Consider the following 115343-nt stretch of genomic DNA (forward strand, 5'->3'; position numbering starts at 1 on the left):
GGCGATCGTCTTCCGTGACGGGGACGAGATCGAGCTGGACAGCCGTACGGGCAAGCCGCTGACCCGCTACTTTCCCGAGCTGGTGGAGGCCATGCGGGACCGGCTGCCGCAGCGCTGCGTGATCGACGGCGAGATCGTGATCGCCCTGGGCGACCACCTCGACTTCGACGCGCTCACGGAGCGCATTCATCCCGCGCAGTCGCGTGTACGCACGCTCGCGGAGCGGAATCCGGCGTCGTTCGTGGCCTTCGACCTGCTGGCGGTCGACGACGAGTCGCTGCTGGACACGGGGCTGGTCGAGCGCCGGGAGCGCCTGGTGGGAGCGCTCTCCGGCGTCACGGCGCCCGTCCACCTCGCCCCGGCGACCACGGACATCGAGGTCGCCAAGCAGTGGTTCGAGGAGTACGAGGGCGCGGGCCTCGACGGGGTCATCGCCAAGCCCCTGGATCTGCGCTACCGCCCGGACGAACGCCTGATGTTCAAGATCAAACACGAGCGGACGGCGGACTGCGTGGTCGCGGGATACCGCTTCCACAAGAGCGGCCCGGTGGTCGGTTCGCTGTTGCTCGGGCTCTACGACGACAAGGGCGCCCTCCAGCACGTCGGGGTCAGCGCCGCCTTCTCGATGAAGCGGCGCGCGGAGCTCGTCGAGGAGCTCCAGCCGCTGCGTATGGAGTCGCCGGAAGGCCATCCGTGGGCGGCCTGGACGGAGGAGGCCGCGCACGAGACGGCCCGGCTGCCGGGCGCCCCCAGCCGCTGGTCCGGCAAGAAGGACCTGTCGTGGGTGCCGCTGCGGCCGGAGCGGGTGTGCGAGGTGGCGTACGACCACATGGAGGCCGGGGCCCGCTTCCGGCACACGGCGCGGTTCCGCCGCTGGCGACCGGACCGGACCCCCGAGAGCTGCACGTATGCGCAGCTGGAGGAGCCGGTCCGGTACGAGCTGTCGGAGATCCTCAAGCCCCGGAGCTGAGGGAACCCGAATGCCTGTATGAGCCAGGAGACAGAGGCCTGGCGGCCGGCCTCAGAGCGAGCGCAGCAGCCGGTCCGCTGTGCGCAGCGTCTGCCCGGCGACGTTCCTGCCCAGCGTGACGCCGGCCTCGTCCGCCGAACGGGTGTGGATCCCGGAGTAGATCCGGGCGTCGACGTTCTCGACGGTGAGCTGGTGCCAGGTCGTGTAGGTGCGGGTCACGCCGGGCGCGGTGGGGCTGGCAACCTGGAAGGGCGCGGTGCTGGGTCCGGCCAGCGCGTCGAGTACGCCCTCTGCCGCGCCCGAGTAGGTGTTGTGGCCGCTCGGGTAGTCGGGGTGGGCGGGGGTGTTGTGGAGTGGCGTCCAGTCCGGGTCCTGGTCGATCGAGCCGGTGCGGATCGCGGTGACGGGCCGCCAGCGCGTGTGCGCGTACTTGCTGTCAGACGTCGCGATCTGTGTGTCGACGAGCGCGACATGGAACAGCGCGACCAGCTTGGCGCGCTCGGCGTCCGAGCGCGGTGCCCGGTCCACCGCGACCCGCAGCGGTTCGGTGTACAGGGTGAGCGAGGAGCCCAGCCAGAAGTTCGCGGTCTCGGTCTGGTGGGCGGTGCGCTGGGTGCTGTTCTGGGCGCCGTACGCGCGGACCTCGGCCAGTTCTGCCTTGTAGCGACGGGAGTCGAGCGCCGGCGGCGCGGGCAGCCGGTACTGGTCGGCGCTGGTCAGCGCGAACGGATTGGCGAGCCGGTTGCCGTACTGGGTGGCCGGAGCGTACGCCGATGGCGTCGGCTGCCATTCGCCGGGTGCGGGGGCCGGCACCGTGTAGGGCGCGTTGACGGAGGCGGGGTCGAGGCCGTCGCCCTCGCGGGACTTCAGTGCCAGCTCGGCCTGCCGGGATCCGGCGGCCACGCCCTTGTCCTCGGATGGCCCGTCCGGAATCGCGTCCAGGGTCTGCTGCAGCGCGGCGTCGAGCTGTTCGGTGCGGGCGGGGGCGAGGGCGGCCAGCGCGTCGTGCACGGCGGAGGCGAGTGCCGCGCTCCGGTACTCGCTGCGGTCGACGCCGGACGGCACGGCGCGCGTTGCACGTGCGGCCGCGAGCCAGCTGATCGCCCAGGTGCGGCTGTTGGTGACCTGGGTGGTGGCGCCCGCCGCCGCGATGGTCTGCGCCGTGGTGTCGTACCAGTCGAGGGCGACGGATCCGGCTGCCGCGGCGGACCGTGTGGGCGTCGCGGAGGCGGACGGGACAGCCGCGGTCGCCGCGAGCAGTGCGGTGGCGCCGAGGGCGACCAGGGCAGGCCGGGATCTGAGCAGGTTCACGAACTCTCCTTGTCTTGAGGGAATCTCCTGCCGTCCGAGGCCCTGGGCGGCCGAGGCGTCAGCAGGCGGTTTCAGGACTGGCCGGGGGACGTTACGAGGCGTACCGGCTCTCCGGCCTGGCCAGTCCGTAGTGGTCAGACCGCGTCGTGCCGGTGTACGAGCTCCGGAACAGGCCCCGCTCGCGCAGGACCGGCACGACAGGCGGCCCCAGCGTGGTCATGCCACGCTCTCCTGCGCCGTCGGGTCGAAAGCCGCCGGGTCGGCCTCCGTCGGATCGACGCCCAGGCGCGCCAGCAGTTCGTCGCGCAGCGCCGCGTACTCAGGGCTGCCGTGGCGGCGCGCCACGGCCGGCCCGACGGGAACGTCGGCGGCGATGCGGCCCTCGTCCAGGACGACGACCCGGTCGGCGAGGACGATGGCCTCGTCGACGTCGTGCGTGACGAGCAGTACGGCGGGTCGGTGCCGTTCGCACAGTCGCCTGAGCAGGGTGTGCATACGGATGCGGGTGAGCGCGTCGAGGGCGCCGAACGGCTCGTCCGCCAGAAGCAGTTCGGGTTCGCGCACCAGGGAGCGGGCGAGCGAGACGCGCTGCTGTTCGCCGCCGGAGAGCTCCACGGGCCAGGCCTTCTCGCGGCCTTGGAGGCCCACCTCGGCGAGTGCCGCGCGTCCGCGGTCGAGGGCGTCGGGGCCGGTCAGTCCCAGCACCACGTTGCCGAGGACGCGTTTCCACGGCAGCAGCCGGGCGTCCTGGAAGACGACGGAGACCTCGGCCGGGGCGATGATCTCGCCGGTGCCGGTGACCTCGTGGTCGAGCCCGCCCAGGGCACGCAGCAGCGTGGACTTGCCTGAGCCGCTACGGCCCAGCAGGGCGACGAACTCGCCTGCGGCAATGGAGAGTTCGAGGCCGTCGAGGACCTTTCGGTCACCGAAGGCGCGTACGAGACCGGCGATACGAACCACTCCGCCGGCCGTACCTGTGGTGGGCCCCACGCCCGGGGCCGTGCCGGTGTTCCTCGCGCCCGGGGTTGTGCCCGTGCTCAGCCCGCCAGTGTGCGCCGCCATGACAGGGCCCTCCTCTCGACGAGCCGGACGAGTCCGTCCGAGACCAGGCCGAGGAGGCCGTAGACGACGAGGCCGACGATGATGATGTCGGTCTGCCCGTAGGTACGGGCGAGTTCCATCATGTAGCCGATGCCGCTGGTGGCGTTGACCTGCTCGACGACGACGAGCGCCAGCCAGGCGGCGGTGACCGCGAACCGCATGCCGAGCAGGAAGCCCGGCAGGGCGCCCGGGAGGACGACGTGCCGCAGGAACTGCGGGCGGCTGAGCCGCACCGTCTCGGCGAGCTCGGCGTAGCGGTTGTCGATGGTGCGCAGCCCGTTGTGGGTGTGGATGTAGATGGGCACGAACACGCCGAGCGCGATGGTGATGACCTTCATCGACTCGCCGATGCCGAACCAGAGGATCAGCAGCGGGATGAGGGCGAGCGACGGAATGGCCCTCTTGATCTGCACGGGACCGTCGATGACGCCTTCGCCGAGCCTGCTGAGCCCGGAGACGACGGCCAGGGCGAGCCCGGCGGCGACACCGAACAGCAGCCCGAGCAGGGCGCGTTGCGCGGAGGTGGCGAGGTTCGACTGGAGGCGCCCGTCGGCGATGAGGTCCCCGGCGGTGGAGACCACGGTCCAGGGCGCGGAGAGGTTGCGGGGGTCGATGAGTCCGGCCGCGGAGCCGGCCGCCCAGACGGCGAGCAGCAGCGCGGGGCCGAGCGCCCAGCCGTAGCGGATCGGCCGGCCGGGGCCGAGACGGCGGCGGCGCGGACCACCGGGAGCGGCGGCGGTGGACGCGGCCTCCGCGGCCGTCACGGGGGTCTTGGTCTTCGTCAGAGTGGGTGCATGAGCGCTCATGAGCCTGCCTCCGCATCGGACTTGATGGCGTCGGCCGCGACGGACTCGTAGCGCCGGTCGAAGAGCGTCTCCGCGTCGAAGCTCTCCTTGCCGGTCTCCTTCGCGAGCAGGTCGATGGTCCCCTGCTGGCGCTCGATGGCCGAGGTCCAGTCGGCGGGGATGTCGGGGTGCCCGTTCTGCTTGACGAGATACTCGCCGTCCTCGCGCGTCAGCCCCTGGTCCTTGATGTAGTACCCCTCGATCCACTCGTCCGGGTGCTGGTCGATCCATACCTGTGCGCGCGCCCAGAACTTGACGAACTCCCTTATCGCGGCCGCCTTTTCGGGATCGCTCACTGCCTCCGTGGGCACCCACAGATGGCCGGGATCGTCGCGAAGTCCGTGCGGAATGGTCTTTGCGCCGTCCTTCCCGTACTTCGCGGGATAGCGCTTGATGTTGACGCTGCCTAGCGGGGCGGCATCGACCTGGCGGCTGCCGAGAGCGGTCGGATACGCGTCGCCGGTGCTGGGCAGCTCGACGAGTTCCACGTCCTCCTTGGTCAGCCCGGCCTTGGCGAGGATGCGCAGGACGAGGGCGCCCTGGGCCTGCCCGGGACTGTAGGCGATCTTCTTTCCGCGCAGGTCCTTCAGGGAGTCGATATCGGCACCGGGGGCGATGCCGAGTTCGTACGTGGGGTGGTCGATCGGGTCCTTGCGGAATTCGGCGGCCACCAGCTTCGTGTCGAGACCCGTCCAGTGAGCGTGAATGGAGGGTATTTCCGCAGCGGAGCATACGTCCAGCGAATGTGCCCGGAATGCTTCGGAGCACTGGGGTCCGCCACTGAGATTGGCCCATTTCGCCTTGAAGGGCAGCTTGTCTATCTCACCGGAGAGTTTCAGGGCGACATGGATTTCGGGCGACCCGATGGTGAGTGTCGTATCGGGATCCACCTTTTCCGGAATCTTGACGTCGGCGACGTTCTTCGACTCGGCGGTGGATGCCGTTGTGCCGGCGCAGCCGGCCAGCAGCAGTGGAGCTATCAGGGCAGCGCTGAGCGCGACCCGTGTGCGTACGGACATGGGCGTGTTCCCCGGTTCTTCAGGACCTTCACGGAGATCTGCAGGAGCCTCACGGAGGTGCGTACGAGCCGCGAGGTCTGTACGAGCCTCACGGAGATCGGTACGAGCCTCACGGAGTTCTGCGGGAAGTTGCACGAAGGCATGGAAAGGAAGCGCTAGGAGCGCGCTGGGAAATGCGGATTATGCGCGCGGCCAAGAGCGTCCACAGAGCAGCGGACGGGGGCCTACGAAGGTCAGCGACACAGAGCGCCGGAGACGCGCATCAGATCGACAGCGCGCCGCTGTGTGAGGCGCTGGAATATCCACATGCCGCCGAAGTTATCCATGACCCAAGGAACGGTCAAGAGCCCTCCCTGGTTTACGCCATGCCGCAATACCGCCTTTGTACTTCCGCCATGCGGGCGTTACACCCGGCGGACCGACACCGGGGTATGTCCACCCAAAGGGGGTATGCCCCTCGGCAGAAGAACCGAGGACGCGGACACGGGGGCCGGTGTGGACAGTGGAGCGCTGACGCGAATACGTCGCTGGACGGCAACGGTGGCGGTACTGACCACGCTGGCCGTGGGCTGCACGACAGGGGGCGGTCCGGATGAGGGCTCGCGTCCCGGTGAGCGGACGCCGGCGCCCGAGACTTCCGAGCCCGGCGGCGGTGGCGATGGCCCCGTCCTGGCCGTGAAGATCGACAACGTGCGTCAGGCGCGCCCGCAGACCGGCCTTGACGCGGCCGACGTCGTGTACGTCGAGCAGGTGGAGGGCGGGCTGAGCAGGCTGATGGCCGTGTACGCGACGCGGCTTCCGTCCGTCGTGGGGCCGGTGCGCAGTGCACGTGAGACGGATCTGGAGCTGCTGCGGCAGTTCGACCGTCCGACGCTCGCCTACTCGGGGGCGCAGTCGAAGCTGCAGCCGCTGATCGACGCGGCGCCGCTCGCCGCCATGGCTCCCGGCAAGGCTCCTTCGGGCGCCTACTTCCGAGGCGCGGACCGGGTCGCACCGTACAACCTCTATCTACGCCCGGCAGCGCTGAAGCCGGCGCCGAAGCCGGGTGGGCTCGCGAGTACCGGGTTCGAGTTCGGTGCGGCGCCGGAGGGCGGCACGGTGACCAGGGAGCGGAAGGTCCGCTTCCCTGCCGCCCGCTTCACCTTCACCTGGTCTGCGGACCAGAAGAAGTGGCTGGTTGCCATGGACGGAACTGCGGCCCGCACGGCCGAGGGGAAGCGGCTCGCCGCCTCCACCGTCGTCGTCCAGTACGTCGCCGTGCGGGACTCCCGGTTCCACGACCGCTGGGGCAATGTGTCCCCGTTCTCGGAAACGGTGGGCGAGGGGTCGGCGGTCGTACTCCGTGACGGCCGCGCCTACGACACCCGCTGGGAGCGCTCTTCGGCGGAGGACGGGACCGGGTTCACGACGGCTGAGGGAAAGCGGATGACGTTCGCGCCCGGCCAGGTGTGGGTGGTGCTCGTGAAGGCGTGAGCGCTCGCGTCCCCACAGCCGGACCGGCGCCCGCACCTGCCTCGAGCGGCGCCGAGCGGCGCCCGCAGTCCTGAGGGGCGCCGGGCGGCACCCCTCAGGACTGCGCCACCAGCGGCTCCCCCGGATTGCGCAGCCCCTCCGCGGAGTCGGCGACCCGCCGGATCAGATCGATGAAAACGCTCTGCTCCTCGGCGGAGAGCGGGGCGAGGAACACCTGGTTCATACGGGCCGTGCGCACGATCAGTTTGCGGTGCGTCCGCACACCGTCGTCGGTCAGCCGCAGCAGATAGCGGCGGCCGTCCTGCGGGTCGCGCACCTTGTCGAGCAGACCGCGGCGGATGAGCCGGCTGATGACCTCCGCGATGGTGGAGCGGTCCAGGCCCACGCGCATGCCCACGGTGCGCTGGTCGAGCCCCGGCTCGGCGACGAGCGCGTTCAGGACGGCGAACTGCGGCGAGGTGGTCTCCTCGGAGACCATCGAGTTCCACAGCAGGTAGTGGGCCTGCTGCAGCCGTCGGGCCAGGTGCCCGGGATGGGTGGTCAGGTCCACCGCGGCAGCCATATGTGTTCCTCCACCAGGTCCGTCCGTCGTCCGATTCCGTTCGTGCACTGAACAATACTCAATGCCAACCCCTCCCCTGTCGAGCTACTGAAGGGCCTTCTCCTGGGGCCTTGACGGTTCAACGATCGGATGGCAGCTTGTGTGAAACCTCGCGGTAATAGTCAGTGCCCTGATTAATTATGGCGTGCCAGGGCCCTGAGCGCTCGAAGAGATGAGGCTTCACGGATGGACAAGGTGGTCGCCACAGCCGCTGCGGCCGTGGCCGACGTGCCCGACGGCGCGACACTCGCCGTCGGCGGGTTCGGCCTGAGCGGCGTGCCCAACGTACTGATCAAGGCGCTGTACGATCTCGGGGTCTCGGGCCTCGGCGTGGTGTCCAACAACTGCGGCGCGATGGACTCGGGCCTTGCGATCCTGCTGGCCGCGGGCCGCATCTCCCGGGTGACAGGCTCCTACATCGGCGCGAACAAGGAGTTCGCCCGCCAGTACCTGGGCGGCGAGCTCGAGGTCGAGATGATCCCGCAGGGCACGCTCGCCGAGCGGCTGCGGGCCGGCGGCTGCGGCATCCCCGCCTTCTACACCCCGGCGGGCGTGGGCACGCAGGTCGCGGACGGCGGTCTGCCCTGGCGCTACGACGGCCAGGGCGGTGTCGCGCTGGCCTCGCCGCCGAAGGAGGTCCGCGAGTTCGACGGCGTGGAGTACGTCCTCGAGCACGGCATCCGCACCGACTTCGCCCTCGTACGGGCGGCCAAGGGCGACCGGCACGGGAACCTGGTGTTCAACAAGTCCACCCGCAACTTCAACCCGCTCGCGGCCATGGCGGGCAAGGTCACCATCGCCGAGGTGGAGGAGCTGGTCGAGCCGGGCGAGATCGACCCGGACGAGGTGCATCTGCCGGGCATCTTCGTGCAGCGCGTGATCGCGCTGACGCCCGAGCAGGCCGCCGACAAGGGCATCGAACGGCGCACGGTTTCCGCGCCCGCGGCACGAGAGACGGTGAGCGAGTAATGGCCTGGACGCGCGAGGAGATGGCCGCGCGTGCGGCGCGCGAGCTCGAGGACGGCCAGTACGTCAACCTCGGCATCGGACTGCCGACGCTGATCCCGAACTACCTCCCGGAGGGCGTGGAGGTCGTCCTGGAGTCGGAGAACGGCATCCTCGGCGTCGGCCCGTACCCCACCGAGGACGAGGTCGACCCGGATCTGATCAACGCCGGCAAGGAGACCGTCACGGTCCTGCCCGGCGCCTCCTACTTCGACTCCTCGCTGTCGTTCGGCATGATCCGCGGCGGGCACATCGACGTCGCCGTGCTCGGCGCCATGCAGGTGTCGGCGAACGGAGACCTCGCCAACTGGGCCATCCCCGGCAAGATGATCACGGGGATCGGCGGCGCGATGGACCTGGTCCACGGCGCTCGCAAGGTCATCGTCGTGATGACCCACACCGCCAAGGACGGCTCTCCGAAGATCGTCGAGGAGTGCGACCTGCCGCTCACCGGCAAGGCGTGCGTCGGCCGCATCATCACAGACCTCGGGGTACTGGACGTGACCGGGGGCGGGCTCCTGCTCGTCGAGAGCGCTCCCGGGGTGTCCGCCGAGGAGATCGCCGCCAAGACCGCGGCCAAGGTCCGCATCGCCGAAGAGCTCACCGAAGGGACCGAGTCATGAGCCTGCGGGACGTCTACATCGTCGACGCCGTCCGGACGCCGTTCGGCAAGTACAACGGGGGCCTGGCGAGCGTCCGCCCGGACGACCTCGCCGCCCACGCCATCCGCGAACTCCTCGCCCGTACGCCCGAGTTGGACCCGTCCCGGATCGGCGACGTGTTCTTCGGCAACGCCAACGGCGCCGGCGAGGAGAACCGCAACGTCGGCCGCATGGCCGGACTGCTCGCCGGGCTGCCCACCTCCGTGCCGGGTGTGACCGTGAACCGGCTGTGCGCCTCCGGCCTCGAGGCCGTCATCCAAGCCGCACGGGCCATCGCGCTCGGCGACGCCTCCATCGCCCTGGCCGGCGGCGTCGAGTCGATGACCCGTGCCCCCTACGTCCTGCCGAAGAACGACAAGCCCTTCCCGGCCGGGCACACCGAGCTGTACTCGACCACCCTGGGCTGGCGCATGGTCAACCCGAAGATGGACCCGCAGTGGACCGTCCCGCTGGGCGAGTCGGCCGAGCTCATCGCCGAGAAGCACAAGATCAGCCGGGAACAGCAGGACGCGTTCGCCCTCGCCTCGCACCAGAAGGCCGCTGCCGCGCAGGCCGCGGGCCTGTTCGACGGCGAGATCGCTCCCGTGTCGATCCCGCAGCGCAAGGGCGAGCCGGTCGTCTTCGGCGCCGACGAGTGCGTACGCCCCGATGCGTCACTCGCGGCCATGGCCAAACTGAAGCCGTCCTTCCGCCAGGCGAGCGAAGCGAGATGGGGGTCCCCCCGGCCGGAGGCTGGGGGAGGCACGGTGACGGCGGGCAACGCCTCGCCTCTCAACGACGGTGCGGCCGCCCTTCTGCTGGTCGACGAGGAGGGGCTGAAGGCCACCGGCCGCCAGCCGCTGGCCCGGGTGAGCGCGAGCGGCGTCTCCGCGATCGACCCGCACTACTTCGGTCTGGCCCCCGTGGAAGCGGTCAACAGGGCCCTCGCCAAGGCGGGCAAGACCTTCGGCGACCTGACGACGCTCGAGCTGAACGAGGCGTTCGCCGCCCAGGTGCTGGGCTGTGTCGCCGAGTGGCCCGAGTTCGACCCCGCGGTCCTCAACCCGCGCGGCGGCGCCATCGCCATCGGCCACCCGCTGGGTGCCTCCGGTGCCCGCCTCGCCGGGACCGTCGCGCACCAGCTGGCCGCCGCGGGCAGCGGCACCGGCGTGGCCACCCTCTGCATCGGCGTCGGCCAGGGCCTCGCCCTCGTCCTCGAACGCTGACCCCGTCCCTCCGTAGGCAGGAAACCCAGGAAAAGCCCATGGCTCTCACTCAGTCGGACATCGACGTCGAGGTCAACGACCTCCAGACCGCATACGACAAGGCGCGCGCCGCCGGTGCCCCGGCGCAGAACCACCCGCCGCGCGACTACGCCCCCTACCGCAGCTCCGTCCTGCGCCACCCCAAGCAGCCGCTGGTCGCCGTCAACGGCGGGGACCCGGAGACGATCGAGCTGTCCGGGCCGGTCTTCGGGCCGACCGACATCACCGACACCGACAACGACCTGACCATCCAGCACCAGGGCGAGCCGCTCGGCGAGCGCATCACGGTCTCGGGCCGGCTGCTCGACCGCGACGGGCGTCCGGTGCGCGGCCAGCTCGTCGAGATCTGGCAGGCCAACGCCTCCGGCCGGTACGCACACCTGCGCGACCAGCACCCGGCGCCGCTCGACCCGAACTTCACCGGTGTCGGCCGCACCCTCACGGACGACGAGGGCCGGTACGCGTTCACCACGATCAAGCCGGGCGCGTACCCGTGGCGCAACCACACCAACGCGTGGCGCCCCGCCCACATCCACTTCTCGCTGTTCGGCACGGCGTTCACGCAGCGGCTCGTGACGCAGATGTACTTCCCGAACGACCCGCTGTTCCGCTACGACCCGATCCTGCGGTCGGTGACGGACGAGTCGGCGCGCGACCGCCTGGTCGCGACGTACAACCACGACCTGTCGCAGCCCGAGTTCTCGCTCGGCTACGAATGGGACATCGTCCTCGACGGTCCCTCCGCCACCTGGATCGAGGAAGGCCGATAAGCACCATGAGCGAGACCCTTCTCCCCACCCCCTCCCACACCGTCGGCCCCTTCTACGGCTACGCGCTTCCCTTCCCCGAGGGCGAGCAGGTCGCGCCGAAGGGCCACCCCGACACCATCGCCCTGCACGGGTACGTGCTGGACGGTGAGGGCAATCCCGTTCCGGACGCGATACTCGAGTTCTGGCAGGCCGGCCCGGACGGTTCGCTGAAGGGCGCCCCCGGCTCGCTGCGGCGCGACCCGGTGACCGGCGGGTTCCTGGGCCGCAACGGCATCGACTTCACCGGCTTCGGCCGGGTCGCCACGGACGCCGACGGGCACTACGCGCTGTACACGCTTCCGCCCGGCAACGCGGGCCTGCCGTACATCAGCGTGTGCGTGTTCGCGCGCGGTCTGCTGCACCACCTGTACACGCGGGCGTATCTGACGGACGGCGCCGACCCGCTGCTGGACGCGTTGTCAGCGGATCGCCGGGCCACGCTGGTCGCTGCCGAGGAGCAGAACCGGACGTACCGTTTCGACATCCGCCTTCAGGGCGAAGGCGAAACGGTCTTCCTGGAGTTCCAGTGACATCCGCCGATCCCGACGCCGGCCTGCTCGCCCCCGGGCGGGCAGGCTCCCCCGCTGAGAGCGCTACCAGCGACACCGCCTTCCTCCAGGCGCTGCTCGACGCGGAGGCCGCACTGACCCGTGCCCAGGCCGCCACGGGGCTCGCCCCGGCGGAGGCGGCCGAGGCGGTGACCGCCGCGGCCGACGCCGCCCGCTTCGACATCCGCGATATCGCGCTGCGCGCGCGGGGCGGCGGCAACCCGGTGATTCCGCTGGTCGGCGACCTCACCGCCGCCGTGCCCGCGGTGTACGCGCCGTATGTGCACCGGGGCGCGACGAGCCAGGACATCATGGACACCGCCATGATGCTGGTCGCGTCGCGGACGCTGGACGTGGTCCTGGCCGACCTGGCCCGTGCGGAGCAGGCCCTGGCGCGGCTGGCCGCGGCCCACCGCGACACGGTGATGCCGGGCCGCACCCTCACCCAGCACGCGGTTCCGACGACGTTCGGCCTGAAGGCGGCGGGCTGGCGCTCGCTGGTACTGGACGCGCGGGACCGGGTGCGGGCGGTGCGGGACGGACTGCCCGCCCAACTCGGCGGCGCTGCGGGCACCTTGGCCGCATTCCGGGCGTTCGGTGCTGATCTTCCCACCGTGGACGTCCTGGTCACCGCCTACGCCCGCGAACTCGGCCTCGCCGAGCCGCTGCTGCCGTGGCACACCCTCCGCACCCCGGTCGCCGACCTCGCGTCCGCGCTCGCCTTCACCGTAAGCGCTCTCGGCAAGCCGGCGGCCGATGTCCTCACCCTCTCCCGTACGGAGATCGGCGAGCTCTCGGAAGGGACCGGCGGTGGCTCCTCCGCGATGCCGCACAAGGCGAACCCGGTCCGCGCCACGCTGATCGCAGCCGCCGCACGCCGCGCCCCACACCTCGCCGCCACGCTGTACGGCTCGCTCGCCGCCGAGGACGAGCGCCCGGCGGGCGCCTGGCACGCCGAGTGGGAGCCGCTGCGCGATCTGCTCCGGCTGACCGGCGGTGCCGCGCGCGATACCGCCGAGCTCGCCGGGGGCCTCCAGGTGCACCCGGAGACGATGCGCGAACACCTGGACATGACCCACGGGTTGATCGTCTCCGAACGGCTGGCCGCCGAGCTCACCCCGCATCTGGGCCGGGCCCGCGCGAAGGCGCTGCTCACCGATGCCGCCAAGCGCACCCGCACGGAGGGCAGAGCGCTCTCAGACATCCTCGCCGAGGCACCGGACCTCGCGGACCAGGACCTCGCCGAACTCACCGACCCCACCCGCTACACCGGCTCAGCCGGAGTCCTCACCGACCGCGCCCTGAAGCGACGTTGAACACCACGGAGCGACGTTGAACACCAAGCCCACCGGCAAGCTGCTGCACCACCGCACCGACGGTCCGGCCACCGCTCCCCCACTGATCCTCGGCCCCTCGCTCGGCACCTCGACCGCCCTGTGGGACGCCGTCGCGCCCGAACTGGCCGTCACCCACCGGGTCGTACGCTGGGATCTGCCCGGCCACGGCGGCTCCCCGGCCGACCTGATCGGCCCGGGCGCCACGGTCGACGAGCTGGCTGAACTCGTCCTCTCCCTCGCCGACTCACTCGGCATCGACCGCTTCGCGTACGCCGGGGTCTCGCTCGGCGGAGCCGTCGGCCTGCACCTGGCCGTGCACCACCCGGAGCGGGTGACCAGCCTGGCCGTGATCTGCTCCTCCGCGCACTTCAACGGGCGGGCGCCCTGGGAGGAGCGTGCCGCGCTCGTACGCCGCGAAGGGCTGGGCGCACTCGCGGACAACGCGCCGACCCGGTGGTTCACGCCCGGCTTCACCGTGCCGGCTCTGGTGGAGGACCACCGCACCGCGGCCCCCGAGGCGTACGCCGCCTGCTGTGACGCGCTGGCCGCCTTCGACATCCGGGACGAGCTGTCCGCGATCAGCGCGCCGACCCTGCTGATAGCGGGCCGTGAGGACCCGGCGACTCCGCCCTCCCATCTGCGGGAGATCGCCGACGCGGTGCCCGGCTCCATGCTCGTCGAGCTCCCCGGCGCCTCGCACCTCGCTCCCGCGGAGCGGCCCGAGGCCGTACTGACCGCACTGCGCGCCCACTTCGACGGCGACGCCGAGCGGGGCGTGCGCGTCCGCCGCGAGGTGCTCGGCGACGCGCACGTGGACCGTGCCCAGTCGCGGACGACCGGCTTCACCGCCCGCTTCCAGGACTTCATCTCCCGCTACGCATGGGGCGAGATCTGGACGGACCCCACCCTGTCGCGCCGTGAGCGCAGCATGATCACCATGACGGCGCTGGTCGCGCACGGGCACTACGACGAGCTGGCGATGCATGTGCGTGCGGCTCGGCGCAACGGACTGACGCCCGAGGAGATCGGCGCGGTGCTGCTGCAGACCGCCGTGTACTGCGGTGTCCCGGCGGCCAACTCGGCGTTCTCGGTGGCCCAGCGGGTGCTGGCCGAGGAGGAGGCGGAGTCCTGACGGACGTCCGGCCGGAGGTCATGGCGTGTGCAGAACGCTCATGGCGCGTGACGGACAGGACCGGGCACGGGCGATGACGTGTGCCTGCGAGAAATAGGCACAGCAGGGTCATCGTCGGACACGGCCGGACATCGTCCGCGTGCCTAGTCAGGCGACGCGGAGCGTCGTTGACGGACGTCAACAACGCTGGTGGTACCTCCCACGCCGGAGCCGCATCAGAAGCCTCCCAGCGTGCACGCACGCCGCCGCCGTCGGCTGAGCGTGGACCGCCGAGGCCCACTCGGGTCAGGCCGAGTGGGCCGCCTCAGTGCAGCCCCCGACCCGTATCCAGCACTTCCTGCGCCCGGGCCGCCAAGCCGTCGGCGCCGCAGGAGCGGGCCAGGGTGAGGCCGCGGGTCAGTTCGGCGACCGAGCGGGCCGCTATGCCGTACTCGACGCGGGCCACGGCGTGTTCGTAGGCGCAGGGCGATGCCTCAAGGTGGGCGGCTGCCTTGGCGTACAGGGTGACGGACCGCGGTCCCCTCTCCAGGGCCGCGGCGCAGCGCAGGGCCTCGCCGATCGCGGTGTCCGTGCCGAACCGCTCGGCCTGGCGACGGGCGGCGGCGGCGATGCCGACCGCGCGCCCCGGGTCGTCCGCGGCGAGCGCGCGGACGAGGTCGCCGGCCCATGGCGCCATGATCGGGTTGTATCCGCCGCGGGCCGCGGCCGCGTTCTCGGCCGCCTCCAGTTCGGTCACGCCCTCCTTGATGCGTCCCGAGGCGATCAGCAGCCGGCCGCGTACGGAATGGGCGTCCGGCACGACGATCGTGGACGGGTAGGGCGGTGCGAAGCCGTAGCGGTCCGCGATCTCCTTGGCCTGGTCGACGTGGCCACGGGCCAGCAGGGTGTCGATGAGCATGCAGGCCGCGTCCCAGTGCATGGGCAGGCCGCGCCCGACCCGGTCGGCGAGGCGCAGACTCTCGCGCAGATACGCCTCGGCTTCCGTGAGTTTTCCGCGTATGCGGTGCACATAGCCGACGCTGGCGTGCGCAAAGGCGAGGTGGCCGCCGCTCCACCCGGCGGTCTCGTAGGCGCGCAGCCCCTCGGTGAACAGGCTGTGGGCGCGGTCGACGCGGTCCGCGAACAGGTAGGAGATGCCGAGCATCAGGAGGAGTTCGAAGCCCCATTCGGTGTCGGTCCAGCCGAGGCCGGGGGCAAGGCTGCCGTTGACGAGGGACCGGTCGCAGAACTCGACGACCTCCTCGGCGTTCTCGCCGCGCGCCATCGCGTCGAAGGCGCGCAGGATCAGCAGGGCGCGTTCGGAGTTGTCACGGCCGGTGAGGGGTCCGGCCAGCTCGGCGAGGCTGCGGGAGCGGCCGGGCGAGTCCTGCTCGCCGGCGTGGATGCCCTCCCACAGGTAGTGCATGGCGAGCAGCCGCATCCGCGCGGGCCCCGGTTCCAGGCGTGCGGCCTCGTCGTCGACGATGCGGACGGCCTCTTCCAGCTGGTCGTTGTGGACGAGCGCCTGCGAGAGGCGGCACACGGCGTCCACCCGCAGATGACCTTCCAGGCCGGGCACGGCCAGCGCCTCACGCAGGTGGCCGATGGTGGTGGCGGGCGAGGTGAGGAAGGTGGCGCAGCCCAGTTCGTAGAGCACGCGCGCGTGGACGTCCGGCAGCGGCGGCTCCCGCAGGGCTCGCTCCAGACAGCGGCGGGCGGCGTCCGGGGCGCCCACCGCGAGGTGCTCGCGGGCGGCTTCGCGCATCTGCTCGACGAGCTCCGGGTCGTCGTCCGGGTGTACTTCGAGGAGGTGGCGGGCGGCGGCAGCGGCGCCCCGGCCCGACTGGGTGACGGCCCATGCGGCGTGGCCGTGCAGCGCGGTGCGGGTCGCCGGCGGGATGGACCGGTAGACCGTAGTGGCGATCAGCGGGTGCACGAACTCCAGCAGTTCGCTGCCGTCCTCGTCCTCGCCGCCGGTGAGGATACGGGTGGTCCGCAGTACCTCCGCGCAGCGTCGCGCCTCGTCGTGCTTCATCCCCGCGAGCGAGGCCGCGAGCTCGAGCGAGATCCTGGTGCCGAGGATCGCGGCGGCCCGTGCGAACCGGGTGACGTCGGTGCCCAGTGCCTCGAGCCGGTCGATAAGTCCGCGGCCACGGGCCGAGCGGTTGAGCGTACGCAGCTCGGCCGCGGAGGCCTCGACGGGCTCCAACTCGCTGTCCTGCACCTTCGCGAGCAGCTCCACCGTCTCGTACGGGTTTCCGCCCGTGACCGCCCAGACCTCGCGGCAGAACGGGGCGTCGGCGTGCTCGCCGAGTGTGGCACGGGTGAGGCCCGTCGTCGCGTCGGGTGTGAGGGCGCGCAGGGTGGTGCGCGGGCGGGCTGCCGCGCCGATCCGCTCCAGTTGGCGCGCGTTCTCGTCGGCGGTGTCCCGCTGCCGGTGGGCGACCACGACGAGTACGGGCAGGTCGTCGAGGCGCTCGGCGAACGCGGCGAGCCACTGGAGTGTCTCCTGGTCGGCCCAGTGGGCGTCGTCTATCAGCAGCACGAGTGGCCAGTGGAGCCGGGCGAAGCGGCGGGCCACGGCGACGAGGCCGTTCAACACGCCCTGCGGGTCGGCCTGTCGGCCCGTCGGCTGGGCGATGCCGAGGGCGGGCCCGGCGATGTCGTACCAGTCGCCGAGGTACTCGCGCGCCGCTCCCTCGGAGAGTGCGACAAGAGCTGGCTGCAGCAGCTGGCGCAGGACGTAGAAGGGGACGGAGGTGACGGTCTCGCCGCCGCGCGCGGACCATACGGTGCAGCGGCCCTCGGCGATACGGCCGACCTCGGTGAGCAGCGCGGTCTTGCCGATGCCCGCTTCGCCGCTGTAGACGAGGAGGCTGCCGGATGTCGCGCCCGAATGGAGCGCGTCGACCGTCTGCGCGGCCTCGGCGATTTCGGAGTCGCGCTCCCAGAGCGGGGCTGGGACGAACCGTCCAGACCGGCCCTGCGTCATTCCGCTACCCCCTGAAACCCGGTGAGTCGACGTTCGGGAATCGAGCCTAGCGGGAGGACCGCCCCTGAGGTGAGGGGGCCGGGGCACCTTCCGCCGCATGAGGGCAAACGTCTTGTCGACAGGTGGACTTGTCCAGGCCGACGTCCTGCGGTTCGCCCGCGCAACATGGCGCTCACCGTCCCTTCTTCGCGCCGATCGGCGTCCCTCTCATGGGGATTTCAGGCAGGGCTCATACTGTGGCGTCCATGACGCAGGTGACTCCTCCTCCGGGTTGGTACTCCGACCCCGGGCAGACAAGTGACGGCCCCCGCACCGAGCGGTGGTGGGACGGCAGTGTGTGGACGGACCACACACGTCCCGTGGGATCCGCCGGTGCCTGGGGTCCCCCGACGATGCCGTCCGGGGCCCCGCCGTATCCGGCGTACCCGGTGTATCCGGCCAAGTACCCGCGCCGCGGCCTGCGTACGGCCATCGGCGCCGGTGTGGCTCTCGCGGTGCTGGCAGGCATCGCCGGCGGTGTCTACGCCCTCACGTCCGACGACGCAGGAGGCGGCCGCGACCGGGCGGACTCGGCACCTTCCGGCGCGCCGTCGCTGCCGGGCGGGCCGGGTGGCGGGCCGGGCGGAGAGAGCGGTGCGCCGAGGGCGCCCGAGTCCGGCGGTCCGTCCGGCGGCCCTCGGACCGAGGACGGCTATGCGACCGACCTGGCGAGCGGCATCAGCCTCCCCGTTCCGGACGGCTGGAACGGTCAGTCCGGGGCGGTCGGCGCCGGGGTGACGACGGGGACGTACAAGTGCCCGGGCGACACATCGGAGTCGTGCGTGCGCGGCGGGGCGTTCTCCGTGCCGGCCGCGGCACTGGACATCAAGGCGACCACCGCGGAGGCGGCTGCCAAGGCCGACATCGAGAAGAACGCCGAGGAGTCCTACGGCGGGAAGATCTACGGCAAGATCACCTCGCATGACGAGCTGGTGTCGAAGGCGGTGACCGTGGCGGGCCAGAAGGGTTACCAGGTCCGCTGGAAGGTCGTCACGGCCAAGGGCGACGACGGCTATGTCGAGTCCCTCGCGTTCCCGTCACCGGCCGACAAGGACACGCTCGTCGTCGTGCGCTTCGGAATCGACGTCAGCGACGAAGCCCCGAAGGTGTCCCTGATCGACGAGATCACGAAGGGGATCAAGGCCGCCTCCGGAGGCGGCGGCAACGGGCGGGAGGTCTGAAACCCGAAGGGCCGGGCAGTACGGGCGGAGGCAGTACGGGCCCGGGGCAGTACGGGCCGGGGCATGGTCCGGTCTCTCGTAGGGCGCAGGGCCGCGGTGCTTGAGAGGCCGGGCGGGGTCCCTCTCCGCTCAGGAGGGACCCGGCCCGGCCGGGGGTGCGCGCCGCCCCCGTCCCCACGGTGCGGCGCGGGCAGACCGCCGCCCCGCCATCCGGAAGGCGGCGGCCTGACGATCAGGTGTTCCGGGCCAGTCCTAGCGCGGGCAGCACGCAGGCCTCCAGGAAGCGCATGAGATACGGCGTGTCCGCGTCGCACCCCTCCAGGAGAGGACGGGCGCGCAACACGCCCAGCAGCTGTGCGCTGACGAACTCCGCGGCCGGATGGTCCTCCGGGATCTCGCCACGCTCCACGGCGCGTCGCACCATGTCCTCGATCACGCCGATCTCCGGATCGACGACCGCCTCGCGCAGTGCGCGCCGCAGCTCCTCGTCCTGCAGGACGGCATGGCCGAGCGCCTGCATGAGCTGGGTGTCCCTGCCGGAGCGCTCACCCGCGAACCGCACCACCGCACGCAGGTCATCGGCCAGGCTGCCCGTGTCGATGTCCTCGAGCCCCGTACGGCTGTAGGCGCGCAGCGCGGCGGCGACCAGCTGGGGCTTGGTCTTCCACTGCCGGTAGAGCGTCGACTTGCTGCAGCGGCTCCTGGCAGCGACGCCCTCCATGGTCAGGGAGCCATAGCCGTGCTCCCGGAGCTGCTCGCACACGGCGTCGTAGAACTCCTGCTCGCGCTCCGGCGTGATCTTGGAGCGACGCGAAGAACTCACTGCATCTGCCGACTGCGACGTCATGGTCCCGCTCCTGGCTCTTCTCCTCGTCGGGTGGTCTTCCTCACCTTATCGATACGACAGCGTACCGGTACGGCAGCGTATCGGTACACTTCCGTATCGATGAGCGCTGAGCTGTCCCTCCACAAGAGCGGTTAGCCCTGCTCACAGCGGAACAAAAGGACAAGTCGCCAGTAAAGGGGCCGGTATGCCATCCCAGACCGAGCCTGCGGAAGCAGAACCAGAGCCCGATTCGGAGCCAGAGCCAGAGCCCGAGCCGGAGCCCGAGCCGGAGAGAGGCGGGCCTGCGCCCGCCGCTGTCCGGCCCCCGCTACTCCGTGAACTGCTGCTCGTCGCCGGTCTCTTCCTCGTCTACAAGTTCGGCAGACAGTTGGCGAACGGCCACACCGACGAGGCCTTCGACAACGCCCACCGAATATGGAGCCTCGAGCGGGCCCTGCATCTGCCGGGCGAGGGGGCCGTACAACAGCCGCTGCTGAACAGCGAGGCGCTCATCCACCTCGCCAACACCTATTACGCGGCCGTGCACTTCCCGGCGACCGCCCTCTTCCTGACCTGGCTGTATCTGCGACGGCCGCGGCACTACGTATGGAGCCGCCGGGTGCTGGCCACCCTCACGGCGGCCGGGCTCGTCCTGCATCTGGCGTTTCCGCTCGCCCCGCCGCGCCTGCTCGACACGGCTCATCTCGTAGACACCGCGCAGATGTACGGGCCGTCGGTCTACGGCGCGACGCCGGCGACCGACTCCATGGCGAACCAGTTCGCCGCGATGCCGTCCCTGCACTTCGGCTGGGCCCTGATGGTCGCCGTAGGCCTCATGGCCGCGACCCGGTCACGGTGGCGATGGCTATGGCTGCTCCATCCGCTGCTCACCCTGCTGGTGGTGGTCGGCACGGCCAACCACTACTGGCTCGACGCGATCGCGGCCGCGGTTCTGCTGGGCGCGGCCCTGGCAGTCGTCCGCATGCCTCATACGGGGGACATGCTGTGGCCTCGCCGCTCGCTGGTGGTGGCGCGGGGCGGTGCCGCCCCGGCCGGAGCCGGCTCCATGGCACGGGCGAGGGCGGGCCGATGAGCGCCACACTCGTCGCCCTGGTGCTGTCGCTGCTGTCCGCGATCGCGTACGCGGTCGCCGCTGTGGCGCAGGAACGTCTTGCCGCGCGGAACCGGGAACGGGACACCGGCTTGCTCCGGCTGTTCCGCAGCGGGGCTTGGTGGGGGTCGGTGGCGCTGAACGCGTCCGCGGCGCTGCTGCACGTGGTCGCCCTGAGGTACGGGCCGCTGACCCTCGTGCAGCCGTTGGGAGCGCTCACTCTGGTCGCCGCCGTGCCGCTGGGCGCACGGCTCGCCGGGCGGCGCGTCAGCCGTGTCGAGTGGCGCGGCACGGGGCTCACCCTCCTCGGTCTGGGCGCCCTGCTGCTCACCACGTCGGGGCCGGCCCCCGACGACACCCTCTCGTCGGCTCAGGCGGTGGGCGTCGCGGCCGCGACGATGCTGCTGATCGGTGTGCTCTCGCGGCCCGGCGCCCGTCCCGGGCTGCGGCACGCTTCCGCGTCCGGCATCGCGTCGGGCGTCGCGTCGGCCCTCACCCAGACCGTGACCGTGGCGGTCACGGAGCACTCGGGTCCGCTGCTCGACGTCCGGGTGTTCGTGGTGGCGCTGCTGGTCGCGGCCTTCGCGGTGGGCGGGCTCCTCCTGGCGCAGACCGCCTACCGGGGCGGCCTCGGCGCACCCCTCGCCGTCGTCACCCTGGCCAACCCGATCGCCGCCGCCGTCATCGGCCTCACCCTGCTCGGAGAGCGCTTCCAGGGCGGCCTCGCCGGCCTGCTCCTCGCCTTTGCGGGGGCGGCGACGGCCGCACGCGGTGTGGTGGTCCTCGCCCAGCACTCCGAGAACCAGTCACAGGCGCGGCAGCCGGTGGGCGCGCCGACCGTCGGGGGTCACGGTGATGGGGCGGGCGCGTTGGACTTCATCGGGCACGGGGATGGGGCGGGCGCGTTGGACGAGCGTCACGCCTCGTACGAGCGCCGTGCCTGGGACGACGTCCACACCTTCGATGTGGGACGCCCCTGGGGAGGGGGCCGCGCCTTGAACGAGGGGCACCCCTCGGACGGGGGCCACGCCTCGTACGAGCACCGCGTCTTGCAAGGGGGCCGCGCCTCTGACGGCGGCTACGGCTTGGGCGAAGGCTACGAGTCGGACAGGACCCCCGGGCCACACGAGCCCGCCTTGTCCCATGGGGCGCCCCCACCGTACGGCGCCGTGCCGTTCGGCAGGGTGCCCGACCCCGTCGGACCCGCGGTGCATGACAGCCCGCGTGGGCGCCCGTCGTACGGACCCGAGTCCGCCGACGAACCGGTCCCGACCACCGGGCGCCGGCCTCGTCGCCGAAGCGCCCGCGGCATCGCAGTGCTTGGCATTCGCGCCCGTGCGTGTCGGCGAAGGGGTCCCGCCGCGCGGACCCGCGCCCGCTGATGTCGCGGCAGCCCCGAATGGGCTGCCGCGGTCGGCACGCGACCGCCGCCGCGTACCGGCTCGGCCGCGTCTTCGAACCGCTCCCTGCCTACGAACCGGCCGTCGCGGCACAACCGAGCGGCCGGCCGTCGGCCCTCGACACGGCTTTGGTAGCAGCCGCAGCTTTCGCAGAAGCCGCGGCCTTCGCGAAGACACGACCTTCCTGGGCTATAGGCTCACCCGAACCGCCGGCGGCCCGCTCCCCTCCCGCAGTTCCACGACCCCGATGCGCCCGGCCGCGCGCACGTCCTGGGCGACCCGCGCGAAGCGGTCGAGGTCCGAACGGGACGCCGTCACCACCGCTTTGGTGACCTCCGTACGCATCGACACCTGCGCCTCCGACTTGGCCTTGCGGACCGACGCGATGACGTCCGAGGCCGTGCCGAGCAGCGTCTCGTCCACGCCCTCGGCCAGTCCGCGCAGCCGGTCCGCGTCGGGCCAGGCGGCACGGTGCACCGACCCCTCCGCCCACCACGACCAGACCTCCTCCGTGACGAAGGGGAGGACGGGGGCGAACAGGCGCAGAAAGGTGTCCAGTGCCGTCCGCAGCGCCGCGCGAGCGGACTGCGCACCGGCGACGTCGCCCTGGTCGCCGTAGGCACGGGCCTTGACGAGCTCGACGTAGTCGTCGCAGAACCGCCAGAAGTACTGCTCCGTGCGTTCGAGGGCGCGGGCGTAGTCGAACTCCTCAAAGGCGGCGGTGGCTTCCTCGACAGCGCCGGCAAGACCCGCGAGCATGGCGCGGTCGAGCGGCTCGGTGACGGAGGCGTCCGGTTCGGCGTCGCCGAAGCCGAGCACGAACCTGCCCACGTTGAGGATCTTCGTCGCGAGCCGCCGCCCGATCTTCATCTGCCCGATGTCGAAGGCCGTGTCCGTGCCGGGCCGTGCGCCGGCGGCCCAGTAGCGGACCGCGTCCGAGCCGTACTGCTCGAGCAGGTCGACCGGCGTGACGACATTGCCCTTGGACTTCGACATCTTCTTGCGGTCGGGGTCCAGGATCCAGCCGGAGATCGTGGCATGCCGCCATGGCAGCGTGCCGTGTTCGGTGTGGGCACGCACCACCGTGGAGAACAGCCAGGTCCGGATGATCTCGTGGGCCTGCGGCCGGACGTCCATCGGGAAGACCCGCCCGAACAGGTCCGGGTCGGCCATCCACCGCCCGGCGATCTGCGGGGTGAGCGAGGAGGTCGCCCAGGTGTCCATGACGTCCGGGTCGCCGATGAACCCGCCCGGCTCGCCGCGCTGCTCCTCGCGGTATCCCGCGGGGGCCTCGGCGCTCGGGTCGACCGGGAGGGCCGCCCCGTCCGGGACGATCGGCCGGTCGTAGTCGGGCTGTCCGTCCCCGTCGAGCGGGTACCAGACGGGGATCGGCACGCCGAAGAACCGCTGGCGGCTGACCAGCCAGTCGCCGTTGAGTCCGCTGACCCAGTTCTCGTAGCGCGTGCGCATGTGCGGCGGGTGCCACTCCAGCTCGCTGCCGCGCCGCAGGAGTTGCTCGCGGAGCTCGTCGTCGCGCCCGCCGTTGCGCAGGTACCACTGGCGGGTGGTGACGATCTCCAGCGGTTTGTCTCCCTTCTCGAAGAACTTGACCGCGTGCGTGACCGGCCGCGGCTCCCCCTCCATCTCTCCGCTCTCCCGGAGCAGGGCGACGACGCGCTCGCGTGCGGTGTGCGCGGTGGCACCGGCCAGCCGGGCGTACGCCGAGCGCGCCTCCGGCGATTCGACGCCGGCGGGCGTCTCCGCGACGAAGCGGCCGTCCCAGCCGATCACCGGCCGCGTGGCGAGCCGCAGTTCGCGCCACCACGTGACATCCGTCGTGTCCCCGAACGTGCAGACCATGGCGATCCCGGACCCCTTGTCCGGCGTTGCCAGATAGTGCGCGTGGACCGGCACCTCGACGCCGAACAGGGGCGTACGGACCGTCGTGCCGAACAGGCCCCTGTACCGCTCGTCGTCGGGGTGGGCGACCAGCGCGACACACGCGGGCAGCAACTCGGGGCGCGTCGTCTCGATCATGATCCGGTCGCCGCCGGGGCCTTGGAAGGCGAGCCGGTGGTACGCGGCCTGCCGCTCCCGGTCCTCCAGCTCCGCCTGGGCGACCGCCGTACGGAACGTGACGTCCCACAGTGTGGGCGCCTCGGCGAGATACGCCTCCCCCCGCTCGAGATTCCGCAGGAAGGCCAACTGCGAGGTGGCGCGCGCCTCGGCGTCGATCGTCCGGTACGGCCGCGTCCAGTCGACCGACAGCCCGAGCCTCCGCCACACCTGCTCGTAAGCCTTCTCGTCCTCGGCGGTCAGCCGGTCGCAGAGCTCGACGAAGGTGCGGCGGGAGACGGGGATCTGTTGCTTTCCCGGCGTGTGAGGAGGCCTGAACGCCGGGTCGTACGGCAGCGACGGGTCGCAGCGGACGCCGTAGTGGTTCTGGACACGCCGCTCGCTGGGCAGGCCGTTGTCGTCCCAGCCCATCGGATAGAAGACTTCCTTGCCGCGCATGCGCTGGAAGCGGGCGACCGTGTCGGTGTGCGTGTAGGAGAAGACGTGCCCGATGTGCAGCGAACCGCTCGCGGTGAGCGGCGGGGTGTCGATCGAGAAGATCTCGTCACGCGTCTTCGAGCGGTCGAACACGAATACGCCCAGCTCATCCCATCGCCCGGACCATTTCTCTTCCAGCCCGTCGAGGGCGGGCTTGTCGGGGGCGCCGTTACGGCGATGGTTGAAGGTCATGCCCCGACATGCTAGCCAGACACCCGCCCGCGCGATCAGTGATTTTCGCGCGGGCGGGGGGCACTGCCGTGGCCGACCGAAGGGGCTACTCGGTGATGATCGCCGGGTCGCTCACGCCCGGCTCGCCCGTCTCGACGTGTCCGGCGAAGCGGCGCAGGAAGGCGGGGTCCGCGTCGGACACGACGGTCAGGTCGTACCAGCGCCTGCTCGCCCGCAGGTCCACCGTGTGCGTCACGGTGGCGCCGGCGCGCAGCTTGAACGTCTGGGGACGACCACCGTACGCGTTGGTGAGGGTCAGCGTGACGGCCGTCGTGCCCTCGTTCTCGAAGGTGAGCTTCACGGTGCCGGATGCGGCGTCGTGGCGCGCGGCGACCTCGGGGCCCGCCGTCTTCACGGAGCCTCTGAACGTGCGCAGGAAGCCGTTCGGTCCGTGCACGGACAGGTCGTAGGCGCCCTTCGAAGAGGCGGTGTCCCAGGTGCCCGCGACGGTCTTGCCCGCCTCGGTCGTGTACATCCACGGGCCGTACGTGGGGGTTCCGGACGTGACGTGGAAGGCGGCACCGGCGTGACGCCCGCCGCTGAAGGTGAGGGTGAAGGTTCCGTCGGCGGGGGCCGCCTCGCCGTCGGTGAAGGGGGCGTAGCGCAGCGGGCGGGCCGGGCGAAGACCCGGCTCCTGCTTGGGCATGCGCGGGTCGGCCGGCGGCGTCGGGCGGTAGTCGGGGTGGCGTTCGCGGTCCTGCGGCTCGTAGCCGTCGGTGTCGGGCAGCGCGGCCGACCGGCCGTCCTTGTGGGAGAAGTCGAAGGCGGAGGTCAGGTCACCGCAGATCGCGCGCCGCCAGGGCGAGATGTTCGGCTCCTGGATGCCGAAGCGGCGCTCCATGAACTGGACGATCGAGGTGTGGTCGAGGGTCTCGGAGCATACGTAACCGCCCTTGCTCCAGGGCGAGACGACCAGCATCGGCACACGCGGGCCGAGGCCGTACGGTCCGGCCGGGCGCTTGCTGTCGCCCGGGTAGAGGTCGAGGGAGACGTCGGCCGTGGACTTGCCCTGCGCGGCGGACTTCGGCGGGAGCGGCGGCACCACGTGGTCGAAGAAGCCGTCGTTCTCGTCGTACGTGATGAACAGGGCCGTCTTCGCCCAGACCTCCGGGTTGGAGGTGAGCGCGTCCAGGACCTGGGCGATGTACCAGGCGCCGTAGTTCGAGGGCCAGTTGGAGTGCTCGGAGAAGGCCTCGGGGGCTGCGATCCAGGAGATCTGCGGCAGCTTGCCGGCCTTGACGTCGGCCCGCAGCCGGTCGAAGTAGCCGTCGCCGTTCTTGACGTCGGTGCCGGTGCGGGCCTTGTCGTACCAGGGCGAACCGGGCTCGGCGTTCCGGTACTTGTTGAAGTACAGCAGCGAGTTGTCGCCGTAGTTGCCGCGGTAGGCGTCCTCGATCCAGCCCCAGGAGCCGGCCGCGTCCAGGCCGTCGCCGATGTCCTGGTAGATCTTCCAGGAGATCCCGGCCTTCTCCAGGCGCTCGGGGTAGGTCGTCCAGTCGTAGCCGAGCTCGTCGTTGCCGAGGACCGGGCCGCCGCCCTGGCCGTCGTTGCCCGTGTAGCCGGACCACATGTAGTAGCGGTTCGGGTCGGTGGAGCCGATGAACGAGCAGTGGTAGGCGTCGCAGACGGTGAAGGCGTCGGCGAGCGCGTAGTGGAAGGGGATGTCCTCGCGGGTGAGGTACGCCATGGTCGTGGTGCCCTTCGCGGGCAGCCACTTGTCGTACTTGCCCCCGTTGTAGGCGGCCTGGCCGTCGGTCCAGCCGTGCGGCAGGCCCTCCAGGAACTGCATGCCGAGGTCGTCGGCGTCCGGGTGGAAGGGCAGCACCTCCTGGCCGTCCTGCTCCTGGTGCCACACCGACTTGCCGCTGGCCAGCGTCACCGGGCGCGGGTCACCGAAGCCGCGCACGCCCCTCATGGCACCGAAGTAGTGGTCGAAGGACCGGTTCTCCTGCATCAGGACGACGATGTGCTCGACGTCGTCGATCGTTCCGGAACGCCGCTGCGCGGGGATCGCCGCGGCCTTGGCGATGCTGTTCGAGAGAGCGGTGAAGGCGGCCGTGCCGCCGGCCAGTTGGATGAAACGGCGCCGATCGAGTTGGGGCATGGCTGGGTGACCTCTTGTCCGGGAAGACGAGCGCAGGGGGTGGAACAGAGTGACAGGAGTGTTCCAAGGGCCGGCGAACGTTCACGGAAGGCTTTCGTGGCGCGCGTGTGAAAGCCGGGGGTCGGCGACGCGAACAGCACGGCGGGCGCCGCCTCTGGGACCCCACGCTCAAGCGCCGGACTGGCTGAAAGATTCAGCCAGTCCGGCGCTTGAGGACGAGCACGAAGGGCGACGATCCAGCCCGTCCGGCGTTTGAGGACGAGCTCGAAGGGCGACCAAACGGGGCCCGGGGGCGGAGCTCTCAGTTCCCGAGGGAGCTGGGCGCCGCCCCGGCACTGGTGATCGGCGGCACGGGCGTGTCGGCGGTACGAACGAGCCGGGCACCCTTCGGCCCATACGCACCGCGCGGCTCAGGGAACGCGCTCAGCAGCGCGAGATACAGCACAGCCGCGACAGCGAGCGACAACGGCAGGCTGATGTCGACGCCGCCCGCGAGGTCACCGAAGGGCCCGACGAACTGGCCGGGGAGGTTCGTGAAGAGGATGCCGATCAGCGCGGCGACCCACCACGCGGTCATGCCGCGCCAGTTCCACCCGTGGTGGAACCAGTAACGGCCGCCGCGCTGGCGCCGGTTGAAGACCTGCAGCGCCTCGGGGTCGTACCAGCCGCGCCGGACGAAGAAGCCGAGCATCATGACGACCATCCACGGCGTGGTGCAGGTGATGATCATCGTGGCGAAGGTGGAGATCGACTGGACGATGTCGAGCGCGAAGCGGCCGATGAAGATGAAGGCGATGGCGAGGGTGCCGACCAGGACGGTGGCCTGCACCCGGGACAGCCGGGTGAAGACGCTGGAGAAGTCGAGGCCGGTGCCGTAGAGCGCGGTGGTGCCCGTGGACATGCCGCCGATCAGGGCGAGCAGGCAGATGGGGAGGAAGTACCAGCCGGGCGAGATGGCGAGCAGTCCGCCGACGAAGTCGGGCGCGGCCGGGTCGACGTAGTCGGGGGCCTTCGCGGCGATGATGCTCGCGGTCGCGAGACCGAAGCAGAACGGCAGGAGCGTCGCGATCTGCGAGAGGAACGCGGCCCCCATGACGCGGCGGTGCGGCGTTGCGGCCGGGATGTACCGGGACCAGTCGCCGAGGAATGCGCCGAAGGAGACGGGGTTGGACAGCACGATAAGCGTGGCGCCGATGAAGGACGGCCAGAACAGCGCCTTCGTCTCGGCGTCGGCACCCGCCCCGTAGATACCGGCGTACGACGGGTCGAAGTCACCGGCGAAGGCGAAGATGCCGACCAGGAACAGCACGGTCGCGGCGGTGACGGCGACCTTGTTGACCAGCAGCATGAAGCGGAAGCCGTAGATGCACACCACGAGGACGAGAACGGCGAAGAGCGCATAGGCGACCGCGTACGACAGGTTGGAGCGCTCCAGTCCGAACAGCCGGTGTGCGCCGCCGACCAGCGCGTCACCGGAGCTCCACACCGAGATGGAGAAGAAGGCGACCGCGGTGAGGAGGGAGAGGAACGATCCGACGACCCGCCCGTGGACGCCGAGGTGCGCGGAGGAGGAGACGGCGTTGTTGGTGCCGTTGACCGGTCCGAAGACCGCCATCGGGCACAGGATCAGTGCCCCGATGGCGACGCCGAGGAGGACGGCCGCGAGCCCCTGCTGGAAGGAGAGCCCGAAGAGGACCGGGAAGGCTCCGAGGACGCAGGTGGAGAAGGTGTTGGCACCGCCGAACGCGAGCCGGAAGAGATCGAGGGATGAGGCGGTGCGCTCCCCGTCGGGGATGTGTTCCACGCCATGGGTCTCCACCTCGGTGACGGACGGTGCCGCGGCGGGGGACGCCGGTGGCGCGACGGGGGACGGTGACGTCGCCACGGAGGGCGGCTGCTCGGCCATCGGGACTCCTGCGAGGGGCTTGGCGGTGCGAATCGGGCGGCCGGATCGGGGGTGCGATCCAGGGCACGCATCCGTGCAGGCGCACGGAGATTGCGAGGCACGTTACGGCTGCCCCGCACCCCTCACCAGTGGCCGATCCATCCATCTGCCGGGGCATGGAGTGGACACTTCATCCATCCGGCACGCAGGGAAACGCCGCCCGTCACAGCACGCAGCAGAGACGCCCGTCCCGCCGGCGGTGTGCCGGCGGGACGGGCGTCGGTTACGGCTCAGGCGTGGAATCCCTGGCTCAGGCGTAGAACCGCGACACGCTCTGCAGTACGCACGCGGGCTTCGTACCGCCCTCGATCTCGATGGTGCCGTCGACGGTGACCTGCACACCGCCCCCGATCTCCTCGACCTCGGCGAGCCGCGCGACCAGGCGGATGCGCGAACCGGCGGGCACCGGCGAGGGGAAACGGACCTTGTTGAGACCGTAGTTCACCTTCGTGGTGACACCCTCGACCTCGAGGAGCTCGGTGAAGAGCGGGATGAAGAGCGACAGCGTCAGATAGCCGTGGGCGATCGGGCCGCCGAAGGGGCCTTCCTTGGCCCGCTCGGGGTCGGTGTGGATCCACTGATGGTCGCCGGTGGCGTCGGCGAAAGTATTGATGCGCTCCTGCGAGACGGTGATCCACTCGCTGGTGCCGAGGTCGCCGCCCGCGAGCTTCTTCAGTTCGTCCAGGCCGCTGACGGTGATGCTCATGAAGGGTTCCTTTCGGTGGTGCCGGACTGCGGGCCCGCCCCGAAACGGGCGCGGACGCGGGACTTGAGGAGCTTCCCCGAGGCGGTGCGCGGCAGGGTCTCGGCCACCACGACGGACTTGGGGATCTTGTACTTGGCGAGGCGTCCGCTGAGGAACGCGATGACCTCGTCGGGGTCGAGCCGGGCGCCCTCCTGGGCCACGACCACGGCCCGGGGCACCTCGCCCCATTTCTCGTCGGGTACGCCGATGACGGCGCACTCCACGATGGCGGGATGGCCGAGCAGGACGTCCTCGACTTCGGCCGGATAGACGTTCTCACCGCCGGAGATGATCATGTCCTTGAGCCGGTCGACGATCGTGACGAAGCCGTCCTCGTCGACCCGTGCGAGGTCGCCGCTGCGGAACCAGCCGTCGGCGAAGGCCGCCGCCGTCTCCTCGGGAAGGCCCCAGTAGCCAGGCATCACGTTGGGTCCGCGCACCACGATCTCGCCGGGCTCGCCGACGGCGACGGGTGACAGATCGGGGCCCGTCACGCGTACGTCGGTGAAGAAGTGCGGGACACCGGCCGAGCCGGCCTTGCTCACGGCGTGTTCGGCGGCCAGGAAGAGCGTGCCGGGGGCGGCCTCCGTCATGCCGTAGCCCTGCTGGAAGTTGAGGCCGCGGCTCTGGTACGTCGCGATGAGCGGGGTGGGGACGGGGGCGCCGCCACAGGTGAGCTGGCGTACCGACGACAGGTCGGCCTCGGCCCAGCGCGCCTGGCGGGCGATCTGGTCGAACATCGCGGGCACCCCGAACATGAAGGTGATCCGGTGGCGTTCGATGAGATCGAGGGTGCCCGCCGGGTCGAAGGCGCCGACCAGGACGCAGGTGCCGCCCTTGAGGAGTACGGGCAGCGTGATCATGTTCAGACCGGCCGTGTGGAACAGGGGTGCGGAGACGAGAGCGACCTCGTCGGCGGCGATGTCCTGGTCGATGAGGACGTTGATCGCGTTCCAGGTGAGGTTGCCGTGGGTGAGCATCGCGCCCTTGGCACGACCGGTGGTCCCCGAGGTGTACATGATCATGCAGATGTCGTCGGGGCCGACGGGCTCGTCGATCAGGTTGTCGGGCGCCGCGGCGAGCACCTGCTCGTAGGGGTCGCCGAGCTCGATGCGGTGCTTGACGGCCGGGGAGGCTTCGGCCGGGGATGCTTCGGCCGGGGATGCTCCGCCGTCGCCCTTACTGCCACCGCCGTTGTCAGTGGGGTCGTACAGACTTGGGTCGTGGATGAGGGTGCGCGCTCCCGAGTCGGCCAGCTGGTAGCCGATCTCGGGTGCGGCGAGGCGGGTGTTGAGGGGGACGAAGACGGCGCCGAGGAGACCGGTGGCGAAGAGGGTCTCCAGGAAGGAGGGGTGGTTGGGGCCGAAATAGGCGACGCGGTCGCCGCGCCGGACGCCGGCCGCGCGCAGGGCGTGGGCGAGCCGGTTGGTGCGCTGGTGCAGCTCGGCGTAGCTGAAGGTCTGCTGCTGGTGGATCAGGGCGGTGCGATGGGGGGTCTTGCGGGCACGGCGCCCGGGCCAGGACCCGATTCCCTCGTTGCGCATGGGGTGTTGCCCCCTTTCACGTGCCTGTCGAACGTGACGTACCTGATGTACCCGACGTGTCCGTCGTGGTGAGCCCGAGGAGGCGGGCGGCGTTCTCCTTGAGGATCTTCGGTCGTACCTCGTCCTTGATGGGCAGCTTGTCGAAGTCGGCGAGCCAGCGGTCGGGGGTCAGGACGGGGTAGTCGGAGCCGAAGAGGACCTTGTCCTTCAGCAGGGAGTTGGCGTACTGGACGAGCTGCGGCGGGAAGTACTTCGGCGACCAGCCGGACAGATCGATGTGGACGCCAGGCTTGTGCGTGGCCACGGCGAGGGCCTCGTCCTGCCAGGGGAAGGAGGGGTGAGCGAGGATGATCTTCAGATGGGGGAAGTCGGCGGCGACGTCGTCGACGTACAGGGGGTTGGAGTACTTCAGGCGAATACCGCCGCCGCCCGGGACGCCCGCGCCGATACCGGTCTGGCCGGTGTGGAACAGCGCGATGGTGCCGGTCTCCTCGATCACCTCGTACAGCGCGTAGGCGATCTCCCGGTCGTTGGGGAAGAAGCCCTGGATGCTCGGGTGGAACTTGAAGCCCTTCACCCCGTACTCCTCGACGAGCCTGCGGGCCTGCTTGACGCCGGCCTTGCCGCGGAAGGGGTCGATCGAGGCGAAGGGGATCAGCACGTCCGGGTTGGCGGCCGCGGCCTCCGCGACCTCCTCGTTGGGCACGGGCTCGGTGCCGGTTGCGTGCTCGGCGTCGACGGTGAAGATGACGGCGGCCATCTTCCGCTCGCGGTAGTACGCGGCGGTCTCCTCCAGGGTCGGCTTCCGCTTGCCCTCGACCTTGAAGTAGGCGCTCGAGGCCTCGTGCAGGTCGTCGTCCAGCGAGGCGTTCCCCTTGGAGGAGACCTCGGCGTGGGTGTGGACATCGATCGCGACGAGCTCGTCGACGTTCATGGCGGTCATGGGCGGCCCTCGTGGCGGTGGGGATGAACGGCGGTCGTGACGGTCATGGCGCTCATGTCCCTTGGCCTTCCGGGAACTTGGGCGCCGGGATGCCGACGGTCTGCGGCTCGCGGCCGACCGAGGTGTGCCAGACGTCGGCGATCGTCTCGGGGCTCCAGCCGCCGTCGGCGTAGGCGACGGAGGTCTCCTGGGGGTGCGACCACAGGGCCAGCTTGTCGCCGCCGATGCCGATGCACTGGCCGGTCACGTCCGCGGCGGCCGCCGAGGCGAGGAAGGGGAGGAGGGCGGCGCAGTCCTCGGCGCTGCCGAAGCCCTCGCCCTTGCGCAGGAAGTCCGGCAGGGTCTCGCCGCCCCGCATGGCCTCGACGTAGGGGGCGAAGACGGGGATGGTCTCGGTCATCGCCGTGGCCGCCACCGGGACGATCGCGTTGACCGTGACGCCGGCGCGGGCGAGCTCCATGGACCAGGTGCGGGTCATGGCGGCGATCCCTGCCTTGGCAGCCGCGTAGTTGGTCTGGCCGAAGTTGCCGCGCTGTCCGGCGGGCGAGCCGACCAGGATCAGTCTGCCGCCCTCGCCCTGCTCGCGCATCCGTACCGCGGCGGCGCGGGCGCAGGTGAAGGTGCCCTTCAGATGGACGCCGATGACGGTGTCGAAGTCGTCGTCCGTCATCTTCCACAGCACCTTGTCGCGCAGCACGCCGGCGTTGGTGACCATGATGTCCAGCCGGCCGAACTCCGCGACGGCCCGGGCGACCAGACGGTCGGCGGCCTCGGTCGTGCCCACCGCGACGGCCTCGGCCACGGCCCGGCCGCCCGCCTCCTCGATGGACTTGACGGCCTGCTCGGCGACGGCCTCGTCCACGTCGTTGACGACGACGGAGGCACCCGCGGCGGCCAGGGCCTGCGCGTAGGCGAGGCCGAGACCACGGCCGCTGCCGGTGACCACGGCGACTTTGCCGGTGAGATCAATGGTGGACACGACGTGAGTCCCTTCATCAGGGGCGGGAGTGCTGGATTGCGAGAAAGAGGGGCGTCGGACGAGGAGAGCTCCGCCGCCGAGATCGAAGCTAAGGACAATAATTGTCGACGTCAATAGTTGTTGCCGTAGCGGATGTGCGAGATGCTTGGTCCGCACTGATGGAACACCGCCCCGCCCGGGGGCCAGCACCGACCGAACACCGCCCCACCCGGGGCCCTTGACCAGGGAGTCCGCCATCTCCGGGAAGCGCCTCGCCGCCAGCACCTCTCCCACCACGACCACGGCCGCCCGCCCCTCCCCGGCCTCAGAGGCGTCCACCACCGCGGCCCGTGGCGGGGGGCCCATCGACGCCCAGGAGCCATGGATGCGCGGTCTGCACGCCGACACCGGATATCTGCTCTACCGGCTGGGCCTGCGCTCCGGGCAGCTCTTCAACGGCTTCCTCCAGGAGTCGGGCCTGCGTCTGCGCCACTACGCACTGCTGCGCTTCCTCGCCACCGCCGAAGGCGCACTCCAGCGGGAGCTGAGCGCCCGGCTCGGCTACGACCCGAGCGCGATCGTCGGCCTCGTCGACGACCTCGAACGCGCCGGGTTCGTGGAGCGCCGCCCCTCCCCCGACGACCGCCGCAGCCGCATCGTCGTCCTCACCGACGACGGCCGGACGTTCCTGCGCAACACCGACGAGGCCGGCCTGCGCGTCACCAACGACCTCGTCCAGCCGCTCGATCCGGCCGAACGGGAGACGCTGCACGCTCTCCTGCTACGCATAGCGGAGCCGGGCCTCGCCTGAGCACGGCGACTAACGCCCGAGGGACGCAGAGATGATCTCCAAACCGGCCGGGCGGACCCCGCAGGACGGCTCGGATGACTCGGCAGGACGGCCGAACGAGCTCAGGACGGCCGGGATGATCCCGCAGACCGGGCGCGACGACCTCGCAAGCCGGATGGGACGACCCCGCGGGGCGGCTGGGACGACCCCGCAGCACGCGGGGCACGCTGAGACGACCCCGCAGCACGCGGGGCACGCTGAGACGACCCCGCAGCACGCGGGGCACGCTGAGACGACCCCGCAGCACGCGGGGCACGCTGAGACGACCCCGCGCTCCGCGCCCGACCGGCTGCTGGCGGTCCTCGGCGCCTTCGACCACGCCCACCCGGCGCTGTCCCTGACGGACATCAGCCGGCGTGCCGGTCTGTCGCTGACCACCGCGCACCGTCTCGTCGGCGCACTCACCGAATGGGGCGCCCTGGAGCGCGATCCGTCGGGGGTCTACCACGTGGGGCTTCGGCTGTGGGAGATCGCGGCGCTGGCACCGCGCGGACTGGCGCTGCGCCAGGTGGCACTGCCCTACCTGGAGGACCTGTACGAAGCGACCCACGAGAACGTGCAGTTGGCGGTGCGGGACGGCAACGAGGTCGTCTACATCGAGTGGATCTCGGGGCGTTCGGCGGTGGGAGTACGCATCAAAGTGGGCGCCCGCTGGCCCCTGCACGCCACGGGCGTAGGCCTGGCACTGCTCGCCAACACCGACGCGGAGTTCCAGGCGGCGTACTGCGCCGAGCCGCTGGCCGCGTTCACCCCCCACACCCTCACGGACCCGGCCCGGCTGCGCCGGGTCCTGGCCGAGATCCGGCGCACCGGCTGCGCGGTCAGCACCCGGCAGGTCACCGAGGACGCCTTGTCCGTGGCCGCACCCGTGCGGGGTGTGGACGGGACGGTCGTCGCGGCGGCCTCAGTTGTGGTGCCCGTACGGGATGCCCATGTCCCCGCGCTGATCCCGTCCGTGCGGCTGGCGGCGCGCGGCATCTCGCGGGCGCTCGGCTGGCACCCGGAGCGGCCGGAGCGGCCGGAGCTGCCGGAGCAGCGGGACCGCTCGTAGCGCCGAGCGGCTGGACCGGACCGCTCGTAGCGCCGAGCGGCCGGCCCTGCCGGAGCAGCGGGACCGCTCGTAGCGCCGATTGGCCGGCAGTGCCGGTAGCGCCCGGTAGGGCCGGTAGCGCCCGGTAGGGCCGGTAGCGCCCGGTAGGGCCGTGAGCGCCCGCCGCACCGGTAGCGCCGGACCGTTCGGGGCCGGAGGCCCGAGGAGCTTGACCGGCCGATCCCGGCACCACCGATACCGCCTTTTTCTGGACAAAGTTCTAACATCTAACCTGAGGAGGAATGCCACCATGGCCACGCTCCGGTGAGGGAAGTGATCCAGATGGGGCTCCCGGGGGATGCCATCAGTCCCTCGCGCGCCCGTGAGCGGTTCCTCCAAGGCGAGTTGATCGAGGGGGGCGTGCGAGGGCTGATCCTTAGTTCCTGGCAGCGCTGCCGGCTGCTGGGGCTCTCGCCGGATCAAGCTGAGCTTCCTTACCGCGACGACGTCGATCCGGACACCCGGCTCGTCCGTGCGGCCGAACCCGTGCTCGACTGGCTGCAGTCCGTATTCGCGGGCAGCCGGATGAACGTGGGCCTCGCGGACGGGAGCGGGACGGTGGTGCAGCGCCGTTTCGGCGAGGCCTCCATGGCCGGACAGCTCGCCCCGATCCAGAGCGTCCCAGGGTTTGTGTTCGCCGAGCAGGTCGCCGGAACCAACGGCATCGGCATCGCGCTCGCCGAACGGCGGCAATGCCAGGTCTACGGGGCAGAGCACTTCGCAGAACGCTCTCAGTCAAACGCCTGCTCGGCGATTCCCGTCCGTGACCTGCTCAGCGGACGTATCGAGGGCATCCTCTCGCTCGGATGTCCGCGTACGGACGCGGACCCCGTGATGGACACCGTCATACGTGAGGCGGCCCACGCCATTGAACGGCGGCTGCTGGAGCAGAGCTCGGCACGGGAGCGCGGCCTGCTGCGGGCGTATCTCGACGCCAGGAGCCGTACGCGGATCGTCGGCGGGGCGGCAACCGAGGAGGGGCGGCCGACCCGAGTGCACGAACTGATCCGGAGCGGGCTGGACCGGCGCGATCAGATGATCCTGATGGAGAAGGCCACCGAGCTGATCTCTTCCGCTCAGCGGGCGGGCGTCGAGGTGCCTCTCTCCCACGGCCGATGGGTCACCCTCCTGAGCCATGTGGTGATCAGCCCCTCCGGTGTGGAGGGTGTGGCAGTCGAGGCGGTGCTCCACAACGACGTGCCGCACCATGGGCTCGCCGTCCCCACGCCCGCCGACGTGCCGCTCAGCCTCTTGGCGGAGCCTGCCGCACTCCTGCCGGAGCCTGCCGCACCACCATCCGCCGTCCCGCTGTTCGGGCACCTTCCCGGCCTGGCACCCGTCCCGGCCGCCGGTCCTGCACCCTTCTCGGCCGCCAGCCCTGCACCCGTCCCGGCCGCCGGTACGGAGCCCACGACCGGCCGCGGCCGCACAGCCACCGCACCGGCAACCACCGACGCCACCGCACCGGCAACCACCGATGCCACCGGTACCCCCGACACCACCTACGCCACAGACGCCCCCCAGACCCCCCACACCCCCGACACCACCGACGACAGCGCTGACGAGGCCGCCGAGCGGGGGCTGGTCCTGGTCGGTGAGCCGGAAGTGGGCAAGCATGCCGTCGCGGCACGGCGCCGCCTGGAGCTGCTGTCCGAGGCCAGCACCCGGATCGGCACCACCCTGGACGTGAGCCGCACCGCCCAAGAGCTTGCCGAGATGGCCGTCCCACGCCTGGCGGACTTCGTCACCATCGACCTCCCCGACACCGTGCTGCGGGGTGAGGAGTCCCCCGATCCCCACACCGACCTGCGACGCACGGTGGTCCATGGGATCCGCGACGACTGCCCCTTCTATCCTGTCGGCGAGCGAGTCGTCCCTCTCCCCACCACGCCCCATCTCCGCTGCCTGGCCACCGGGCGGGCGGTGCTGGAACCCGATCTAAAGGTTGCCGCCGGCTGGCTAGCCCAGGACCCCCAGCACAGCGAGCGCCTTCTCGCGCACAACGTGCACTCCCTCATCACCGTTCCGCTGCTGGCCCGCGGTGTGGTCCTGGGCATCGCCAGCTTCTACCGCTCGGAGGACCCCGCACCCTTCGGGGACGACGATCGCTCGCTGGCCCAGGAACTCGCGACTCGCGCCGCCATCTGCATCGACAACGCCCGCCGGTACACCCGCGAACACACCATGGTCCTGGCGCTGCAGCGCAGTCTGCTGCCGCACGGCACCCCTGAGCAGGGCGCCGTCGAGGTCGCCCATCGCTACCTGCACGCCACGTCCGGAGTCGGCGGTGACTGGTTCGACATCATCCCCCTCTCCGGCACCCGCGTCGCGCTCCTCGTCGGCGACGTCGTCGGCCAGGGCCTGCATGCCGCCGTGACCATGGCCCGGCTGCGCACGGCCGCCCGCAACTTCGCCGAGCTGGACTTCGCGCCCGACGAAGTACTCACCCAGCTCGACAACCTCGTGGCCCGCCTCGACCGTGACGAGGGCGGCGGCGAGTCCACCGCCGGACCTGGCATCATCGGCGCCACCTGCCTGTACGCCATCTACGACCCGACCACGCACCAGTGTGCGATGGCCCGCGCAGGACACCTGCCACCCGCGCTGGTCCACCCCGACGGCACCGTGGCGTTCCCCGACCTGCCCGCCGGACCGCCTCTCGGACTCGGCGGCCTCCCCTTCGAGACCGCCGAATTCCACCTGCCCGAAGGCAGCGAGCTGGTCCTCTACACCGACGGGCTCGTCCATGACCGTCACCGCGACATCGACAAGGCCCTCGACCAGCTGCATCGCGCCCTGACCCACTCGGACCGTTCACCTGAGGCCACGTGCGAGGCGGTCCTGGACGCCGTCGTGCCCGAACACCCCAGCGACGACATCGCGCTGCTCGTCGCCCGCACCCGCGCCATGGACCCCGGCCGGATCGCCACCTGGGAGCTGCCCGCGGAGCCGGCCCGTGTCTCCGGCATCCGCGCCGCCGTCACCCGCCGGCTGGCCGACTGGGGGCTGGACGAGGTCTCGTTCGCCGCCGAACTGGTACTCAGCGAGCTGGTCACCAACGCGATCCGCCACGGCAGTGGGCCCATCCAGGTACGCCTGATCCACGACCGGTCCCTGATCTGCGAGGTCTCCGACACCAGCAGCACCGCCCCGCACCTGCGCCACGCAGCCGCGACCGACGAGGGCGGCCGCGGGCTGTTCCTCGTCGCACAGCTCACTCAGGCCTGGGGCACGCGTTACACCAGGAACGGCAAGGTGATCTGGGCCGAGTGCGCACTGGACAGCGCCGGAGGTGTGCCCGCCGCAGCCGGGGCCGAGGCCATGATCGGGATAGATTGGGAGGAAATTCCCGGCATCGAATGACTCATGTAACTCAATCGAATGACTCACGTAACTCAAGCGACGCAGCCGGGCAAATCGGGAGAAAGCCTGTGCATGACGCGCCCGACACCTCGATGAGCCCGTCCGCGCGCCGCGGCCGGGAACCTGTCGTGCGCATCCGCGGTCTCAGCAAGCGGTTCGGCGGCACCCTCGCGTTGGACGACGTCGACCTCGACATCCATCGCGGCAGCATCCTCGCTCTTCTCGGCCCCAACGGTGCCGGAAAGTCGACGCTCATCAAGGTCCTCGCCGGCGTTCACCACGCCGACGAGGGCGAGGTGACGGTGGCCGGTCACCCGCTCGGCACGGACGTGGCCTCGCAGCGTATGTCCTTCATCCACCAGGATCTCGGCCTCGTCGAGTGGATGACGGTCGCCGAGAACATCGCGCTCGGCACCGGCTACCCGCGCAGACGCGGAGTGGTCTCCTGGCGGCAGGCAAGGGAGCGCTGTGCCGAGGCCCTGGAGATCGTCGCCGGCCATCTGAACCCCGACGCCCGCATCGCCGACCTCACCCGCGCCGAGCGCTCGCTGGCCGCCATCGCCCGCGCCCTGTCGACCCGTGCCGACCTCATCGTGCTGGACGAGCCCACCGCCAGCCTCCCCGCCGCCGACTGCGCCCGCCTCTTCGCCGTCCTGCACAGGCTGCGCGACCGCGGCCACGGCATGGTCTACGTCACCCACCGGCTCGACGAGGTGTACCGGGTCGCCGACACCTTCGCCGTCCTGCGCGACGGCCGGATCGTCAGCCAGGGCCCGCTCGCCGGCCACAGCCCGACCCGCCTGGTGCACGACATCGTGGGCCGCGAACCGGGCGAATACCGGCCCGCCACCGCCCCCGCCGGCCCGGCCGTACTCAGCCTCCGGGATGCGCGGACCGGAAACTCGGGACCGGTCAGCCTCGAACTGCGCGCCGGCGAAATCCTCGGCCTGGTGGGACTCACCGGCGCCGGACACATGGAACTGGGCCGGGCGCTGATCGGTTCCCGGCCGATCCACAACGGCCGGGCGCTGCTCGACGGCCGGCCGTACCACCCGCGTACCGTCGCCGCCGCCGTCGACCGCGGTGTGGGTTTCGTGTCCAGCAACCGCCTCGAAGAGGGCTGTGCCGCCGAACTGACCGTGCGGGAGAACTTCCTGGCCAACCCCAGGGCGGGCGGCGTGCCAGCGCTGCACTGGATCAGCCCACGGCGTGAGCGCACCGAGGCCGCGGCCCTCGTCGAACGCTTTCGGGTGCGCCCGCGCGACACCGAGGCCCCGATCGGCACCCTCTCCGGCGGAAACCAGCAGAAGATCATGGTCGGCCGGTGGCTCGGGGTGAGCTGGCGGCTGCTGATCCTCGAGGAGCCGACGGCCGGCGTGGACATCGGCGCCAAGGCCGAGATCTACCGGCTGCTCGACGAGGCACTGGCCGCCGGGCTCGCCGTGCTGCTCATTTCCACGGACTTCGAGGAGGTCGCAGGCGTGTGCCACCGCGCTCTGGTATTCGTCCGCGGGACCGTGGCGGCCGAGCTGACCGGCGCGGCGCTCACCGTCACCGAACTCACCCACACCGCGTCGGCCATGCCACCCCTCACCGGAACGGCGACGGCCCGATGACACCGACGCCGCCGACGCCGCAGCCCTCCTCGCCCCGGTCCGCGCTGAGCCGAATGCGCGGGCACCTCATCGGCACCTACGGCCTGCTGGCCCTCACCGCCCTGCTGATCCTGGTCTTCTCGCTCGCTCTGCCGAACACCTTTCCCACGCTGGCCAACCTCTCCTCGGTCCTTTCCGCCCAGTCGATCCCCGCGATCCTCGCGCTCGGCGCGATGATCCCGATCGTCACCGGCAAGTTCGACCTGTCCATCGGCTACGGCCTTGGCCTGGCGCACGTCATGGTGATGCACCTGCTCGTGGGCGGCGGCTGGCCCTGGCCCTTCGCCTGCCTCGTCGTGATCCTCGGAGGCGGGGTCGTCGGCGCGCTCAACGGCGTCATCGTCGAGTTCGCGCAGATCGACTCGTTCATCGCCACGCTCGGCACCGGCAGCATGATGTACGCCGTCACGGGCTGGATCACCGACGGCGCCCGTATCGTCCCCGGCCCGGAGGGGCTGCCCCCGGCCTTCACCGGCATCTACGGCTCGACCTTCCTGGGCCTGCCCGCACCGGCCTTCTACGTCCTCGCCCTGGCCGTTGCTCTGTGGCTGCTGCTGGAACGGCTGCCGCTCGGCCGGTATCTGTACGTCGTCGGCTCCAATCCCCGTGCCGCCGACCTCATCGGCATCCCCACCCGCAAGTACTCGATCTACGCCTTCGCCGGCTCGGGTCTGGTGGTCGGATTCGCCGGCGTCCTGCTGGCCGCACAGCAGCAGATCGGCAACCCCAGTGTCGGGCTGGAATACCTGCTCCCCGCTTTCGTGGGCGCCCTGCTCGGCTCCACCGCGATCAAGCCAGGTCGCGCCAACGCCCTGGGGACCCTCGTCGCCGTCGCGGTCCTCGCCGTGGGCCTCGCCGGCATTCAGCAGCTCGGTGCGGAGTTCTGGGCCACACCGCTGTTCAACGGCGCCACCCTGCTTCTCGCCGTCGGCCTGGCCGGCTACTCCGCCCGCCGCCGGCTGCGATCCGCCGCCGCGGCCCGCGGGCGGCGGCGATCGGCGGGCATCTCGGGAGGGCATTCCGAAACCCGCCCGTCGTCACCTCCTTGACCTGCGGCCGGCGTCCCCGCGCTGTCCTCACGACCGCAAGGAGCACCCCGTGTTCTCGAACCGCAGGACCGCCCCCACGGCGGCAGCGCTGACGGCGCTGGCCGCCGCCCTCATCGCCGGCTGCGGGCCAGGCGCGGGAACCTCCTCCACAGAGACTTCGCCGGCCGGTTGCCCCGCCGCTCTCGAGGATGCGAAGGCGGCTGTGCGCAAGGCCGAGGCGGACACCCCCTGGAACGGCCCCGCCAGCGGCCCCGCGGCGGTTTCCGGCAAGACCGTCATCTATGTCGCGCAGACCATGACCAACCCCGGCGTCGCGGGCGCCGCGAACGGAATGACCGAAGCCGCGAAGGTCATCGGCTGGAACGTCCGCGTGATCGACGGAGGAGGCACACCGGCGGGCATCCAGGCGGCGTTCAGCCAGGCCATCGCCCTCAGACCCTCGGGAATCGTCATCGGCGGCTTCGACCCCAAGGCGACATCGCAGCAGGTCGCGCAGGCCAATGAGGCGGACATCCCGCTCATCGGCTGGCACGCGGTCGCATCCCCGGGGCCGAGCGCGCGCCCCAAGCTCTTCAGCAACATCACCACCCAGGTGGAGGACGTCGCCGAGATCAGCGCCGACTGGATCATCGCGCACTCGGGCGGCAACGCGGGAGCCGTCGTGTTCACCGACGCCTCGATCCCCTTCGCCAAGCACAAGTCCGAACTAATCAAGAAGCAGCTGGCCACCTGCTCGGGCGTGAAGCTGCTGGCATACGAGAACATCCCGATCGCGGACGCGAGCAGCCGCACGCCCCAGGCGGTCTCCTCCCTCCTCTCCCGCTTCGGCGACGAATGGACGCACTCCGCCGCGATCAACGACCTGTACTTCGCCGATGCCGCACCCGCCCTGAGCGCGGCCGGCAAGCAGGGTTCCGGCCCCCCGTTCAACATCGGCGCGGGCGACGGCGACGCGTCGGCGTTCCAGCGCATCAACAGCGAGCGCTTCCAGGCCGCCACCGTGCCCGAGCCTCTGTCCCAGCAGGGCTGGCAGATCGTCGACGAGTTCAACCGCGCCTTCGCCGGCCGCCCCGCCAGCGGCTATGTCGCCCCCGTCCACATCGCCACGGCCGCCAACAGCAAGGGAGCCACGACCTGGGACCCGTCCGGCTACCGCGAGGCGTACCGGAAGATCTGGCGCAAGTAGCCACATGTTCCTGGAGGTTCACCCGATCCGCAGCTCTCCCTTCCGTCAGACGGAAGCGCTGTTGCCGCCGCGGACAGCCGTCACGAATCTGATGGCACACACCACGGCACCAAGGGGCAAGGACGCCCCGCTTCTCAGGGACGGGATGCCATGACAGCCATGACCGCCTTCGCCAGGAACCAGTGGTACGTCGCCGCCTACGCGCACGAGGTGGGACGCGAACTGCTCGGACGTACGATCCTCGGCGAGCCCCTCGTCTTCTACCGCACCGAGGAGGACGGGACGCCCGTCGCCCTGCACAACCGGTGCGTGCACCGCCGCTTCCCGCTGTCGGAGAGCCCGACCCGTCTCGACGGCGACCGGATCGTGTGCGGCTACCACGGCTTCACGTACGACACGACGGGGTCCTGTGTGTACGTGCCTGGTCAGAAGCGCATCCCGCGGACGGCGCGCGTCGCCTCGTACCCGGTGGTCGAGCAGGACGCGCTGATCTGGGTGTGGATCGGCGACCCGGCGCTGGCCGACCCTCAGGCCATCCCGCGGGCCAGGCATCTCGAATCCCCCGGCTGGGTCACCGTCCGCGGCATGGAGCCCATCGACTGCGACTACGGGCTCCTGGTCGACAACCTCCTCGACCTCTCCCACGAGACGTATCTGCACGGCGGTTACATCGGCACCCCCGAGGTCGCCGAGACGCCGATCACCACCGAGGTCGACGAAGGCGCGGGCATCGTGCGCGTGAGCCGGCACATGGACGACGCCGAGTGCCCGCCGTTCTACGCCCGCTCCACCGGCATCGAGGGCCGCATCACCCGCTGGCAGGACATCGAGTACCACGCGCCGTGCCTGTATCTGCTGCACAGCCGTATCGCCCCGGTCGGCGTGCTGCCGGAGCCGGACGGCAGCGACCCGAACGGCTTCCACACCGAGATCACGTACGCCATCACGCCGTCCGCCGACGGCAAGGTGTACGACTTCTGGATGGTCTCGCGCGACTGGGCAACGGATGATGAAGAGGTCACCGAGTTCCTGCGGGGCAACAACCACACGGTCGTCATGCAGGACGTGGACGCGCTGAACCTGCTGCAGAAGACCCTGGACGCCGAGCCCGCCGGCTACCAGGAGCTCAGCATCAACATCGACACCGGCGGTCTCGCCGCCCGCCGCATCCTCGCCCGGCTGGTCGAGGAGGGCGCGAAGCCGATGGAGAAGGTCCAGTGACCTCACCGACCGGAGAGGTCTACCGCATCGACTGGCTGCCGGGCACGGACGTCCTGCACGGCACCTGTCACTGCGGCCGCGAGCACACCGCGCAGGACCCGATCGAGATGTGGGAGTGGATGCTCGCCCACCCGCAGGGACACGAGCCGCAAGGAACCAGCTCATGACCTCGTACGAAGCCGAACTCGTCGTCGACCGCCGGGAGTCCGCGGCCGACGGCGTGCTCGCCCTCACCCTCCGCCACCCGCTGGGCGAAGAACTCCCGGCCTGGGAGCCGGGAGCGCACATAGACGTACTGCTCGGTCCCGGCCTGGAGCGGCAGTACTCGCTGTGCGGGGACCCGGCGGACCGGAGCGTCTGGCGGATCGCCGTCCTGCGCGAACCCGACGGGCGCGGGGGTTCCGCGTATGTTCACGGTGAGTTGGGGCAGGGCGACAAGGTCCGCGTGCGCGGCCCGCGCAACCACTTCGCACTCGAACCCGCCCCGCGCTACCGCTTCATCGCGGGCGGCATCGGCATCACCCCGATCCTGCCGATGCTGGCCGTGGCCGATGCGGCGGGCGCGGAGTGGACCCTTCTGTACGGCGGCCGGTCACGCGGCTCCATGGCGTTCACCGATGAGCTGGGCGCGTACGGGGACAGGGTCACGATCGCTCCGCAGGACGAGGCGGGGCTGCTGGATCTCGCCTCCGTGCTCGACGACGTTCCCGAGGGCACCCTCGTCTACTGCTGCGGTCCCGGGGCGCTGCTGGACGCGGTCGAGGAGCGGTGTCCGGGCGGGCTGCTGCACATCGAGCGGTTCCAGCCGAAGGAGCAGGAGACCGGTCCGGACACCTCCTTCGAGGTGGAGCTGTCCCGCTCGGGGAAGACGGTGACCGTGCCCGAGGGCGTCTCGGTGCTTGACGCCGTGCGGTCGGCGGGTGTCGAGGTGCTGTACTCCTGTGCGGAGGGCACCTGCGGCACGTGCGAGACCGATGTCCTCGAGGGGACACCGGACCACCGGGACTCGGTCCTCAGCGACGAGGAGCGCGAGGCCGGCGAGACGATGATGATCTGCGTGTCGCGCTGCCGGGGCCCGCGTCTGGTCCTCGATCTCTGACCCGTTCTCCTGCACCTTCGGCAAGCCGGAGGCGCGGCGCCACCACGTGCACGTCGGCCTCGATACGGGCGACCGTGGCGAGCAGGTGGGGCAGCAGGTCCCGGCGTACGGACTCGACCGAGTTCCTGCTGGCGTGGACCGGGATGTTGACGGCCGCGACGACGTCGCCGTCCCGGTCCCGCACCGGGGCGGCCACCGAGCGGAGGCCTTCCTCAAGCTCCTGGTCGACGATGGCGTACCCCTGCCTGCGCACCCGCCGCAGCTCGGCGCGCAGCAGGTCGGTGGAGACGATGGTGCGAGCGGTCAGCGGCCGCAGTTCGGCGCGTGCGAGCCGGGCGTCGATGTCCTCATCCGGCAGACAAGCGAGCATCACCCGGCCCACGGACGTCACATGGGCCGGGAAGCGGGTGCCGACCGTGATCGTCGCGGTCATGATGCGGCTGGTGGGCACCCGCGCGACGTACACGATGTCGTCGCCGTCGAGCACGCACAGCGAGGACGACTCGCACACCTGTGCGACGAGCTGCTCCAGGTGCGGTTCGGCGATGTCCGGGAGCGAGAAGCTGGAGAGATAGGCGTAGCCGAGCTCCAGTACGCGCGGGCTGAGCCGGAACAGCCGGCCGTCGGTGCGTACGTATCCCAGGTCGGCGAGCGTGAGCAGAAAGCGGCGGGCCGCCGCTCTGGTGAGACCGCAGATGCGCGCCACTTCGCTGAGCGTCAGTTCGGGGTGGTCGGCGTCGAAGGCGCGGATGACGGCCAGTCCCCGTTCGAAGGACTGCACGAAGTGCGGTTCCCGTACTCCGGCGCCCATCCTTGCCTCCCGGAAGCGACGAAGGTTCGCTCTGCGCACGCTAGGAGGGCGTTCAGGCGGGTGTCAACGGATGTGACAGCGCCGCCTCCGACGGCACGGGCACATGCTCCAACTCCCTTGTCTCAAAGGGAATCTACACTTTCCGCACGGCCATTGACCCCTAGCCTGTGCCCCTCTACGTTCCCCCTCGGCACCACTGTGCGACCTGCGCACACACTCTCTCCGAGCGATGTCCAACCGGTCCCACAAGGGGGATTCATGCGTCGCCTGCTCATCGGCCTCGCCGTCGGCGCGTTCCTGGCCGCCACGACGGCGTGCGGCTCGTCCGAGTCCCCCGGGTCGTCCGGGGCGTCCGGGTCCGGCAAGGAGTCGGGGGGTGGTACCACCACCGTCAAGGTCGGCGTCATCCCGATCGTCGACGTCGCGCCCCTCTACCTCGGGCAGGAGAAGGGCTTCTACAGCAAGCGGGGCCTCAAGCTGGAGCTCACCCTCGCCCAGGGCGGTGCGGCGATCGTGCCGGGCGTGGTCAGCGGCCAGTTCCAGTTCGGGTTCTCCAACATGACCTCGCTGATGATCGCCCAGACCAACAACATGCCCGTGAAGGCCGTCGCCAACGGCGCCGCCTCGACGGGCGTGGAGGGCGAGGACTTCGGCGCGCTCACGGTGAAGAAGGGCAGCGCCATCAAGACGGCGAAGGACCTGGAGGGCAAGAAGGTCGCCCTCAACACCCTGAAGAACATCAACGAGACAGCGGTGCGCGAGTCGGTACGCAAGGCCGGTGGCGACCCCGACAAGGTGAAGTTCGTCGAGCTCGCCTTCGACCAGATGCCCGCTGCCCTCGACAAGGGCCAGATCGACGCCGCCATGGTGGTCGAGCCCGCGCTCGCCACCATCAAGGGCCAGGGCGGCAGCGAGATCGCCTCCTCCCTGGTCGACGTCGCCAAGGGCCTCACCGTCGCGATGTACTTCACGTCGACGCAGTACACGCAGCAGAACCCGGAGCTGGTGAAGAAGTTCCAGGAGGCCACCGCGGAGTCCCTCGCCTACGCGAGCGAACACCCCGACGAGGTCCGCGAGATCGTCACCACGTACACGAAGATCCCGGCGGCGACGCTGGAGAAGGTGACCCTGCCGACGTGGCCCGCCGAGCCCAACCGCGCCTCCATCGAGGCGCTCGCCGCTCTCGGCGAGAAGGACGGCCTCTTCAAGTCCACACCGGATCTGGACAAGTTGCTGCCGTGAAGGAGAGGCGACTCGGCGGGGAGACGCCCCTCAGCAACGCCCGGCCAGAACCGGGAACAGGTCCGGGACCGGGACCGGCGCCAGGATCGGGACCGGGACCTGGACCGGCGCCAGGATCGGGACCGGTCGTCGGTCTCACGAAGGGCCAGCGGTCCGGTGGCCCCCGGCCAGGACTGACGAACGCCGTCCTGGGCGGCGCCGGGCTCGCGGCCTTCCTCGCCCTGTGCGAGGCGGTGCCGCGGCTCGGCATCGTCTCCGCGGACTTCTTCCCGCCGACCAGCCGCATCGCGGACGCCTTCGTCGCCGAGCTGGGCGACGAGGCGTTCTGGACGGCGCTCGGGGACACGCTCACCGGCTGGGCGCTGGGGCTCGCGATCGCGGTGACCGCCGGAATCCTGGCGGGAGTCGTCGTCTCGGTCGTCCCGTACCTCCGCCAGGCCACCGCCTCCACGATCGAGTTCCTGCGCCCGATCCCCTCGGTCGCCCTCATCCCGCTCGCGGTCCTCCTCTTCGGCACGGAACTCCGCTCGGTCCTCCTCCTGGTGGTGTACGCGTCCTTCTGGCAGATCCTGATCCAGACGCTGTACGGCGTCCAGGACGTCGACCCGGTCGCCGAGGAGACGGCCCGCAGTTACGGCCTCGGCACCTGGGCACGGGTCCGTCACGTGCTGTGGCCCACCGCCCTGCCGTATGTCATGACGGGCGTCCGCCTCGCCGCCTCGGTCGCCCTCATCCTGGCCGTCACTGCCGAACTCGTCATCGGCGCCCCGGGGTTGGGTTCACGCATCGCCGTCGCCCAGACCTCGGGTGCCGTGCCGGAGATGTACGCCCTGGTGGTGGTCACGGGCCTGCTCGGGCTACTGATCAACGTGGGCGCGCGCACGGTGGAGCGCCGGGCGCTCACCTGGCACCAGTCGGTACGCGGGGAGGTGGCGGTGTGAAACACCTGGGGCTCCGCCTGTTCTTCGCCCTCGCGCTGCCCGCTGTGCTGGTGGTCGGCTGGTGGTTGGCGTCGGCCGATAGCACCGACGTGTACTGGCCGCCGCTGCGGACGATCCTCACCGCGTTCCCCGACGTCTGGACGGGCGAACGGCTACGTGACGACGTACTCCCCAGCGTGCTGCGTCTGTCGGCCGGCTATGCGTCGGCTGCCGTGGCCGGCATCGCATTCGGCACGGTCATCGGCTCGTACCGCCGGGTGCGGGCCGCCTGTGAGCCGGTGCTGGAGTTCCTTCGGGCGGTGCCGCCGCCCGTCCTGGTCCCGGTGATCATGCTGTTCGCGGGCATCGGCGACACCATGAAGATCGCCGTGATCGCGAGCGGCTGCGTATGGCCGATCCTGCTCAACACCGTCGAGGGCGTCCGGGCGGTGGACTCCGTGATGTCCGAGACGGCCCGCTCGTACGGCATCACGGGCGTCGCGCGGCTGCGCCATGTGGTGCTGCGCTCGGCGAGCCCCCAGATCTTCGCGGGTCTGCGCCAGGCTCTGTCGATCGGCATCATCCTGATGGTCATCAGCGAGATGTTCGCCGCGAGCAACGGCCTGGGCTTCACCATCGTGCAGTTCCAGCGCAGCTTCGCCATCCCCGACATGTGGACGGGGATCCTGCTGCTCGGGCTGCTCGGCGTACTGCTGTCCCTCCTGTTCCAGCTGGTCGAGCGGCGGGCGCTCGGCTGGTACCGCGGTCTGCGCGCGGCTTCCCTTTCAAGGCTCGGTTCGCCTCCGGGGCGCAGAAGTCGGTTTCGAGTGACCGACCGTGCTCAGCCCTCCTCCGTCGGGCCTCCGCGCGCTCGGCCTCTCGAAACCGACGCGCCCCTTCGGCTCACTCGCCGCCGGCGGTCGCAGTGACCGTTTCGGATGTCTCTGAGAAGTCCCCTGCGAAGTCCGTTACGAAGTACCTTGCGAAAGGACGCTCCATGCAGTCCCTGCTCGCCGTGTCCGGCCTGCAGAAGGTCTACGAAGGGTCCGGGCGCCGGGTGGAGGCGGTCCGTGATCTGACCTTCAGCGTCGAGCCGGGCGAACTCGTCTGCCTCGTCGGCCCGTCCGGATGCGGCAAGACCACGCTGCTGAAGTGCGTGGCCGGACTGCTCGCGCCCACCGGCGGCGAGGTCCTGCTCGAGGGCCGCCGCGTGAGCGGGCCACCGCCCGGAATGGCCGTGGTGTTCCAGGAGTACGGCCGCAGCCTCTTCCCCTGGATGCGGGTGCGGGACAACGTCGAGCTGCCGCTGAAGCAGAAGAGTTCGCTCAGCAGGGCGCGGCGCCGCGAACTCGTGGCCGAGGCCCTGGAGTCCGTCGGTCTCGCGGACGCCGCCGGCGCCTACCCGTGGCAGCTCTCGGGCGGTATGCAGCAGCGCGTCGCCATCGCTCGCGCCCTCGCGTACGAGCCCGGCGTGCTGCTGATGGACGAGCCGTTCGCCGCTGTGGACGCCCAGACCCGCGCGGACCTGGAGGACCTGGTGCGGCGGCTGTGGCGGGAGCGGGGCATGACGATCCTGTTCGTAACCCACGACATCGACGAGGCCGTCTACCTCGGAGAGCGGGTGCTGGTCCTGTCGGCGTCCCCGACCGTCGTACAGGAGCAGCTGAAGATCGATCTGCCCGCGGAACGGGACCAGTTGCACACGCGGGTCGCGCCGCGCTTCGCGGAGCTCCGTACGCATGTGTACGAGCAGATTCAGGCGGCGAAGCGCGGTTCCCAGGTTTCAGATCCTGCTGGCTGACGCCGTGTCCGATGACAGCCGCTGCGCGACGTAGATCGGGATGACGGACAGCAGGACAAGAAGCGCGGCGACGACATTGACGACCGGGGCCTGCTGAGGGCGGGTCATGTTGTTGAAGATCCAGATGGGGAGCGTCTGGACACCGGGTCCCGCGGTGAAGGTGGTCACCACGATCTCGTCGAAGGACAGCGCGAACGCCAGCAGTCCGCCGGCCAGCAGCGCCGACCGCATCAGCGGGAACGTGACGTCGACGAAGGCGCGGAAGGAGTGCGCGCCGAGGTCCATGGCGGCTTCCTCATAGCTGCCCGGAAGGCGCCGCAGCCGGGCCGCGACGTTGTTGAAGACCACGACGACGCAGAACGTGGCGTGTCCGACGACGACCGTGAACAGGCCGAGGCCTACTCCGAGCGGCTCCAGGACCGTGTTGAAGGCGGAGTTGAGAGCGATTCCGGTGACGATGCCGGGCAGCGCGATGGGCAGGACGACCGCGAAGGAGATCGCCTCGCGGCCGAAGAAGGCGTGCCGCTGCACGGCGAAGGCGATGAGTGTGCCGAGCACCAGTGCGATGGCCGTGGCGGCGAGCCCGGCCTCGACGGAGGTCCACAGGGCGGCCCGCGCACCGTCGTTGCGCCACGCGACGGACCACCAGTCGAGGGTGAGGCCCGGTGGCGGCCAGCTGGAACTTCGGTCGGGGTTCAGAGAGTTGACGAGTACGAGGAGCAGCGGAAGGTAGATGACCGCGAGACCGAGCGCGGCGGCGGTGCGCAGCGCGATGCGTGCGGGGCGGGACAGGTGCATGGCGTGGGCTCCTCCTCGAGGACCGCTGGTCAAGAGCTTCAGAGGCATTCAGGGCGTCAGAGGCTTCTCAACGCCCCGGTGCGGCGCACCGCGAGCAGATAAAGCACGATGACGACGACCGGGACGGTGCCGACCGCCGCCGCCAGCGGGAGGTTCAGCGTCACGTTGGAGTACACGAGGTTGCCGATCAGCTGGGTCTTGCCGCCGACGATCTGCACCGTGATGTAGTCACCGAGGCTGAGCGAGAAGGTGAAGACCGATCCGGCGGCGACCGACGGGAGGACCAGGGGCAGTACGACGGAGCGGAAGGTGCGCCCGGTGCCGGCACCGAGATCGGCGGAGGCGTCGAGAAGTCCGTCGGGAAGCTGCTCGAGCCCCGCGTGGATCGGCAGGATCATGTACGGCAGCCAGAGGTAGGTCAGCACGAGGACGGTGGCGGTCAGGCCGTAGCCGGGCCCGCTGAGCCCGAACGGCCTCAGGGCCCAGTCGAGCGGTCCGCCCTCGGAGAGAATGAGCCGCCAGGCGTACACCTTCACCAGATAGCTCGCCCACAGAGGCGTGAGGATCGCGACAACCAGGAGCGGCCGCCATCTCGGCCTCGCGACGCGCGCCGTGTAGAAGGCGATCGGGAAGGCGATCACGGCACACAGGGCGGTGACGGCGAGCGCGACGCCGACGCTGCGCAGCGCCACCTGCCGGTAGAGGGATTCGGTGAGCAGCGCCTCGAAGTTGTCGGTGGACCACACCTTCACGACCTCCGACGTGAAGGAGTCCGTGGTCCAGAAGGCCGACAGGAACAGCGCGGCCAGCGAGCCCAGATAAGCGAGGACGAGCCACAGCAGCGGCGCGGAGAGGAGCAGGGACAGCCGCAGCCGGGGTCGGCGGTGCAGGGTCCCGGCGAGCCGCCGGAGGGGTCCGGCGGCTGCGACGGCATCGGTCATGTGTCAGCCCTTGATCTCGTCACCAGCCGGTTCAGCCTTGTGTCTCGTCACCGGCCGGTTCAGCCCTTGATCTCGTTCCAGGCCTGCACCCACTTCGCGTACGGCACGCACTTGACGTCCGTGCGGCCGTCGATGCACTGCTCGATGGGCGTGGTCCAGTAGTGGACGTTCTTCCAGTACGCCTCGTCGGTGGCGTGGAAGGTGGCGCAGTGGTTCTTGTCGGCCGTCTCGTCGCAGGACTTCGCGTTGGACGGCGCCTCGCCGAAGTACTCGGCGACCTGCGCGTTCACCTCGGGCGAGATGATCCAGTCGAACCACTTGTAGGCGCAGTCGGGGTGCTTGGCCTTGGCGGCGATCATCCAGGTGTCGGACCAGCCGGTGGCTCCCTCCTTGGGCAGGACCGCCTCGACCTTGGCGCCCTCGTCCTGGGCGAGGTTGGCGATCACCTGCCAGGTGGTGCCGACCACGGAGTCACCGCTCTTGAACGCGGAGATCTCCTTGAGGTAGTCGCTCCAGTACTCACCGATGTTTGCGTTCTGCTGCTTCAGCAGCTCGACGGCGGCGTCGAACTGCTTCTGGTCGAGGGCGTACGGGTTCTTGATGCCGAGGTCCGGCTGGGTGGCCATCAGATACAGCGCGGCATCGGCGAGGTAGATCGGCGAGTCGTAGGCGGTGACCTTGCCCTTGTGCGCGGACGCCTTGTCGAAGACGGCGGACCAGGAGTCGGGGGCGGGCTTGACCTGCTCGGTGTTGTACATGAGGAGGTTGGCGCCGCGGCCGTGCGGGATGCCGTACGGGACGCCGTCCACCGAGTTCCAGTCCTGGTTCTTCAGGCCCTTGAAGACGTCGGCGTAGTTGGGGACGAGCTTGGTGTTGACGGGCGCCGCGTCGCCGGAGGCGATGAGGCGCAGCGAGGCGTCGCCGGAGGCGGATACCGCGTCGTAGTCGCCGGTCTTCATGAGGCTGACCATCTCGTCCGATGTGGCGGCCGTCTTGGTGTTGACCTGGCAGCCCGTCTGCTTCTCGAAGTCGCTCACCCAGTCGACCTTCGGGTCGTTGGAGCCGTCCTCGACATAGCCCGCCCAGGCGATCAGATTGACCTCGCCCTCGGTCTTGCCGAGCTTCGACTGCGCCTTGAGATCCGGCGGGTTGAGCCCCGAGGAGGAGGACGAAGAATCGTCCGAGTCCGTGGAGCCGCAGGCGGTGACGAGCAGCAGCGCGCCGATGGCGGCGGCTGCCTTGAGGGATCGGTTCAGGCGCACGAAGTACTCCCTGTCGATGGGGGGATGGAGCGGGACGGTACGTGCGAGCGGTGCGGTTGCCGTGCTTCCTGGAACCTGGCGGCTACCGCGGTGCGGGAACCCGGAAGGTGTGGCGGTCGTGCCACAGCAGCCTGACCCGGGCGCCGCGATAGGCAGCGACGTCCTCGGAGGAGGTCTCCAGGTTCTGCTGGAGGGCGGTGAGGCGCCCTCCGGCGTCGAGGTCCACCAGGAACCGGGTGGCGTCGCCGAGGTAGACGACCTCGGCGACGGTTCCGGTCGCGGTGGAGTGCTCCGGCTCGTCCGCCGTGGCGGACTCCTTGAGCACACGGATCTTCTCGGGCCTGATGCTGTACGTGCCGGGGCTTCCGACGACCTGTTCGGCGGCCTGGCCCTCGAGCAGGTTGGAGGTGCCGACGAAGCCGGCGACGAACCGGGTCGCGGGCCGCTCGTAGATCTCGGCGGGGGTGCCGGTCTGTTCGATACGACCTTGCTGGAACACTGCGAGGCGGTCGCTCATCGTCAGGGCCTCCTCCTGGTCGTGCGTGACGAACACGAACGTGATGCCGACCTCCCGCTGGATCGCCTTGAGCTCGATCTGCATCTGCTCGCGGAGCTTGAGGTCGAGCGCGCCGAGCGGTTCGTCGAGGAGCAGCACCCTGGGGCGGCCGACCAGGGCGCGAGCGAGCGCCACGCGCTGACGCTGGCCGCCGGAGAGCTGCGAGGGCCGGCGCGCGCCGAAACCGTCGAGGCGGACGCGTGCCAGGGCCTCGCGGACCCGGTCCCGACGCTCGGCCTTCGGCACCTTGCGGACCTTGAGGGCGTAGGCGACGTTCTGCTCGACCGTCATGTGCGGGAACAGCGCGTAGTCCTGGAACACGGTGTGCACATCGCGTTCGAAGGGGGCGAGACGGGTGACGTCGCGGCCTGCGAGTGCGACGGTTCCCGAGGTCGGCGCCTCGAATCCGGCGATCATCCGCAGCACGGTGGTCTTGCCCGAGCCCGAGGGGCCCAGCATCGAGAAGAACTCGCCGTCGGCTATCTCCAGGTCGACCCCGGACACTGCCTCGGTCCGGCCGTACGTCTTGCTCAGTCCCTGCAGCCGGATCGCCATTCCCTGCATGGGCGGGAACCTTTCTGATGCGGTCGTGCGTTGAACGAGCGCCGCGCTAAAACATATGAAGCCATAGTTCAAATCTCAAGGCCCCCTTGCGGCAAAGGATGGGTCAACACACAAGCTCTACAGGGTGGTTGTGCGTGAACCCCGTGCGACGAGACGAGAAGGGTGCAGGCGGCGCCCGTAGAGCCGTCTTCACCCCGGTCGACACCCGGGCCCGGGTCGACGCGGTCGTGCGCCGACTCGGCGACGCCATCGAGCTCGGCCTGCTCTCCGACGGTGAGCAGCTGCCTGGCGAGAGTGAGCTCGCGGCGCAGCTCGGCGTCTCCACGGTGACGCTGCGCGAGGCGCTCATGGCCCTGCGGCAGCGAGGGCTGGTCACCACCCGACGCGGACGCGGCGGCGGCAGCTTCGTGACGCTGCCCGAAGGCCCTGCCGAAGACCGGCTGTTCGCGCGGCTGACCGACTGGTCCACCGAGGAGCTGCGGGACCTGGGCGATCACTGGGCCGCGGTCTCGGGGGCGGCCGCCTGGCTCGCGGCTCAGCGCACAGACATTGGCGACTTGCGCCAACTCATCAGGAGCGTGGACGAGTTGGCGCAGGCCGACGACCCCACCGCACGCAGCCGGGTCTACGGGCGCTTCCATGTGGAGCTGGCGGCGGCCGCCCAGTCTCCGCGGCTTACAAGGGAGGAGGTCGCGCTCCAGACGGAGGTCGGGGCGCTGCTGTGTCTCGTCCTTACGGACACCTCCTACCTCAAGGAGGTGACGGACCGTCACCGTGCCGTAATCTCGGCGGTGCAGGATGAGGCGGAAGACCGGGCCAGATCGCTGGCCGAGCGCTGCGTGCAGGCGTCGATGACGCGGTTGATCGAACTCCGGCTGGGCGCCACGAGCGCGGCGCACGGTCCCGGACCCGAGGAGGGCACCCATGGGCGGCAGGAGTACCGGTCTCGTCGGCGCAGCGGACACCCCGCCTGAAGCGACGGCGGTGGTGACGGGCGAGGCCGTCGCTGCGCGTGTTCGGGACACGCTCGAGGACGTCTTCGACACGGTGGCGGAGACACGCGTGGACATCGTGGCGCTGCTCGAAGGGGTGTCCGTCGGTGAGCACGGCCCGGTCACAGCCGACCTGGCCGCTCTCCGCCCGGGGCTGCACGCCCGGCTCGCGGCCCGCGCGCTCGTCTCGGGGGTTGGCTTCGTCACCGCCCCGGGCCTGCTGACCGACGTACCGGCCTGGCTGGAGTGGTGGCAGGCCGGCACCGACGGAACGGTGCGCCCGCTGCTGCTCGATCTCGATCCGGAGCACTCCGCGTACTCGGACTACACCCACTGGGACTGGTTCACCCTGCCCCGCGACACCGGACAGCGCGCGGTCGCCGGGCCCTACGTCGACTACCTCTGCTCCGACGAGTACTCCCTCACCCTGTCCGCACCCGTGACCGTGGGCGGCCGGTTCGCCGGCGTGGCCGCCGCGGACGTGTACCTGCGGCACTTCGAGGCGGCCGTGATGCCGCTCCTGAAGCGACTGCCGGGCTCCGCCCACCTGGTAAACGCCCGCGGCCGGGTGGCGGCGTCGACCGATCCGCACCACCTGGTCGGCTCGCTCACCAAGGGCCCCGACTTCGCGGCTCTGGTGGCCGGCCCGTCAGAGCCCGGCCGGTTCGGCGGGCTGCGGGTGTACCGGTGCGACGGGGTGCCGTTGGTCTTGCTGGTCTCCGACGACTGAATGCCGTATGACGGTGTCCCGCCAGGACGACCCTCTCCTGTCAGTACGACGCCCGGTGATGCGCCAGTGCGGCGTGCGGATCGCCCTCCGTCCCCGCCGCGCCCGCCGACGCCGGGTCGGCGTGGACCAGGGCTGCGGACAGCCGGGGTACGGCGTGCAGCAGCGTGTGTTCGGCGGCCACCGCCACCTCGTGGGCGGCCCGCGCGGTGAGCTCGCCGTCGACCACGACGGCCACCTCGGCGCGCAGCCGGTGGCCGATCCAGCGCAGCCGCAGCTCGCCGACGTCGCGCACGCCCGGCACCTCCCGCAGCGCGAGTTCGGCCGCGTCCACCAGCGTCGGGTCGACGGCGTCCATCATGCGCCGGAACACCTCGCGGGCGGCGTCGCGCAAGGCGAACAGGATGGCGACGGTGATCAGCAGCCCGACGACCGGGTCCGCCACCGGCAGCCCGGCGGCCACGCCGCCGGCCCCCACCAGCACTGCGAGCGAGGTGAATCCGTCCGTCCGCGCGTGCAGACCGTCGGCGACCAGGGCCGCGGAACCGATCCGGCGGCCGGTGCGGATGCGGTAGCGGGCCACCCATTCGTTGCCGAGGAAGCCGATCAGCGCGGCCGCGGCGACGGCCGGCAGGTGCTCGACGTCGCGCGGGTGCAGCAGCCTGTCCACGGCGGTCCAGGCCGCGAAGACGGCCGAGAGCCCGATGGTCAGCACGATGACGAGTCCGGCCAGGTCCTCGGCACGGCCGTAGCCGTAGGTGAAGCGGCGGTTGGCGGCGCGCCGGCCGAGCACGAAGGCGATCGCCAGCGGTACGGAGGTCAGGGCGTCGCCCGCGTTGTGCAGGGTGTCACCCAGCAGCGCAACCGATCCGGAGAGCGCGACGACGACTCCCTGGAGGCATGCGGTGGCGCCCAGCACGGCGAGCGAGATCCAGAGCGTACGCATTCCGGCCGAGGAGCTCTCCATGGCGCTGTCGACCTTGTCGGCCGCCTCGTGAGAGTGCGGGGTGACCAAGTGGGCGAGGCGATGGCGGAGTCGGGCCCATCGGGGACCGCCGTGCTCGTGGCGGCGCGCGTGCCCAATGCGACGTGCCTGCTCGTCGCTGTGGTCGCGCTCATCGCTGTGCCCGTGCTCATGGCTGTGTCCGTGCTCATAGCGGCGCGCGTGCTCGTGGCTGTGGGCGGGCTCATGATCGTGCTCATGGCTGTGCGCGTAGCGACCGTTCACGTGTGCATACTAATGCACACATCGGGGGCTTGGCATCTGTTGACCGCGTCCTACGATGGCTCCATGACAGCCACCGAGGACCGTCCCGCACCTGCACACAAGACGCAGGTGCGGGAGCAGGTGCACCCCAGCGGTGCCGCCCAGTTCGCCGCCGCTGCGAACGTCTTCGGGATGCTCTCCGACCCGACCCGGCTGCACCTCGTGTGGACGCTCGCCCAGGGCGAGGCGGACGTCAACACGCTGACGGCGGCCAGCGGCGCCGCCCGCCCCGCGGTGAGCCAGCATCTGGCGAAGCTGCGGCTCACCGGTCTCGTGCAGATGCGCAAGGAGGGGCGGCGTTCGGTCTACGCCCTGCACGACGGGCATCTGCGGCGCCTCGTCACCGAGGCGCTCAACCACGCCGACCACCTGGTGACGGGCGCACCGCCGCACGACTGACCGCCGCACCTCCGAGCCCCCGCAGCCGCACCTACGCGCTCATGAACTCCCGTACGGCCAGCGCGCGGTCGACGATCCTGACGTCCCCGACCCACGCGTTGAGCAGCTGGTCGAGGACGCCCGCGTACTCGTAACCGCCCAGCAGCCAGGGCAGACCCCGTGTTGCGACACCCGTGGACACCGCCGTCGGGTTGCGCACCACCGGGCAGCTCTCGATGTACATCGTGGTGTGCCGCCCGTCGTTGACGACCGCCACGTGCTGCCACCGTCCGAGCGGTGTCTCGTGGCCCCAGTTGGTGATCACGTCGCCGCCGGTGGGCGGGAAGACAGCCCACTGTGTTTCGCGGTCGTTGGAGAGCGAGAGGGTGGCCGGGGGTTCCTCGGAGCCCTCGGCGGCGCCCGCCCTGCCGAGGATCGCGGACCAGGCGTTGCGTGAGGCGTCCCAGTCGGCCGGGAGCCGGAAGAAGGCCTCGATGGTGTAGCCGCGCGGGAAGGTGGCGCGGTTCAGCGGGGCGTCATCGGTCGTACGAAGGTATCCGCCCCGCAGCGGCGGCTTGCCTCCGTCCAGGCGCAGGCTGCCGTGGGCGGGCTGGTCCGGGTGGTGCGCGCTCGACCAGGTGAGGGCGCCGGACGGGCTGCCGGACACACGAACGGCGCTCAGGTCGTTGCCGTGCCCGGACAGATCGATGACACGGGCGCCGTCGGCGAGCGCCGCGCCCTCCTCGCCGGTGTCGAAGCGCCAGTACGCGACCGTGCCCGGTATCAGCAGAGCGGAGGCGGGGCGGGCGGGGCGGGCGGGCACCGGGGCGAAGCCCGAGAAGCGCTGCTCGAAGTCGATCGCGAGGGAGAACCGGTCGTCGGGACCGGTGAGTTCGATCTCTTCGCGTTCGAGCTCGTTCAGTTCGTCGGCGGCCTTGCTGAGCAGCCAGGGCGAGAACGTCTCGACGTCGATCGTGCCGCGGGCGACGTCGAAGTGGTACAGGCGGATCATCGCGGAGCCGCCGTAGTAGCGGTTCTGGTAGTTGGTGAGGTGCAGATGGACCTCACGTCCGGCCGCGTTTTTGCGCACGGTGCGGGCGGCGGGCCAGTCGTGGCCGTTGAGGGTCAGGAAGATCTGGTCGTGGGACTCGATGAGCCTGTCCCACACCTCCTGTCCGTGCGCGCTGAGTCCACCGTCACCCTCCACAAGCTGGTGGGTGGTGAGGATGACCGGCGTCCTGGGATGGTCGGCCAGGACCTTCTTCGCCCAGTCGTACGCCCCGGACGACGGCCGCCAGTCCAGTGCGAGGACCAGCCACTCGCGTCCGGCGGCCCGGAACACGTGGTACGTGTTGTAACCGTCGGGGGTCGCACCGCGGAAGGCGGGCGACGAGGCGAAACGGTCCGGGCCGAACGTGTCGAGATACGGGCTGTCGCCGCGCTGGTCGTCGGTGCTCGAGCGGATGTCGTGGTTGCCGGCCAGCACGCTGTAGCCGACGCGCCGGTCGTCCAGCAGCTCGAACGCCTTGCCGATCGCAGCGAACTCCTCCGGGCTCCCGTTCTGCGTGAGGTCGCCCAGGTGGGAGAGGAACACGATGTTCTCGTCACGGCCGCGCTGGAGCAGGTAGCGCAGCGACGCCTCGACGGGGGCGGCCTGGATGCTCGGGCCGTCGAAGAGGTACTGCGTGTCCGGCATGACGGCGACCGTGAATCTGGGGCTGTCCGGGTCGGGAGCCCATCTCTCGGCGGCCGCCTGGGCGGGTACGGCCGCCACTGCGGTGGCCGCACCGGCGAGTGCCGTGGCGGAGAGGAACATACGTCGGTTGAACCCCGGGCGCGGACCCGGTCCCTGGTGCTCTCGGCACATGGCCGACTCCGATCTGCCGTTCGGGGGGTGGCTGAATACGCGTACGGGCGCGGCGGACGCCCGCGCAGTGTCACGCAGAGAGGTACGCGGGGCCGCTGTCGCACAGGCTTACACCCGGGAACGAGGAGGTGTCAGGAGTCCGAAGCGAGCACAGCGATGATGGTCGCGTCGAGCAGCGGAGTCGGGACTCGTGCCCGGCGGCCCACAGTGGCGCTCCGCTTCCGGGCAAGCGATACGACCCCGGCCCGCCGCCGCGCCCTGACTGTTCACCTCCGCTTCGCCCGACCGCTCTGGATCACCCGTTACCGTGCGCGGCATCCGCCTCGCCGAAGGAGCTCCGCCATGTCCAGACCCCTGCCCGTATGGGCCGACCCGCGGGTGTCCGCGACCTCGCTCGACGCCCAGGGCCTCAGCCGACGCGGACTGCTGCGCCGGGCAGGGCTGTTCGGCGCCGCGTTCGCGGCCGGCGCGGCGCTGCCGGCGGGCCAGGCGTACGCCACCACGGGCGGGAACGACCCCGAGCTGGTCTATCTGGTGGGCGACCACCACAACCACACGGTCTACAGCCACGACGCCAAGTACACGTTCTCCCAGATCGCCGCGGCCGGTGCCGAGTACGGCCTGGACTGGCTGGTGTTCACCGAGCACAGCAACGTCGGGCACGCGAAGTACGGCGCGCAGCTGGAGCACGACCAGATCCTCCAGGCCCGCGCCGACAACCCCCGGCAGCTGATCTTCCAGGGCCTGGAGTGGTACATCCCGGGCGCCGAGCACTGCACCGTCTTCACCCCGCCGGGCCCGAACGAGGTCGACGTACTGACCCGCTTCGAGACGGCGTACGACGGCAAGCTGCTCGGCTACACCGCGGGCGCGCCGAACGACCCCAACACGGCCCGCAACGAGGCGCACGCCGTCGCGGCCCTCAAGTGGCTCGCCGAACAGCGCCGCACCGGCTACGTCGACGACGTGCTCGTCCTCGCCAACCACCCGCTGCGGCTCGGCATCGACTCCCCGCACGAGATGCGCAACTGGCGCGACGCAGCCCCCGGCATCATGATCGGCATGGAGGGCGCACCCGGTGCCCAGGGCGCGGCGCTGCCGGGCTGGCGGGGGACGAACAGCATCCGCGGCGAGTACGAGAACGCTCCCTCGGCCAACTCATGGGCCGGCTATCCTCGCGACGCCTATCTCACCTACGGCGGCTTCGACTGGGCGACGGCGACGGTCGGCGGCCTGTGGGACGCGATGCTCGCCGAGGGCAAGCTGTTCACGATCACGTCCAACTCCGACGTGCACCGGGTCGTGTTCGACACCTGGAAGAACGGCGACTGGCTGCCCGGGCAGAACTTCGACAACACCGGACGCCTCCCGGATCCGGTGAACACGACCGAGCCGCAGCCCGGTTCCGACTTCTGGCCCGGTCAGTTCAGCCGGACCCACGTGGGCGTGACGCGCTACGGCTACCGCAGTGTGATGGCCGGTCTGCGGGCCGGCCGGGTGTGGGTCGACCACGGCCACCTCGTGGACGGCATCGACGTACGGGTGCACGGTGCGGACGGCCGGGGCCGGGGTGCCACGCTGGGCGGACGGCTGCATGTGCGGCGCGGCGAGAAGATCACCCTGTCCGTGACCGTGACGACGGCATCGCGCCGCAACCCGTACGACATCCTGCCCGAGCTCGCCCACGTGGACGTGGTACGAGGCGCGGTGCGCGGCCCGGTCGCGGACCGCGACGAGTGGCGGGCGCCCGACACCAGGGTGACGCACACCTGGGACGTGTCGGGGCGTACGGGCACGTACACCCTCACGCTGCCGATCGGCGCGGCCGAGGAGTCCTTCTACCTGCGGCTGCGCGGCAGCGACGGCAACCGCAACGGCGCGGGATACCTGGGCGCCGCGATCGACCCGCACGGCCCGCTGACGCACGAGCCGGGCAACGGCAACCCGTGGCTGGACACGTGGTGCTACACGAACCCGGTCTTCGTGGATGTGGAGGGCTGACCAGACCCGGGCAACCCGGGCCATCAGGCTCGCCGCCCGGCGTGCCGGCCGGCGAGCCGCACGACCAGGCGTGGGCTCACCAGGCGGCGGGCGTGCTCCTACGCATCGGCCGCCGTCACCGCCCGCAGATGCGCGCCGCTTCCCCCGGCGTGCCGTCCTCCGCGCGTCCGCGCGCGGGGGGCGCGGCGTGACTCCCTCAGCACCAGTGTCATACGCGAATAGCCCAGATTCTGCAGGGTCCTCGGCGTCTCGCCGACGATCCGGCAGTCGGTGCGGCCCCACCGCGGATCGGGGTGATTCAGCGGCCGTACGGCACCGTCGTGGTGCACGGCCTCCTCGCCCGCCTGCCGGATCCAGCGCGGCAGTCCCTGCTGGTACGCGGCGTCCATGATCGGGTCCTGCGCGATGTCCCGGCGGATGGACTGCAGAACGCCGTCCTGGCCGTACCGTTCGACGGCGGCCGCGAAGCCGGCCAGCATCGGCAGGCACCAGCTCGACTCGTGTTCGGCGAGCACCGTGGCGGCGTCCGGGTGGAACAGGACGAACCGCAGGAAGTTGTGGCGCGGCATGGCCGTGGGATGCGGGCGGACGCCGCGGAACAGTGCGTCGAACGCCGCGTTGGCGAGGACGACGTCCCACCGGTGGTCGAAGACGAGGGAGGGGTGGGAGACCGCTTCCAGCAGCACGGCGTAGTCCTGCAGATACGCCTGCGCTTCGAGGCTCGCGGGTTCGGGCTCGGGTGCGGGCCGCAGCCCTCCGGCGTGATGTGGCATCGGAAGGTCACCCCTCTTGCGAATGCGGCCCCAGGGCCTTCACGCCGCTCGGCGATCCTGCTACCCCGGCACGACCATGTCAACTATCGTGACATTTACGGCCTGTTGAGGACTGGGTTCTCGCCACAGCCTGGGCGATGCGCTGGTGTGCGGCGCGGCAGCGCGGCACGGCAGCGGTGCACAGCGACGTGCGACCTCATGTCGCGCTGCGCTCACTCGCCTCCCGCAAATCCCGCTCCACGTCCGGGGAAACGCCGAAATCAGCCGGTCCTTCCGCGACGGGCAAGCCGTCTCGCAACAGCTCCCGCCATCGCTGCCGGCTCCAGTCCGCCGGCCGCGTCGTGGCCATGAAGTCCTCGACAAGCGAAAGAAACCGCACGGGATCGGCGTGAAACGGAAAGTGCCCCGCCCCCTCGAAGATCTCCAGCCGGCTCCCCGGCATCGCGGCATGCGCCCCGTGCGCATGCCCCACCGGCACCACACTGTCCCGCGACCCCCACATGAGCATCGTGGGCATGCCCTCGGTCAGATAGCAGCGGTCTAGCATGGTCACGACCTGTCCGCGCCAGTCGACGACGGCGCGCAACGTGCGGATGAACGCGCTGCGCGACGTGGCGTCGGGCAGTGCGTCGACGAGCTTGAACAACTCCGAGGCGTCCTGCCCCAGATCGGTGTCCAGCAGCCGCATGAGACGGGCGAAGAGCCCCGCCTGCAGCCGCATACCGGGCAGCCGAAGCGTCGACAGCAGCAGATCCGCACCCGGCAGGGACACCGCCCGCAGCACGGGGTTGACCTCGCGGCCGACGCCGCCCGCGCTGACGAGGATGAGCCGGTCGGTGCGCTCGGGGAACTGGTAGGCGAACTGCATCGCCACGCCGCCGCCGAGCGAGTGCCCGACGAGCGTGGCCCGTTCGATTCCGAGTACGCCGAGCAGATCCCGCATGCCGTTCGCGTAGGCCGCCACCGAGTAGTCCGCGCGCGGCTTGTCCGACGCGCCGTGGCCGAGGAGATCGGGGGCGATGACGGTATGGCGACGCGCCAGGCCGGGGATGACCTCCGCCCAAGTGGCGGATGAGTCGCCTATTCCGTGGATGAGCAGTATCGCGGGGCCTTCGCCTGCGATCCGGTACGCGCGGCGGTAGCCGTGTACGACGCGATGGTGCAGCCGCATCTCTTCCTCGTCCACGGAGCGCAGCCGCCCCGCGCGGTGCTGCGGGCCCGGGCCTGGTTCGCCGAACACGGGCTCGCCTCCGTTCCCTTGCAAGTCCCCGAAAACGCCGTTCTGTTCTGCGGACGGTGGTCCTCCGCCCGCTTCCTTCGAGCCTAGAAGCCTTGCCGCACAAGGGATTTCAGTGAGGTTTCGCCTCGGATAAACGGCAGCGCTTTCTACGGGCCGGGTCGGCTGGAAGGTGTAAGGGAACAGGCTGGTCACCAGGCGTTTCCGGGGATTGTCAGTGGCGCAGGGCAAGCTGGGCTGTGACAGAGCGCTGTGCGCCGCTTCGGTACGTCACCGCCGCCCCTGCGGTACGTCGCCTCGGCGGCGCACGGCCTAAAGCGACGCGATTCGGGGAGAGCCGACCCATGCAGATGCCCACCGCCGTCCTGACCGGGCACGAGCGCACCGCAGTCCAGGCGTACCTGCGCCTGCTGCACACCGTCCGCGCCACTCTCGACACGTCGGCGACCACGCCGCGCCCGGTGATCGTCCCGGAAGCCGCGCTCGCCGACGCCGACCGTGCCCTGGCACTGGCCGGGCTGGCGGGCAACGAGGAGGCGTTCTTCGCGCTGGTGCGCGGCTGGTGCACCGAGGATGGCTGACGAGCCATCAGTCGAGAACTGACGTACCGTCACCCACTCGCCGTGAGACAGCGGCTGCTGGAGAATAGTCCTCCTTCAGCAGTCGCAGATGCGCCCACGACTCGACGGACCGCACGCCCGGGACAGCCCGCAGGGTCTCCAGGAAGCGCAGTTCGCCGTCGGCCGACGGACTCGCCGCGGTGCCGATGGCGTCGCAGCGCCCGATGCTGCTGGCGAGGTACTCCACCTCACGCAGGTCGCGTACGGCAGCGAGCGCCTTGTCCGCCAGCTGACCGTCGAGCGTGAGCTGGAAGCCGCACATACGGGTGGCGCCGAGCGCGTCGGGCTGGACGAGCGCACCGATGTGCACGGCACCCGATTCGAGGAGCCGCAGGACGCGGGTGCGTGTGGCACTCGTGGACAGGCCGACGGCGGCGCCGAGTTCGGCGAACGGCGTGCGCCCGTCGCGCTGCAGGCGCTCCAGCAGGGCGCGATCGGTGTCGTCGATGGCTGCCGGCTGGTACGGGCCCGGGGGGAAGTGGGCATGCTGGAGGATCTCGGTGTAGACGGCGGTGCGGGCCTCGCGGACGCCGGGCAGCGCGGCGATCCGGCGTACCGCGTCGGCGAGTGCGTCGTGATCGGCGCTGCGCAGTTCGGCGACGAGCGGGAAGCGGCCGGCGACGGCCGAGACATAGACGGCGTCACGCATCGCGCACACCTGCTCGGCGACCGGCAGCACGGGGCCGTCGACGGCTACCGCGACATGGGCGTACGCGGCGAGGCCGAAGACGGAAGGGTGCACGACGCCGGCGATGCTCAGGACCTGGGCGTCGAGCAGCCGCTGCAGCCGGGCACGGGCAGCCGGCCGGGAGAGCCCGAGCGCCAGCGAGAGCGCCTCATAGGTGGCCCGGCCGTCCCGGCGGACCTCTGCCAGCAGCGCCTGGTCGGTGTCGTCGAGCTCGAACTGCGTCATTCGGTCCTCACCTGATTCGGCCGCCCGGATCCTGGGGCCCACGTCGCCCTCGGTGGCCGGCCGGGGACGGGTCTACATCTTTCAGGCACTCATGTTTCGCCCACGTAAGGATCTGCGGCTGAATTATTTCATCACCGCAACATCGGAAGTTCACCTCCTACTGTGCTTACGCATCGGCTGCAAGAACCCGCTCCTGAAAGCGAATTGACACCCAGGGCGGGGCCAGCCGGCCCCTGGAGCGATCGTCCGTCGGAGGCCTCATGTCACGCTCGCCCGTCCCCTTCTCACGGCGCCAGATCATCTCCCGGGCCTTCTGGGCCGCGGGCGGTGCGCTGGCGGCGCCCGCGCTGCTCACCGCCTGCGGTTCGGAGAGCGCCACCGGCGGCAGCAGCAAGTCGGGCTCGAAGTCCGCCCCCGCGGACGTCGACGCCAAGTGGCCCCGCATCAGATCGCGTCAGGTCGTCGTCTCGGGCTTCGGCGGTGAGACGTACGAGATACGGCAGAAGGAGTGTTTCGACCCGTACTCCGAGGTCGCGGGGGCACGGGTGGTCCAGGCGGCCTGGGATTACGGCAAGTTCCTGTCGATGCTGGAGAGTTCGAGCCCCGAGTGGGATCTGATCGACTTCGACGGATACTCCGTGGCCGGCCTGATCGCCTCCGGGAAGGCGCCGGGCAAGCTGGCCGACTGGGTGCGCCGCTGCGACCTGGTGCCGAAGGCCTACCAGGACTACTGCGCGGGCGGCTACGCATGGAGTCAGGTCCTGGGCTGGTCGACCAAGCTCGACTCCGCGCCGACCAGTTGGGCGGACTTCTTCGACACCAAGAAGTTCCCTGGCAAGCGCGCTTTCCCCAAGTCCCTCTACATGGGCGTCTTCGAACTGGCCCTGCTCGCGGACGGCGTGCCCAAGGACAAGATCTATCCCCTCGACTTCGAGCGCGCCATCGCGAAGCTGAACGAGCTCAAGCCGCACATGGTCTTCTACGACACCTACGCGCAGGGCCAGCAGTACATGGCCCAGGGCAGCACGTCGATGATCGCCACGTCCAGCGCCCGCATGATCCAGCTGAAGAACGACGGCAAGCCGGTGGACTTCACCTTCCAGGACGCGATGCTGTACCCCTGGAGCTCGTTCACGATGCCGCAGAAGCCTCAGCACGCGGACGCCGCCAACGCGCTGCTTGACTACATGTCGACACCCGAGCAGCAGGCCCTGATGTCGAAGAAGATCTATCTCGGCCCGGTCGTCTCCAAGGCCCTCGATCTGCTCTCCGACAAGGAGCTCGCGCTCACCCCGAGCGCCCCGGACAACGTGGCCAAGCAGCTCAGCGTCGACGTCGAGTATCTCGGCAAGACGGACGCCGAGTACGTGGAGAAGTTCACGAACTGGGTGGGCGCATGACCGCCGTACTCGACAAGGCGCCCCAGCCGTCGGCTTCCGCAGGCACCGCACGCCCACGCGCGCGTGGAGCACGGGGCAGCAGCGGTGCACGCTGGCTCTTCCTGCCGCCGCTCGCCCTGCTGCTGCTCGGGCTGGCCGGTCCGCTGGTCGCCGTGGTCGTCGCGGGCAGCGAGGACCACGGCCCCGCCGGGATGTTCACGGAGCCGTTCCGCAGCGCCCTGTTCCTGCGCGCGGCCTGGCGCACGCTGTGGATGGCCGCGCTCGTGACCCTGTGCACCGGCGTACTCGGCGTGCTGTACGCCCTCGCGCTGGGCCTGGCTCGCAAGGCGCTGAGCCATGTCCTGTTCGGCGTGCTCTTCCTGACCTTCTGGATTTCGCTGCTCGTCAGGACGTACGGCTGGGTGCTGATGCTCCAGCCGCAGGGCGCCCTGGACGGGCTGGCGAAGACGCTCGGGCTGTCGGAGGACGGCCTCGGCCTCTACCAGACCCTGCCCGGCCTGATCCCGGCGATGGTCCACATCATGCTGCCGTACATGGTGCTGCCCGTATACGCGGGACTGCGCTCCCTGGATCCCGCGCAGCTGCGGGCCGCACGCAGCCTGGGCGCGGGCGAGTGGCTCGTCATGCGCACGGTGGTGCTGCCCGCGCTGCGTCCCGGGGCGGCGGCCGGGGCGGTCATCGTCTTCGTGATGTCGCTGGGCTTCTTTGTGACACCGGCCTTCCTCGGCGGTCCGGGCAGCCAGGTGACGGCGACCGTCATCGGCACGGAGTTCGGCCGGATGCAGAACCTCGGCGGGGCGGCCGCGATGGGGGTGGTGCTGCTGGTGGCGACGCTGGGGCTGTATGTCGTGGCCGACCGGTTCCTCAAAATCAGCGAACAGTGGGAGCGGGTGTGACGGACGACGAACTGCGCACCGCCTTCCGCCGCCTGTCGCCGTGGGTGAACGCGGCCGGAGTGCTCATCGCGCTCTTCCTCATCGCCCCGCTCCTCGCGATCCTCCCGATCGCGTTCAGCGCGGACCGCTATCTGACTTTTCCGCCGTCCGGCCTGTCGATGCGCTGGCTGACGGAGGTGTTCAGCAGCCCCGACTGGCAGGCGGCGTTCACACAGTCGCTCTCCACCGCGGGAACGGCAACGGTGATCGCCGTGGTGGCGGGCACCGGTGCCGCACTGGCCCTGCCCCGCATGCGCCGCGGTGCGCGACTGCTGCGGACCGCCATGCTGGCCCCGATGGTCGTACCGCCGCTGGTCCTGGCCCTCGGCCTGTATCTGGCGATCGACGACCTGGGCGGCAGCGCGGGCATCCGCACCCTGATCCTGGGTCAGGCCACGCTCGCAGCGCCGCTGGTCTGCCTGTCCGTGTCGGCAGGGCTCGCCAAGGTTGACCCCGCGCTGTCGCGCGCCGCCCGGAGCCTGGGCCACGGCTGGCCGTCCGTGCTGCTGCGGGTCGAGCTGCCGTTGGTGGCACGGAGCATCGCGGGGTCCGCAGTGCTGTCCTTCGGGCTCTGCTTCGACGAGTCCGTCCTGTCCTACTACCTGAGCCCGCCGGGTGAGGAGACCCTGCCCACGCTGCTGTGGCTGGAGGCGGGTCAGCAGGCGTCGCCCGCCATCGCCGCCGTCAGCACGCTCGTGATGGGCATGGCCGTGGCGCTGCTCGGCCTCATGGTGCTGCTGACCGGCACGAGGAGTACGACGATTCCGCGGCGTACGAGGAATGCGAGGAGGATGTCATGAGCGTGTCCGTCGAGATCGACGCCCTGAACGTGCACCTGGGGGGCGCCCCGATCCTGCGCGACGTCACCCTCACCGTGCCCGCCGGGTCGTTCGTCACGCTGCTCGGACCCAGCGGCAGCGGCAAGACGACGACACTGAACGTGCTGGCCGGGTTCACCGAGCCCACCTCGGGCAGCGTGCTGCTCGGCGGCCGGCCGCTGACCGGCGTACCGCCCGAGAAGCGCGACATCGGTGTGGTGTTCCAGAACTACGCGCTGTTCCCGCACCGGACCGTGGCGCAGAACGTCGAATTCCCGCTGCTCGCCCGCAAGATGCCCAAGGGGGAGCGGCGCGAGCGGGTGGCGCGGGCACTGGAGCTGGTGCGCCTTCCCGAGGTGGGCGGGCGCCGGGTGCAGTCGCTCAGCGGCGGCCAGCAGCAGCGCATCGCACTGGCCCGCGCGCTGGTGTACGAGCCGGCGTTGCTGCTCCTCGACGAGCCGCTGGCCGCGCTCGACAAGCAGCTGCGCGAGGCCATGCAGTACGAACTGGGGCGCATCCAGCGCGAGACCGGCACCACGACGGTGGCCGTGACGCACGACCAGACGGAGGCGCTGTCGATGTCCGACCTGGTCGCCATCATGAACGGCGGCCGCATCGAGCAGATCGGCACGCCGGAGGAGGTCTACCACCGTCCGGCGACGCCGTTCGTGGCGCAGTTCCTGGGTGAGGCGAATCTGCTGCCGGTCAGCGACGGACGCGTCGAGGCGCTCGCACTGCCCGTGGAGGGCGCATCCGACGGCTTCACGGTGGTCCGGCCGGAGGACCTGGCGCTCATCGGTGATCCCGACGCGGCGGGTGCGGTGCCGGCGACGGTGGACGGCGTGGTCTTCCAGGGGCCGCGCAGCCGGGTCACGGTGACGGTGCCCGGGTGCGCGGAGCCGCTGGTGGTGACGGTCCCGGCCGGTACCGAGGTACCCGATGAGGGGGACGCGGTCGGCGTACGGTACTGCGGCGGCGGGGCGCGCACACTCAGCGATCCGCCCCCGACCACCGATCCCTCGAAGTCCCCGAACGAGCCGGTCTCCGCCGCTCCCGGGGCCGCCCTGTGACCCGGACACTGTCCGTCTTCCAGTCGCTGTGGGCGATGGAAGGCCTCCCCTGGCGTGCCCCGCGGCCCTGGACCCTTGAGGAGCGCATCGAGCGAACAGCGGAGGCCGGTTTCGCGGGTGTGGGCCTCGACCTGTACGCGCGTGAGGCACCGGCCGCTTCCGAAGTGGCTTCCCTCCTGCGCTCGGCGGGCCTGCGCTCCCTCGTGACCGCGTTCGTCAACGACCGGACACCACTCGCCGCGAGCCTGGAGTACGCGGCCGAGGTGGGCGCCGAACTCGTCGTGGTCTGCGGCCAGGTGTTCCCCGACGAGCCGGCCGAGGCCGCCGAGCTCGTACGCGAATGGCGGAAGGAGACGGAGGCCGCGGGCTTCGCCTTCCATCTGGAGACACACCGCTACACGCTCACCAACGATCTCGCCTTCACCCACCGCCTCGCAGCGGAGCTGCCGGATGTCGCGCTCTCCCTGGACCTGTCGCACTACGTCGTCGGCAACGAACTGCCGGACACGTCCCACGCGCGCGTGGACGGCCTGATCGGTCGCCTGCTGAGCCTCGGCGCCTCGTTGCAGGGCCGTGTTGCCACCCGCGAACAGGTGCAGGTCCCGCTGGAGTTCGCGCAGCACGCCGCGCAGGTGGAGCGGTTCCGCGGCTGGTGGCTGGAGGCCATGCGCTCCTGGCGAACACGCGCGGCAGACGCCGCCGACCTGGTCTTCCTCTGCGAGCTCGGCACCACTCCGTACGCCATCACCGGCGCGGACGGCGAGGAGCTGTCCGACCGCTGGCATGAGGCGCTGCTCCTGAAGGCGTGGGCGGAGGAGCTGTTCGCGGCCTCGGCTTCCGAGTCCACCTCGGCGTCCACCTCGGCCGAGGAGGCATCGTGAACGTACGCGAGGCATCGGGCCCCCTCGACGGGCGACCGGTGGGCAGCAGCATCCTCCCCGCCTTCGCCTACACCGACCAGAAGGTCTTCGACACCGAACGGCAGCAGATCTTCGAAAGCCGATGGGTATGGGCCGGTTTCACGCACTCGGTGGCCGAACCGGGCAGCTCCCGGCCGGTCAGCGTGGCGGGCCGTCCCCTCCTGCTGGTCCGTGACCGCGAGGGCACCCTGCGGGTCTTCCACAACATCTGCCGGCACCGAGGCATCGTGCTGTCCGAACAGCCGAGCACCCGGGGGCGGCTGCGGTGTCCGTACCACTTCTGGACGTTCAATCTGGACGGTTCTCTGTGCGGAACGCCGTACTGGAACCGTACAAAGGGGTCGGGCCCGGAACCGGAGGTGCGGGATCGCCTCGGCCTGCTGCCCGTGCCGCACAGCGAATGGGCCGGGATGGTGTTCGTGCATCTCGGCGAACCCACAGATTCCGCCGAGGGGTTGCTCGCGCCGCTGGCCGAGCGGTGGGCGCCCTACGACCTCACCTCGCTGCACCTCGCCGAGGAGCGGCGCTACGACGTCGACGCCAACTGGAAGCTGGTGGTGGAGAACTTCCTGGACTTCTACCACCTGCCGTTCGTCCATCCCCAGGTCGGACCGGCGGCGACACTCCTCGACATCGAGGACCAGGTGCTGTCGGAGGCGGTCATCGGCGGCTACTACCCGCGGGGAGCGAGCGCCAAGGCGTCCGGGCAGACCGCGGCGGGCGGCGGAGGCGGAACGGCGCTCCCCCTGCTCGGCGAGATCCCGGACGGGCTGCGGGACCGGCAGGACATCTTCTGTGTCTTCCCGAACGCACTCGTATTCATCGAGCCCGACTTCTACCAGGTCATCGCCCTCGAGCCGGTGGCGCCCGACCGGACAGTGGAGCACATGGCGGTGTTCGTGGCGGCGGAGGCCGCGGACGCGGCGTACGACACGGCCCGCAAGAACCTCTGCGACGTGCTCTTCGAGGTCAACGACCAGGATCTGCCCGTGCTGCGCGCGCTCCAGCAGGGCCGCCACTCCCCCGCCGCGGACCGGAACCACCTCGTCCCCCACTGGGACCAGATCACCGCCCGCTTCCAGCACCTGACAGCGGACGCCCTGGCGCAGGGAGCCACGGCGAACGCTCCCATGGCAAGCAACGCCCCGGCGAAGGAGGACCCCTGACATGGACGCCGAGCGGAGCGCCGAAGAACACGAGCTGCGCCGCCAACTTGCCGCCGTCTACCGCCTGGTGGCCCACTTCCGGATGACCGACCTGATCTTCACGCACATCTCGCTGCGGCTGCCGGGTCCGGAGCACCACTTCCTGATCAACCCCTACGGCCTGCTCTTCGAGGAGATCACCGCCTCGTCGCTGGTGAAGATCGATCTCGAGGGCCGGCCCGTAGAGGCGACTCCGTACCGGGTGAACCCGGCCGGCTTCGTCATCCACAGCGCCGTCCACGCCGCACGCCCCGACGCCAAGTGCGTCCTGCACACCCACACCAAGGCGGGGTGCGCGGTCGCCGCGCAGGCCGGCGGGCTGCTGCCGGTCAGCCAGATGGCCATGGAGTTCTACGGCCGGGTCGCCTACCACGACTACGAGGGCGTCGCGCTCACTCGGGGAACAGAAGCGCCTGGTGGACGACCTCGGCGACCGGCCGGTGATGATCCTGCGCAACCACGGCCTGCTGACCGTCGGCGCCACCGCCGCCCAGGCGTTCCTGCGGATGTACTACCTGGAGAAGGCCTGCGAGATCCAGACGACGGCGCAGTCGGGCGGGCCGCTGGTCATGCCGCCGCCGGACGTGTGCGAGTACACCGCGCGGCAGCTGGCCGGGGAGGACGTCGCCGACTTCGCGGACGACGACGCGTACGACCTGGCCTGGGCGGCGATGCTGCGCTTGCTGGAGCGTGTCGCGCCCGACTACAAGAACTGAGAAGCCCATGACAGGAACTGGGAAGCCCGTGACAGCCTCCAAGGACTTCACCGAACTGCCCGTCGTCGACGCGTCAGGACTGCTGCACGGCGGGCCCGAGGCGCAGCGCGAGGTCGCCGAACAGCTCGGCCGCGCCGCCCGCGAGGTCGGGTTCATGTACGTCTCGGGGCACGGCATCGCCCCGGAACTCTTCGACGGCCTGCTCGACGCGGCCCGCCGCTTCTTCGCCCTCCCCCAAGAGGAGAAGATGCGCAGCTGGATCGGCCGTTCCCGCAACCACCGCGGTTTCGTCCCGGAGGGCGAGGAGGTCTTCGCGCAGGGCACCGCCGACCGCAAGGAGGTCTTCGGACTGGCCCTGGACCTGCCGCTCGACGATCCGGACGTCCGCGCGGGCACCCCGCTTCTCGGCCCCAACGTATGGCCGGACCTGGACGGTTTCCGCGAGGCCACGACGGCGTACTACGGAGCGGTGCTGGCCTTCGGGCAGCTGCTGTTCCGGGCGTTCGCGGTGGCGCTCGGCGAGGAGCCGGACACCTTCAGCCGGTACGCCACCAAGGCGCCCAGCGGGCTGCGGCTCATCCACTACCCGTACGACGCGGACGCCCTGGACCGGCCGGGCATCGGCGCGCACACGGACTACGAGTGCTTCACACTGCTGCGGCCGACGGGACCCGGCCTCGAGGTGCTCAATGGCGCCGGTGAGTGGGTCGACGTACCGCCGCTCGCTGACGCGTTCGTCGTCAACATCGGCGACATGCTGGAGTTGTGGACCAACGGCGAGTTCGTCTCCACGACCCACCGGGTGCGGCGGGTCAGCGAGGAGCGCTACTCCTTCCCGCTCTTCTTCAACGTCGACTACCACACACGGGTCGAGCCGCTGCCGCGCTTCGTCACCCCCGACCGGCCTGCCCGACCGGGCCTGGTGGCGGGCGAGCACCTGTGGTCCCAAGTCCTCCAGGTCTACGGCTACTTGAAGGACCGCAGGGCGGCAGGCGAGCTGACCCTGCCGGAGAGCGCTCTCGCGCTGTCCTCGGGGTTCGGGCGCGAGTTGGGTGACTGAGCCGGTACGGCTCGTGTCTCTGCTCCGTCGGTCCCTCTCGCGCCCGCCTGGGCAGGGGGATCTCGATCTTCGTCGCCCAAGGCGCTGGCCTAGAGTGGTGCCGTGCCATCCGGAAACGCCGTGGTCGCACGCAACGTGCGCATCCTCAGAGAACAGCGTGGTCTCTCGCTCGCAGAGCTGGCCCGTCAGGCCGGCCTGGCCAAGCAGACGCTGTCGAAGCTGGAGCAGGGCACCGGAAACCCCACCGTCGACACGCTGTTCTCCATCGCCGGCGCCCTCGGCGTGCCCGTGACGCGGCTGGTCGCCGAGCGCGAGCAGGTCATGACGGTGCAGCGGGCCGACGCCGTGGTCTGGCAGGAGCACGCCGGATACGAGAGCCGCTCCCTGGACCACATCTACGGCTCCGGTGTGATCGAGAACTACCTTTTGCGCATCGGTGTCGGTCACGGTGGATCGAGCGGCCGTTCAGAGGCCCATCCCGTGGGCACGCTGGAGCATCTGTATGTGATCAGCGGCCGGGTGCGGGTGGGCCCGGTCGACAGCCCCGTCGAACTCGCCGCCGGTGACTTCGTCCGCTATCCCGGCGACCGGCCGCACCTCTACGAATCGCTGGACGAAGAGAGCCTTGTGCACGTCGTGGTCAGTGTGCCCCGTGTGCAGCCCGGCACCGGAGGGAACGGCGCGGCGGGAAGCCATCGACGGTGAGCCGTCGGCAGTAAGACCCTCGGCGGTGAGCCATGGACCGAGCGGTGGGTCGTCGAAGGAGCGGTTGGCCCGTCAGCCCAGCCGTTACGCGAGCCGCCGAGGATGCCGTGCCGCCGGCCGGAACGGGCGGTGGACCGCCGATTGCGGCGGGGTGGAACATGGCATCCTCGGCGTCAGCTGATCGAGGTGCCGATGCCGCCGCGGGACTCAGCCCAGGCCCGAAGCGCCTGACGGTTCCTCACATGCCCGCGGTCAGGCCGGAACCCGGCCCCAGACCGACCGGCGGAGACGGTTCGTCGACGTCCCGCCGGTCAGGCGGGCGCCGGCATCAGGCGGCCCGGCCCGCGGACGGGAACACCGCTACACGGCAGAGCGCTGCCCTTCCGCCCGGCTGTACGCGGTGCGCGCCCTGTCCGCCGCCTTCGATCCCGCCAGCGCCCGGGCCGCCTCGTAGGCGACGCGGCGCAGGGCGGGGGCGAAGCGGTGCGCCTCGAAGCGGTGGGCGGCGCCCGCCACGGAGAGCGCGGCCACCGGGCGCCCCGCGGTCCCCATGACGGGTACGGCGACGCACGCCAGGCCGGGCACGGCCTCCTCGCGGTCGTACGCGATCCCGTCCTGCCTGATACGGCGCAGCTCGGCACGGAAGAGGTCGGGGTCTGTGATGGTCCCCGCCGTACAGGCCGCCAGGCCTTCGGCGATGGCTCGCTCGGCCGCGTCGTGATCGAAGGCGAGCAGGGCCTTGCCCACGCCCGTGCAGTACGCCGGCAGCCGGGCGCCGATCCTTGACGGGGACCGGGTCGGGCGGTGGCCCTGGATCTTGTTGACGTACACGATCTCGGTGTCGTGGAGCACGGCGAGGTGCACGGTCTCGTGGGTCAGCTCGTAGAGGTCCGCGAGGTAGGGCAGCAGGCGTTCGCGCAGTACGAGCGACGAGGGACCGTAGACGCGGGTGCCGATGTCGAAGAGCCGGGAGCCCAGCCGGTAGTTGCTGCCGACGCGCTCGACCACATCGTTGCGCTGCAGGATGCCGAGCAGCCGGAACGCCGTCGACTTGGTCAGCTGGGTACGCCGGGCCAGCTCACTGACACCGATCCCGTCGTCGTACTCGGCCATCGATTTCAGCAGCATGAGGGCCTTGTCAACAGCGGTCTGCTGATCCGGGTCGCCGTCGCTGGGACGTGTGGCCGGCTTCGCGGTGGTGGTGTGGTCAAGCATGTGTGTGGCCTCCGGTGCGGCGGATCAGACCCGACCATCGAAGTGGACGTGCGTCCACTTTAGGTGACCCGGGGCAGTCTGCAAAGGCCTGCGCAGGGACTGTGGCCGGACACACGCGTGCGTGGCAGGTACACGAAAATGCGCGGTGCTGTGCCTTCGAAACGAGAAGGCACAGCACCGCGCTGATCAGGGAAGACCGCCGCGGCCGGCGCGGGGCGGTCCACGGAGGCCACCTGCGGTCGGACTGCGATCCTGCCCTCAGTTGGGGCGGACGACGACCTTGCCGGTCACTTCGCCGTCGATCACCGCCCGGAAACCGGAGTGGATCTCGGCCAGGGGGAGCACCCGGTCGATGCGCGGCTTGATCCCGGCGTTCTCCATGAACCGCAGCAGCGAGACGAACTCCTGCCGAGTGCCGCCGGTGGATCCGAGCACGCGCTGCTGGAGGTAGAAGATGCGGTTCAGGTCGGCCGGGGGGTTGGCGCCGCTGGTCGCACCCGCCACGACCACCGCGCCACCGGCCCTGAGCGACTTCAGCGAGTGCTCCCAGGTGGCCTGCCCGACGGTCTCGACGACCACGTCGACCTTCTCCGGCAGACGGGTGCCGGACGGCACCGCCTCGTGGGCGCCCATCTCAAGGGCGGCTGCCAGCTTGGCCTCGGAGCGGCTGGTGGCGTAGACGGTGGCCCCGGCGGCACGGGCCAGTGCGATGGCGGCGGTGGCGACGCCGCCACCCGCCCCCTGCACCAGCACCCGGTCACCGGGACGGATCCGGGCCTGGGTGAACAGCATCCGGTAGGCGGTCAGCCACGCCACCGGCAGACAGGCGGCCTCCTCGAAGGAGAGCGAGGCCGGCTTCGGAACCAGGTTGCGGCGCGGCACGCAGAGCAGTTCCGCGAAGGCACCGTCGTGCTGCTCGGACAGCAGCGCGCGGCCGGGGTCGAGCGTCTCGTCACCGCCGCCCGCCTCGGGGTCGCCGATGACGGGGTGGACGACGACCGGGTTGCCGTCCTCGTCGATGCCTGCCGCGTCGCAGCCGAGCACCATGGGCAGCCGCTCGGCCGGGTGCCCGACGCCGCGCAGCGTCCAGATGTCGTGGTGGTTGAGGGCGGCGGCCGCCACGCGTACGAGCGCCCAGCCGGGCGGAACCGTCGGCTTGGGCACCTCTCGCAACTCCAGGCCGCTCAGCGGATCGTCGGGGTCTTGGCGCACGGCCACGGCTGCAAGCATGAGTGCACTCCTTGTCGTACCTGTCGGGCTGGCATGCCTTGTCGTTGCCTGCCGGGACGGCATGCCCTGTCGTCACCTGTCGGGATGGCATGGCTGGGTGACGACCCTTCCCGGAGCGCCGCGGGTGCTCCACCGGCCGTGCCGGGTCGCGGCACGGCCGGTGGAGCAGTGGGACGTCAGCAGTCGGAAGAGACGCGGTCGTCAGGCGTCGAACTCCTTGTCACGGGTCTCCGGCAGTGCCAGCGCACAGGCGAGGCTGATCAGACAGAGCACGCCCGCGTAGACGCCGAGCACGAGCGGTGACTTCCAGTGGGTGTTCAGCCAGGTGGCGACGAGCGGGGCGAAGCCGCCGCCGAGGGTGTTGGCGAGGATGAAGGTCGCCGAGGCGCCGGTGTAGCGCAAGCGTGCGGGGAAGAGCTCGGGCAGGAAGGCGGCCACCGGCGAGAACATCAGCGTGAACAGCACCAGCCCGAGGCTGAACGCCGCCGTGATGATCCACACGTCGCCCGTCTGCATGGCGCCGAACATGGGCATCGCCCACACCGCGCACCCGACGGCTCCGGTCAGGATGACCGGCCGCCTGCCCACCCGGTCGGCCAGCCGGGCGGCCGGGACGGTCGCCGCCGCGCCGCAGGCCGCCGCCGTGCTCGCGGCGATCAGCATCGTGTTCTGCGGGATGCCGAGCGCCTTGGGCCCGTACGACAGGCTGTAGACGATGGTCAGGTAGTAGACGGCCGAGCCGCCGATCGCCGTGCCGATGCCGAGCAGCAGCCGGCCCGGGTGCTCCCTGACGAGGGTGCCGAGCGGGAACCTGGGAACCGAGCGGTCGGCCGCCGGCCGGTCGAAGACCGGGGACTCGGTGACCCGGCTGCGGACCCACAGCCCGATGACGATGAGCACCGTGCTGAGCAGGAACGGGACACGCCAGGCTCCGGCCGCGAACCCGTCCCGGCCCGCGATCGCGAGGGTGGGCAGGATCACGGCACTGGACAGCAGGAAGCCCAGCGGCGGGCCGGCCTGCGGGACGGACGCGTACAACGCCCGGCGCCCGGGCGGCGCGTGTTCGGCCGCGAGCAGCACGGCACCGCCCCACTCGCCGCCCATGCTCACTCCCTGGAGCAGACGGAGCGTCACCAGCAGGACGGGCGCCAGGAGTCCGGCGGTCTCGTACGTCGGCAGGAGCCCGACCCCGACCGTCGCCACACCCATCACCACGAGCGAGGCCACCAGGGCCCGCTTGCGGCCGAGCCGGTCGCCGATGGTCCCGAACAGCACCACACCGAGGGGCCGGGCCAGGAACGCGACGGCGAAGGTCAGGAATGCCGCGAGCGTCTGCACCGTGGAGCTCCCGGACGGGAAGAAGGCGGGGCCCAGGACCAGCGCGGCAGCGGTGCCGTACACGGCGAAGTCGTAGTACTCGATCGTGGTGCCGATGAGGCTCGCAACGGCGATCCGCGACACCTTGCTCTTGTCACTGCTCTTATCGCTCGTACCGATGCCGGGTGGTGTGAGTGGCTTGGCGATGTCGGACATGGAGCGGCTCACCTCCGATGTGCCCAGGATCCGGAGTGATCCAGGACAAAGTGGGGACTGTGCCGACGCATGCTGAGGGTGCGGGCGGCCGGGCGCATGCGCGTGTGCCGCCATGCGGCACGCCGGTTCCTCACGGACGCCGCGTGCCGCAGAACGGCACATCGGCTGGGTCCGGCGGCGGCATCGAGATCTCCTGTGCTCATGCAGCAACACGTCACCTGCGACACCACCAGGAACGTTCCGTCCCCTCGGACCGGCTGCCTTCGCTGACCGCGACCGTCCGGTGGACCGGACACCGGAGTGGACCGGACACCGGACACGACACAGCACCCCGTACGCCCCAAGCCAGAAGGGATCCGCGATGCAACTCAGCGGACTCGGATACTTCGGACTCCGCACCCGGCGGACCGATGAATGGCGCACCTTCGCCGAGGACGTCCTCGGCCTGCAGTCCCGGACCACCGAGGACGGGCTGCGGCTGCGCGTGGACGACCGCGACTGGCGGATCGCGCTCCACCAGAGCGACGCCGAGGAGTTCGCGTACGTCGGCTGGGAGCTGCCAGGACCGGCCGAACTGGACGCCGCCGCAGCGGAGTTGGAGGCAGCCGGTGTCGTGGTCAAGCGCGCCGACGAGGCGCTGCTGCGCGAGCGTGACGTGCTGGGCCTGGTCCACCTCGAGGACCCGAACGGCATCCGCGTCGAGCTGTTCCACGGCGCCCGCACAGCGACCACCCCGTTCCTCTCCCCCACCGGCGCCCGGTTCGTCACCGGCGACCAGGGCCTGGGGCACGTGGTGTTCAACGTGGACGACTTCGAGGCGACGTACCGCTTCTACACCGAGCTGCTCGGCTTCAGGGTCAGCGACTTCTGCGACCTCGGCCGTAAGCGCATCGCCTTCCTGCACACCAACCCGCGCCACCACAGCCTGGCCTTCGCCGGCCTGGTGATCGACCCCCAGCGCAAGCCGAAGAAGGACATCGACCCGGGCGAGCTGTTCCACTTCATGCTGGAGGTCGACGACTACGACACCGTCGGGTACGCGTACGACAGGTGCCTGGACGGCGGCGCCCCCATCGCGCTCACGATCGGCCGGCACAGCAACGACAAGATGTTGTCCTTCTACGCGGTCACGCCGTCCGGCTTCGAGGTCGAGTACGGGTACGGCGCGATCACGGTGTCCGACCCGTGGGTCGCCACCCGGGTGGACGGGACCAGCCTGTGGGGGCACCGCCGCCCGCCCAGGCCGGCGCAGGCCGCCGCGGAAGGAGCCCAGGCGTGAGCGCCCTGCCCCGTACCCCCGCTGCCGCCGCCGATGTCAGCCCCCTCTTCGACCTCGGCCAGGGACTGATCGACCGCTCGATCTTCAGCGACGAGACGCTGTACCGGCAGGAGCTGCGCCGGGTCTTCGCGCCGAGCTGGCTGTTCCTCGCGCACGAGAGCCAGTTCAACAAGCCGGGCGACTTCTTCACCACGTACATGGGTGAGGATCCGGTCATCGTCACCATGGGGCGCGACCGGCGTATCCGGGCGTTCCTGAACGCCTGCCGCCACCGGGGCATGCGCGTGTGCCGTGCGGACGCCGGTGCCACCAAGGCGTTCACCTGCAGCTACCACGGCTGGTCCTACGACACGTCGGGGAAGCTGATCAACGTACCCAACCGGGACGGCTACCCGGACGGTTTCGACCAGGACAAGTGGGGCCTGACCGAGGTCGCCCAGCTGGACACCTACAAGGGCCTGATCTTCGCCACCTGGAACCCCGAGGCCCCGCCGCTGCGCCAGGCACTGGGCGACATGACCTGGTACATGGACGCCATGCTCGACCGGGACCCGGACGGCACCGAGGTGGTCGGCGGCGTCCACAAGTGGGTCCTTGAGGGCAACTGGAAGCTCGCCGCCGAGCAGTTCGCCTCCGACTGGTATCACGTCAACATCTCGCACGCCTCGGCCCTGATGGTCATGTCGCCGTCCGGCAAGGGCCCGAAGGCGGAGATCGTGCAGACCCCGGGCCGCCAGTACACCGACCCGAACGGGCACGGCGCCGGCTTCCCGACGCACCCCAAGAGCCGCTTCGACGACCGCGTCGTGCACCACTACTACGACTACGAGAAGCTGCGCGAGCGCCTCGGCGACACACGGGTCGAGGGGCCGATGACCACCGGTCACGCCACGGTCTTCCCCAACTTCTCGTACCTGCCCGTCAACGGCTCCATCCGCGTCTGGCACCCCAAGGGCCCGGACAGGATGGAGGTCTGGGCCTGGACACTCGTCGACAAATCGATGCCCGACGAGGTCAAGAACGCCCAACGCCTGTACAACCTGCGCACCTTCGGACCGACCGGCATCTTCGAGCAGGACGACGGCGAGAACTGGAGCGAGTGCCAGGCGACCGCCCACGGCTTCATGGCGGGCTCCATGGCCCTCAACTACCAGATGGGCCTGGGCAGTGAGACCGAGGACGGCACCCATCCCGGCACCACCGGACACCTGTACTCCGATGGCGCCGCCCGCGGCTTCTACGCCCGCTGGCGCGACCTGATGAACACTCCTGCCTGGCACGAGAAGGATCACGAGAAGGACACCCCATGAGCAACACCGGTACCAGCACGGGAATCCGCGTCGCCGTGGCCGGGGACATCGCCGAGGGAGAGGCGATCAAGGTCCCGGCCGAGCAGACCGGCCACGGCGACGCGATCGCCGTCTTCCACGACGAGGGCGCCTACTACGCGCTCGACGACACCTGCACCCACGGCCAGGCCTCCCTCTCCGAGGGCTGGATCGAGGGCGGCGAGGTCGAGTGCCCGCTGCACAGCGCCCGCTTCTGCCTGAAGACCGGCGAGGTCCAGTGCATGCCCGCGACCGTCGGCGCCCGTGCGCACCGGGTCGCGGTCCGCGACGGCGAGATCTGGCTGCACCCCGGCGAGGAGCCCACCGTATGAGGCGCATCGCCATCGTCGGGGCGGGCCTGGCCGCCGTCTCCACCTGCGACGCACTGCGCTCAGGGGGCTACGACGGCGAACTGGTGCTGTTCTCGGCCGAGGAGGGCCTGCCGTACGACCGCCCGCCGCTCAGCAAGGACGTACTGCTGGGCAAGGCCCGGCGCGAGGACATCATGCTGCGCCCCGCCGAGTGGTACGAGCAGCAGGGCGTGGAGCTGTGGCCGGGCACCACCGTCAGCGGGATACGCCCGGCCGAGGGCGCCGTGGAGCTGTCCGGCGGCTCGGTGGTGTCCGCCGACCGGATCGTGCTGGCCACAGGCGGTACGCCGCGCGCCCTGCCCGTACCCGGCGGCGACGACCCGGCCGTGCATCTGCTGCGCACCTGGGAGGAGTCGGAACGGCTGCGGGAGCGGCTGCTGCCCGGCGCGCGTGTGGCCGTCGTCGGCGCCGGGCTGATCGGGGCCGAGACGGCCGCGGTCGCGGGCGCGCTCGGCTGCCGGGTCACGCTGATCGACCCGGTGCCGGTGCCACTCGTCGCCGCAGTCGGCAGCGAGATCGCCGAGGCGCTGCACCAGCGGCACACGGCCGAGGGCATCCGGGTCGTCACCGGCGGTGTGGAACGGATAGAACGCCGTCCCGGAGTGGACGAGGTGGTGCTCCATGTGACCGGTCTCGCCGAGCCGTTGCCCGCCGACACGGTGGTGGTCGGTATCGGCATCCGCCCGGCCACGGCGCTCGCGGAGGCGGCCGGGCTCAAGGTCGACAACGGCATCGTCGTCGACCACGAGCAGCGGGCCTCGCAGCCGAACGTCTTCGCCGTCGGCGACGTGGCGCGCCGCGACGGCCACGCCGTACGCCACGAGCACTGGGACGCCGCGCAGCGCGGCGGACAAGCCGCGGCGGCGGGTCTACTGGGGCGGCCGGTGCCCGCTGAGCAGGCACTCTGGTTCTGGTCGGACCGGCATGGCAGCCGCCTCGAGGCCGTCGGCACGATGGCCGACGCGGACCGGACCGTGCTGCGCGGCTCGCCCGACGGCGGCGCCTTCACGGCCTTCGGGCTGCGCGCGGACCGGCTCGTCGCGGCCGCTGCGATCGATCGCGGGCGCGACATCAAGGCCGCCCAGCGACTCATCGACCGGGGCGTCGCGGTCGACGCCACACGCCTCGCCGACGAGTCGGCGGACTTGCGCACGCTGTTGCGCGGCTGACGGCACGGCGGCCGGGCGGCGGGCGCCGTGCGCCACGGGCGGCCGACGCTGTGCAACGGCCGTCCGATCCGCCTGGCCGGTCCCGTCCGCCATCCGCCTCGTATGCCGCCGCCGCCAGCGCCGTTCCGCCCGCGCCCGACCCCGCCGCGCGCCCGGTGTGCCGCTCCTCGGCACACCGGCTCCCCCATCCCGCCGCTCCGCGCTGGGATGGCTCACAGCAGCGCGGCCCCGCAAGGAAGGACCCCATGAGCATCCGAACCGAGGAGCCCACAGCCGCCGTGTCCACCGGATCGGCCCTGGATCCCGGCGCACCGGCCCAGGAAGCCGCACCCAGCTCGGCAGCACCGGCCGCAGCCCTCGACAACATGCTGCTCCACTTCGAGGTGCAGCGCCTCTACCACCTCGAGGCACAGCTGCTCGACCAGCACCGGTACGCCGACTGGCTGGAGCTTCTCGCAGACGACCTGCACTACTGGGCGCCGGTACGCACCAACCGGCTGCGCCGCCAGCAGAGCCTCGCCGACGGCGCCCCCGGCGAGGTGGCGATCTTCGACGAGACCAAGGCGAGCCTGGCGTGGCGTATCCGGCGCTTCGACTCCGGCATGGCCTGGGCCGAGGACCCGCCATCGCGTACCCGTCATCTGATCACCAACGTCATGGTGCGCCCTGACGACGAACCGGGGCAGTACGTCGCCGAGTCGGCGTTCCTCTGCTACCGCAACCGCCTGGAACGCGAGGTCGACATCTACGCCGGCTGCCGCACCGACGTCCTGCGCCGCGGCACGGACGGCGGTCTGCTGATCGCCCGCCGCACGATCCTCCTCGACCAGAACGTCCTGCTCGCCAAGAACATCAGCACCTTCCTGTGAACCGGAGTCCCGACGTGACCACTGCCACCGAACCCGTCACCCCCGCCGAGCCGAAGCTCCTCGAGCACACCGTGCGGACCACGCTCGGCCCGATCTCGGTCAGCGAGGCCGGCGAGGGCCCCGTACTGGTGATGCTGCACGGCGGCGGTCCGGGCGCGAGCGGAGTCGCCAACTACCGGCAGAACCTCGCCGCCCTGGCCCCGCACTTCCGTGTGGTCCTGCCCGACCAGCCCGGTTTCGGCGGCAGTTACCGCCCCACCCAGGCGGACCTGGACGCCCGCAGCATCACCGAGATCACCGTCGACGCGCTGCTGCGGACCCTGGATGCCCTGGGCATCGACCGCTTCCACCTGCTGGGCAACAGCCTGGGCGGCGCGGCCGCCATCGCCACCGCGCTCGAAGCCCCGGAACGCGTGGAGAAGCTGGTGCTGATGGCGCCCGGCGGCGGCTGGCTCCCCTTCGGGCCGACTCCAACCGAGGGCCAGAAGGCGATGTTCCGCTACTACAACGGCGAAGGCCCCACGGTGAAGAAGATGCGGGACTTCATCCGCGTCATGACCGCCGAGCCGAAGCGCTGGGAGGACACCGTCCAGGCCCGATACGAGGCCTCCCTCGACGAGTCCCACATCGCCTTCTACCACGCCTACAACGCGGCCTTCGCCAAGCGCCACGGCATGGACCCGCTCTGGCAGCGCGTCCACAAGATCAAGGCGCCGACGCTGCTGCTGTGGGGCCGCGACGACCGCACCATCACCCTCGACGGCGCGCAGCTCATGCTCAAGCAGATCCGCGACGTGCAGCTCCACGTCTTCGGCGGCTGCGGCCACTGGGTCCAGCTGGAGCGCCAGGCGGAGTTCGAGCGCCTGGTGACCGACTTCCTCAGGGAGAGCTGAACCGATGGGGACAGCGGAAGCGATGGGAAAAGGTGAACCGATGGGCTGGCTCGAGGGCGACGTCGCCCTGATCACCGGTGGCGCCTCCGGCCTCGGCCGCGCCGTCGCGCTGCGCTATCTCGCCGAGGGGGCGAGCGTCGCCGTCCTGGACCGCGATCGAGACCGGCTGGACGCCGTCGTGACCGCGGCCGGTGAACTCGCGGACCGGGTCCTGCCCGTCGTCGGCGACGTACGCTGCCCCGACGATCTGCACGCGGCCGTCAAGGCCGCCGTCGACCGCTTCGGCAAGCTCGACATCCTCGTCCCCAACGCCGGGATCTGGGACTACCACCGCAGCGTCACCCGGCTGTCGGGCCATGAGCTGGCGAAGGCCTTCGACGAGGTGTTCGCCGTGAACGTCAAGGGCTATCTGCTCGCCGTCGAGGCCGCCTGGCGGGAACTGGTGGCCACCCGCGGCAGCATCATCATGACCCTGTCCAACTCGTCGTTCCACACCAACGGCGGCGGCCCGGTCTACACGGCGAGCAAGCACGCCTGCCTCGGGCTCGTCCGCGAGTTCGCCTACGAGCTGGCGCCCAAGGTCCGCGTCAACGGCGTGGCCTGCGGTGGCATGCGCACCCAGCTGCGCGGCCCGGAGAGCCTGGGCCTGGAGCAGCGGGTCATCGCGGACTCCTTCGCCCGGAACGAGGGCGCCGGAGAAAGACCGCACATACCTCTGTACGACGCGAGCGTCGAACCTGAGGATTTCACCGGCACGTATGTGCTGCTCGCCTCCCGCCGGAACAGCGGCAACATCACAGGTGCCGTCGTCCCGGTGGACGGAGGCATCGCCGTACGCGGCTTCCGCAACTCGGCCGGCGGCGCAGACCTCTGAACAAGCCCCGATTCCCGAGCAAGTCCTGACCTCTGAGTAAGTTCTGATCTCTGAGCAAGCCCTCGTTTTCCACCGATCCCCTTGCCGTGAGCCGAAGGAGCCGTCATGGCAGCAGTCGACATCAGCCCCGCCTCCGCCGTGCACCGCAGAGCCCGCTATGCCGGCAGCCGCAGCGCGATCATCTACGAGGGCACGGAGATCTCCGCGGCCGCACTCGCCGCGACCGTACGCGAACTGGCCACGGGACTGGCGGCCCGCGGACTGCGCCGCGGCGACCGGATCGCCTACCTGGGCCTCAACAGCGCCGCCCTGCTCCAGACCCTGCTCGTGGCCGCCCATCTCGGCGCGGTCTTCGTGCCGGTGAACCACCGGCTCGCGGCGGACGAGGTCCGGCACATCCTGGTCGACTCGGGCGCCCACACCCTGGTGGTCGAGGAGGGCCACCGTGCCCTGGCGGAGCCGGTGCTGGCCGAGGTGCCCGCCCGCTGCCGGCTGCTGGTGGACACCGACCCCGCCTGCCCCTCCACCCCCGCGCCACCCGCACCGTGGACGCCGCTGTCCGAGCTCCTGGGCTCCGCCGACCCCGGACTGGATCCGGTGGCACTGCACGACGACGACCTCGCCGCGCTGATGTACACCTCCGGCACCACGGGGCGGCCGAAGGGCGTCATGCTCACCCACGGCAACATCTGGTGGAACGCCGTGAACGTCGACAGCGTGGTCGACACCCGCCCCGACGACACCAACCTGGCCGTGGCACCGCTGTTCCACATCGGCGGCCTCAACGCCCTCACGCTGCGGACCCTGCTGCGCGGCGGCACGGTCGTGCTCCGCCGCACCTTCGATCCGGCGCGGTGCCTCGACGACCTGGTCCGTCACCGTGTCGACAGCTTCTTCGCCGTGCCGGCGATGTTCGCGGCCCTTGCCCACACCCCCGGCTTCGCCGAGGCGGACCTCAGCGGCCTGCGCGCCGTCGTCGTCGCCGGCGCGCCCGTACCACCGCAGATCATCCGCGAGTACGCGGCCCGGCACGGCGTACTGCTGCAGCAGGCGTGGGGGCTGACGGAGACCGCCCCCTTCGCCACCTATCTGCCGCCTGGGCTGACCCTGGACAAGGCCGGCTCGGCCGGTGCCCCCATGCCGTACACCGAGGTGTGCCTGCTCGCGCCGGGCAGCGGTGCCAAGATCAGCGCGCCCGAGGTACGGGGCGAGATCTGCGTCCGGGGCCCCAACGTCACACCTGGCTACTGGAACAACCCGTCCGCCACCGGCAAGGCCTTCGACGACGCCGGATGGTTCCACTCCGGCGACATCGGCTACCGGGACAGCGACGGGTTCTACTACGTCGTCGACCGCATCAAGGACATGATCATCAGCGGTGGCGAGAACGTGTATCCGGCGGAGGTGGAGCGGGTCCTCGCCGACTTCCCGGGCGTGATGGAGGTGGCCGTCATAGGCGTGCCACACGCCAAGTGGGGCGAGACCGTGCTGGCCGTCCTCACGTGCAAGCCGGGCGTCGAGCCCACCCTGGAGGAGATTCGGGAGTTCGGCGGGCTGCATCTCGCCCGCTACAAGCTGCCCACCAGGGTTCTCATCATTGAGGAACTGCCACGCAACGGCAGTGGCAAGCTCGACAAGCCCGCCCTGAGCGCCTGGGTGGAGCAGCAGTCCGTGGAGGAGCCGGAGGCCGAGGCCACTGCTGCCGCGGGCTGACACAGCCGAACCCGCCCGCCGGTACCTCAGGCGGACACCCCGGCGGCCGACCGGCCGCCGGGGGCCGCGCCGCCCTGATCCCCGACCCCGACGAAGGATCCGCGCCCATGACCCCCCTGGCCACCGGCACCGTACCGCCGCCCCCGACACCGTGCCTCGGCGGCGGCTGGACGCTGCGTCCGACAGATCCCGTCGCGGATCTCGCCCTCGTCCACGGATGGTTCGCCGCCTCGGGCCGCACACGGTCACGTGAGGCGCTGCTGGGCGAACTGCGCGGGCTACAGGCCGGGCGGGCCGCCCGGCCGTGCATCGTCAGCCTCCACGACGAACCCGTGATCTATCTCGAGGTGCACCGGGTCCTCCACCATCCCCTGCGCGCCTGCTACCCCGTGGGCGCCCACGACCTCGCGCTCGAGCTCGTCCCCGGCGTCCCCCGGTCCGCCGGCCGGCAGCTGATCGCGCACCTTCTGCGCGACCTGACCTCGGCCCTTTTCGCGTCGGATCCGCGCTGCCGGAGGGTGACGGCGGCCGTTGATGTGGAGGACGCAGCGGCTGTGGGCGACTTCGAGGCCGGCGGGTTCCGGTACGTGACCGATGCCGACCTTCCCCACCGCAGCGTGGCTCTGCTCGTCGCGGAGCCTTCCGCGGTCACCACGATCGCGACATCCCTTGACGCCATGCCCCATTGAGCCCTGAGCCGCCGAACTCGTCCTTCCCGGGCTCTCTTTGGGTCTTCCCTATCGATTCGGGCGCGATGTGAGTGACCGCGCCAGTGCGGACCGTATTCTTCCTCTGGGCAGCCACGCGCGTAGCGGGGGTTGTGTGCTGCCTGTCGTCTGACGCACGGCGGTGCTGTGCGCGGGAAGGAGGCGGGCGGATGCAGGAGGTCAGCCTTTCGCGTCTGGTGGAGCCGCTGCGCTCGGGCGGGCTCGCGGACTCCGTCTTCCAAGTGGCCCAGCAGACCCCGGGGTTCGTGCAGTTGTCCCGCCGCTCGGAGAGACAGCCGAACGAGTGGTATCCGGTGACGGCGGCCGAGTTCCGCGACGAGGTGCTGGCCGTCGCGAAGGGGTTCCTCGCCAGCGGCATCCGGTTCGGCGACCGGGTCGCCCTGATGTCCCGTACGCGCTACGAGTGGACGCTGCTGGCGTACGCCCTGTGGTCCGTCGGCGCCCGCGTCGTGCCCGTCTACCCGACGTCGTCGTCGGAACAGGTGCGCTGGATCCTGGACGACACCCAGGCCGCGGCGATCGTGGTCGAGCACGAGGACCATGCGATGACGGTCGGTGCGATCTGCGGCTCCATGCCACTGCTGGCCCACATGTGGCAGCTGGACTCCGGAGGTGTGCGCCAGCTGGTCGAGGCCGGCCAGGACGTGCCGGACGACGCGGTCACCCGGCAGCTCGCGTCGGTCCAGCCGCAGCAGATCGCCGCGATCCTCTACACCTCCGGCACCACGGGACGCCCCCGGGGCTGCCTGCTCACCCATGCGAGCCTGGCCGCCGAGTGCGACACGCTCATCTCGGGCTGGCGCGAGCTCGTCGCCGAACCCGGCGAGGAGCCGTCGATCCTCACCTTCCTGCCGGTCGCGCACTGCTACGGGCTCATCGTGGTGGTCTGCTGTCTGCGCGGCAGGATCCGGCTCAGCCACCAGCCCGACATGACGCCCGACGCGCTGCTGGCCGCGCTCGACTCGTTCCGCCCGACGTTCCTGTTCGCCGTCCCTTACATCTTCGAGAAGATCTTCCAACGCGCCCGGCTCACCGCCGAGGAGACGGGCAAGCTCGCCGCGTTCGACAAGGCCGTGGACGTCGCGGTGCGCTATGCGGAGGCGCTGGAGCGGCAGACCCACGGCAAGGGGCACGGTCCCGGCCCGGCGCTGAGAATGCAGCACGCGGTGTACGAGCACGCGGTCTACGCGCGGATGAGAGCCGTTCTCGGCGGGCGCGTGCGGTACGCCGTGTCCGGCGGTTCGACGCTGCGCCGCCAGCTGGGTCTGTTCTTCGCCGGTGCCGGCATCACGGTCTACGACGGCTACGGCCTCACCGAGACGTCCGCCGCGGTGACCGCTCAACCGGTGCACCGGGTCAAGTTCGGCACGGTCGGCAAGCCGCTGCCGGGCAACACGGTGCACATCGCGCCGGACGGCGAGGTGTGGGTGCGCGGCGACGTCGTCTTCCTCGGCTATCTCAACAACCGCGAGGCCACCGACCAGGTGCTCCGCGAGGGCTGGTTCGCGACCGGCGACGTCGGACACCTCGACGACGACGGCTATCTCGTCATCACGGGCCGGAAGAAGGACATCATCATCACCAGCGGCGGCAAGAGCGTGGCCCCGCTGGCCCTCGAGGAGCAGCTGCGCGAGGACCCGATGGTCTCGCAGTGCCTGGTGGTCGGCGACAACCAGCCCTACGTCGCGGCCCTCATCACGCTGGACCCCACGGCCGTCGCCAACTGGCGGAAGATGATGGGCAAGCCGCAGGCGAGTCCCGAGGAGATGGCGGACGACGACGACCTCCGGGCTCTGATCCAGCGGACGGTGACGCGCGTCAACACCGGCGTTTCGCGGGCCGAGTCCATCCGCGCGTTCCGCATCCTGCCGCAGGAGTTCAGTACGTCCAACGGGTTCATGACGCCGTCCCTGAAGCTCCGGCGCAGCGCGATCGTGACCGCGTTCAAGCGGGAGATCGACGCCCTTTATGCCCGGAGCCGGTGACTCCGGGTCCCGGAACCGGTGACGTGCGGTCCCGAATCGGTTACTTCCGGTCCCGGAACCGGTTATTTCCGGTCCCGGAACCGGTTATTTCCGGTCCCGGAACCGGTGACTGCGTATCCCGGATTCGGTGACTCCGCTCGCCCCCGAACCGGTGCCTCAAGGAAGATCGGAGCCGGGGGCTCCGGTATGCAGTCGGCAGCAAGGGCCGTGGCCAGTGATTTCTTAACATGCACGTAGCAGCACGACAGCCGTCTGGCCCTTATGATCGCCCCAACACACGGGCCGCCGCGACACCTCGCATGCGCACAACGGCTCCGTGTCCCTCATCTCCCCCTGGCCGGGTTCGGCCCGCTGCGCCGTACCCTGCCCGACCCTTGGAAGGCGGCCTGAATGGTCTCTCGCGTACGCGTCTGGCTCAACCGCACGTACGCGGAGAACGTCTTCTTCATGGATCAGCTACGGTCCAATCCCCATGGCGCCCGGGTCGAGATCCATGCCACCCACGGTGATCCCGACTCGCCGGTCCTGGCCGCCGCGGACACCGCGGCGCTGGAGCCCGAGGGCCTGTCCCCCGCCGCATACGTCGAATACGCGCTGGCGCAGTGCGCCCAGCTCGCGATCGACGTCTTCGTGCCGGTGCTGCACCAGGGAGTCATCGCGGCGCACCGCGAGGACTTCGCCGCCCTCGGCACCGTACTGCTGGCCCCGCCGGCCGAGGCCATCGCCACCTTCCAGGACAAGGCCGTCGCCTATGAAGCGGCGGCGACCGCCGGGGTTCCGGTGCCGCCGTGGTGGCGAGTGCGCACTGAGGACGAGCTGGTCGCGGCCGTCGAGGCGATCGAGGCCACGGGCCACAAGGCGTGCTTCAAGCCCGCGGCCGGGGCGGGCGGTGTCGGCTTCCGCGTCGTCACGCGCTCCGCGTTCTCGCTGATGCACCTGACCGGCTTCCCCAGCCCGTACGTCCCGTTGAACCTGGTCGTCGACGCCCTGCGTGACGCCGACGAGCCCGTGGACTGGCTGGTCATGCCGCGGCTGGACGAGCCCGAGGTGTCCGTGGACTGCCTCACCGGGCCGGACGGCCGGGTCCGTATGGCGGTGGGCCGCACCAAGCACGGCCGCCGCCGCGGCTTCACGCTCCACCCGTCCTGGACCGAGCCGTCCCGCCGCCTCGCCGAGACCTTCGGGCTGCACTGGCTCACCAACATCCAGTACCGCCTCCATGACGGCGAACCGGTCCTCATGGACGTCAACACCCGCCCGGCGGGCGGTCTCCACCAGCTCTCCCAGTGCGGGCTGAACGCCCCGTGGTCCGCCGTCCGCCTGGCACTCGGCGAGGACCCCGGCGATCTGACACCGGACTTCCTGGGCCCGGACTACGCGGTGGTCGCGGGGCCCCGGCCGGTGCGTCCGGTGACGCTCCCTCAGCAGCGGACGGACTCCCTGCCGCTCGTACCGGCGCCCTCCTCGGGACCGGTTCCCGAGGCGGCACCGGCGTCCGCAGCAGCGGTGGCACCGGCTGCCGCCGCAGGGGTGGCACCAGCTGCCTCGGCGGCACAGGCTGCCGCCATCGCACCGGCTGCCTCAGTCGCGCCGGGTCCTTAGGCCGCAGCAGCGGAACGGGCCCCGGCGGATGCGGATCCGCCAATCGCCGAGTCAGCGCCCGGCCGCAGGGATGGCACCGGCTGCCTCCGTCTCGTCGGCTGCCTCAGTCGCGCCGGCTCCTTAGGCCGCAGCGACGGAGCGCGCCCCCGGCAGATGCGGATCCGCCGATCGCCTGAGTCAGCGCCCCGGCCGCATGGCGTGCTGCGCGGCCAGACGTACGGGGGCGTTCTGAGCGCCGTAGCCGCGGTAGCCCCCGTCGCGCTGGACGAGCTCGAAGAAGATGCGCCCGACGGTCTCGGTGTAGCAGTGGCGGAACTCGCCGTGCTCGTCGCGGTCGTAGAGGATGCCGAGTTCGCGGTAGGTCTCCAGCTCGCCGGGGGTGAACTCGTAGCGGGCGGCCAGGTCGTCGTAGTAGTTGACGGGCACCGGCACGAGCCGTCCTCCGGCCTCCCTGATGCGGCGGACTGCGGTGACGATGTCGTCTACGGCGAACGCGATGTGCTGGGCTCGGCCGCTCTCGTCGGTCGGGGCGGGTCCGACGCTCAGCGCGATCCGCACGCTGCCGTCGGGGTTGGTGACGGCGCGGCTGCGCAGCAGTCCGTACGGGTCGGCGACATCCACGCTCTCCTGCGAATGGAGCCCGAGCACGCTGCGGTGGAAGAGGGCGGCCTCGTCGAACTGGTGCCAGGGCTGGGTGAGCGCCAGGTGGTCGATGCCGCGGACGCCGGTGCCTGCTGCGGGGGCGTGGTCGACGGGCGTGAAGTCGCCGGTCCAGCTGGGGAGTTCGGGTTGATCAGTGGCGCAGAAGAACAGTTGCGTGCCATCGGGGGCGGCCACCGCGTCGAGCGGCGCGTCTTCAGGGGCACGGCGGCGCGGCAGCACGGGGGCGAGGAGAGCCTCGGCGCGCCGGGCGGCGACGGCCGGGTCCGGGGACTCCAGGCCTATGGCGGCGAGGGAGAGGGCATCGCGCCTGTCGACCGGACCGGTGTTGAGCAGGACGCGGGCGTCGCCCTGCTGCCAGAGCTCCACCGGCTTGCTGCGGTGCCTGGCGGTGCGGGCGAAGCCGAGCGCGCCGAGCAGCGCGGAGGCCGGTTCGGCGTCGGGTGTGACGAGTTCGGCGAAGGCGACGCCGGTGGGCACGACCGGGGCCGGCGGGGTGGCCAGGCTGGTGGCCTCCTGCAGGACGATCAGTGAGCGCTGGGCGTCGACGGCGGTCGGGCGCGCGTCGGCCTGTCGGAAGACGTCGTTGAAGACCTCGAGCGAGAGCGGCCCCTGATAGCCGGCGCGTACGACATGGCCGAGGAGCCCGGCGACGTCGAAGCCGCCCTGCCCCGGGAAGCAGCGGTAGTGGCGGCTCCACTGCAGCACGTCCATGGCCATCAACGGGGCGTCGGCCAGCTGCAGGAAGAAGATCTTGTCTCCGGGGATGTCCTCGATGCCCTTGGGGTCGGAGCCGCGAGCGAGGATGTGGAAGCTGTCCAGGCAGGTGCCGAGCGCCGGGTGGTCGGCAGCCTCGACGATGCGCCAGGCGTGGTCGTACGTGTTGACGTGCCGGCCCCACGCGAGCGCCTCGTAGGCGACGCGGATGCCGTACGCCTGTGCCAGCTCGGCGAGCCGGCGCAGTTGCGCGGCGGCGAGCGCGTCGTCGTCCACGGCGAGCGGCGAGACGCTGGAGCACACGAGCACCGTGTCGGCGCCCAGCCGCCGCATCAGCCGGAACTTGTGCTCGGCCCGGCGCAGATTGCGGGTGAAGTTGTCCTCCGGGACGGCCTCGATGTCGCGCATCGGCTGGTAGAGGTCGATGGTGAGGCCGAGGTCGGCGGTGCGGGCGCGGATCTCCTCCGGGGTGAGGGGGCTGGCGAGGAGATCGTTCTCGAAGATCTCCACGCCGTCGAAGCCCGCCCGTGCCGCCGCGGTGAGTTTCTCGGTGAGGGGGCCGCTGAGCGAGACGGTGGCGATGGACGTACGCACGGCGGTGCTCCTTCGGGGTCGGTGCTGTGTCGGGGGCTGGCTCCGAGGACGGGACACGCTCGGGCCGGTCTGACTCGGAGGCCGGGCCGGCTCGGCCGATCTGCCTCGGAGGCCGGGTCCGGCTCGGGAGCCGGGTCAGCCTCGAAGGCCCGGACACGGGCTCGGGCCGATCTGCCTCGGAGCCAGGCCAAGCTCGGAAGCGGGGTCAGGTTCGGAGGCCGGATCAGGTTCGGAGGCCGGGTCCGGCTCGGAGCGGGTCCGGCTCGGAGGCCGGATCAGGTTCGGAGGCCGAGTCCGGCTCGGAGCGGGTCCGGCTCGGAGGCCGGATCAGGTTCGGAGGCCGAGTCCGGCTCGGAGGCCGGGTCCGGCTCGGAGACCGGTCAGGCGCGAGCTCCGGCGGCGCCCGCCAGCTCCGCGATGTCGGCGAGCATTCGGGTGCTGTCGGGCTCCCTGCCGGTGAACAGCCGGAACGCGTCGACGGCCTGGAAGACGGCCATGCCGCCGCCGTCGAGCGTGGCGCAGCCGCGCGCACGGGCCGTGCGCAGCAGCTTGGTCTCCAGCGGCCGGTAGACCACCTCGGCGATCCACAGGTCCGGGTGGAGCAGCTCGGCGGGGAACGGGAGTCCGGGGTGCGCGGCCATGCCGGTGGGCGTGGCGTGCACGATGCCGTCGGCGCCCGCGATGAGGTCCCGGAGTGCGTCCGGAGCGGCGGGCGTCGCCCGTCCGTCGCCGAAGTGGCGGTTGAGGGAGGCGGCGAGAGCGGCCGCCCGCTCCGGCAGCGCGTCGACGACGGTGAGCCGCCCGGCGCCCAGGGTGAGCAGGGCGTGCGCCACTGCGGCGCCGGCGCCTCCCGCGCCGAGCTGCACGACCTGGTCGAGCGAGGCGTCCGGCAGCCCACGGGCGAACGAGGCGGCGAAGCCCGTGACGTCGGTGTTGTGCCCGACGGCCCGGCCGTCCTCGAAGACGACGGTGTTGACAGCGCCGAGGGCCTCGGCGCCCGGGGCGATCGCGTCGAGGTGCTCGATGACGAGCTGCTTGCACGGGTGGGTGATGTTCAGCCCGTCGTAGCCCAGGTCGCGGGCGGCCCGGAGCAGGTCGCCGACCTCGTCGGCCGTGACACCGAGGACATCGATGTCGATCAGCCGGTAGAGGTAGCGCAGGCCTTGGCGGTCGGCCTCGCGCTCGTGGAGCGCCGGGCTGAGCGAGGGCCCGATGCCGGCGCCGATCAGGCCGATGAGGAAGGAGTCCTGGGTCCTGGATGCCATCGCTGCCTCTCGCCGCATTCTGCGTAATGTACGAACTGGTTCGTTAGTCATATCAGGCGGTCGGCTCCATAGGAAGACCTCGCCGGAAGCTCCGGGGTCTCCGCGGAACGTTGATCTACCGGGATCCACGAGCGGGACCGGCTTCTACAATCGCGAGCATCGGACGGCCCAAGCTCCGCCCCGCACCAGCAGGTCGCCCGAAGGCCCCCGCCCCGCCGCGCACCAGCCCGAAGGTCCCCGCCTCGCCCCGCACCAGCGCCTCACCCAGAAGGAACCAACGGATGACCACCGTCGAAGAACCGGCCCGCCCCGGCGGACGCATCCGCGACGCCGCCCGCACCAAGGCCGAGATCCTCGACGTGGCGACGCAGGAGTTCGCCCGCGCCGGGTACATGGGTGCCCGCGTCGATGAGATCGCGGCCCGCACCCGTACCACGAAGCGGATGATCTACTACTACTTCGGCGGCAAGGAACAGCTCTTCACGGCCGTCCTGGAGCGCGCGTACTCGGTGATCCGCCAGGCCGAGCAGGAACTCGACGTCGAGCATCTCGACCCGGTGGCGGCCATCCGCCGGCTGGCCGAGCTCACCTTCGACCACCATGAGGCGCACCCCGACTTCATCCGGCTGGTCAGCATCGAGAACATCCACGAGGCGGAGCACATCGCCGCATCCGAGGTGCTCGGCAAGCTCAGTTCGCCCGCGATCGAGGTGATCCGGCGGATCCTCGAGGCGGGCCGGGCATCGGGCCTGTTCACGGCCGATGTCGACGCGGTGGACCTGCACGCGATGATCAGTTCGTTCTGCTTCTTCCGGGTCGCCAACCGGCACACGTTCGGCGCCCTCTTCGGCCGCGACCTGGTCGCCGCGGACCAGCGGGAGCACTACCGGAACATGCTGGGCGACATGGTCATCGCCTACCTCACGGCGGACCGCTCGGCGGACTGAACACCGGGTCCCGGCGGACCGCCCGCGGACTGAACACCGATCCCGGCGGACCGCTCGCGGACTGATCACCGGATGTGCGGCGGACCGGTTTCTGCGCGACCTCTTGACAGGTGCGACACGCGGCTGCAACATCCGTAGCCACTCGCTATTAACTATCCAGTGAGTTAATCACCCGCCTTCCGACCGGAGCGCCGGTGACAGCCGACCCCCGACCCTCAGGGCCCGGCACTTTCCCCCTCACCCGCTCTACCCTTCTCCGGAAGTCCCCAAGGAGCCGCCGTGACCGTCCCCGACGCCCACCAGGGCCAGCCGCGTAAGGCAGCGCTCGCTGCCTGGATCGGCAGCGCCCTTGAGTACTACGACTTCTTCATCTACGGCAGCGCCGCCGCGCTGATCTTCCCGAAGATCTTCTTCGACGAGTCGGACCCGGCCACTGCGACCCTGCTGTCGCTGGCCACCTTCGGCGTCGCGTACGCGGCCCGTCCGATCGGCGCGCTCTTCCTGGGCCATTTCGGAGACCGCCTGGGCCGCAAGAAGATCATGGTCTTCACGCTGATGCTGATGGGCCTGTCCACCTTCCTCATCGGCTGTCTGCCGACAAGGGAACAGGTCGGCACGCTCGCCCCGGTGCTCCTCGTGCTGTGCCGCGTCCTGCAGGGCATCTCCGCGGCCGGCGAGCAGGCGAGCGCCAACTCCATGACGCTGGAACACGCACCGCCGCACCGCCGCGGCTACTTCACGAGCTTCACGCTCAACGGCACACAAGCGGGCCAGCTCCTCGCCACCCTCGCCTTCATCCCGATCGCAGCCCTCCCCGAGGACCAGCTGCTCTCCTGGGGCTGGCGCATCCCGTTCTGGCTCAGCGTCGCCGTCGCCGTGGTCGGGTACGTCATCCGCCGCACGCTCGAGGAGACCCCCGCCTTCACCCAGCAGGCCGAGACCGAGGGCGTGGCCAAGCTTCCGCTGCTTGTGCTGTTCCGCGAGCACTGGGCGGATGTGCTGCGCGTCATCGCCGGCGCCCTGGTCGCGTCGGTCAGCACGATCTTCACCGTCTGGGCCCTGGCCTACGCGACGAGCGACTCGGTCGGCATGGACCGCTCGAGCATGCTGTGGGTGGGCGCGCTCGCCAACCTGGTCGCCCTCGGCGCCATCCCGCTGTGGGCCAAGCTCTCCGACCGCATCGGCCGCAGGCCGGTGTTCCTGACCGGCGCGGCCGGCAGCGCGGTCATGATGTTCGCCTACCTCTGGGCCATCTCCACCGGCTCGTACCCCCTGGTGCTGATCCTCGGCATCGTCACCTTCGGCGTCGTCTACAGCGCCGCCAACGGCATCTGGCCGTCCTTCTACGGCGAGATGTTCTCCACGCGCGTACGGCTGTCGGGCATGGCCATCGGTACGCAGATCGGCTTCGCCGTCGCCGGGTTCGCTGTGACGTTCGCGGCCCAGATCGCCGGCCCGAACGGTGACGACTGGTCGGCCGTGGCTCTGTTCACCGCGGCGCTCTGCGTCCCGCCGGTGCTCGCCGCGCTCACCGCACGCGAGACCCACAAGGTGCCGACGGAGCAGCTCGGTCTGCGGGAGCCGCAGGAGGCGACCGGCCGGGAGACCGTGGCGGCCTGATCTCTGGCGTGGCGCACTTCGGGGGCCGGCCCGGTGGGGGCCGGCCCCCGAAGTGTTGTTCACATGGTGATGACGTCGGTCCAACTGGTCGTCACCAGGTAGTAGTTGCCGTCGTGGTACGAGATCCAGGGGTCGGCGCCCTTCTGGGTCTTGACCGGGTCGGTGAACGAGGCGGCGCTCGCCGAGGACTGCCCAAGGGACGGCGCGAGGACCAGCGCGGCCAGCAAGGTCAGTAGGCGACGGGCCATCCGCTGCTCCAGTTGAGAAGGTTGATCCCGAGCTTCGGGGTGCCATTGTCGTTGCCGTCGTAGTAGTGGTAGACGATCAGGTCGCCGTCCACGTCGTTCATGATCGACTGGCCGCCGGGGCCGATGATGCTGCCGTGCGACTCGAGCACGGGTGTGCCGCCGTTGTTCATCATGGCGACGCCGTTCTTGTCGTAGTACGGCCCGGTGACGCTGGTGGCACGGCCCACCTTGACCTTGTACGTCGAGCTGGTGCCTGAGCAGCACACGTCGTACGAGGCGAAGAGGTAGTAGTAACCGTTCCTCTTGACGATGTACGGCGCCTCGACGGCCTTGGTGCCGGTCGGCCGGGATGCGAGCGAGTAGCGGGTGGTGTTCGAGGAGAGCTGCTTCCCGGTCGACGGGTTGATCTGGATCATCTTGATCCCGGTCCACCAGGAGCCGAAGGACAGCCACCACGTGCCGTTGTCGTCCACGAAGAGGTTCGGGTCGATGGCGTTGTAGTCGCTGGACGAGCTCGACGTGTAGACGATGCCGTAGTCCGTCCAGCTGCCGGGCCGGCCTGTGGTCGAGCCGGCGAGGCCGATGGCCGAGGTGTTCGAGCCGAACTTCGAGACGGAGTAGTACATCAGGTACTTGCCGCCGTGGTACGAGATGTCGGGCGCCCAGGCCTCGGGGACGGACGAGTAGTTCGACCACCAGCTCGGCCTGGTGGTGAACGCGTCGCTGCCGGCGGTGAATGCGATCCGGTCGGTGGAGGTCTTGGATGCGAGTCCGCCGCCGGTGGCGTACAGCAAGTACTGGCCCGATGAGGAGCGGATCATCGTCGGGTCGTGGACGACTGTCGAACCCGTGACGGTGCCCGGGTTCGGATACGCGGACGCGCTGCTCGGTACAAGGGCGAGCAGAACAGCCGCCGGGACGGCCAGCAGGGTGGTTCTACGGGAGGTGCGGCTCACACGGACCCTCCTTGGTGGGGGCAGAAGGAATCACAGGAAGTGAGCAACCCCATGAGCGGCGTTCGCAATATCGAACATTGGCCCTCACTTCGAACGGGACCGTAGGGTCGAACCACGTTCGCGTCAACGGTTTACACAACCCCTCCCGTCACTGAACCATCGAATGTGATTCGATAACTCCGCCGTCTCCCGGGTGATTTGACGAATCATCACTTTGCCGAAACGCACGGCGCGCACACAGCCGCCATTCCTGCGGTGCCGTGCTCATGACGTACGGTGCAGCGCCTGATCGGGGCATAAAGACGCCTGCCTTGTCCTCGCTGATGTCGGCGCGGACGAGTTGTCCGCTCCCCCGACCTGCTCGACTCCTGCGTGTGGGCACTCACTGATCCGTTCCTCGATGTGATGGCACCCGGTGCCACGGCCACCCAATTAGTTCCGCCTGGGTATCGCGTGACGCGCAAGGCGTCGGACGTGGGGAATTTCGATTACGTGACTGTCGACACCCGCGGGCGGCCTTCCACAGCTCGTCGCGCTCGGCATTCTTGCCGTGCACTGCCCGGATGGGATCACGGCGTGCGATGTCCCCCGGGAAGAGGTATGACGTAACGAGAAGATCCATGGAGCGGTCCCTGGCGGTTCCGGCACTGCCGCCGGAGGGAGCGGCTGGTATGCGTGGGCATGAGGCCCGGAGCGGGGACGGCTGGGAGGACGGTGTCACCGCTGCGCCTGGAGGGCTGTTCGATTTGCTGCGGGTCGCCGCCCTGGTCGTGGACGGCGACGGCCGGATCGTGCTGTGGAGCCCCGAGGCTGAGCTGCTGCTCGGCTACTCGGCCACCGAAGCACTGGGCCGGAGCGCCGGGCTGCTGGTGTCCCAGGAGAATCGTTGGCGGGCTCGGGAGTTGTTCGAACGCGTACGGGCCGGCACGAGCTGGGCGGGAGTGTTCCCGGTCCTGCACAAGGATGGCTCGACGCGGCTGGTGGAGTTTCGCACCATGCGGCTGAGCGACACGCGTGGCGGCGTCCATGCCCTGGGCCTGGCCGCCGACGCCGAGACCCTGCGGAACGTGGAGAGGGACCTGGCCCTGTCCCACAGCCTGATCAACCAGACCCCCGTGGGCATCGCGGTGTTCGACACCGATTTGCGGTGGATCCGCGTCAATCCGTCACTGGAGCGGATCAACGGCCTGCCTGAGGAGGCCGTGCTGGGCCGCCGTGTCAGCGAGGCGCTGCCGTCGCTGGATGTAGAGGCCATTGAGTCGCGCATGCGACACGTCCTGGAGACCGGCGAGCCGCTGCTGGATCAGCAGACCGTGGGCCGGACGGCCGCGGATACCAAGGAGCACGCCTACTCGGAGTCGTACCACCGGATCGAGGACCCCAGCGGACGCGTGCTGGGCCTGGCGATCGCAGTCATCGATGTCTCCGCGCGACAGCTGGCGGCCGCCGAGGTCGCGAAGGCACGCGAGCGGCTCGCGGTGATCGCGGACGCCAGTGTCCGTATCGGCACCACCCTGGACCTGCACCAGACCGCCTGTGAACTGGCCGAAATGGCCGTGCCGCAGCTCGCCGACCTCGCGGCTGTCGACCTGCTCGACTCGGTGGTCAGCCATGGCGACGCAGCCGCAGCCCGGAGGGACGGCCACGCCGACTTCCGGGCTCTGGCGGTCGCGGCGGGTTACCCGACCGATGCCATCCGGGCCGCGGACCCGGTCGGCGAACTGGCGTCGTACAGCTCGTCACGGCTGATCACCCAGAGCGTACGAGAGGCGCGGCCGATCCTGGTCGAGCGGGTGAGTGGTGCGACGATGCCATGCATCGCCAGGGACGCTGCCGCCGCCGAGGTGCTCCGAAGGGCCGGGGTCCATTCCTATCTGGCCGCCCCGCTGATAGCCCGCGGAGAGGTGCTGGGCACGCTCAGCCTGTACCGCACGCTCAACGCCTCCCCGTTCGACGACCAGGACCTCACGCTCGCCACCGAGCTGGCCGCGCGCGCCGCCATCTGCGTCGACAACGCCCGGCTGTACGGGCGCGAGCGCACCATCGCGCTCACCCTCCAGCGCAGCCTGCTGCCCCACCCGCCACCGGGCTACGACGGCATCGAGATCGCCTCCCGCTATCTGCCCGCGGTCAGCGAGGTCGGCGGGGACTGGTTCGACGTTCTGCCGCTCAAGGGGGGCAGGATCGGCCTGGTCGTCGGCGATGTGATGGGCAAGGGCGTGCACGCCGCAGCGATCATGGGCCAGCTCCGTACGGCCACCCGCGCCCTCGCCCGGCTCGACCTGCCTCCCGCCGAGCTGCTGTCCCACCTCGACGACATCGCCGACTCGCTCGGCGACTCGATAGCCACCTGCCTCTACGCCGTCTGCGACCCCCAGCACGGCCGATGCGAACTCTCCAGCGCAGGCCATCTGCCGCCGGTGCTGGTGCGCCCCGACGGCACGGCCGAATACCTCGACATACCCAGCGGCGTGCCGTTGGGGGTCGGTGGGGTGCCCTTCAGCGCCGAGGAGCGGGAACTGGCGGAGGGGACGCTGCTCGCGCTGTTCACGGACGGCCTGGTGGAGCATCGCGGGGAGTCCATAGAGGTCGGACTGCAGGCCCTGCTACGGCTGCTGGAGGGCAACCGACGCCCGTTGGAGGAGATGTGCGACATGGTGCTCAGCGCACTGCACCGGGAATCTGACGACGACGTGGCGCTTCTTCTCGCACGGCGGCGGAGGTGACCCGGTTCCGGCCGCTGCGGCCAGTACCCCGCTTCGGGCCTGCTCACGCTGAAGGCGCTGGGCAGTTCAGCGTCCGCGGGCTACTCGGGCACCCTCATCGTCGGCGTGGAGGCGAGCTGACGTACCAGGTACTCCGGCCCGCCCCACGGACATGGCCCATGCCGAGCGACCGGTGTATCCGCAGTCGCTCGGCGTGGGCCTGGTTCCGGCGGGTTCCGCCTACGTCAGTCGCGCACCGCGGCCACCTGTATCCGGTCGATGTTCGGGGCCCACGCGGACGCGTTGCCGAACGTGACGGAGTTCGAGCCCTCCTTCAGTTCCACCGGGACGCCCAGCGTCCAGTAGTCGTCCCAGCTCCAGGTGTTCTTGAAGGTCACCGTCTGCGTCCTGCCGCCGGCCGTGATGTCCGCGGTGCGGGACATGATGTCGGTGTTGTACGCGTGGCCGTTGTCGCGCCGGTCGTTGTGGGCGTACTGGACGACTAGGACGTACTTGCCTGTGCGCGGCGCGTCGACCGTGAAGGTGGCGGTGCTGGTGGCGCTGTTGCCGAGCCAGCCGATGTACGTGCCCGACGAGGCGTACGCACTGTCCACGAGCCGCGCCCCACCAGTCAGCTTCGCCTGTGCGCCCTCATACGTGAGCGTGCCGGACGTCGATCCGGAGCCTGTCACGTCGAGCGAGCGCAGCGCCGCCTGCCCGGTGGCCGTGATGCGGTTGTTGCCCGCGACGAGGTACAGCTTCAGCGGCCGGTTCGGGGCGGCCGCCACCGTCTCGCCGTGCAGGGACAGCTGTACGGCCGCCGACGCACGGGACGTGACGGTGAAGTAGCCGTCGCGCGGTGCGTAGACGTCGAAGACCGCCTTGCCGCCGGAGCCGAGGACCAGCGCGCCCGTGCCGGTCCCGGACGAGTCGCCGTAGTCGTACGACACGTTCGACACGTTGCCGGAGACATCCGCGAGCGTGGCCTCGTACGAGGTGGACGGCACCACGTGCGCGGTGAGGTCGATGCGGTCGAGCGTGACCTCGGCGGTGTCATGGGCCAGGGTGAGCGTGTGCGTCCCGGCGGTGAGGTCGACGGTCAGGTCCTTCTTGGCCCGGTAGGTCCAGTTCTCGGTGGACGGATACGTGACCGTGGTCGCCGGGCCGCCGTCGACGGACAGCTTCTGGGTGGACGGGGCGCCGGACTGGTTGCCGTAGAGGATCGACAGGTCGTAGGTGCCGGTGCTCGGCACGGTGACGGTGAAGTCGACCTTGCTGCTCTCGGTGTTGAGCGAGCCGACGTCCTTGGTGCCGGAGGCGGCGTAGCCGTTGGCGTTGGCCACCGTGCCCTGGGTGTAGACCCGGCCGCCGGTGATCTTCGCGTCCTCTGCCTCGTACGAGTCGGACCAGGGGACGGTGGCGGCGGCGGGGGTGCCGGAGCCGGCCGGGGTGAGCACGATGCGGTACGCGGACATCTTCTTCATGCCCTTGAGGGGGACGGTGACGCTGCCGTCCGACCCGACGCTGACCTTCGTGCGCGACAGGACACGCGGCGCGGCGTGCTGTCCCTCGTAGCCGGACCAGGCGGCCTCGGCGACGGTGGCCGTCACCGAGGTGCCGAAGACCTTCGGGTCGACGTGCTGCACGGCGACGTCCGCATCACCGGAAGCGCCGCCGACCAGCACCTGGGCCTGCTTACGCGAGGTGTCGAGCGAGGCCAGGCCCTGGAGCGTGTCGATCGTGTTCGGCGACGGCGGGGTGACCTTCACCGTCTGGCCCGTCATCCCCGCGTACCAGCGGAAGAGCCACCAGCCGCCGTTGGGGATGTTGGTGCGTACGACGTTGCCGCTGAGGTTGCCCGCGGCGTCCCAGTAGGCCTGGTTGGCGAGGACCTTGTTCCGCTCGAACATCGAGACCCACTGCACCAGCTGGCCCGGTACGGACAGGTCGCGGCGGTTGGCGTACTCGTCGATGTTGACGGGGAGCGGGGAGATGCCGAGGGACTTCTCCAGGGCGCGGTAGTGGTCGTAGTTGGACTGGAAGTACCTGAGCGAGTCCGGGGACAGCTCGTGCCACGTCATCACGTCGGGCAGGACGTCGTTGGCCTTGGCGTAGGTGAGGAAGTCGGGCAGCAGCCGCTTGTCGTAGTACGCCTCGTTGGGGCCGGCGATCCGGGCGTCCGGGTCCTGGGCGCGGATGCGCTGGTAGACGGTCTTCCAGTCGGCGAGGAAGCGGTCCCGGTTCTTCTCGTAGGCGGCCGGGTCCTTCGTGTTGAGGCCGTACCAGATCCAGTCGGGCTCGTTGAACGGGACGTAGACGAAGCGGTCACTGTGCTCGGCGGCGTTGACCTTCTCGACGATCGAGTCGACCTTGGTGAGGTAGTCGGCGAGACCCAGGTCCTCGTACGGCCACTTCTGGTAGATGTCCTGCATCATCACGTTGACGTCGCCGCCGCCGTTGCGGAAGAACGATTTCGAGACGGCGATCGCATCGCCGTTCGGGTGCTGCAGTCCGCCGTCCGGCTTCTGTGAGATCGACGTGAGCTTGAGTGGGGCGAGGGCGGCGTCGCTCGGGACGCCGTCGTCGCCCAGTCCGTACAGCGCGCCGTTCGCCCCGAGCATGACCTCGCCCTCGGGGGCGCCGAGATCGACGGTGATGGTCTGGGCGGCTGCCGCCCGGGCCGACGGGGCCGCAGGCAGGGTGCCGGCCATTGCTGCTGCTCCGATCAATACTGCGGTGAGGGCGGTTGTCGTGCGTCGTCTTCTCTTGCCGGGCATGCGTGGCGTGCGGGTCGTGCTGCTCACGTAGACCTCCGGTTATTTGACGGCTCCACTGGTGATTCCGGACACGATCTTTCGCTGGGCCACCAGGAACACGGCGACCATCGGCAGGCTCATCACCACGACGTACGCGAAGATGAGGTGCCAGTTGTTGAGGTAGAGCTGAGCGCTGGCGACCTGGTAGAGGTTGATCGGCAGAGTCGCCGCGTCTCCGCCGCCGAGGACGAAGAAGGCGTAGAAGATGTCGCTCCAGGCGTAGAGCATCACCATGATCGTCGCGGTGGCGATGACCGGCCGCAGCAGGGGCAGGATGATCCGCAGGAAGATCCGCAGCGGCTTCGCCCCGTCCATCCGGGCCGCTTCCTCCAACTCGGTGGGGATGGAGCGGATGAAGCCCGTCATGAAGAAGATCGACGTGGACAGGTACATCCCGGTGTAGACGGCGATCATGCCGGGCCTGGTGCCTGCCAGGCCCAACTGCCTCAGCTCCATGACGATGGTGATCACCGCGGGCGGCAGCAGCAGTCCGCTGATGGTCAGGGCGTACGCCGCCGAGACCAGCTTCGACTTGCGGCGGGCGAAGACCCAGGCCGCGCCCGCACCGAGGACCAGAACGAGCACCACCGAAGGCACCACGACCGCGAGGGAGTTGAGCAGGCCGCGCAGCATCTCTCCCTGGCTGACGGCGTCGGCGTAGTTGTCGGCGGGCTGCCAGTGCCGCGGCAGGTCGAGGTTCGGCTTGACCGCCTCGCCCTGGGGCTTGGCCGAGGTGACGAGGACCAGCCACAGCGGCACACCGACGGCGAGGCCGGCGAGCAGCAGGACGAGGGCGGGGCGCCCGAAGCGCCAGACACGGGCTCGTGAAGACCCGCTTCCAGACATCACTGCGAGCGCGCTCACAGCATCTGCTCCCTTCGGCGCAACCCGATGACCAGCGGGATCGCGATCGTGACCACGATCAGGAAGAGGACGAGGCTCATCGTGGACGCCTGCGCGTACAGGCCCTGTCCGAAGACCCGGAACATGTAGATGTTGAAGACCTCGGTGGATGCGGCCGGGCCGCCGCCCGTGGTGGCCTGCACGATGTCGAAGGTGTTCATCGAACCGATCAGTGCCGTGGTCACGTTGAACGTGACGGCGGGTGCGAGCATCGGCCAGCGCACGGACCGGAATGTACGCCACGGCCCTGCACCGTCGATCTTCGCGGCCTCGAGCATGTCGCCCGGAATGCCCTTGAGCCCGGCGAGATAGATCAGCATCGACAGGCCCATCCACTTCCAGCCGTGGATGACGGAGACCAGGACGAGCGTCCAGGTGGTCGAGCCGAGCCAGGGAACGTTCGCGCCGAACACGGAGTTGACCGCGCCGTCCTGGTCCAGGAGCGCCTGGAACACGTATCCGACGGCGAGCGCCGAGATGAGGACGGGCAGGAAGAAGACGGCGCGGAAGAAGCGGTTGAAGCGCGTGTCCTCCTCCAGGAGCAGGGCGAGGCCGAGCCCGAAGCCGTTCTGGAAGAGGGCGGCCAGGGCCGCGTACACGAGCGTCGTCCTGATGGCCCTCAGCAGCGAGCCGTCGTCCACGACCGTCTTGAAGTTGTCGAGGCCGGTGAAGGCCACGTCAGCGTGGTACGAGGACCAGTTGGTGAACGGATAGTAGAAGTTGAGCAGGTTGGGCACCAGAAAGAAGGCCACGAAGACCACGACCGCCGGCAGCGCGAACCACCAGGGGTGGTGGACGGCCGCGCGCGGCAGCCGTCCCACGTTCTTCTGCCTCCTGCTCCTGCGGACGGACGGTGCCGCCTTGTCCATACGTATGGCTGTGTCGGCCACGACGGGAATCCCTCGCTCTGGGCGCTGAACGGCTCGGATCAGCAACCGGGCGGTCAGAAGCCGGGCGCGCCCTGGGCCTTGGCCACCTGTGCGAACTGGTCCTGGATCGCCTGGGCCACCTGCTCCGGGGTCTTCTTGCCGTACAGCATGTCGGCCAGATAGAGGTGCGTGTCCGGGGCGACGATGGCCTTGGCCTGGAAGACGCCGTTCGCCGTGGGCAGCGCCTTCATCTGGGCCTGCGAGGTGTCCGGGAGCCCGTCGGGGCTGGGCACTCCGGGCTGCACCGAGGGGATCTTCATCGCCTTGATGTACGAGGCGTAGTCCGTGTCGAGCCAGAAGGCCAGGAACTGGCGGGCGGCGTTCTGCCGCTTCTCGTCACCGGTCTTGAAGGCGACAACGCCGTTCGTCTGGTCCGGCGAGTACATGCCGGTGTCGTCGGAGTTGGAGATCGGGAACCAGCCCAGCTTCTTGTCGATCTCCTCGGTGCTGTGCTTGGCCTGGATCTGTGACTGGAAGGAGGTGACGTTGAGGACCATGGCGGCGTCGCCGTTCCACAGCGCGTCCGCGGAGCCGGTGAAGGTGCCGGTCTTGTAGTTCTTCTGCGCGAGCCCGGCGTCGAGCAGCTTCTCCTTGTACGTGGTGATGGCCTTGACGACGACCGGGTCGTTCCACTTCTCCTGGTTCTTGTTGAGGTCCGCCCACCACTGCTTGTCGAGGTCGGTGAGCTGCACCTGCATCTGCCACTGCAGGGGCCACTTGTCGCCGCCGGACTCGTAGAAGGCGGCCGCGTCCGTCTTGTCCTTGATCTTGTGGCCGAGGGCGAGCAACTCGTCGTAGCTCTTGGGGAACTGGTCCTCGGTGATGCCCGCCTTCTTGAAGACGTCCTTGTTGTAGTAGACGCCGAGCATGGCGGGGGTGGTGACGATCGCGGCATAGCGCTTGCCGTCGATGACACCGAGGGACTTCTCGGTGTCACCGAGCTTGTTCACCCAGGGCTCGTTGTCGAGGGTGAGCAGGTTCTGCTGCGGCTGGATGAACGGCAGCGTGGAGATGGACGGCTGCCAGAACATCAGGTCCGGCTTGTCACCCGAAGCGAGCTTCGTCGGCACGTTCTGCTCGTACAGGTCGGGGATCGCCTGGGTGTCGACCTCGGCGCCGGTGGCCTTCTCAAAGGCGTCGATGACCTGTTGGGGGGCGTTGACGGTGTTCTGCGCGGTCCACATGGTCAGCTTCACGCCGTCGAGCTTCGCCGTGGGGTCGACCTTCGTCTGAGGCGCGGAGTCCGCGTCGCCGTTGCCCGCGGTCGGGTCGCTGCAGGCGGTGGCGGTCAGGGCAGTGGCACATATCAGCACGAGGGCTGGGAGAACTCGCTTCATCGGGCTTCTGCCTTTGCTGCGTGGACGGGCATGAAGGGGTCGAGAGGGCTTGAGTGGGGCTCGAGAGTGTGTGTCTGACTGCGGGTCAGGAGATGACCGGCGGAGGACCTGAGCTCTCCCTGACCACCAGTTCCGGTACGGAGACGGGGTGCGGGGCCACGGGAGCGGACTGTTCGACGACCCCGTGCAGCAGCCCGAAGGCCGCCCGCCCGAGGCCGGTGAAGTCCAGTCGTACGGTGGTGAGTGACGGGGTGAGATACGCGGCGTGCGGGGCGTCGTCGAAACCGGCCACGCTCACCTCGCCGGGGATGGAGCGCCCCGCCTCGTGCAGCGCCCGCATCACCCCCAGCGCAAGGTCGTCGTTGCCGCACAGGATCGCGGTGACGGACGGGTCAGCGGCCAGTTTGCGGCCCGCAGCATGACCACCTGCCGGGCCCCAAGTGCCCTGCACGGGCCGGGGTTCGGGGGCTCCCGCCTCGCGCAGTGCGGCGCGCCAGCCCGCCGTACGCGCCGCGGTGCGCCGTGTGCTCGAGGGGATGGCGACATAGTGCACGGTCTCGTGGCCCAGCGACAGCAGATGGCGGGTGGCCTCGTAGGCCGCCACGCGGTCGTCGGTCCACACCCAGGGGCGGTCGCTGCCGGGTGTCCGCGCGGGCGTCTCGACCACACCCACGACCGGGATGCCTTCGGGTACTTGCTGCAGGGCCCGCACCCCGGCGGGATCGTATGCGATGACGATCAGCCCGCCGCCGGCATCGGCAGCGCGCTGCACCTCGGCCCGCACCGCGGTCTCGTCGGCCGACTCGAGTACGCCTATGGCCACGGTGTACGAAGCCGAGCGGGCCGCCTCCTCGATGCCCTGCAGGATGCTCGCGTAGCCGTGGTGGGTGGTGTTGGCCGTCAGGACGGTCACCGATCGGGAACGGCCGCTGGCCAGCGCGTGCGCGGTGGCGCTGCGCCGGAACCCCAGTTCGTCGATGGCGGCGAGTACGCGCTCTCGGGTCGACTGCTTCACGCTGGGGTGGCCGTTGATCACGCGGGAGACGGTCTGGTACGAGACGTTCGCCGCGGCGGCGACGTCCCTGATGCTCGCCGTCCTGCTTGTGTGACCGGTCACATTCATGCCAGGATTGTGACCGGTCACAATTACCTCGTCAAGAGACCGTAACGACGGATTCATACATCGGACGCACACCGTCGGAAGCGACGGACACAGGGAATCAGGAGGGTCCGCGTTGACCGGTGAGGCAGCCACCAGCCCAGCCACCGTCCCTCAGGAGAAGTTCAGTTGGGGTCACGCGGGACTTGAGGCCGAGTTCGCCACCGGCTCCGACGGGGCGCTGAGGATCACCCGACTGGCGCGGCCGGACGCGGCCACCCTGTCGCCCGTCGGCCCCGAGTCGGCACTGCCTCTGGTGGAGATCACCGCGCTGGGGCACGGTAACGGCTGGTCGGGGCCGAGGTTCCTGGACTCGGCGCTCGGCGGGCGGCTGCGGCACCGTGCCCATCGGTCCGAAAGAGACGGCGTCTGGCACCGGCTGTATGTCGAACTCTTCGACGAAGCGACCGGGTTGGCGGCCGAGGTGGTGTTCTCCTCTCCGGACGGCATCCCGGTCGTACGTTCCGAGGTCCGGCTGCGCAACGAGGGAGCCGAGCCGCTCGTGCTGCGCTCCGTCTCCAGTCTTCTGCTCGGCGCGTTGCCCTCGCCCGACGTGCTGGACGTGCACCGCGCGCGCAACGACTGGCTGGCCGAGTGCCGCTGGTTCACCGAGCCGCTGCGCGCCCATGTGGCCGACATCGGCCGAGAGTTTCATGAGCACGACAGCCGAGCCTGCCTGGCGGTGAGCAGCCGGGGCAGCTGGCCCACCGACGGCCATCTGGCGATGGGAGCGCTCTCCGACCGTACGGACGGCCGGACCTGGCTGTGGCAGATCGAGTCGGCGGTGGCCTGGCGCTGGGACACGGGCGAGTGCGGGGGCGGTACGTATCTGGCGCTCGGCGGACCTACGGATGCCGAGCACCAGTGGCGGGAACACCTCGCCCCAGGGGCCGGGTTCACGACCGAAGCGGCGGCCCTCGCCCTCGGCTCCGGCTTCGAGGACGCGCTGGCCGCCCTCACCGCGTACCGCCGTGCCGGGCGCCGGCCGCACCCCGACCACACCACCCTGCCCGTCGTCTTCAACGACTACATGAACACACTGATGGGCGACCCGACGACGGAGAAGCTGCTGCCGCTGATCGACGCGGCGGCCTCGGTCGGCGCCGAGTACTTCTGCATCGACTCGGGTTGGTACGACGACGCGCAGGGCTGGTGGGACAGCGTCGGCGAGTGGCTTCCCTCTGAGCGGCGCTTCCCGGGCGGTGGCATCCAGGCCGTCCTGGACCACATCCGCCGCCGTGGCATGGTGCCGGGCCTGTGGCTGGAGCCCGAGGTGGTGGGCGTACGCAGCCCGGTCGCCCGGTCTCTCCCCGACGATGCCTTCGTCTGCCAGGACGGCATCCGTGTCACCGAGCACGGCCGCCACCAGCTGGATCTGCGTCACCCGGCCGCCCGCGCCCATCTCGACGCGACGGTCGACCGGATCGTGGCGGAGTGGGGCGTGGGTTATCTCAAGCTCGACTACAACATCACGGTGTCCCCCGGCGGCCCGCTGCTCGGCCATGCCCGCGCCTGGCTGGACTGGCTGTCGTCCCTCCTCGACCGCCATCCCGGCCTGGTGATCGAGAACTGCGCCTCCGGTGGCATGCGTATGGACGGCGCCTCGCTCGCCGTCACCCAGCTGCAGTCCACCAGCGATCAGCAGGATCCCCTCCGCTACCCGCCGATCGCTGCTGCCGCACCCACCGCGGTGCCGCCGGAGCAGGGTGCGGTGTGGGCGTACCCGCAGCCGGAGTTCACCGACGAGGAAATCGCCTTCACGCTCGGCGGTGCGCTGCTGGGCCGGATCCATCTGTCGGGCTATCTGAACCGCATGTCGCCGGACCAACTCGCACTGGTCCGGCAGGCGTTGGATACGTACAAGTCACTGCGCCGGGATCTGCCGCGTGCCGTTCCGTTCTGGCCGCTCGGGCTGCCGGGCTGGGACGACGAGTGGGTGGCGCTGGGGCTGCGGGGGGACGACGCGACGTATGTGTCGGTGTGGCGGAGGGGTGGTGCAACGGGCCGGACGCTGCGCGTGCCGCATCTGGCGGACCGTGCGGTGCGCGCCGAGATTCTGCACACGTCATCGCCGCCGGCGACCGCGACCTGGCATGCCGACCGGTCCTGGCTCGCCGTTGAGCTGCCGCGGGATCCGGCTTGCCTGCTCATCCTGTTGACGGAGAAGGCGCCCGGACAGGCGGCGTGAGAGAACGGGCTGCGGCTCACCGGCCGCGTCCCCCACGACGGTCCGCAACGGCGGCTGCTGCTGCCTCGCCGCTCCCTGGGGAACCCAGCCCCGCGACGCCGCCCCCCATTTGCCGGCCGGTCTTAGAGGTGCTCACAAAAATGGGAGTCCGATCAGCTCGAGGCGCCTGGTGCGTGCGATCGCAAGGCGCCGGAAGACCCTCGATGGGGGCACCTCCCATGCCCTTAAGGCAATGGGGGAGGAGCTACTAGGGTGTTTCGGCAACGCGGCGTGGGGGCACCTCCTGGGGGCACCCCCAGCGTTAGCTGGGGGAGTTAGCTGGGGGAGTGCGTGCCAGGCGCCTCGAGCCGGGCGCCCATTTTGTGAGCACCTCTTAGCCCGCCCGGGCGGCGAGGTGGGCGTCCACAGCGACGACACCGTCGATGCCCTGGCAGAGGCCCATGAGCACCGGGACGAGTCGCTGTTCCGGGACGTGACCCCGCAGGGTGACGACGCCGTCCCGGACCTCGACCGCGACGGTGCCCTCGTCCAGGCCGAGGATGCGCCCCAGAACATCCTGCTCGACCTCGCCGCGGATCTCGGCGTCGGAGCGGATGAATGCGTCGAGCAGGTCGCTGCGGCTGACGATGCCGGTGAGGAGCCCGTTTTCGCCGACCACCGGCAGCTGCTTGACGTGCCGCCTGCGGAGTTCCCGTGCGGCCCGGGGGATCGTCCAGTCGGCACGGGCCGTGAAGACGGGGCTGCTCATGAGCGCGCCCGCGGTCCGGGCCCGGGCCTTGCCCCAGGCGCGCTCCTCGTTCCCGTCACGCCCCTGCGGATCGGGCATGCCTGTCTCGTGCCGCAGCACGTCGGACGCGGTCACGACGCCGACGGGGGCGCCGTCATCGTCGACGACCGGGGCCGCGGCGATGTCGTGCGCGTCCAGCAGGGCGGCGACCTCCTGGAACGGTGTACTGGGGCGGAGGGTGACGACCTCCTCGGTCATCACGTCACCGACCGTGCGGCGGTGCAGCATGGCATCGGCCTCCTCCGCTGTGCGACGGGGCGGCCGCGGTCGGACCGCCCGGGCGGACGACGTGCCGCGCGCCGGCCTCCGCGGCCCTGCCGGCTCGTCCACGCCGTCTCCTCTCCCCATGACAGCACCGCCCCGCTCGGGCGACCAGTGCCGTTCGGCCTGACGGGGAGTGCCGACGGTCCCACGGCCAGGAGTGCGGACGAGCTCACACACATCGGCCGGCACGGGCCGCTGCGGGCGCCGCCAGAAGGAGACCCGCCTCGGCCACACCTACCAGGACGTGACCGGGCCACTGGCCCGCTCCGGCATGTCCTTCGCCCCGACGCTCGGCCACTTCCCAGGGCGGGGCCTACGCCCGCCACGCCGCCACGGCCACGAACACGGTCGCATAGGGTCGGCTCCACGATGAAGAACAACCTGACTCCCCTGGAGCCCAAGGCCGACAAGGCCACGGTGCGGCGGCACAATCTGAGCCTCGTGCTGCGGGCCGTCCACGACGCGGGCGAGGCGACCCGGGCCGGGGTCGCCTCGCATGTGGGGCTGACCAGGGCGGCGGTCTCCTCGCTGGTGGAACAGCTGATGGAGTGCGGGTTCCTCACGGAGTCGGGCAAGACGTTCAGCGGTCAGGCAGGGCGGCCCGGAACCGTGCTCAAGGTGGCCCGCACCGGGCCCGCCGGACTGGGCGTCGAGATCAACATCGACTATGTCGCGGTGTGCGTCGTGGACCTCGCCGGTACCGACCGGGTACGGCTCGTCGAACGGCTCGACAACCGGGGCGTACCGGCCGCCGAGGTGCTCGCCCACGCGGCCCGGATCGCGTCGCGCGCGCTGGAGTCGGCTGTCGAACAGGACCTGCGTCCGGTGGGCGTTGAGCTGGCCCTGCCCGGGCTGATCTCCGGTGGCACGGTCCGTCAGGCGCCCAACCTGGGCTGGAAGCGCGTCGCCGTCGAGGGACTGTTCGCGCAGGCGCTGTCCACGCTGCGGCCCACCGAGCGCGCACTGCCGGTCACCGCCGACAACGAGGCGAACGTGGCGGCGTTGGCCGAGCTGTGGTTCGGCGGCGCGCCGGAGGCCGTCCGCACCTTCCTCTATGTGAGCGGCGAGATCGGTATCGGTGGCGCTCTGGTGCTGGGCGGTGAACTGCTGCGTGGTGCCCATGGCTTCGCCGGTGAGATCGGGCATGTGGCGGTGGACCAGATCGGTCCCCTGTGCCGCTGCGGTGCGCACGGCTGCCTGGAGCAGTACGCGGGCCAGGCGGCCCTGCTGAGGGCGGCGGGCCTGGACGACGTGGCCGGAGGGCCCGGGGTGGCCGAGCTGGAGCGCCGGGCGCGGCGCGGCGAAGAGCGGGCCGTGAGGGCGCTCGACCAGGCGGGACAGAAGCTGGGGGTTGTGCTGTCCGGCGCGGTGAATCTGTTCGACCCGGATGCGGTCGTCCTCGGCGGCATCTACCGCGAACTGTTGCCGTGGCTGGCGCCTTCCATCGACCGCGAGCTGACCGCGCGCGTGGTCTCGGGCCTGTGGGAACCGGGCAACGGACGGCTGCGGGCGTCTTCCTCGTCCGGGGACGCCTCTCGGGGCGCGGCCGCCCTCGTGGTACGGGAGGTGCTGGCCGATCCGGCGGCTTATGCGAAGTATGGGAGGGCGACGGCCTGACGGCGCCGGGTGCGCGAGGCGGGTCGGGCGCCCCGCGCCCGGACACGTCCGCCCCGCGCACCGGAGCGAGCTGATCAGCCCCGATGGGCCGCGATCAGCTGCTGGTACCAGCGGTAGCTGTCCTTCGGGGTGCGCTCGAGGGTGTCGTAGTCGACCCGGATGATGCCGAAGCGCTTGGCGTAGCCGAGGGCCCACTCGAAGTTGTCGAGCAGCGACCAGACGTAGTAGCCGCGCACGTCGACCCCGGCGTCCATGGCCGCCTTGAGCGCGGTGAGATGACTGCTGAGGTACTCGACCCGGTCCGTGTCGTGCACCGCGCCGTCCGCGTCCACCGTGTCGTGCTCGGCGGAGCCGTTCTCGGTGATGTGGACGGGCGGCAGGGCGTCGCCGTAACGCTGCTTCATCGCGACCAGCAGGTCGGTGAAGGTCTCGGGCACGACCGGCCAGTTCATCGCTGTGTGCCGGACGCCGGGGTAGCCGGCCTCCGTGTACCGGTTGTCGGTGGCGACGCGCTTGGCCGGGTCGGCCTCCCGGTGCGGGGCCGCCGCGACCACGATGGGCCGGTAGTAGTTGACGCCCAGGAAGTCCAGCGGCTGCCCGATCAGCCCCAGGTCGCCCTCGCGGCGGAAGTCCTGGCCGGTGATCAGCTCACCCCAGGTCTCCTCCTCGGTGGCCGGGTAGCGGCCGGCGAACAGCGGCTCGGTCCACACCAGGTTGTGCTGCGTGTCGGCACGGACGACAGCGGCGAGGTCGGCGTCCGAGTCGGTGGCCGGGACGTTCCAGTCCGGGTTGAGGGTGATCCCCACCTCCCGTACGCCCGCAGCCCGCAGCGCCTTGACCGCGAGGCCGTGGCCGACCAGCAGATGGTGGGCGGCGGCCAGCGCGCCGGTGCCTTCCTGCGCGCCGGGTGCGTGCCGCCCGACCGAGTAGCCGAGGAAGGCGCTGCACCACGGCTCGTTCAGGGTGATCCAGCGCGGTACGCGGTCGCCGAGGTGCTCGGCGACGATCGCCGTGTACTCGGCGAAACGCTCGGCGGTCTCGCGCACCCGCCAGCCGCCCCGGTCTTCCAGGGCCTGGGGCAGGTCCCAGTGGTAGAGGGTGGCGGCCGGTTCGATCCCCGCCTCGAGGAGCTCGTCTACAAGCCGGGAGTAGAAGTCCAGGCCCTTGGGGTTGGCCGGGCCCGAGCCGTCGGGCTGGATGCGCGGCCAGGCGATGGAGAACCGGTAGGAGTCCACGCCGAGCTCGCGCAGCAGCGCCACGTCCTCCGGGTAGCGGTGGTAGTGGTCGCAGGCCACGTCTCCGGTGTCACCACGGTCGGTGCGTCCCGGCGTGTGGCTGTAGGTGTCCCAGATGGAGGGTCCGCGGCCGTCCTCGTTCGCCGCGCCCTCGATCTGGTACGAGGCGGTGGCGGCGCCGAACACGAAACCGGACGGGAAGCTCGGGAAGCTCGAGGACTCAGGGAAATCGCTCATGTCTGCCTTTACTTGACGGAACCGCCGGTGATGCCGGCTGCGATGTACTTCTGGGCGAGGACGAGCAGGATCGCGGCCGGGATGGCCGACAGCACGGATGCCGCCATGACCGAGCCCCAGTCGCCGACGTGGGCGCCGATGTACTGGTAGATGCCCAGCGTGATCGGCTTCACGTCGTCCGTGGTGTTCAGCGTCAGGGCGAACATGAAGTCGCTCCACGCGTACAGGAAGGAGAACAGGCCTGCGGTGATCAGGGAGTTACGGCTCATCGGCAGCACCACCTGGACGAAGGTGCGGAGCCGGCCGGCACCGTCGACCTGCGCGGCCTCGATGACCTCCCTGGGTATGGCGACCATGAAGGAGCGCATCAGCACGATCGCGAACGGGATGCCCAGCGAGGCGTCCGCCAGCATCAGACCGAAGTACGAGTTGACGAGCCCGAGGTCGACGTACGCGCTGTAGAGGGCGTTGGCGATGACGATGCCCGGCACCATCTGGGTGATGAGCGTGCCGAAGACGATCGCCTTGGTGCCGGGCAGCCGGAACTGGGCGAGTCCGTAGGCGGCGGGCGCGGAGATCGCCAGGCAGATGGCCACGGCGCCGAGTGCGACGGCGAGCGAGGTCAGCAGGTTGGTGCCCTGCTCGGTGACGGCGGAGCTGAAGCCTGACAGGTCCAGGCTGCTCGGGAACGGGTCCACCTCGAGCAGTCCGGCCTCGGGCTGCAGCGCGGTGTTGACCATCCAGTACAGCGGGAACAGCATCACGCACAGGACGACGACGCCGAACGCGGTGGCGCCCCAACGGCGCTTCGGCTTGTTGACTGCCGTGGGCGGGACGGCGGGGGTGCGGGTGATGGTCGCCATGCCGGTCACTTCCCCTCGTTGCGGTTGGCCCGCAGGTAGAACACCGCGAAGACGGCGGAGATCAGGATCAGGACGTTGCCGACCACGGCACCGGCTCCGAAGTCCAGCTGGACGAAGGAGTTCTGGTACGTGAGGGTGCCCAGGGTCTGGGTGGAGTCGGCGGGGCCGCCGTCGGTGAGGGCGAGGATCAGGTCGAGGATCTTGACCGTCGACATGAAGCCGAGCACCAGCACCACGGTGATGACGGGCCTGAGCAGCGGCAGGGTGATGGAGCGGAAGGTCCGCCAGGCGGAGGCGCCGTCCAGCGAGGCCGCCTCGTAGAGCTCCTTCGGGATCTCCTGGAGGCCGCCGTAGAGGATCACCATGTTGAACGGGATGCCGATCCAGATATTGACCAGGACGACCGCGACCAGCGCCACGCTCGTACTGGTCAGCCAGGGGGTGTCCCCCAGGCCGAACAGGCCGAGGAACGAGTTGAGGACGCCGGTGTCCTGGTCGAGGATGCGCCGCCAGACGATGCCGGAGACGACCATGGGGACCAGCCACGGCAGCAGGATCAGCGAGCGCAGCAGGCCGCCGAGCGGGAAGTGGCGGTTGAAGAAGACCGCGAGAGCGAGGCCGATGCAGAACTGGCCGAGCAGCGAGCCGATCGTGAAGACGATGGTCTGCCAGAGGGCCTTGCCGAAGAGGTCGTCCTGGAAGACGTTCTTCCAGTTGTCGAACCCGTTGAAGGGGGCCTCACCCGTGAAGAACGTGGACGGGGAGTAGTCCTGGAAGCTCATCACGATGTTGCGGACGAGCGGGTACCCGAAGAACAGCACCATGAAGATCACCGCGGGGGCGACGAACCCCCACTGGGCGATCGCGCGACGGCGCTTGCCGCTCGCGGGGCTGATCTTCCGGCCGGTGGTCTCCGGCGCAGGCGCGACGGGTCGGGCAGCAGCAGTGGTGGTCGACATCTGTACGTACCTCAGTTCCCGCTCTCGAGGCGCTGCTGGGCCTTCTTCAGGACGGCTTCGCTCTCCTGACCGGTGAGGGCCCCCTGGAAAGCGCTCTGCAGCGCGAGCGACACGGAGGACCAGCCGGCGCCGAGCTTGGCGGTGCGCGACCGCGCGGTGGCCACCTGGTCGGCCAGGGAGCTCAGCTCGGGGACCTTCCCGCGCCAGGTGTCGGCGGCCTTCTGGTTGGCCGGGATCATCCAGCTGTTCAGCGCGTAGGTGATCTCCTCCTGCTCGCTGGTCATGCAGGTGATGATGCGGGCGGACATCTTCTCCCGCTCGGTGTCACCGATGTCGGGGATGGTCAGCATGCCGCCGCCCAGCGGCCCCACGGAGTCGTCGCCCTTCTGCGGGACCGGGATCTGGGCGATGCCCCAGTTCAGGTCCTTCTTGGTGTTGAGAGTCTCGACCTGCCACGGGCCGTTGATCATCATGGCGGCGTTGCCGGCCATGAACTGGTCGTTGACGTCCGCCTGGGTCCAGTTGACCGTGGACTTGGACAGCGAACCGTCCCCGATCAGGGCCTTCCAGTAGTCCAGCGCCTGGACCACCTCGGGGCTGTCCAGGTCGGTCTCGTCGCCGCCGTTGGACCACATGAACGGCGTGAACTGGTAGACGCCGTCCTCCGCGCCGCCCGCGCTCAGCGCGATGCCGTACTGGCTGCCCTGAGTGAGCTTCTTGGCGGTCTCCCGCATCTCGTCCCACGTGGTGGGCACCTCGAGGCCGGCCTTGTCGAGGATGTCCTTGTTGTAGAACAGCGCAAGGGTGTTCACCGTGCGCGCGGCGCCGTAGTAGGTGCCGTCGTACGAGCCGTAGTCGACGATGCCCTGCGGGATGTCCTCGGTGGAGACGCCGAGCTTCTCGAGGTCCATCAGCCCGCCGGTCTCGG

General features: G+C 70.4%; 95 protein-coding genes and 3 pseudogenes (2 of these 98 running past the window's edge). 55 read left to right on the forward strand and 43 right to left on the reverse strand.

The genetic code is table 11. The features are described from left to right. Positions 1–970: the 3' portion of an ATP-dependent DNA ligase gene (locus H1D24_RS26855; RefSeq protein WP_181660280.1), read on the forward strand. 101 nt of this gene lie to the left of the window's left edge; the window shows 970 of its 1071 coding nt (coding positions 102–1071); its start codon lies off the left edge, out of view; its stop codon occupies positions 968–970. 51 nt (positions 971–1021) lie between these two features. On the opposite strand, the gene H1D24_RS26860 is transcribed toward H1D24_RS26855, so the two are convergent. The 6 genes from H1D24_RS26860 to H1D24_RS44150 form a co-directional block, all read right to left on the reverse strand. After that, positions 1022–2281 (reverse strand): vanadium-dependent haloperoxidase, encoded by a 1260-nt coding sequence (locus H1D24_RS26860; RefSeq protein WP_181660281.1) that lies wholly within the window; start codon positions 2279–2281, stop codon positions 1022–1024. Between the two features lie 91 nt (positions 2282–2372). Further along, positions 2373–2501 (reverse strand): hypothetical protein, encoded by a 129-nt coding sequence (locus H1D24_RS42635; protein WP_258564350.1) that lies wholly within the window; start codon positions 2499–2501, stop codon positions 2373–2375. Then, positions 2498–3343 carry an ABC transporter ATP-binding protein gene (locus H1D24_RS26865; protein WP_181660282.1) on the reverse strand — a complete coding sequence of 282 codons (846 nt, stop codon included), beginning with the start codon at positions 3341–3343 and terminating at the stop codon, positions 2498–2500. Before H1D24_RS26865 ends, H1D24_RS42635 begins: the two co-directional genes overlap by 4 nt. After that, complete coding sequence (locus H1D24_RS26870; RefSeq protein WP_181660283.1) at positions 3319–4188, reverse strand: ABC transporter permease; 870 nt, start codon at positions 4186–4188, stop codon at positions 3319–3321. The genes H1D24_RS26865 and H1D24_RS26870 overlap by 25 nt, the downstream gene beginning before the upstream one ends. Next, entirely contained in the window at positions 4185–5246 is a 1062-nt protein-coding gene (locus tag H1D24_RS26875; protein WP_181660284.1) for an ABC transporter substrate-binding protein, read from the reverse strand. The genes H1D24_RS26870 and H1D24_RS26875 overlap by 4 nt, the downstream gene beginning before the upstream one ends. Before the next feature lie 233 nt (positions 5247–5479). Further along, positions 5480–5572, reverse strand: a complete 93-nt coding sequence (locus tag H1D24_RS44150; protein WP_374064379.1) for a putative leader peptide — start codon at positions 5570–5572, stop codon at positions 5480–5482. Between the two features lie 124 nt (positions 5573–5696). On the opposite strand from H1D24_RS44150, the gene H1D24_RS26880 reads away from it, so the two are divergent. Then, positions 5697–6719 (forward strand): DUF3048 domain-containing protein, encoded by a 1023-nt coding sequence (locus H1D24_RS26880; protein WP_181660285.1) that lies wholly within the window; start codon positions 5697–5699, stop codon positions 6717–6719. Positions 6720–6813: 94 nt separating this feature from the next. On the opposite strand, the gene H1D24_RS26885 is transcribed toward H1D24_RS26880, so the two are convergent. After that, positions 6814–7281 carry a MarR family winged helix-turn-helix transcriptional regulator gene (locus H1D24_RS26885; protein WP_181660286.1) on the reverse strand — a complete coding sequence of 156 codons (468 nt, stop codon included), beginning with the start codon at positions 7279–7281 and terminating at the stop codon, positions 6814–6816. Between the two features lie 225 nt (positions 7282–7506). Between H1D24_RS26885 and H1D24_RS26890 the strand changes: the two genes are divergently transcribed. Genes H1D24_RS26890 through pcaDC form a run of 7 tightly spaced genes read left to right on the forward strand, consistent with a single transcriptional unit; the run spans position 7507 to position 14057 of the window. Then, positions 7507–8289 (forward strand): CoA transferase subunit A, encoded by a 783-nt coding sequence (locus tag H1D24_RS26890; protein WP_181660287.1) that lies wholly within the window; start codon positions 7507–7509, stop codon positions 8287–8289. Next, positions 8289–8948, forward strand: a complete 660-nt coding sequence (locus tag H1D24_RS26895) for a CoA transferase subunit B (RefSeq protein WP_181660288.1) — start codon at positions 8289–8291, stop codon at positions 8946–8948. The genes H1D24_RS26890 and H1D24_RS26895 overlap by 1 nt, the downstream gene beginning before the upstream one ends. A 2-nt stretch (positions 8949–8950) precedes the next feature. Then, entirely contained in the window at positions 8951–10192 is a 1242-nt protein-coding gene (locus H1D24_RS26900; protein ID WP_181660363.1) for a thiolase family protein, read from the forward strand. Between the two features lie 38 nt (positions 10193–10230). Continuing rightward, on the forward strand, positions 10231–11001 hold the full coding sequence (gene pcaH / locus H1D24_RS26905) for a protocatechuate 3,4-dioxygenase subunit beta (protein WP_181660289.1): 771 nt from the start codon (positions 10231–10233) through the stop codon (positions 10999–11001). A 5-nt stretch (positions 11002–11006) separates the two neighbouring features. Then, positions 11007–11570: a protocatechuate 3,4-dioxygenase subunit alpha gene (pcaG, locus tag H1D24_RS26910; protein WP_258564333.1), complete on the forward strand. Its 564-nt coding sequence runs from the start codon at positions 11007–11009 to the stop codon at positions 11568–11570. Continuing rightward, complete coding sequence (gene pcaB / locus H1D24_RS26915) at positions 11567–12904, forward strand: 3-carboxy-cis,cis-muconate cycloisomerase (protein ID WP_181660291.1); 1338 nt, start codon at positions 11567–11569, stop codon at positions 12902–12904. Before pcaG ends, pcaB begins: the two co-directional genes overlap by 4 nt. A 16-nt stretch (positions 12905–12920) precedes the next feature. Continuing rightward, positions 12921–14057, forward strand: a complete 1137-nt coding sequence (pcaDC, locus tag H1D24_RS26920) for a bifunctional 3-oxoadipate enol-lactonase/4-carboxymuconolactone decarboxylase PcaDC (RefSeq protein ID WP_258564334.1) — start codon at positions 12921–12923, stop codon at positions 14055–14057. 304 nt (positions 14058–14361) lie between these two features. Here pcaDC and H1D24_RS26925 read toward each other — a convergent pair whose 3' ends face one another. Beyond that, positions 14362–17028 carry an ATP-binding protein gene (locus H1D24_RS26925; RefSeq protein WP_181660292.1) on the reverse strand — a complete coding sequence of 889 codons (2667 nt, stop codon included), beginning with the start codon at positions 17026–17028 and terminating at the stop codon, positions 14362–14364. 245 nt (positions 17029–17273) lie between these two features. Here H1D24_RS26925 and H1D24_RS26930 point away from each other — a divergent pair, with 245 nt between their 5' ends. Continuing rightward, on the forward strand, positions 17274–18248 hold the full coding sequence (locus H1D24_RS26930) for a DUF2510 domain-containing protein (protein ID WP_181660293.1): 975 nt from the start codon (positions 17274–17276) through the stop codon (positions 18246–18248). Positions 18249–18480: 232 nt separating this feature from the next. Here the strand turns inward: H1D24_RS26930 and H1D24_RS26935 are convergent, their stop codons facing one another. Next, positions 18481–19095, reverse strand: coding sequence for a TetR/AcrR family transcriptional regulator (locus H1D24_RS26935; RefSeq protein WP_181660294.1), 615 nt, complete (start codon positions 19093–19095; stop codon positions 18481–18483). A 184-nt stretch (positions 19096–19279) separates the two neighbouring features. Here H1D24_RS26935 and H1D24_RS26940 point away from each other — a divergent pair, with 184 nt between their 5' ends. Together H1D24_RS26940 and H1D24_RS42640 are read left to right on the forward strand one after the other, a co-directional pair. Next, complete coding sequence (locus H1D24_RS26940; protein WP_181660295.1) at positions 19280–20167, forward strand: phosphatase PAP2 family protein; 888 nt, start codon at positions 19280–19282, stop codon at positions 20165–20167. Further along, positions 20164–20971 (forward strand): annotated as a pseudogene (locus tag H1D24_RS42640) (DMT family transporter); the annotation flags it as partial. The gene H1D24_RS26940 and the pseudogene H1D24_RS42640, both read left to right, overlap by 4 nt. A gap of 803 nt (positions 20972–21774) precedes the next feature. Here the strand turns inward: H1D24_RS42640 and valS are convergent. From valS to H1D24_RS26980, 7 genes are all read right to left on the reverse strand, one after another. Next, positions 21775–24330: a valine--tRNA ligase gene (valS, locus tag H1D24_RS26950; RefSeq protein ID WP_181660296.1), complete on the reverse strand. Its 2556-nt coding sequence runs from the start codon at positions 24328–24330 to the stop codon at positions 21775–21777. 85 nt (positions 24331–24415) lie between these two features. Beyond that, positions 24416–26473 carry a phosphocholine-specific phospholipase C gene (locus H1D24_RS26955; RefSeq protein WP_181660297.1) on the reverse strand — a complete coding sequence of 686 codons (2058 nt, stop codon included), beginning with the start codon at positions 26471–26473 and terminating at the stop codon, positions 24416–24418. A 301-nt stretch (positions 26474–26774) separates the two neighbouring features. Beyond that, on the reverse strand, positions 26775–28379 hold the full coding sequence (locus H1D24_RS26960) for a purine-cytosine permease family protein (RefSeq protein ID WP_181660298.1): 1605 nt from the start codon (positions 28377–28379) through the stop codon (positions 26775–26777). Between the two features lie 289 nt (positions 28380–28668). After that, on the reverse strand, positions 28669–29124 hold the full coding sequence (locus tag H1D24_RS26965; protein ID WP_181660299.1) for a MaoC family dehydratase: 456 nt from the start codon (positions 29122–29124) through the stop codon (positions 28669–28671). Further along, entirely contained in the window at positions 29121–30707 is a 1587-nt protein-coding gene (locus tag H1D24_RS26970) for an acyl-CoA synthetase (protein WP_181660300.1), read from the reverse strand. The genes H1D24_RS26965 and H1D24_RS26970 overlap by 4 nt, the downstream gene beginning before the upstream one ends. Before the next feature lie 16 nt (positions 30708–30723). Continuing rightward, complete coding sequence (locus H1D24_RS26975) at positions 30724–31641, reverse strand: amidohydrolase family protein (RefSeq protein ID WP_181660365.1); 918 nt, start codon at positions 31639–31641, stop codon at positions 30724–30726. Positions 31642–31702: 61 nt separating this feature from the next. Further along, the gene (locus tag H1D24_RS26980; RefSeq protein WP_309484453.1) at positions 31703–32629 is read right to left on the reverse strand and encodes an SDR family NAD(P)-dependent oxidoreductase; all 927 of its coding nucleotides are present in this window, start codon (positions 32627–32629) and stop codon (positions 31703–31705) included. A 364-nt stretch (positions 32630–32993) separates the two neighbouring features. Here H1D24_RS26980 and H1D24_RS26985 point away from each other — a divergent pair, with 364 nt between their 5' ends. The 9 genes from H1D24_RS26985 (at position 32994) to H1D24_RS27025 (ending at position 44121) form a co-directional block, all read left to right on the forward strand. Then, positions 32994–33419, forward strand: coding sequence for a MarR family winged helix-turn-helix transcriptional regulator (locus H1D24_RS26985; RefSeq protein ID WP_181660367.1), 426 nt, complete (start codon positions 32994–32996; stop codon positions 33417–33419). A 154-nt stretch (positions 33420–33573) separates the two neighbouring features. Continuing rightward, the gene (locus H1D24_RS26990) at positions 33574–34509 is read left to right on the forward strand and encodes an IclR family transcriptional regulator (protein ID WP_181660368.1); all 936 of its coding nucleotides are present in this window, start codon (positions 33574–33576) and stop codon (positions 34507–34509) included. Between the two features lie 321 nt (positions 34510–34830). Further along, complete coding sequence (locus tag H1D24_RS26995) at positions 34831–37911, forward strand: SpoIIE family protein phosphatase (protein ID WP_181660369.1); 3081 nt, start codon at positions 34831–34833, stop codon at positions 37909–37911. Positions 37912–37979: 68 nt separating this feature from the next. Further along, the gene (locus H1D24_RS27000; protein WP_181660301.1) at positions 37980–39527 is read left to right on the forward strand and encodes a sugar ABC transporter ATP-binding protein; all 1548 of its coding nucleotides are present in this window, start codon (positions 37980–37982) and stop codon (positions 39525–39527) included. Further along, positions 39524–40615 (forward strand): ABC transporter permease, encoded by a 1092-nt coding sequence (locus H1D24_RS27005; protein ID WP_181660302.1) that lies wholly within the window; start codon positions 39524–39526, stop codon positions 40613–40615. The genes H1D24_RS27000 and H1D24_RS27005 overlap by 4 nt, the downstream gene beginning before the upstream one ends. Before the next feature lie 49 nt (positions 40616–40664). Beyond that, on the forward strand, positions 40665–41801 hold the full coding sequence (locus H1D24_RS27010; protein ID WP_181660303.1) for a substrate-binding domain-containing protein: 1137 nt from the start codon (positions 40665–40667) through the stop codon (positions 41799–41801). A 150-nt stretch (positions 41802–41951) separates the two neighbouring features. After that, a complete protein-coding gene (locus H1D24_RS27015) occupies positions 41952–43022 on the forward strand; it encodes a Rieske 2Fe-2S domain-containing protein (protein ID WP_181660304.1) in 1071 nt (356 codons plus the stop codon). Then, the gene (locus H1D24_RS27020; protein ID WP_181660305.1) at positions 43019–43189 is read left to right on the forward strand and encodes a hypothetical protein; all 171 of its coding nucleotides are present in this window, start codon (positions 43019–43021) and stop codon (positions 43187–43189) included. The genes H1D24_RS27015 and H1D24_RS27020 overlap by 4 nt, the downstream gene beginning before the upstream one ends. Beyond that, entirely contained in the window at positions 43186–44121 is a 936-nt protein-coding gene (locus H1D24_RS27025) for a PDR/VanB family oxidoreductase (protein WP_181660306.1), read from the forward strand. The genes H1D24_RS27020 and H1D24_RS27025 overlap by 4 nt, the downstream gene beginning before the upstream one ends. Here H1D24_RS27025 and H1D24_RS27030 read toward each other — a convergent pair. Continuing rightward, entirely contained in the window at positions 44036–44932 is an 897-nt protein-coding gene (locus H1D24_RS27030; protein WP_181660307.1) for an IclR family transcriptional regulator domain-containing protein, read from the reverse strand. The genes H1D24_RS27025 and H1D24_RS27030 overlap by 86 nt on opposite strands. Before the next feature lie 258 nt (positions 44933–45190). Here H1D24_RS27030 and H1D24_RS27035 point away from each other — a divergent pair, with 258 nt between their 5' ends. The 4 genes and pseudogenes from H1D24_RS27035 to H1D24_RS27050 all read left to right on the forward strand — a co-directional run bounded on the left by H1D24_RS27035 (position 45191) and on the right by H1D24_RS27050 (position 48895). Beyond that, positions 45191–46174, forward strand: a complete 984-nt coding sequence (locus H1D24_RS27035) for an ABC transporter substrate-binding protein (RefSeq protein WP_181660308.1) — start codon at positions 45191–45193, stop codon at positions 46172–46174. Positions 46175–46347: 173 nt separating this feature from the next. Continuing rightward, positions 46348–47115 carry an ABC transporter permease gene (locus H1D24_RS27040; protein ID WP_258564345.1) on the forward strand — a complete coding sequence of 256 codons (768 nt, stop codon included), beginning with the start codon at positions 46348–46350 and terminating at the stop codon, positions 47113–47115. Continuing rightward, positions 47112–47876, forward strand: a pseudogene (locus H1D24_RS27045) (ABC transporter permease); the annotation flags it as partial. The gene H1D24_RS27040 and the pseudogene H1D24_RS27045, both read left to right, overlap by 4 nt. A 215-nt stretch (positions 47877–48091) precedes the next feature. Beyond that, entirely contained in the window at positions 48092–48895 is an 804-nt protein-coding gene (locus H1D24_RS27050) for an ABC transporter ATP-binding protein (protein ID WP_181660310.1), read from the forward strand. Here the strand turns inward: H1D24_RS27050 and H1D24_RS27055 are convergent. The 4 genes from H1D24_RS27055 to H1D24_RS27070 form a co-directional block, all read right to left on the reverse strand. Further along, the gene (locus H1D24_RS27055; RefSeq protein ID WP_181660311.1) at positions 48878–49693 is read right to left on the reverse strand and encodes an ABC transporter permease; all 816 of its coding nucleotides are present in this window, start codon (positions 49691–49693) and stop codon (positions 48878–48880) included. The genes H1D24_RS27050 and H1D24_RS27055 overlap by 18 nt on opposite strands. Before the next feature lie 56 nt (positions 49694–49749). Next, complete coding sequence (locus tag H1D24_RS27060; protein ID WP_181660312.1) at positions 49750–50634, reverse strand: ABC transporter permease; 885 nt, start codon at positions 50632–50634, stop codon at positions 49750–49752. A 59-nt stretch (positions 50635–50693) separates the two neighbouring features. Beyond that, complete coding sequence (locus H1D24_RS27065; protein ID WP_181660313.1) at positions 50694–51896, reverse strand: ABC transporter substrate-binding protein; 1203 nt, start codon at positions 51894–51896, stop codon at positions 50694–50696. Positions 51897–51978: 82 nt separating this feature from the next. Continuing rightward, on the reverse strand, positions 51979–53016 hold the full coding sequence (locus H1D24_RS27070; protein WP_181660314.1) for an ABC transporter ATP-binding protein: 1038 nt from the start codon (positions 53014–53016) through the stop codon (positions 51979–51981). A gap of 143 nt (positions 53017–53159) precedes the next feature. Between H1D24_RS27070 and H1D24_RS27075 the strand changes: the two genes are divergently transcribed. Together H1D24_RS27075 and H1D24_RS27080 are read left to right on the forward strand one after the other, a co-directional pair. Next, positions 53160–53990, forward strand: coding sequence for a FadR/GntR family transcriptional regulator (locus H1D24_RS27075; protein WP_374064382.1), 831 nt, complete (start codon positions 53160–53162; stop codon positions 53988–53990). Then, positions 53941–54738, forward strand: coding sequence for a PDC sensor domain-containing protein (locus H1D24_RS27080; RefSeq protein WP_258564336.1), 798 nt, complete (start codon positions 53941–53943; stop codon positions 54736–54738). The genes H1D24_RS27075 and H1D24_RS27080 overlap by 50 nt, the downstream gene beginning before the upstream one ends. A gap of 40 nt (positions 54739–54778) precedes the next feature. On the opposite strand, the gene H1D24_RS27085 is transcribed toward H1D24_RS27080, so the two are convergent. After that, positions 54779–55963 (reverse strand): cation diffusion facilitator family transporter, encoded by a 1185-nt coding sequence (locus tag H1D24_RS27085; RefSeq protein ID WP_374064370.1) that lies wholly within the window; start codon positions 55961–55963, stop codon positions 54779–54781. Between the two features lie 63 nt (positions 55964–56026). Here H1D24_RS27085 and H1D24_RS27090 point away from each other — a divergent pair, with 63 nt between their 5' ends. Then, entirely contained in the window at positions 56027–56401 is a 375-nt protein-coding gene (locus tag H1D24_RS27090; protein ID WP_181660316.1) for an ArsR/SmtB family transcription factor, read from the forward strand. Positions 56402–56432: 31 nt separating this feature from the next. Here the strand turns inward: H1D24_RS27090 and H1D24_RS27095 are convergent, their stop codons facing one another. Then, a complete protein-coding gene (locus tag H1D24_RS27095) occupies positions 56433–58247 on the reverse strand; it encodes a LamG-like jellyroll fold domain-containing protein (protein ID WP_181660317.1) in 1815 nt (604 codons plus the stop codon). Between the two features lie 342 nt (positions 58248–58589). Here H1D24_RS27095 and H1D24_RS27100 point away from each other — a divergent pair, with 342 nt between their 5' ends. Then, a complete protein-coding gene (locus H1D24_RS27100) occupies positions 58590–60248 on the forward strand; it encodes a PHP domain-containing protein (protein WP_181660318.1) in 1659 nt (552 codons plus the stop codon). A gap of 98 nt (positions 60249–60346) precedes the next feature. On the opposite strand, the gene H1D24_RS27105 is transcribed toward H1D24_RS27100, so the two are convergent. Together H1D24_RS27105 and H1D24_RS27110 are read right to left on the reverse strand one after the other, a co-directional pair. Then, positions 60347–61021, reverse strand: coding sequence for an MmyB family transcriptional regulator (locus tag H1D24_RS27105; protein ID WP_181660319.1), 675 nt, complete (start codon positions 61019–61021; stop codon positions 60347–60349). Between the two features lie 196 nt (positions 61022–61217). Continuing rightward, on the reverse strand, positions 61218–62192 hold the full coding sequence (locus H1D24_RS27110) for an alpha/beta fold hydrolase (RefSeq protein ID WP_181660373.1): 975 nt from the start codon (positions 62190–62192) through the stop codon (positions 61218–61220). A 416-nt stretch (positions 62193–62608) separates the two neighbouring features. Here H1D24_RS27110 and H1D24_RS27115 point away from each other — a divergent pair, with 416 nt between their 5' ends. Continuing rightward, positions 62609–62839: a hypothetical protein gene (locus tag H1D24_RS27115; RefSeq protein ID WP_181660374.1), complete on the forward strand. Its 231-nt coding sequence runs from the start codon at positions 62609–62611 to the stop codon at positions 62837–62839. A gap of 7 nt (positions 62840–62846) precedes the next feature. Here the strand turns inward: H1D24_RS27115 and H1D24_RS27120 are convergent, their stop codons facing one another. Continuing rightward, complete coding sequence (locus H1D24_RS27120; protein WP_181660320.1) at positions 62847–63791, reverse strand: Lrp/AsnC family transcriptional regulator; 945 nt, start codon at positions 63789–63791, stop codon at positions 62847–62849. Between the two features lie 260 nt (positions 63792–64051). Between H1D24_RS27120 and H1D24_RS27125 the strand changes: the two genes are divergently transcribed. The 9 genes and pseudogenes from H1D24_RS27125 (at position 64052) to H1D24_RS43665 (ending at position 72620) form a co-directional block, all read left to right on the forward strand. After that, positions 64052–65191 (forward strand): extracellular solute-binding protein, encoded by a 1140-nt coding sequence (locus H1D24_RS27125; RefSeq protein ID WP_181660321.1) that lies wholly within the window; start codon positions 64052–64054, stop codon positions 65189–65191. Continuing rightward, positions 65188–66087, forward strand: coding sequence for an ABC transporter permease (locus H1D24_RS27130; protein WP_181660322.1), 900 nt, complete (start codon positions 65188–65190; stop codon positions 66085–66087). The genes H1D24_RS27125 and H1D24_RS27130 overlap by 4 nt, the downstream gene beginning before the upstream one ends. Continuing rightward, on the forward strand, positions 66084–66926 hold the full coding sequence (locus H1D24_RS27135) for an ABC transporter permease (RefSeq protein ID WP_181660323.1): 843 nt from the start codon (positions 66084–66086) through the stop codon (positions 66924–66926). The genes H1D24_RS27130 and H1D24_RS27135 overlap by 4 nt, the downstream gene beginning before the upstream one ends. Further along, positions 66923–68014: an ABC transporter ATP-binding protein gene (locus tag H1D24_RS27140; protein ID WP_181660324.1), complete on the forward strand. Its 1092-nt coding sequence runs from the start codon at positions 66923–66925 to the stop codon at positions 68012–68014. The genes H1D24_RS27135 and H1D24_RS27140 overlap by 4 nt, the downstream gene beginning before the upstream one ends. Next, positions 68011–68895: a sugar phosphate isomerase/epimerase family protein gene (locus H1D24_RS27145; RefSeq protein WP_181660325.1), complete on the forward strand. Its 885-nt coding sequence runs from the start codon at positions 68011–68013 to the stop codon at positions 68893–68895. Before H1D24_RS27140 ends, H1D24_RS27145 begins: the two co-directional genes overlap by 4 nt. After that, entirely contained in the window at positions 68892–70100 is a 1209-nt protein-coding gene (locus tag H1D24_RS43660) for an aromatic ring-hydroxylating oxygenase subunit alpha (RefSeq protein ID WP_220137285.1), read from the forward strand. Before H1D24_RS27145 ends, H1D24_RS43660 begins: the two co-directional genes overlap by 4 nt. 1 nt (position 70101) lies before the next feature. Then, positions 70102–70855 (forward strand): annotated as a pseudogene (locus H1D24_RS27155) (class II aldolase/adducin family protein). 28 nt (positions 70856–70883) lie between these two features. Continuing rightward, positions 70884–71915, forward strand: coding sequence for an isopenicillin N synthase family dioxygenase (locus H1D24_RS27160; protein WP_220137286.1), 1032 nt, complete (start codon positions 70884–70886; stop codon positions 71913–71915). A 102-nt stretch (positions 71916–72017) separates the two neighbouring features. Next, complete coding sequence (locus H1D24_RS43665; protein WP_309484455.1) at positions 72018–72620, forward strand: helix-turn-helix domain-containing protein; 603 nt, start codon at positions 72018–72020, stop codon at positions 72618–72620. 360 nt (positions 72621–72980) lie between these two features. Here the strand turns inward: H1D24_RS43665 and H1D24_RS27170 are convergent, their stop codons facing one another. The 3 genes from H1D24_RS27170 to H1D24_RS27180 form a co-directional block, all read right to left on the reverse strand. Continuing rightward, positions 72981–73835 carry an IclR family transcriptional regulator gene (locus tag H1D24_RS27170; protein ID WP_181660327.1) on the reverse strand — a complete coding sequence of 285 codons (855 nt, stop codon included), beginning with the start codon at positions 73833–73835 and terminating at the stop codon, positions 72981–72983. 258 nt (positions 73836–74093) lie between these two features. Beyond that, positions 74094–75065 carry a zinc-binding dehydrogenase gene (locus tag H1D24_RS27175; protein WP_181660328.1) on the reverse strand — a complete coding sequence of 324 codons (972 nt, stop codon included), beginning with the start codon at positions 75063–75065 and terminating at the stop codon, positions 74094–74096. A 201-nt stretch (positions 75066–75266) separates the two neighbouring features. After that, on the reverse strand, positions 75267–76598 hold the full coding sequence (locus tag H1D24_RS27180) for an MFS transporter (protein WP_181660329.1): 1332 nt from the start codon (positions 76596–76598) through the stop codon (positions 75267–75269). Between the two features lie 361 nt (positions 76599–76959). Between H1D24_RS27180 and H1D24_RS27185 the strand changes: the two genes are divergently transcribed. The 11 genes from H1D24_RS27185 (at position 76960) to H1D24_RS27235 (ending at position 89409) form a co-directional block, all read left to right on the forward strand. Then, positions 76960–77877, forward strand: coding sequence for a VOC family protein (locus H1D24_RS27185; protein WP_181660330.1), 918 nt, complete (start codon positions 76960–76962; stop codon positions 77875–77877). After that, on the forward strand, positions 77874–79187 hold the full coding sequence (locus H1D24_RS27190; protein WP_181660331.1) for an aromatic ring-hydroxylating dioxygenase subunit alpha: 1314 nt from the start codon (positions 77874–77876) through the stop codon (positions 79185–79187). Before H1D24_RS27185 ends, H1D24_RS27190 begins: the two co-directional genes overlap by 4 nt. Beyond that, positions 79184–79537, forward strand: a complete 354-nt coding sequence (locus H1D24_RS27195; protein ID WP_181660332.1) for a bifunctional 3-phenylpropionate/cinnamic acid dioxygenase ferredoxin subunit — start codon at positions 79184–79186, stop codon at positions 79535–79537. The genes H1D24_RS27190 and H1D24_RS27195 overlap by 4 nt, the downstream gene beginning before the upstream one ends. Then, the gene (locus H1D24_RS27200) at positions 79534–80745 is read left to right on the forward strand and encodes an NAD(P)/FAD-dependent oxidoreductase (RefSeq protein ID WP_181660333.1); all 1212 of its coding nucleotides are present in this window, start codon (positions 79534–79536) and stop codon (positions 80743–80745) included. The genes H1D24_RS27195 and H1D24_RS27200 overlap by 4 nt, the downstream gene beginning before the upstream one ends. Positions 80746–80990: 245 nt before the next feature. Next, entirely contained in the window at positions 80991–81614 is a 624-nt protein-coding gene (locus H1D24_RS27205; protein WP_258564338.1) for a 3-phenylpropionate/cinnamic acid dioxygenase subunit beta, read from the forward strand. A 14-nt stretch (positions 81615–81628) separates the two neighbouring features. After that, positions 81629–82507: an alpha/beta fold hydrolase gene (locus H1D24_RS27210; protein ID WP_181660334.1), complete on the forward strand. Its 879-nt coding sequence runs from the start codon at positions 81629–81631 to the stop codon at positions 82505–82507. A gap of 40 nt (positions 82508–82547) precedes the next feature. Further along, positions 82548–83381, forward strand: a complete 834-nt coding sequence (hcaB, locus tag H1D24_RS27215; protein ID WP_181660335.1) for a 3-(cis-5,6-dihydroxycyclohexa-1,3-dien-1-yl)propanoate dehydrogenase — start codon at positions 82548–82550, stop codon at positions 83379–83381. Positions 83382–83486: 105 nt separating this feature from the next. Further along, positions 83487–85094: an acyl-CoA synthetase gene (locus H1D24_RS27220; RefSeq protein WP_181660336.1), complete on the forward strand. Its 1608-nt coding sequence runs from the start codon at positions 83487–83489 to the stop codon at positions 85092–85094. A 107-nt stretch (positions 85095–85201) separates the two neighbouring features. Next, positions 85202–85783, forward strand: a complete 582-nt coding sequence (locus tag H1D24_RS27225; RefSeq protein ID WP_181660337.1) for a GNAT family N-acetyltransferase — start codon at positions 85202–85204, stop codon at positions 85781–85783. Between the two features lie 188 nt (positions 85784–85971). Then, positions 85972–87807 (forward strand): AMP-dependent synthetase/ligase, encoded by a 1836-nt coding sequence (locus H1D24_RS27230; RefSeq protein WP_181660338.1) that lies wholly within the window; start codon positions 85972–85974, stop codon positions 87805–87807. A 390-nt stretch (positions 87808–88197) separates the two neighbouring features. Further along, positions 88198–89409, forward strand: coding sequence for an ATP-grasp domain-containing protein (locus H1D24_RS27235; RefSeq protein WP_181660339.1), 1212 nt, complete (start codon positions 88198–88200; stop codon positions 89407–89409). Positions 89410–89586: 177 nt separating this feature from the next. Here H1D24_RS27235 and H1D24_RS27240 read toward each other — a convergent pair whose 3' ends face one another. Both H1D24_RS27240 and H1D24_RS27245 read right to left on the reverse strand, forming a co-directional pair. Continuing rightward, positions 89587–91380 (reverse strand): bifunctional sugar phosphate isomerase/epimerase/4-hydroxyphenylpyruvate dioxygenase family protein, encoded by a 1794-nt coding sequence (locus tag H1D24_RS27240; protein ID WP_181660340.1) that lies wholly within the window; start codon positions 91378–91380, stop codon positions 89587–89589. A gap of 380 nt (positions 91381–91760) precedes the next feature. Then, positions 91761–92645, reverse strand: coding sequence for a shikimate dehydrogenase (locus H1D24_RS27245; protein WP_181660341.1), 885 nt, complete (start codon positions 92643–92645; stop codon positions 91761–91763). Between the two features lie 281 nt (positions 92646–92926). Here H1D24_RS27245 and H1D24_RS27250 point away from each other — a divergent pair, with 281 nt between their 5' ends. Together H1D24_RS27250 and H1D24_RS27255 are read left to right on the forward strand one after the other, a co-directional pair. After that, a complete protein-coding gene (locus tag H1D24_RS27250; protein WP_181660342.1) occupies positions 92927–93592 on the forward strand; it encodes a TetR/AcrR family transcriptional regulator in 666 nt (221 codons plus the stop codon). A 279-nt stretch (positions 93593–93871) separates the two neighbouring features. Continuing rightward, on the forward strand, positions 93872–95212 hold the full coding sequence (locus H1D24_RS27255; protein ID WP_181660343.1) for an MFS transporter: 1341 nt from the start codon (positions 93872–93874) through the stop codon (positions 95210–95212). 59 nt (positions 95213–95271) lie between these two features. Here the strand turns inward: H1D24_RS27255 and H1D24_RS27260 are convergent, their stop codons facing one another. Beyond that, positions 95272–95460: a hypothetical protein gene (locus tag H1D24_RS27260; protein WP_374064374.1), complete on the reverse strand. Its 189-nt coding sequence runs from the start codon at positions 95458–95460 to the stop codon at positions 95272–95274. Further along, positions 95442–96416 carry an arabinan endo-1,5-alpha-L-arabinosidase gene (locus H1D24_RS27265; RefSeq protein ID WP_181660344.1) on the reverse strand — a complete coding sequence of 325 codons (975 nt, stop codon included), beginning with the start codon at positions 96414–96416 and terminating at the stop codon, positions 95442–95444. Before H1D24_RS27265 ends, H1D24_RS27260 begins: the two co-directional genes overlap by 19 nt. Positions 96417–97087: 671 nt before the next feature. Here H1D24_RS27265 and H1D24_RS27270 point away from each other — a divergent pair. After that, on the forward strand, positions 97088–99142 hold the full coding sequence (locus H1D24_RS27270; RefSeq protein ID WP_181660345.1) for a SpoIIE family protein phosphatase: 2055 nt from the start codon (positions 97088–97090) through the stop codon (positions 99140–99142). 224 nt (positions 99143–99366) lie between these two features. Here H1D24_RS27270 and H1D24_RS27275 read toward each other — a convergent pair whose 3' ends face one another. From H1D24_RS27275 to H1D24_RS27295, 5 genes are all read right to left on the reverse strand, one after another. Then, positions 99367–101832, reverse strand: a complete 2466-nt coding sequence (locus H1D24_RS27275) for a CBM35 domain-containing protein (RefSeq protein ID WP_181660346.1) — start codon at positions 101830–101832, stop codon at positions 99367–99369. 105 nt (positions 101833–101937) lie between these two features. After that, the gene (locus tag H1D24_RS27280; RefSeq protein ID WP_181660378.1) at positions 101938–102783 is read right to left on the reverse strand and encodes a carbohydrate ABC transporter permease; all 846 of its coding nucleotides are present in this window, start codon (positions 102781–102783) and stop codon (positions 101938–101940) included. Positions 102784–102797: 14 nt separating this feature from the next. Then, positions 102798–103730, reverse strand: coding sequence for a carbohydrate ABC transporter permease (locus H1D24_RS27285; protein ID WP_309484456.1), 933 nt, complete (start codon positions 103728–103730; stop codon positions 102798–102800). A gap of 53 nt (positions 103731–103783) precedes the next feature. Then, positions 103784–105106: an ABC transporter substrate-binding protein gene (locus tag H1D24_RS27290; protein WP_181660347.1), complete on the reverse strand. Its 1323-nt coding sequence runs from the start codon at positions 105104–105106 to the stop codon at positions 103784–103786. Positions 105107–105191: 85 nt separating this feature from the next. Beyond that, a complete protein-coding gene (locus H1D24_RS27295; protein WP_181660348.1) occupies positions 105192–106229 on the reverse strand; it encodes a LacI family DNA-binding transcriptional regulator in 1038 nt (345 codons plus the stop codon). 112 nt (positions 106230–106341) lie between these two features. Here H1D24_RS27295 and H1D24_RS27300 point away from each other — a divergent pair, with 112 nt between their 5' ends. Next, complete coding sequence (locus tag H1D24_RS27300) at positions 106342–108453, forward strand: glycoside hydrolase family 36 protein (protein WP_181660349.1); 2112 nt, start codon at positions 106342–106344, stop codon at positions 108451–108453. Positions 108454–108826: 373 nt separating this feature from the next. On the opposite strand, the gene H1D24_RS27305 is transcribed toward H1D24_RS27300, so the two are convergent. After that, positions 108827–109468 carry a CBS domain-containing protein gene (locus H1D24_RS27305; protein WP_181660350.1) on the reverse strand — a complete coding sequence of 214 codons (642 nt, stop codon included), beginning with the start codon at positions 109466–109468 and terminating at the stop codon, positions 108827–108829. Between the two features lie 405 nt (positions 109469–109873). Between H1D24_RS27305 and H1D24_RS27310 the strand changes: the two genes are divergently transcribed. Further along, positions 109874–111121 carry an ROK family protein gene (locus H1D24_RS27310; protein ID WP_181660351.1) on the forward strand — a complete coding sequence of 416 codons (1248 nt, stop codon included), beginning with the start codon at positions 109874–109876 and terminating at the stop codon, positions 111119–111121. 74 nt (positions 111122–111195) lie between these two features. Here H1D24_RS27310 and H1D24_RS27315 read toward each other — a convergent pair whose 3' ends face one another. The 4 genes in view from H1D24_RS27315 to H1D24_RS27330 are tightly spaced (at most 11 nt apart) and all read right to left on the reverse strand, a layout consistent with a single transcriptional unit that may run on beyond the window. After that, positions 111196–112593 (reverse strand): GH1 family beta-glucosidase, encoded by a 1398-nt coding sequence (locus tag H1D24_RS27315; RefSeq protein ID WP_181660352.1) that lies wholly within the window; start codon positions 112591–112593, stop codon positions 111196–111198. Between the two features lie 8 nt (positions 112594–112601). Beyond that, the gene (locus tag H1D24_RS27320) at positions 112602–113456 is read right to left on the reverse strand and encodes a carbohydrate ABC transporter permease (RefSeq protein WP_181660353.1); all 855 of its coding nucleotides are present in this window, start codon (positions 113454–113456) and stop codon (positions 112602–112604) included. A gap of 5 nt (positions 113457–113461) precedes the next feature. Further along, positions 113462–114415 carry a carbohydrate ABC transporter permease gene (locus tag H1D24_RS27325; protein ID WP_181660354.1) on the reverse strand — a complete coding sequence of 318 codons (954 nt, stop codon included), beginning with the start codon at positions 114413–114415 and terminating at the stop codon, positions 113462–113464. 11 nt (positions 114416–114426) lie between these two features. Beyond that, on the reverse strand, positions 114427–115343 hold the 3' portion of the coding sequence (locus H1D24_RS27330; RefSeq protein WP_181660355.1) for an ABC transporter substrate-binding protein. Its footprint extends 343 nt past the window's final position; the window shows 917 of its 1260 coding nt (coding positions 344–1260); the start codon falls outside the window, past its right edge — the gene reads right to left on this strand; the stop codon is at positions 114427–114429.

Origin of the sequence: Streptomyces himalayensis subsp. himalayensis (genome assembly GCF_013778455.1) — a bacterium.
GTDB lineage: Bacteria > Actinomycetota > Actinomycetes > Streptomycetales > Streptomycetaceae > Streptomyces > Streptomyces himalayensis.

Bases quoted from the DNA above. Each gene is read 5' to 3' on its own strand.
- H1D24_RS42635 (WP_258564350.1), bottom strand. From the start codon at position 2,501: ATGACCACGCTGGGGCCGCCTGTCGTGCCGGTCCTGCGCGAGCGGGGC.
- H1D24_RS26865 (WP_181660282.1), bottom strand. From the start codon at position 3,343: ATGGCGGCGCACACTGGCGGGCTGAGCACGGGCACAACCCCGGGCGCG.
- H1D24_RS26870 (WP_181660283.1), bottom strand. From the start codon at position 4,188: ATGAGCGCTCATGCACCCACTCTGACGAAGACCAAGACCCCCGTGACG.
- H1D24_RS26875 (WP_181660284.1), bottom strand. From the start codon at position 5,246: ATGTCCGTACGCACACGGGTCGCGCTCAGCGCTGCCCTGATAGCTCCA.
- H1D24_RS44150 (WP_374064379.1), bottom strand. From the start codon at position 5,572: ATGGATAACTTCGGCGGCATGTGGATATTCCAGCGCCTCACACAGCGG.
- H1D24_RS26880 (WP_181660285.1), top strand. From the start codon at position 5,697: ATGCCCCTCGGCAGAAGAACCGAGGACGCGGACACGGGGGCCGGTGTG.
- H1D24_RS26885 (WP_181660286.1), bottom strand. From the start codon at position 7,281: ATGGCTGCCGCGGTGGACCTGACCACCCATCCCGGGCACCTGGCCCGA.
- H1D24_RS26890 (WP_181660287.1), top strand. From the start codon at position 7,507: ATGGACAAGGTGGTCGCCACAGCCGCTGCGGCCGTGGCCGACGTGCCC.
- H1D24_RS26895 (WP_181660288.1), top strand. From the start codon at position 8,289: ATGGCCTGGACGCGCGAGGAGATGGCCGCGCGTGCGGCGCGCGAGCTC.
- pcaH (WP_181660289.1), top strand. From the start codon at position 10,231: ATGGCTCTCACTCAGTCGGACATCGACGTCGAGGTCAACGACCTCCAG.
- pcaG (WP_258564333.1), top strand. From the start codon at position 11,007: ATGAGCGAGACCCTTCTCCCCACCCCCTCCCACACCGTCGGCCCCTTC.
- H1D24_RS26925 (WP_181660292.1), bottom strand. From the start codon at position 17,028: ATGACGCAGGGCCGGTCTGGACGGTTCGTCCCAGCCCCGCTCTGGGAG.
- H1D24_RS26930 (WP_181660293.1), top strand. From the start codon at position 17,274: ATGACGCAGGTGACTCCTCCTCCGGGTTGGTACTCCGACCCCGGGCAG.
- H1D24_RS26935 (WP_181660294.1), bottom strand. From the start codon at position 19,095: ATGACGTCGCAGTCGGCAGATGCAGTGAGTTCTTCGCGTCGCTCCAAG.
- H1D24_RS26940 (WP_181660295.1), top strand. From the start codon at position 19,280: ATGCCATCCCAGACCGAGCCTGCGGAAGCAGAACCAGAGCCCGATTCG.
- valS (WP_181660296.1), bottom strand. From the start codon at position 24,330: ATGACCTTCAACCATCGCCGTAACGGCGCCCCCGACAAGCCCGCCCTC.
- H1D24_RS26955 (WP_181660297.1), bottom strand. From the start codon at position 26,473: ATGCCCCAACTCGATCGGCGCCGTTTCATCCAACTGGCCGGCGGCACG.
- H1D24_RS26960 (WP_181660298.1), bottom strand. From the start codon at position 28,379: ATGGCCGAGCAGCCGCCCTCCGTGGCGACGTCACCGTCCCCCGTCGCG.
- H1D24_RS26965 (WP_181660299.1), bottom strand. From the start codon at position 29,124: ATGAGCATCACCGTCAGCGGCCTGGACGAACTGAAGAAGCTCGCGGGC.
- H1D24_RS26970 (WP_181660300.1), bottom strand. From the start codon at position 30,707: ATGCGCAACGAGGGAATCGGGTCCTGGCCCGGGCGCCGTGCCCGCAAG.
- H1D24_RS26975 (WP_181660365.1), bottom strand. From the start codon at position 31,641: ATGAACGTCGACGAGCTCGTCGCGATCGATGTCCACACCCACGCCGAG.
- H1D24_RS26985 (WP_181660367.1), top strand. From the start codon at position 32,994: ATGCGCGGTCTGCACGCCGACACCGGATATCTGCTCTACCGGCTGGGC.
- H1D24_RS26990 (WP_181660368.1), top strand. From the start codon at position 33,574: ATGGGACGACCCCGCGGGGCGGCTGGGACGACCCCGCAGCACGCGGGG.
- H1D24_RS26995 (WP_181660369.1), top strand. From the start codon at position 34,831: ATGGGGCTCCCGGGGGATGCCATCAGTCCCTCGCGCGCCCGTGAGCGG.
- H1D24_RS27005 (WP_181660302.1), top strand. From the start codon at position 39,524: ATGACACCGACGCCGCCGACGCCGCAGCCCTCCTCGCCCCGGTCCGCG.
- H1D24_RS27015 (WP_181660304.1), top strand. From the start codon at position 41,952: ATGACAGCCATGACCGCCTTCGCCAGGAACCAGTGGTACGTCGCCGCC.
- H1D24_RS27025 (WP_181660306.1), top strand. From the start codon at position 43,186: ATGACCTCGTACGAAGCCGAACTCGTCGTCGACCGCCGGGAGTCCGCG.
- H1D24_RS27030 (WP_181660307.1), bottom strand. From the start codon at position 44,932: ATGGGCGCCGGAGTACGGGAACCGCACTTCGTGCAGTCCTTCGAACGG.
- H1D24_RS27035 (WP_181660308.1), top strand. From the start codon at position 45,191: ATGCGTCGCCTGCTCATCGGCCTCGCCGTCGGCGCGTTCCTGGCCGCC.
- H1D24_RS27050 (WP_181660310.1), top strand. From the start codon at position 48,092: ATGCAGTCCCTGCTCGCCGTGTCCGGCCTGCAGAAGGTCTACGAAGGG.
- H1D24_RS27055 (WP_181660311.1), bottom strand. From the start codon at position 49,693: ATGCACCTGTCCCGCCCCGCACGCATCGCGCTGCGCACCGCCGCCGCG.
- H1D24_RS27060 (WP_181660312.1), bottom strand. From the start codon at position 50,634: ATGACCGATGCCGTCGCAGCCGCCGGACCCCTCCGGCGGCTCGCCGGG.
- H1D24_RS27070 (WP_181660314.1), bottom strand. From the start codon at position 53,016: ATGCAGGGAATGGCGATCCGGCTGCAGGGACTGAGCAAGACGTACGGC.
- H1D24_RS27080 (WP_258564336.1), top strand. From the start codon at position 53,941: ATGGGCGGCAGGAGTACCGGTCTCGTCGGCGCAGCGGACACCCCGCCT.
- H1D24_RS27090 (WP_181660316.1), top strand. From the start codon at position 56,027: ATGACAGCCACCGAGGACCGTCCCGCACCTGCACACAAGACGCAGGTG.
- H1D24_RS27095 (WP_181660317.1), bottom strand. From the start codon at position 58,247: ATGTGCCGAGAGCACCAGGGACCGGGTCCGCGCCCGGGGTTCAACCGA.
- H1D24_RS27100 (WP_181660318.1), top strand. From the start codon at position 58,590: ATGTCCAGACCCCTGCCCGTATGGGCCGACCCGCGGGTGTCCGCGACC.
- H1D24_RS27105 (WP_181660319.1), bottom strand. From the start codon at position 61,021: ATGCCACATCACGCCGGAGGGCTGCGGCCCGCACCCGAGCCCGAACCC.
- H1D24_RS27110 (WP_181660373.1), bottom strand. From the start codon at position 62,192: ATGCGGCTGCACCATCGCGTCGTACACGGCTACCGCCGCGCGTACCGG.
- H1D24_RS27115 (WP_181660374.1), top strand. From the start codon at position 62,609: ATGCCCACCGCCGTCCTGACCGGGCACGAGCGCACCGCAGTCCAGGCG.
- H1D24_RS27120 (WP_181660320.1), bottom strand. From the start codon at position 63,791: ATGACGCAGTTCGAGCTCGACGACACCGACCAGGCGCTGCTGGCAGAG.
- H1D24_RS27125 (WP_181660321.1), top strand. From the start codon at position 64,052: ATGTCACGCTCGCCCGTCCCCTTCTCACGGCGCCAGATCATCTCCCGG.
- H1D24_RS27130 (WP_181660322.1), top strand. From the start codon at position 65,188: ATGACCGCCGTACTCGACAAGGCGCCCCAGCCGTCGGCTTCCGCAGGC.
- H1D24_RS27140 (WP_181660324.1), top strand. From the start codon at position 66,923: ATGAGCGTGTCCGTCGAGATCGACGCCCTGAACGTGCACCTGGGGGGC.
- H1D24_RS27170 (WP_181660327.1), bottom strand. From the start codon at position 73,835: ATGCTTGACCACACCACCACCGCGAAGCCGGCCACACGTCCCAGCGAC.
- H1D24_RS27175 (WP_181660328.1), bottom strand. From the start codon at position 75,065: ATGCTTGCAGCCGTGGCCGTGCGCCAAGACCCCGACGATCCGCTGAGC.
- H1D24_RS27180 (WP_181660329.1), bottom strand. From the start codon at position 76,598: ATGTCCGACATCGCCAAGCCACTCACACCACCCGGCATCGGTACGAGC.
- H1D24_RS27185 (WP_181660330.1), top strand. From the start codon at position 76,960: ATGCAACTCAGCGGACTCGGATACTTCGGACTCCGCACCCGGCGGACC.
- H1D24_RS27195 (WP_181660332.1), top strand. From the start codon at position 79,184: ATGAGCAACACCGGTACCAGCACGGGAATCCGCGTCGCCGTGGCCGGG.
- H1D24_RS27200 (WP_181660333.1), top strand. From the start codon at position 79,534: ATGAGGCGCATCGCCATCGTCGGGGCGGGCCTGGCCGCCGTCTCCACC.
- H1D24_RS27205 (WP_258564338.1), top strand. From the start codon at position 80,991: ATGAGCATCCGAACCGAGGAGCCCACAGCCGCCGTGTCCACCGGATCG.
- hcaB (WP_181660335.1), top strand. From the start codon at position 82,548: ATGGGCTGGCTCGAGGGCGACGTCGCCCTGATCACCGGTGGCGCCTCC.
- H1D24_RS27220 (WP_181660336.1), top strand. From the start codon at position 83,487: ATGGCAGCAGTCGACATCAGCCCCGCCTCCGCCGTGCACCGCAGAGCC.
- H1D24_RS27225 (WP_181660337.1), top strand. From the start codon at position 85,202: ATGACCCCCCTGGCCACCGGCACCGTACCGCCGCCCCCGACACCGTGC.
- H1D24_RS27230 (WP_181660338.1), top strand. From the start codon at position 85,972: ATGCAGGAGGTCAGCCTTTCGCGTCTGGTGGAGCCGCTGCGCTCGGGC.
- H1D24_RS27235 (WP_181660339.1), top strand. From the start codon at position 88,198: ATGGTCTCTCGCGTACGCGTCTGGCTCAACCGCACGTACGCGGAGAAC.
- H1D24_RS27245 (WP_181660341.1), bottom strand. From the start codon at position 92,645: ATGGCATCCAGGACCCAGGACTCCTTCCTCATCGGCCTGATCGGCGCC.
- H1D24_RS27250 (WP_181660342.1), top strand. From the start codon at position 92,927: ATGACCACCGTCGAAGAACCGGCCCGCCCCGGCGGACGCATCCGCGAC.
- H1D24_RS27260 (WP_374064374.1), bottom strand. From the start codon at position 95,460: ATGGCCCGTCGCCTACTGACCTTGCTGGCCGCGCTGGTCCTCGCGCCG.
- H1D24_RS27270 (WP_181660345.1), top strand. From the start codon at position 97,088: ATGCGTGGGCATGAGGCCCGGAGCGGGGACGGCTGGGAGGACGGTGTC.
- H1D24_RS27275 (WP_181660346.1), bottom strand. From the start codon at position 101,832: ATGGCCGGCACCCTGCCTGCGGCCCCGTCGGCCCGGGCGGCAGCCGCC.
- H1D24_RS27280 (WP_181660378.1), bottom strand. From the start codon at position 102,783: ATGTCTGGAAGCGGGTCTTCACGAGCCCGTGTCTGGCGCTTCGGGCGC.
- H1D24_RS27290 (WP_181660347.1), bottom strand. From the start codon at position 105,106: ATGAAGCGAGTTCTCCCAGCCCTCGTGCTGATATGTGCCACTGCCCTG.
- H1D24_RS27295 (WP_181660348.1), bottom strand. From the start codon at position 106,229: ATGAATGTGACCGGTCACACAAGCAGGACGGCGAGCATCAGGGACGTC.
- H1D24_RS27305 (WP_181660350.1), bottom strand. From the start codon at position 109,468: ATGCTGCACCGCCGCACGGTCGGTGACGTGATGACCGAGGAGGTCGTC.
- H1D24_RS27310 (WP_181660351.1), top strand. From the start codon at position 109,874: ATGAAGAACAACCTGACTCCCCTGGAGCCCAAGGCCGACAAGGCCACG.
- H1D24_RS27315 (WP_181660352.1), bottom strand. From the start codon at position 112,593: ATGAGCGATTTCCCTGAGTCCTCGAGCTTCCCGAGCTTCCCGTCCGGT.
- H1D24_RS27320 (WP_181660353.1), bottom strand. From the start codon at position 113,456: ATGGCGACCATCACCCGCACCCCCGCCGTCCCGCCCACGGCAGTCAAC.
- H1D24_RS27325 (WP_181660354.1), bottom strand. From the start codon at position 114,415: ATGTCGACCACCACTGCTGCTGCCCGACCCGTCGCGCCTGCGCCGGAG.